Raw genomic sequence first — 113,658 nt, forward strand, 5'->3', positions numbered from 1 at the left:
ATTCAACGTGCCCCACGCCGTCGTGCGCACCAGGGCTTCGACCGCGCCCGTCTGCGAATTGCGGCGGAACAACAGGCCGTGCCGGCCCGCCAGCGTGGCGGCCTTCACCACCTGGCCTTCGGGCGTCAGCACGCGCGTGCCGGCCGTGATGTAGCAGCCGGCTTCCACCACGCAATCGTCGCCCAGCGAAATGCCCACGCCCGAGTTCGCACCCAGCAGGCAACGCTTGCCGATGGACACCACTTGTTTGCCGCCGCCCGACATCGTGCCCATGATCGACGCGCCGCCGCCGATATCGCTGCCGTCATCGACGATGACGCCCGCGCTGATGCGGCCTTCGACCATCGAGGCGCCCAGCGTGCCGGCGTTGAAATTGCAGAAGCCTTCGTGCAGCACGGTCGTGCCGGCCGACAGGTAAGCGCCCAGCCGCACGCGCGCCGTGTCGGCGATGCGCACGCCGCTGGGCACGACGTAATCGGTCATGCGCGGGATCTTGTCCACGCCGCGTATCTCCAGCGTCTGGCCGGTGGCGCGCAACTGCCAGCGCAAGGCGTCGACCTGATCGACCGCGCAGGGCCCCACCGACGTCCAGGCCACGTTGGACAGCACGCCGAACAGGCCGTCCAGATTGGCCTCGTGTGGCCGGATCAGGCGGTGACTGAGCAGATGCAGGCGCAGATAGGCGTCATGCGCGTCGGCGGGCGGCGCGGCCAGCGAGGCGATGGCGGTGCGGACCGCGACGATGTCGACCTTGCGGCGCGTGTCGCGCACGAGCGCAGTGGACACGTGTTCGCCCAGCGCCGCGCGCGCTTCCTCGGGCGTCAGGCGGCGCGTGCCGCCCGCTGGTGTGTTGTCGGCCAGCGACGGGCGCGGGTACCAGGTATCAAGAACGGAGCCGTCGGCTGCAAGCGTGGCAAGACCGTAGGCGATGGCGCTGTCAGGAGCGACGGACATGGCGTAGGTGTCTGGGCGGAAAGGGACAGGAGAAAATCGCGCAATCGCATTGCGCGAGTTGAGAACGGCGAAGAAGAAACTGGATGCCGGCCGAGGCTTGAACCCCGCGCCAGCATCCGGCAAGCCTGGAAATTCTAGGCCAATTCGCGCAACAGCAATTCCCAGAATTTCAGGCGCTGCTCAAGCGTGGACACCAGGATGTATTCGTTCAGCGTGTGTGCGCCGTCACCGTCGGCGCCCAGGCCGTCGAGCGTCGGGATGCCCATCGCGGACGTGAAGTTCGCGTCGCTGCCGCCACCGGTCATGGGGGCGTCTTCCAGCAGGAAGCCGGCGCGGTCCGCATAGCCTTGCACCAATGCCAGCAGCGCGGCGGCCGCTTCGGTCTTGACCATCGGCGGACGGTTCAGCTCGACGTCGATGTCCAGTTCCACATCCGGTCCCACCGCGCACAGTTCGCGCATGCGGCGCAACACGTCTTCAGCCGCGCCCATGTCGGGGACGCGGAAGTCGACCACGCAGCGGCACAGCGCCGGCACCGTGTTGGTGACCGTGCCGCCGGCAATCGTGCCCACGCTGACCGTGATGCCACGGTCGTAGTCGGTCATGGCTTCCAGCGCCAGCACCTGATGCGCCATTTCGCGGATCGCGCTGCGGCCCTTTTCGTGCTGCATGCCGGCGTGCGCCGGGCGGCCCTTCACGTTCAGGTTCAGCATCCCCGTACCCTTGCGCGCGGTCACGCACTTGCCGCCGTTCGGGCGGGCCGGTTCGCAGACCAGCGCGTACTTGGCGTTGGCGGCGAAGCGTTCGATGTGCACGCGCGACGCATGGCTGCCCGTTTCTTCGTCGGGCACCACCAGGAAGTCCACCGGCAGTTGCGTCGCGCCGGGGCGCGCCACGCCGGCCAGCGCGGTCAGGGCCAGGTAGATGCCTGCCTTCATGTCGTAGCTGCCCGGGCCGTAGAGGCGGTCGCCGTCGATGCGCACGGGGTTCTCAAGCAGGGTGCCCACCGGGTGCACCGTGTCCATGTGCGCCAGGATCAGAATGCCCGGGCGGGTGTCGCCGGGCGCGCGGTTGGTGGCGTACAGCAGCGGGCCCGTGGTGGGGCCCAGCGACGACAGCTCTACCGTCAAGCCCGCGGCGGCCGCGTAGTCGGCGATGATGCGCGCCATGGCGGCGATGCCGTCGGGGTAGTTCGACGGCGACTCGCATTGCAGCCAGCTCTGGATGCCGGCGACGATCTGTTCAGTGCTTTGGGTGTTGGACATGGCGGTATCGGTGTTCAGCGAGGGGGAAGGGGAAGCGATCAGGCGACCTGCTGGCCGGCCAGGCGGGCCAGTTCGGCGGCGTCGGGCATCTTGCCGTCGAACCACAGGCTGGCGCAGACGGCCGACATGGCGCGGCCATCATGGCCGATGCCGGGCACCACTTGCAGCGTCCAGCCGAACGGCACGCCACGCCGCTCGGCCTCGCGCTTGCCGAACTCGTAGTAGTTCTGCGCGCGTGCGTAGCGGTGCGGGCCCTGGCGCATGGCGGCGGGCTCGGCGGGCAGGTTGGGGTCGTCCGTGGCGATGTCCTGATCGCCCGCCAGGATCGTCATGGGGTAGGCCAGCAGCTTGACCAGATGGTCTTCGGTCAGGCCGACTCCGTCCATGCCTTCGGGGAACGGATAGTCGAACGTGGGCAGCGTGTACCAGCCCGGGTTGCCGGCCGTCACGGCCTTGAACGGCGCGTGCGACTGGCTGCTCATCAAGCGGTGCACGAACTGGCCGCCGGCCGAGTGGCCGAACAGATAGACGTTCTGACCGTCTGTGATTTCACCTTCGATCATGTCCTTGATGACGTTGCCCACCAGCGCGTAGGTCCAGCCGTCGATGTGGCGCGGGTTGCCGCCAGCCGAGAACACGCGGCCATTGTTGTAGCTTTCCACGCCGGGCCAGATCTCGTTGGAGAACGTCAGCGCCACGATCAGCAGCTTGTGCTTGTCGGCCGCTTCGACCCAGAAGTCGCGGTACTCGTCGCCATTGCGCAACACGCCGTGCTGCACGATGACGACCGGGCGGTCGGGCGTGTAGCCATACGGGCGATACGTTTGCAGCTTGAAGGGACGATCCGAATTGCGGTCTTCGTCGATGTACTGGATGGTGTTGCGGCCCGCATGGCCCATTTCGATGGCGATGCGGTCCACGTTGGACATATCAGAGGGTTTCATCAGGCGCTCGCTTCGTTCAGGTGACAGGCCGACCAGTGGCCTGCCGAGATTTCTTTCAGGACCGGCGCCTGCTCGCGGCAACGCGGCATGGCGTGGGGGCAACGGGGGTTGAACGTGCAGCCGGAGGGCGGGTTCAGCGGCGACGGAATCTCGCCCTTGATCGGCGTGAATTTACGGCCACGGCGTCCCACGTCCGGCACCTCGGCCATCAGCGCTTGAGTGTAGGGGTGATTGGCGCGCGCGAAGATTTCGGCCGACGTCGAGATCTCGACGATCTTGCCCAGGTACATGATCGCGACGCGGTCCGAGATGTGCTTGACCACGCCCAGGTCATGGCTGATGAACAGGTAGGTGAAGCCGTGCTGCTCGCGCAGGTCCATGAACAGGTTGATCACCTGCGCCTGGATCGACACGTCCAGCGCGGCTACGGGTTCGTCGCAGACCAGGAACTTGGGCGCCACCATCAGCGCGCGGGCGATGCCGATGCGTTGGCGCTGGCCGCCCGAGATCTGGTGCGGAAAGCGGTCGCGGTATTCGGGGTCCAGGCCCACTTCCTTCAGGGCCTGGTCGATGCGCGCCGGGATGTCGGCGGGCGGCGCCAGCTTGTGGACCTTGAGCGATTCGCCAAGAATCTGGCGCAGGCGCTGGCGCGGGTTCAGCGAGGCTTGCGGATCCTGGAAGATCATCTGCACGCCCAGCGTATAGGCCAGCTTGTCCGCGCCGCGCAGGCGCACGGCATCGCGGCCCTGATACAGCAGCTCGCCTTCGGTCTGGCGATGCAGGCCGGCCACGACGCGGCCCAGGGTCGACTTGCCGCAACCGGATTCGCCAACCAGGCCGACCACTTCGCCGCGTTTGATGGACAGGTCCACGCCGTTCACGGCATACACCGTGCGGCGGTCCAGCGGGCGGCCGGTCAGGGCCAGGATGCGCTGGGCCAGATCGGGGCGCTGTTCGAATCGCTTGTGGACGTTCTTGAGCTCGATGACGGGAGTATCGGCTTGGCTCATGCTTGCTGTGCCTCGCGGGCTATCGGCACGTAACAGCGGTAGCTGCGCGGACCTTCGTTGGTGACGGAGGGGGCTTGTTCGGTGCAGCGCGTGATCGCCTTGGGGCAACGCGGCCGGAACGCACAGCCCGAGGGGCGGCCCGCCAGGCTGGGCGCCATGCCGTTGATCTGGTGCAGGCGCGCGCCGGGCTGGGTGGCGCCGGGCATCGAATCGAGCAGCCCCCTGGTGTAGGGGTGGCGCGGCGCGGCCAGCACCTGCTCCACCGGGCCGCTTTCAACAATGCGGCCGGCATACATGACGGCGACGCGGTCGGCCAGTTCGGCCACCACGCCCAGATCGTGGGTGATCCAGATGAGCGCGGTATTGTGCTCGCGGCAGATCTCTTGCATGCGGTAGAGAATCTGGCCCTGGATGGTGACATCCAGCGCGGTCGTGGGCTCGTCGCAGATGATGAGATCGGGCTTGTTCAGCATGGCGATGGCAATCGCCACGCGCTGGCGCATGCCGCCGGAGAATTCGTGCGGATAGCTCTTCAAGCGCTTCTCGGGCGACGGAATACCTACCATCGCCAGCGCCTCGCGGCAGCGTTCCTCGGCTTCGGCGCGCGACACATTTTCATGCGTGAGGATCGCTTCCATCATCTGTTCGCCGATGCGCAGCACCGGGTTCAGCGTCATCAGCGGATCTTGGAAGATCATGGCGATGCGGTTGCCGCGCAGCTGGCGCATCTGCTCTTCCGTGAGCTTGCGCAGGTCAGTGCCTTTGAACTTCACTTCGCCGTCGACCACTTCCCCGGGCGGGTCGATCAGTCCCAGCAACGAGAAGCCGGTCACGGATTTGCCGGAACCGGATTCGCCGACCAGGCCGACGATTTCACCCCGGCGCACGGTCAGGTCGACGCCGTCGACCGCCAGCCACGCGCCGGCTTCGGTATGGAATGCGGTGCGCAGGCCGCGCACATCAAGAAGTACGTCGCTCATTTCAGTTGTCCATTGCGCCACGCGCGGCTTGCGTCGAGGGGGCGCGTCATCGCTTCGGGTCCAGGGCTTCACGCAGGCGGTCGCCCACGATGTTGATGGAAAGGATCAGCACCAGCAGCGCGATGCCCGGGAACAGGCTGATCCAGTAATCGCCCGACAGCAGGTATTGGAAGCCGTTGGAGATCAGCAGTCCCAGCGACGGTTCGGTGATCGGCACGCCGACGCCCAGGAACGACAGGGTTGCTTCCAGCGCGATCGCGGTTGCGATCTGGATGGTGGCGAACACCATGACGGGGCCCAGGCAGTTGGGCAGCAGATGGAACATCATGATGCGCCACGCGGGATAGCCCAGGTTGGCGGCCGCTTCCACGTATTCCTTGCGGCGTTCCTGTAGCGCGCGGCTGCGCATGATGCGGGCATAGTGGCCCCACTGCACCAGCACCAGCGCCAGGATCACCTTGTCCACGCCGCGCCCCAGCACCACCAGCAGCACCAGCGCCACGAGTATGGTGGGAAAGCCCAGGATGAAATCGACGATACGCATGAGGATCGTGTCGACCAGGCCGCCCACATAGGCGGCGATCAGGCCGATGGTGCCGCCGATCGCGGTGGCCAGCACCACGGCCGACAGGCCCACCATCAGGCTGATGCGCAGGCCATACAGGATGGCACTGAGCATGTCGCGGCCCTGGTCATCGGTGCCCAGCCACGCGATGCTGCCGTCCATCAGCGCCTGGCGCGGCGCCAAGCGGCCGTCCAGCAGCGACAGATTGGCCAGGTCGTAAGGGTTCTGCGGCGCGAAGTAGGGCGCGAAGACCACCAGGATCACCAGGATGGCCAGCGCGATCACGGAGCCGCGCACCGTCGGGCGCGCGTGCAGTTTCTTCAGGATGGAGGCGCGCTGCGGTGTCTCGGCCAGGGGCTGGACGGTGCGGGTGCGGCCGGGATTGGGAGGATTAGCCATGGCGGATTATTGAGCGGGGGCCACCAGCTGCACACGCGGGTCGAGCGCGGCGTACAGGATGTCCACAACCAGGTTGATGACCACGAAGATCAGGGTGACCAGCATCACGTAGGCGACCACGACGGGGCGGTCCAGCTGGTAGACGCTGTCGATCAGCAGCTTGCCCATGCCGGGCCACGCGAACACGGTTTCGGTGATGGTGGAATAGGCGATCAGGCTGCCGAACTCCATGCCGATCACGGTCACGACCGGGATCAGGATGTTGCGCAGGATGTGGCGGCGTACGATGCGGCCGGGCTTGACGCCCTTGGCGCGCGCGAATTTCACGTAGTCCTGGCTGCGTGCCTCGACCACGCCCGAGGCGGTCAGGCGCAACACCAGCGCGATGTTGGCCAGCGCCAGGTTGACGGCCGGCATGATCAGGTGCGACCAGCCATCGGCGGTCAGGATCGACAGGCGCACGCCCAGGACGGTGACGGTGTCGCCGCGCCCCGTGGCCGGCAGCCAGCCCAGCCAGACGGCGAACAGCAGGATCAGCATCATGCCTTGCCAGAAGTTGGGCAGCGAAAAGCCCAGCACCGACGAGGCCATGATGCCGCGACCCAGGTATTCGTCGCGGTACAGGCCGGCGACCAGGCCCAGCGGAATGCCGATCACACAGGTCAGCATGATGGCCACGATGACCAGCTCGAACGTGGCGGGAATGCGTTGCACGATGAGTTCGATGGCCGGGATGCCGTGCACGAAGGACGTGCCCAGGTCGCCGTGCAGCGCGCGCCACAGGAAACCCGTGTATTGCTGCCACACGGGCAGGTCCAGGCCCAGGCGGGCGATCATCGCCTCGCGGGCGGCCTGGCTGGCTTCGGGGCTGACGAGCAGTTCGATCGGATCGCCCACGGCATACACCGCGAAGAAGACCACGACCGAAACGGCCAGCAGTACGAACAGACTCTGTATCAGTCTGCGCAGGATGAACAAGGCCACGTGATGATTTCCTTGGTGGGCTCAGGGGTTTCTTGGCGCCGCGTGTTTACTTGGCGGGTTTGGCCGACATGGCCAGGGTGTATTGATCGGCACGGCCTTCGTAGACCAGTCCCTTCTTGAACGCCCAGATGCTGCTTTCAAAGTGCAGGGGAATGCTGGGCAGGTCGGCCAGCGCAATCGTCAGGGACTGTTGCAGCAGCTTTTCCCGCTCGGCCGGGTCCACGGTCACCAGCGCGCGCTTGAACACCTCGTCGAACTCGGGGTTCTCGTAACCGCCGTAGTTGCTGGTGCCCAGGCCGTGCTCTTTATCGAACCGGGTAACCCAGTATTGTAGGAAGGACGAGGCTTCGCCCGTTTCCGACGACCAGCCGCCCATCGCAAAACTGAATTCGCGTTTGGCGCGCTTGGGGAAGTACACCGAGCGCGTCATCGCGTCGACGGTGGTCTTGATGCCCACGCGCGACAGGTACTGCGCCACGGCTTGCGAGATCTGGGCGTCGTTGATGTAGCGGTCGTTGGTGGACGAAATGGTCAGCTCGAAGCCGTTCGGATAGCCGGCTTCGGCCAGCAGTTTCTTGGCGCCTTCGGGGTCGTATTTCAGCTCGGGCGGATGGCGCAGCGTGCCGAACATGCCGTCGGGCAGGAACTGGTTGGCGGGCGTGGCGGCGCCGTCCATGATACGAGCGGCTATGGTCTTGCGGTCGATCGCCATCGAGATGGCGCGACGCACCCGCACGTCTTGCAAGGGGTTTTTGCCGTCGGCGGCCTTGACGGTCGGGCTGGGGCTGCGGGCCACATCGAACTGGAAATACACCACGCGCACGGACGGGGTGATCACGTGGCCGAAGCCCGGGGTTTCCGAAATGCGCTTCACGTCGCGCGCGGCGGGGTTTTCGATCAGGTCGAAGTCGCCGGCCAACAGGCCGGTCAGGCGCGGGCCGGCGGCCGGCACGGGCACCAGCTTGACCTCGCTCCAGGCCGGCTTGTCGCCCCAGTAGCCTTCGTTGCGTGTCAATTCGATGGCCGTGCCTTTCACGTAGGACTTCAACGTATAGGGGCCGGTGCCGATCACGTCGCGGCCGCCATTGAAGTCGGCGACGGTGGGCCAGGGGCCGGTCACGCCGCACTTGTTGGCCAGGTCGAACGTAATCGGGCCGTGCTGCACGATGCCGCTCCAGAGGATCGCCGTGCGGGTCAGGTCATTGGGCAGCAGCGGGTAGGGCTTGCGGGTCTTGATGATCAGCTTGTTGCCATCTTGCACCTGCACGTCGGCAAATTTCTGCACGATCGCTGGGTAAGAACCGCCAATCGCCTGCTCGTTGTTCATCACGCGGCAGAACGTGAAGATCACGTCCTGGGCGGTGAAGGGCTGGCCGTTGGAAAACTTGGCGCCTTCGCGCAACGCGAATTCCCACGTCGTGTCATCCAGCGCCTTCCAGCCCGTGGCCAGGCGCGGAATCAGGTCCATCTTGGCGTCCTGCCCCACCAGCGTTTCGAACAGGTGCGAGGTCATCGCGTCGTTCGGCGTGGCCTGATGGTAGTGCGGGTCCATCGAGGTCGGTTCGGACGACAGGCCGATCTTCAGCGTGGCCGGCGCCTGCGCCATGGCGGCGGGGGCGGCGGCCAGGGTACAGGCCAAGGCGAGTACTGCGCTGCGGGTAGATACCTGGATGGACATGCTTTCCCTTATTGTTTTGGATGTATACGGCGGCGCCTCTTTGTGGGCGCCGCGCGTTCTTGCGAAATCAGACGATGGGCTGCGCCAACCGTACGACCGTCACACCGGGCCGCAGGTTGGCGGTGGACGGCATGATCAGCACGCAGTTGTCATAGGGGGTGACGACCGGCTCGCCTTCGGACCAGCCGATGACCGTGCCTGCGGTGGCCAGCGTTTCCAGCCCCTTCCAGGGCTCGGCGAAACGGAAGTCGGCGCTTTTGGCGGCAACGGCGTGGGTGACGCGCAATGCGCGTTGGACCGACGCGGCGGGTTCGATCCAGCCGGCGGGGATGTCGTCTGGGTCCACGGTGCCCGATTCGAGCAGGAAACGGGCCATCTGGTCTACGGCGACGCCGCGCGCTTCGGGCGCGCCATGGAAGCCGCATTCGATCAGCAGAGAGCGCGTGCCGTTGTCGCCGGGCTCGCCAAAGCGGCCGTAGTCGCGCATGCGCACGCCGGCCGCATGGCCCGCGTCCGCGATGATGGTGGCGGGGTTGCCCAGGGCCAGGGCCAGATCGATATTGCGTTGTTCCATGCCGGTCAGTTGCAGCGGCACGTCGGAATTGCTCATGGAATGAAAGTCCAGCAACCAGTCGGACTGTTCAACCCACGGACGGATCTGGGCGGCGCGCCGGCGTTCCTGCGAAATCGGCACGGTCAGCTTGTCGTCGCTCCAGACGCGATTCATGTCTTCATCGACAAAGCGCGCGGGTGCGTAGTTGTTGGAATCGAAGCGGTCGAACGCCGCCAGATTGCAGAAGGCCAGCGTCAGCGAGCCACGGCGGGGGCGCAGCCCTGCCGTCAGCGCTTCCTTCAAGGCCCAGGCGCCGCACAGCTCGTTGCCGTGGATCAGCGCGCTCAACATGACGCGCTTGCCCGGCACGCCGGAGTCGAAATGCCAGACGCCAGGCGTATCCGTATTGCCCAAGCGTTCGGCCGACAGATCCGGACAGGCTAAAAGAAAAGGGCGCGGACGGGGCGCGGGGGTAGGCGTGGGCATGGGAACTCCGATGAAGCGGGGGAATTGTATAGGGTATCCGACCAAAAAAAACGGCTGCTCGGGGCAGCCGTTTTTTCGTTCAGACGCGGTGGATCACTTCTTTTCAGGCGTGACGGACGTCGCCAGGGTGTACTGGTCGCGACGGCCTTCGTAGGTGATGCCCTTGCGGAAGGCCCAGATGCTGCTTTCGAAGTGCAGCGGGATCAGCGGCACGTTGTCCAGGGCGATCTGGGTGGATTCCTGCAGCAGCTTTTCGCGCTTGGCCGGGTCCACGGTCACGATGGCCTGCTTGTAGACCTTATCGAAATCCGCGTTGGAAAAGCCGCCGTAGTTGCTGGTGCCCAGGCTGTTGGGCGAATCCAGGGATGCAACCCACAGTTGGAACAGGGCCGAGGCTTCACCCGTTTCCGCCGGCCAGCCGCCCATCGAGAAGCTGAACTCGCGCTTGGCGCGCTTGGGGAAATAGATGGATGCCGTCATGGCGTCAACGTTGGTCTTGATGCCGACGCGGGCCAAGTATTGCGCCACGGCCTGGGCGATCTGGCCGTCGTTGACGTAGCGGTCGTTGGTGGACGACAGCGTCATTTCAAAGCCATTCGGGTAGCCGGCTTCGGCCAACAGCTTCTTGGCGCCTTCCGGGTCGTACTTGATTTCCGGAGCCTTGGGCAGCGCGCCGAACATGCCGTCGGGCATGAACTGGTAAGCCGGGGTGGCCATGCCGTCCATGATGCGGGCGGTGATGGTCTTGCGGTCGATGGCCATCGAAATGGCCTTGCGCACGCGCAGGTCCTGCAGCGGGTTCTTGCCGTCGGCGCTCTTGACGAACGGGCTCGGGTTGCGGCCCACGTCAGGCTGGAAGAACACCAGGCGGGTGGACGGGGTGGCCACGAAACCGAACTTGGGGTTGTCCTTCAGGCGCGGCAGGTCGCGGGCGGCCGGGTTTTCGATCATGTCGAAGTCGCCGGACAACAGGCCGGTCAGGCGCGGGCCGGCGGACGGCACGGGCACGAACTTCACTTCCTTCCAGTAAGGCTTCTCGCCCCAGTAGTTCTCGTTGCGGACCAGCTCGATGCCGGTGCCCTTCACGTAGGACTTCAGGGTATAGGGGCCAGTGCCGATGGCGTCCTTGCCATTGTTGAAGTCGGCAACCGTGGGCCAGGCGCCCGTCACGCCGCAACCCTTCTTGGGGTCGAACGTCAGCTTGCCGTGCTCGACGATGCCGTTCCAGACGATGGGCAGCGAGCGGGCCAGCTCGGCAGGCATCAGCGGGAAGGGCTCGCCGGTCTTGATGATGACGGTGTGCGCATCGGGCGTTTGCACGTCGGTGATGCGCTTGGTCATGTCCATGTAGGACTGCGACACGTTGGTTTCGTTGTTCAGCGTGCGGCAGATCGTGAACAGCACGTCTTCGGACGTGAATGGCTTGCCGTTCGAGAACTTGACGTCGTCGCGCAGCTTGAATTCCCAGGTCAGATCGTCCAGGTTCTTCCAGGACTTGGCCAGCTGAGGCGTCAGCTTCATGTCGGCGCTGCGGCCCACCAGCGAACTGTAGACGTGCGCGGAGAACGCGTCGTTCTGCGTCATCTTGTGATAGTGGGGGTCCGCCGAAGTGGGTTCGGCCGACAGGCCGATCTTCAGCGTCTGGGCTTGGGCGGCTGCCAGGGGAATGGCGGCGGCCACAAGGGCCAGGGTGGTGCGCAACTTCATGGTGACAACTCCGGAGGAATAACGAACCGGATCGTGCCTGCGCATAAACCACCCGGACCGATGCCGACACGAGTTGTCGGCAGCATCGGGCGATGGGGGACGGATTGGCGCCTGGCACGACGGCAAGGGGCCGATTATCGATAGGGGCTTCGCGCGCTGTCAATGAACAACGGCGAATAAGGCGCTAGGGAAAACGCCGAGAAGAGGGGGTGGCGCGATGGCCAAAGGGGGCGTCGCGGGGGTCCCCGTTAACAACACGGGGACCGGCGCGGCGCGAAGGCGCCCGTGAGGGAAGGCGCCAGGTACTCGTCGCCGGGGCGCTTGCAAGCAAGCGGGCCGTAGGACGACAGCGCGCCGGGCGAAACCGCGGGAGATCGTCGCGGTTTCAGCCCAGCGCGGCTGTTCTTACCACTGCGAGCCGGAGAAGCGCGAGCTGGCGGCGCGGGCCTTGTTCATCGATTCGTTAACTTCGTCGATGAAGGCAAACACGCTGGCGACAGCGGCGATCACGGCTTGGCCGGCCTTCTTCAGGCTGGTCAGCGGGTGGGAATTCGGTTGATTTTCGAGGGCGCCGCGCAGCAGGTCGCGCTCCAGCGCGTCGGTCAGGCGGGCAGTGCTATTCAGGGTCAGTTGGCTCATGGTCTTTCTCCAGTCCGTTTCGTCTTGGTGAAAACCATTATAGGGATAACCCTAGGGCGAGCGCAATGCTTGTTTTAGGGAAAACCCTAGTATGTTGTAAAAATGTTTATTTGACGGGGACTTAGCGCCCATTGCGCAGGGCGCGCGCCGCATCCGCAAGCTCGGACGCGGTCAGGCCGATAGGGCCGATTCCCCGTGCGACCAGCGCGTCCGCCGCCGCTCCATGCAGCCAGACGGCGCCCGGCACGGCCTGCTCCAAGGGCAGTTTCTGCGCCAGCAGAGATCCCAGCATGCCGGCCAGGACGTCGCCGGTTCCGGCCGTGGCCAGGCCGGGATTGCCGCTGGTGTTGATCCGCAGGCCCGACGCGGGATGGCAGACCACCGTGCCGGCTCCCTTCAGTACGACCCAGCACTGAAAGCGCTGCGCCAATCGCCAGGCGGCGTCGGGCCGGTCGGCCTGGACCTGGGCAGCCGAGACGCCCAGCAGGCGCGCGGCTTCGGCCGGATGGGGCGTCAGCACGACGGGCCCGGGCCCCCAATTGGCTTGGATGTCGCCCGTGGACAGCAGATTCAGGCCATCGGCGTCCAGCACCAATGGCGTTTGCTTGCGCAGGACGAATAGCTCGGACAGGGCGTTGGCCGCCAGCGCCCCGGTGCCGATGCCGCAGCCGGCCACCCAGGCGCTGACCCCCCAGTCGGTGTCCAGCAAAGAGCGGGCGTCGCGCAGCATCAATTCGGGTTGTTGCGGGTCGCAGGCCATGGGCGAGGCTTCCTGGGCGAATCCGACGAGGACCTTGCCCGCGCCCGTTTTCAGGGCGGCGCGGGCCGCCAGCAATGCGGCGCCGGTCATGCCGGGGCCTCCGCCCACCACGCCGACCGTGCCGAAGCTGCCCTTATGTGTGTCCGGCTCGCGGGGGGCGAAGAGGGCGGGCAGGCTGGCGCGGTCGATGGGCGCGCCGGCGGTCGGGGCGTGGGTGTTCATGGGCTGAGGCTCCTGGTGGCAAGCGGCGGGGGGACGTGCGCGTATCCACTATAGTGCGCAAAAACACGCCGGATCGAATGCCCGGCCGCCCCAGACCACGCGGAGTAGACAATGACCGATATCACGCTGCAACACTATTCAGCCTACGAATCCCTGAAGCTGCGCCGGCATCCCGGCGGCGTGCTGGAGGTGATCATGGGCGCCAAGGGCGGCAAGCCCGGCAAGCTGTCCACGGCGGATGACCGCATGCACCGCGAACTGGCCGACATCTGGCGCGACATCGACACCGACCCGGATACCCGCGTGGTCGTCATCCGAGGCGAAGGCAAGGGCTTTTCCGGTGGCGGCGACCTGGAACTGGTGCAGCAGATGGCCGACGATTTCGACGTGCGCACCCGCGTCTGGCGAGAAGCGCGCGACCTGGTCTACAACATCATCAACTGCAACAAGCCCATCGTGTCGGCCATGCACGGCGCGGCGGTCGGGGCCGGACTGGTGGCGGGCTTGCTGGCGGACATCTCGATCGCAGCCCGCGACGCCCGCATCATCGACGGCCACACCCGCCTGGGCGTAACGGCGGGCGATCACGCCGCCATCGTCTGGCCGCTGTTGTGCGGCATGGCCAAGGCCAAGTACTACCTGATGCTGTGCGAAACCGTGACGGGCGAAGAGGCCGAACGCATTGGGCTCGTGTCCCTGTGCGTGGACGAGGCCGAACTGATTTCGCGCGCGTTCGAGGTGGCCAACAAGCTGGCGGCCGGCTCGCAGACCGCGATTCGCTGGACCAAATATTCGCTGAACAACTGGCTGCGCATGGCGGGGCCCAGTTTCGATACGTCGCTGGCGCTGGAATTCATGGGCTTCGGCGGCCCGGACGTGAAAGAAGGGATTCAGTCCTTGCGCGAGCGCCGCGCGCCGAATTTCCGCCCCGATTCGCCTTTCTGACCGCGTTATCCAATCCAGCAGCGGCTTGAAAGGCGGCGCGCCCAGCCGTGCCAACGCGGCATGGCCGAGCGCGGCGTTCGCTATTTCTTGAAGAACTTGGCGAATGCCGCCTGCGCTTCTTCCGATTGCAGACGGGCACGGAATTGCTGGGCTTCGTAGTCCAGCGTTTCCTGGATGGCGTGGCGATCCGCGCGCTTCATCATGGCCTTGGTCAAGCGCAAGGCGGCGGGCGGCTGGCGCGCCAGGTCAGCGGCGGTGGCCTGGGCGGCGGCCAGCGCCTGTCCGGTGGGCGTGACCGACGTGGCCAGGCCCGCATCGCGAGCCTCTTCGGCGGAGAACGCCTTGCCCTGCAACAGCCATTCTGCCGCGCGCCGGCCAGCCAGGCGCGGCAGCAGCAGGCTGGACGCGCCTTCCGGGCACAGGCCCAGCGCCACGAACGGCATGCGCAGTGTGGCGCCTTCGCCAATATGAACAAAGTCGCAATGCTGGAGCAGGGTCACGCCGATGCCGATTGCGTAGCCTTCGACGGCGGCTATCACGGGCACTTCGGCTGTGGACAAGGCTCGCAGGAACGTCAGGCCCGCGCTGTCGCCCGCGCCCCGTTCCGCCTGGAAGTCACGCAGGTCGTTGCCGGCCGTGAAGTGCGGGCCCGCACCCGTGAGGATCACCGCCGACACCGCCTGGTCGGCGCTGGCCAGCGACAGCTGCTCGGTCAGCGCGGCGTAGATCGCGGTGTCCAGCGCGTTGCGTCGATCCTGGCGGTCGATGGTGAGCGTCAGCACCGCGCCTTCGCGGTGGACTATCAGCCCCGCGCTCATGCGAATGACCTGCCGGCCAGTTGCGCCTTGGCCTCCGCGTATTCGCGGCGCAGCGTCTCCACGATCTGCCGCGTGGGCAGCACGCTGGCGATGCCGCCCACGCCCTGGCCAGCGCCCCAGATGTCTTTCCAGGGCTTGACGCGCGACGATCCGAAGTTGGACGCGCCGCTGTCGGGTTGGGGCAGGTTGGCGGGATCCAGCCCCGACGCGGTGATGCTGGCTTTCAGGTAGTTGCCGGGAATGCCGGTAAAGAACGGGGTGTACAGAATGTCGGACGCGCTGGCCTCAACGATGGCGGATTTGTACCCTTCGCTGGCGTTGGCTTCCTGGCTGGCGATGAAGCGCGTGCCCATATAGGCGAAGTCGGCGCCCATGGCCAGCGCAGCCAGCACGTGCGCGCCGGACGTGATGGCGCCCGACAGGATCAGCGGGCCGTCATAGAACCGGCGCACTTCCGACAGCAGCGCAAACGGGCTCAACGTGCCCGCGTGGCCGCCCGCGCCCGCGCAGACCAGGATCAAACCATCGACGCCCGCTTCCAGCGCCTTTTCGGCGTGGCGCAGCGTGGTGACGTCGTGGAAAACCTTGCCGCCCCAGTCGTGGACGCCTTTGACCAGGTCGCCCGGCGCGCGCAGGCTGGTGATGATCAGCGGCACGCGATGGCTCGCACACACGGCCAGGTCTTGCTCCAGCCGGTCGTTGGACTGGTGGATGATCTGATTGACGGCAAACGGCGCCACGGCCGCGCCCGGGTTGGCTTCACGATATGCGGCCAGCCCGGCCTGGACTTCGTCCAGCCAATCGGTCAGCAGGCTTTGGGGGCGCGCGTTCAGCGCGGGGAACGAACCCACGATGCCGCTTGTGCACTGCGCGATCACCAGTTGTGGGTTTGAGACGATGAACATCGGGGCGCTGATGACCGGCAGGGACATCTGGCCATACAAATCTGTCACGAGAGAGTGGGGCATAGCGTCGTCGCGTTGTGTCCAGGTCAGTCCAGAGCAGGCTCGTCCGCGCGCAGGCGGGCCGTTGAAAAACAAGGTTGAGCCCAAAAGGCGGATGTGCCTATAATTACCTACCGACCGTCCGGTAATTAATTAATCTTTATTTAACGGCATGCGCCGAACCGCTGTCAATGCAGGGCAATCACCTTGCGCGCGGGCTCGTCGCGGCCACCCAAAGGCTGTCATGGCTACCGTTGCCCCCCCTGCCCAGAAACGCGCCCGCGCTGGCCGGCCCCCCACGCTGGCGGCGCCGCGCGAACGCATTCTGGAAGAAGCCGCCAAGCTCTTCGCCCAAAGCGGTTATGACGGCAGCTCGGTCGCGGATCTGGCCGCCGCCATCGGCGTGTCCAAGGCCGCCATCTATCACTACTACACCACCAAGCAGGACATCTACGACGCCATCATCCTGGGCGTGTTGAACGGCCTGACCCAAAGCGTGGGTCAGGAAGTGGCCGCCGCCCAGGGCGCCGCCGCCCGCTTGCAGGCTTTCATGGTCGGCCACGCGCGCTATTTCGAACAGCACCATGCCGAATTCGTCACGATGCTGATCGGCTATTCCGGCATGGCGCTGCCCGAACGCGAAGACGCCGCCCGGCTGCGCGACGGCTATGAAAAGCGCCTGCGCGAAATCATCGCGCAGGGCGTCGAACAAGGCGTGTTCCGCTCGCTGGACGTGGCTGCAACGGGCCGCGCCGTGCTGTCCATGCTCAATTGGATGGTGCGCTGGTACAAGCCCGGTCAGGGCGACAGCGCCCAGGCCATCGCCGCTGGTTATTTCGATTTATTGGTCGGCGGCATGCGCGCCTGATGCGCCGCCGTCCGCAATCTGCCCTGCTTATTTTTTGAGACTCGCACCATGGCCCTCGACACCGAAACCCTGAACCTGTTGCTGGACGCCGTGCACCGCTTCGTGCACGAACGCCTGATTCCCGCCGAAGATGAACTGGCCACCAGCGGCCAGGTGCCACCCGACATCGTCAACGAAATGCGCGATCTGGGGCTGTTCGGCTTGTCCATTTCGCCGGACTTCGGCGGCTTGGGCCTGACGATGGAAGAGGAAGTGCGCGTGGTGTTCGAACTGGGCCAGACCTCGCCCGCGTTCCGTTCGCTGGCCGGCACCAACATCGGCATCGGCTCGCAGGCCATCGTGTTGGCGGGCACGGACGAACAGCGCGCGCAGTATCTGCCCAAGCTGGCCAGCGGCGAGCTGATCGGCTCGTTCGCGCTGACCGAGCCGGACGCAGGCTCCGACGCCATGGCGCTGCGCCTGTCGGCCGAACGCGATGGCGACAGCTACGTGCTCAATGGCACCAAGCGCTACATCACCAACGCGCCCATCGCCGGCCTGTTCTCGGTCATGGCGCGCACCGCGCCCGAACGCCGCGCCAATTCCATTTCGTGCTTCCTGGTCGAAGCGGGCACGCCCGGCCTCATCATCGGCAAGCCCGACAAGAAGATGGGCCAGGCCGGCGCGTTGACCAGCGACGTGGTGTTCGACAACTGCCGCGTCCCGGCCAGCGCGTTGCTGGGCGGCGAAGAGGGCAACGGCTTTCGCACCTCGATGCGCGTGCTGGACAAAGGCCGCCTGCATATCTCGGCGCTGTGCGTCGGCATTGCCGAGCGCCTGCTGTCCGACGCGGTCAAGTACGCGCTGGAGCGCAAGCAGTTTGGCCAGCCCATCGCCGAATTCCAGTTGATCCAGGCCATGATCGCCGACAGCCAGGCCGAGCTCTACGCGGCCCGCTGCATGGTGCTGGACGCCGCCCGCATGCGCGATCGCGGCGAGAACACGACCATGCAGGCCGCGTGCTGCAAGCTGTACTCGACCGAAATGGTGGGCCGCGTGGCCGACCGCGCCGTGCAGATCCATGGCGGCGCGGGCTACATGTCTGAATATGCCGTCGAACGCTTCTACCGCGACGTGCGCTTGTTCCGCATCTTTGAAGGCACCTCGCAGATCCAGCAGTTGGTGATCGCCCGCGAAACGATCAAGGCGCATTCCTGAGCGTTTTTCGTTTGAAATCCGGCGAGAGTGTCCAAACAGCTAATATCCGGATTGACGAATGGTGCTGCGGGCGCGACCCTAACGGTCCGCGTCCGGGTATGACGCGCTGGCGGCCTGAACCGCCGGCATGACGGAATTCCAGTCTGGCTTGCGCATGGCCGCAAGCCGGACGTTTTCATTTCTCATCTAGCGAAAAGACTACAGATGTCGCAACGTCCTGCTCCCCTTACCGGCATACGCGTGCTGGATCTGACCCGCGTGCTGGCGGGCCCCTGGTGCACCCAGAACCTGGCCGATCTTGGCGCCGAGGTGATCAAGATCGAACGGCCCGGCTCGGGCGACGACACGCGCGCCTGGGGGCCTCCGTACCTGAAGGACGAAGCGGGCAACGACACCACCGAAGCCGCCTACTACCTGTCCGCCAACCGCAACAAGATGTCGGTGGCGCTGGACATCGCATCGCCGCGCGGCGCCGAGCTGGTGCGCGAACTGGCGCTGCAAAGCGACATCCTGGTCGAGAACTTCAAAGTGGGCGGCCTGAAGAAGTACGGGCTGGACTACGAAAGCCTCAAGGCCATCAACCCGCGCCTGATCTATTGTTCGATCACTGGCTTCGGCCAGACCGGCCCCTACGCCAGCCGCCCCGGCTATGACTTCATGATCCAGGGCATGGGCGGGCTGATGAGCATCACCGGCGAACGCGACGACCTGCCCGGCGGCGGTCCGCAAAAAGCCGGCGTGGCCGTGGCGGACCTGATGACCGGCATGTATTCCACCGTGGGCATCCTGGCCGCGCTGCTTGAGCGCGCCAACAGCGGCCTGGGCCAGCACATCGACATGGCGCTGCTGGACTGCCAGGTCACCATGCTGGCCAATCAGAACCTGAACTTCATGACCTCCGGCGTCGCGCCTCAGCGCGCGGGCAACGCGCACCAGAACCTGGTGCCCTACCAGGTGTTCGCCGCCGCCGATGGCCATTTGATCGTGGCCGTGGGCAACGACAGCCAGTTCCGCAACTATTGCGGCGCGATCGGGCTGCCGGAACTGTCCGCGGACCCGCGCTTTTCCACCAATCCGCAGCGCGTGAAAAACCGCGCCGAGCTGGTGCCGCTGTTGGCCGAACGCATGGCCACCGGCGCGCGTGATCACTGGCTGGCCGCGTTGGAAGGCGTGGGTGTGCCGGCCGGTCCCATCAATACGCTGGATCAGGTCTACGAAGATCCCCACGTGTTGGCGCGCGACATGAAGCGCGAGCTGCCGCATCCGGCCGCCGGCAAGGTGCCGATGGCGTCCAGCCCGCTGAAGTTCTCCGACAGCCCCGTTCAGTACCCCCGCCCGCCACCGATGCTGGGCGAGCACACCGCGCAGGTGCTGGCGGAAAAGCTCGGCTTGTCGACCGAGGAAATCCAGGCGCTGGCTCAAAGCCAGCCTTGAACGGCGCGGGCCGGCCACGCGCCGCCCGCTTGCCTTGCGCCATGCCGCGGCGCGCACCATTCATTCCAATACAGGCAGGAGAGAGTTGATGACGGAGATTCAAACCATCGGCGTCGTAGGCGCCGGGGCCATGGGGCGCGGCATTGCGCAGATCGCGGCGCAAGCCGGACTGCGCGTGCGCCTGTACGACACCAGCGCCGATGCGGTCGCTGCGGCGCGCGAATCCTTGCGCCAGACGTGGGACAAGCTGGCGCAAAAGGGCAAGCTGACCGCCGCCGATGCGCAGGCCGCGCTGGAGCGCGTGGAACCCGCCACTGCGCTGACCGACATGTCGGCCTGCCAGTTGGTGGTGGAAGCCATCGTCGAACGCCTGGACGTCAAGCGTGACCTGTTCGCCGCGCTGGAAGGCGTGGTCTCGGACGACTGCATCCTTGCGTCGAACACGTCCTCGCTGTCCATCACCGCCATTGCCGCCGCCTGCAAGCATCCGCGCCGCGTGGCCGGCTATCACTTCTTCAACCCCGTGGCGTTGATGAAGGTGGTCGAGGTGATCGACGGGTTGCGCAGCGCGCCCGAAGTGGGCGATGCGCTGGCCGAGCTGGCCCGCCGCATGGGCCACACGCCCGTGCGGGCCAAGGACATGCCGGGCTTCATCGTCAACCACGCTGGCCGTGGCATGAATACCGAAGGGCTGCGCGTGGCACAAGAGGCCGTCGCCAGCTTCGCCCAGGTCGATGCCGTGATGCGCGAGCAAGCCGGTTTCCGCATGGGTCCGTTCGAGCTGCTGGACCTGACCGCGCTGGACGTGTCGCATCCGGTGATGGAATCCATCTACCGCCAGTTCTTCGACGAAGCGCGATTCCGTCCGTCGCCGATCACGACGGTGCGCCTGGCTGGTGGACTGATCGGGCGCAAGGCCGGCGAAGGTTTCTACGTCTATGCCGATGGCCAGAAGCAAGTGCCCGCCGAACCCGCCGTGCCTGCGTTGCCCGAAGGCCTGAAGGTCTGGGTCAGCCCCAAGCACGGGGAAGGCTACGCGCGCGCCTCCGCGCTGGTGGAAAAACTGGGCGCCACGCTGGTCACGGGCTCCACGCCCGATGCGGACGCGCTCATCATCGTCACGCCTTTTGGCGATGACGTGTCCACGACGGTGTCGGCCCAGGGCCTGAACGCCGGGCGCACGGTCGGTCTGGATGCGTTGTACGCGTTCGATGGCGCCAAGCGCCGCACCATCATGGTGTCGCCCGCCACCGAGGCGAAGTGGCGCGATGCGGCGCACGCGCTGCTGGCCGCCGATGGCGTGCCGGTGACGGTGATCGAGGATTCGCCGGGCTTCATCGCCCAACGCATCGTGGCGATGATCGTGAACATCGCCGCCGACATCGCACAGCAGCAGATCGCCACGCCGGAAGACATCGACAAGGCCGTGACGCTGGGCCTGGGTTATCCGGTGGGCCCGCTGTCGCTGGGCGACAAGCTCGGCGCCGACCGCATTCTGGAAATCCTGAAGAGCATGCAGCGCGTGACCGGCGACCCGCGTTATCGCCCCAGCCTCTGGCTGCAACGCCGCGTGCAACTGGGCATGTCGCTGTTGAAGTCATCGGCGGAATAAGCAGGGGCGCGCCACGCTTGAAGCGGCGTGGCGCGCGTCAACGCTTGCGGTGCGCCGCAGGAAATGTGTGATGCACGTAAAAAAGCCCCTTGAATGATCTTCAAGGGGCTTTTTGCTGTTCGGCTGCGTGTGTTGCTTACTTGGCGTGGTCCACCATGTATTGGACGGCAGCGCGGATGTCGTCTTCCGAGGCATTGGCGGCGCCGCCCTTGGGCGGCATCGGCGGCTTGCCTTGCATGGCGACCTTCACCATGGCGTCCATGCCGGTCTTGATGTAGGGCTCCCAGGCGGCCTTGTCGCCAAACTTCGGCGCATTGGCAACGCCCGTGGCGTGACAGGCGAAGCACACGCTCTTGTAGAGCTTTTCGCCTGCCGGATTGACGGCAGCGGCTTGCTGGGGTGCCGGGGCGGCAGCGGGGGCCTGTGCGGCGGGCGCAGAGGCGGCGGGCGCAGCGGCCGCAGCAGGAGCGGCTGCCGCAGGCGCGGCGGCGACGGCTGGTGCAGCCGCAGCCGGTGCTGCATCTGCTTCCTTCTTGGCGCCTTCTTCGGCGGGAGCAGCCGGTTCGGGCAGCGATGCGCCCGACTTGTTGGCCATATAGACCACGGCGCGCGCGACTTCGTAGTCGGACAGCGTCGGGTTGCCACCCTTGGCGGGCATGCCGCCCTTGCCGTGCAGGGCCACGTTCAGCATGGTGTCGTAGCCGGACTTGATGAACGGCGCCCAGGCGGCGTTGTCGCCCATCTTGGGAGCGCCGGCCACGCCAGCGGTGTGACAGGCCGTACAGACCGCGGCGAAGACTTGTTCACCCGTCTTGAAAACCTTGGGGGCGTTGGCGTCGACAAGCTCAAACCCCGCGACCGGCGCAATGCGCTTGGTGACCGCTTCAGAAGACAGGGAATCCGAGCCGGCTCCGGTCTTGTTGCCGGAGACCACCATGTTCACCAGGAGAATGATGATGGCGATGGGGATCACGAAAGACAGGACGATCGTGACGACCAGTTGCTTGGGGGTCTTGATGGGGGAGGAGTGCTCTTCTATGTGTTCCTGCTCGTTGCTCATGACCAAATCCTGCTAACGGGTGGGGCGCCTGGCGGCGGCAACAGAAAATCAGTAACTGCACAAATCGGCGGACAGATCGCGCATCCGCCTGCAAGCAAACGCTGGATTATATAACGGTGTCAGGGACACACGTCCAACGCATGTGACCGGGTTTTCGATGAGATTGGCGGAAGATTTGAGCCACTTCATGCAGGCTATCGAAAACTAGGTACAATGTCGCCTCCTTGCGCTGCGCCCGTAGTTCAATGGATAGAATGAGAGTTTCCGAAGCTCTTGATACAGGTTCGATTCCTGTCGGGCGCACCATCTTGTGCATGGTCAAGCAACGTCGTTCGACTGATTACCGCTTTGACTCATCGCCGCAGTACCAACTCTCCGTCCGCTTCAAACTCCCGCGCTTCAAACCCCGCCTGTCTTCATCGCTGAGTTGCGACCATTGGTATTGACTGCTGCTGCGTCATTGCCGTGCTTGCAGTGCTCATACGCTTGTTGTGAAAAGTCGACATCGTTCAAAACCCTGCATGAGACTGGCTTTATCGGCGGAACTTACCGCCGTCACGAACAGGGTTTGAAGTCGTTGCTCTGATCAGCGCAGACCAGAAACAGGCACGGCCGGCAGTCGCCGGCGCGTGTCAAAAAAATTGCGGCAAACTTGACCGCAATATTTTCCATACGCCCTTCGATAACCCTGGGAGATGTGCTGAAACGATAGCGGGAAATAAATAACCCGCAGGTCAGAAACTCACGATCCGCCCCGTTCATCGAAGGGACGCCAAACACCAGACCCTTAATCGTCCAGCGAAGGCACCGTGCCGATCTGGGTCAGGATGCGTGGCGATTCCATGTCGCCGGTTTCTTTATCGATCCACACTTCATAAGCGGCTACGCCGGCGAATTTGGAGGCCATCGAATTGGCGATTCGGATGGCGCCGAATTCGCTGCTGGCCGGACGGATTTCCCCGGGCGCCACGCCGTTGGCGGCGGCGCGATAGGGAACAACGATGTACTGAACGAGATGAGCGGCTTCTGACACAGGATTCTCCCTGGACGACAGTTTTTTGGGCGAGCGAAATGTATCACGTCGCACTGTGTTTTTGTACAGTATTTCAGCGCCCAGCACCAACTAATTTTCACGCGGCGGGAAAACCCCTAGCGTTCGCGCATTGCCGCCGATTCGTCGCGCCTCTATTATTTTCGAAAATCTTCACGGTTTTATAAAAAGAGGCAAGGGATGGAAGCGAACCGGTACGACGCTTATCGCGAGAACACCGCTGGCCGCGCCAATGTGGCGGACTCGCCCGAGCGCATCGCCTACTACCAGGAGCTCGCGCGACTGGAAACCGGCGCCTTGTGGACCGTGGCAAACAAGATCGAACCCTGGGCGCCGCGTTCGGCCTCGGTGCCGGTGGTGTGGCGCTATCAGGACCTGCGCGCGCATGTGCTGCGTTCCGCCGAATTGGTGTCGCCCGAAGAAGCGGGCAGGCGCGTCATCTACCTGAACAATCCCGGCCGGCGCGACGTTGCAGCCGCCGTGGGCTGGCTGTACTCCGGCTTGCAGGTGATGCAGCCGGGCGAACTGGCGTCGGCCCACAAGCATTCGCATTCCGCGCTGCGCTTCATCATGGAAGGGCGGGGCGCCTACACAGTGGTGGACGGCCACAAGATGACGCTGGGCGCGAACGATTTCGTGCTGACGCCTAACGGCACCTGGCATGAACATGGCGTGGCCGAAGACGGCACCACCTGCATCTGGCAGGACGGGCTGGATATTCCGCTGGTCAACGCGCTGGAAGCGGGCTTTTACGCCGTGCATCCCGACCTGAATCAGACCGTGACTTATCCGGTGGACGACACCAGCGCCGCCTGGGGCAACGCGGCCTTGCGCCCGCAGGTGTCGGGCTGGACCAAACCCTATTCGCCGCTCTTCAAGTACGAATGGGAGCCCACCTACGACGCCTTGCGACGCTACGCGCGCACCACCGCCGGCAGTCCCTTTGACGGCATCTTGCTGGACTACGTGAATCCCGCAACGGGCGGGCCGGTCATGCCGACCATCGGCGCCAGCATGCAGTTGCTGCGCCCCGGCGAACACACCAAGGCCCATCGCCACACGGGCAGCTTCATCTACCAGGTGGCCAAGGGCAGCGGCTTTTCCATCATCGACGGCAAGCGCTACGACTGGACCGAACGCGACATTTTCTGCGTGCCCTCCTGGGCCATCCACGAGCACGCCAACCTGTCCGACAACGACGATGCCTGCCTGTTCTGTTTCAACGACCTGCCCGTGATGCGTGCGCTGGGGCTTTACCGCGAAGAAGCGGTCAAGGAAAACGACGGCCATCAAGTGCTGATCTAGCGTCGCGCCACCCCTTCATCATTTTTTCCACCGCGCGGGCGCTGTCCGCGTGTTGACTCAATGCGTCCTGAATCTATGGAGTTCCTATGCGCTTGGTGACTTTTCGCGCCCATCCTACCGCCGCCGCCCGACTTGGCGCGCTGGCCGAAGGCTATGTAATCGACCTGGCGTTGCTGGGCCGCGCCGGTGGCGTCGATCTGCCCGACGACATGCTGGCGTTCATCGACCTGGGGCCGGTCGCGGTCGAACAGGCCGGCCGCCTGATGGAGGCCTATCAGGGCGAATGGCCCGTGGGCACCGCGCTGCCGCAGGAAAACGTGAAACTGCTGGCGCCCATTCCGCGCCCGCGCAAGAACATCTTCGGCATCGGCCTGAACTACGTCGAGCACGTGGCCGAATCCAGCCGCACGCTGGACACGGCGCCGGACCTGCCCAAGCAGCCGGTGATCTTCTCCAAGCCGCCCACCACCGTCATCGGGCCGGGCGACGCCATCGAGCACAACGTCAAGATCACGCAGCAGCTGGACTGGGAAGTGGAGCTGGCGGTGATCATGGGCCGGCGCGCCTCGCGCGTGGCCGAGGCCGATGCGCTGTCCTACGTGTTCGGCTACAGCGTGATGCTGGACATGAGCGCGCGCGACTGCCGCCGCGCGGGCCAATGGATCTACTCCAAGGGCCAGGACACCTATGCGCCGTTCGGCCCATGCATCGTTACCGCCGATGAGATTCCCGACCCGCAGGTGCTGGACTTGTGGCTGACCGTCAACGGTGAAAAGAAGCAGGGCTCGAACACGCGCCACATGCTGTTCAAGGTGCCGTTCCTGATCGCCGACATCAGCGCCGGCATCACGCTGGAACCGGGCGACATCATCGCCACCGGCACGCCGGAAGGCGTGGGCGCGGGCCGCAAGCCGCAGGAATGGTTGTGGCCGGGCGACGTGGTGGTTGCGTGCGTGGAAGGCATCGGCACGCTGCGCCATCCGGTCGTGGCGGTATAGGTCCAGGCCGGCCGCGTGGCGGGCAACGCAGTCTTCAAGGGGAAAACATGATCAAGAAACAGAAACTGGGCGGCATCGCCGCCGCGTTGTCCGTCGCGCTGGGCGCGGCGTTTTCGATGGGCGCGGCGCGCGCCGCCGACCCGGTCAAGATCGGCTTTATCGCCACCTTGTCCACGCCCGCGGGCTACATCGGCGAGGACGAGCGCGACGCGTTCAACCTGGCCATCAAGCAGGGCGGCGGCACGCTGGGCGGTGTGCCGGTGCAGCTGGTCATCGAAGACGACGGCCTCAAGCCCGCCAATGCCAAGCAGGCCGCCGACCGCCTGCTGCAATCCGGCGTGAAGCTGTACACGGGCGTGAACTTCTCCAACGTGCTGGCCGCCGTCGTACCCAGCGTCGTGAAGTCCGGCGCGTTCTATGTCAGCCTGAACCCCGGCCCGTCCAATTTCGCGGGAGAAAAGTGCGACCCCAACTACTTCGTCGCGTCCTACCAGAACGACGCCTTCCACACGGCGGGCGGCGTGGCGGCCAACGAGCTGGGCTATAAGCGAGTCGTGCTGCTGGCGCCCAATTACCAGGCAGGGCGCGATGCCATCGAAGGCTTCAAGCGCACCTACAAGGGCGAGGTGGTGGCCGAGATCTACACCAAGCTCGACCAGTCGGATTTCTCGGTGGAACTGGCGCGCGTGCGCTCGCTGGCGCCCGAAGCCATCTACCAGTTTCATCCGGGCGGCACGGGCATCAACTTCGTCAAGCAGTACGCGGCGGCGGGCTTGAACAAGAGCATCCCGATGCTGATGCCCAGCTTCTCGATGGACGCGCGGATGATCCAGGCCACCGGCGATGCATCCCTGGGGTCCTACACCACGGGCATCTGGTCTCAGGATTTCGACAACCCGCCGTCCCAGGCCTTCGTGAAAGCGTTCAAGGAAGCCTATGGCCGCATGCCGACCGACTATGCGATGCAGGCCTACGACACCGCGCAATTGATTGGCGTGGGCCTGAAGGCGACGGGCGGCGACTTGTCCAAGGCCGACGCGTTCCGCGCGGCGCTGCGCAAGCCGGACTTCACGTCGTTGCGCGGCAAGTTCAGCATGAATACCAATCAGCATCCGATCCAGGACCTGTACCTGATGCGCATTGAAAAGGACAGCACCGGCGGCCTGGCGCCGCATCTGGTGCGCAAGCTCGTGTCCGACGACAAGGACGCCTACGCCCAATTCTGCAAGATGCCATCATGACGCTTCTGTTCGAACAGCTGCTTAACGGCTTGCAGTTCGGCGCTATGCTTTTCATGCTGGCGGCCGGGCTGACGTTGATCTTCGGGATCATGGGCGTGGTGAACCTGACGCACGGGTCCTTCTATATGGTGGGCGCGTACTGCGCCGCCTACGCCATCGGCACCACGGGGTCGTTCCTGGCGGGCGTGCTGGCCGCGCTGCTGGGGGCCGGCCTGTACGGCATCTCGGTCGAAGTGCTGGTGATCCGCAAGCTGTACAAGCGCGATCACCTCTACCAGGTGCTGGCCACGTTCGGCCTGCTGCTGTTTTCGAACGAAGCGGTCAGCCTGATCTTCGGACGGCGGCCGCCGCTGGTGGGCATCCCCTCGTTTCTGGAAGGCGCGGTGACGCTGGCGCCCGGTTTCCAGTATCCGGTGATCCGGCTGTCGTTCATCGGCATCGGCGCGCTGGTGGCGGTGGGCTTGTGGTGGCTGGTCAACCGCACGCGTATCGGCATGCTGATCCGCGCGGGCGCGGATGACCGTGAAATGGTGGATGCGCTGGGGGTGGACATCCGCAAGCTGTATACGCTGGTCTTCGGCCTGGGCGCGCTGCTGTGCGGACTCGCCGGCGTGATGGCCGCGCCGCTGCTGGCGGTGGAAATCGGCATGGGCGAACGCATCCTGATCACGACGTTCGTGGTGATTGTGATCGGCGGCGTGGGCTCGGTGCGCGGCGCGTTGGCGGGCGCTTTGCTGGTGGGCATGGTCGACAGCCTGGGGCGCGCCTTTCTGCCGCAGTTGCTGTCCACGATGTTCTCGCCCGCCACGGCGGACCCGCTGGCCGCCGGCATGGCGTCGGCCAGTATCTATGTGTTGATGGCGATCGTGCTGATCGCCCGGCCGGGTGGCCTGTTTCCGGCGCGAGGATGATGATGGCAAAGACACTTTCCAATCGCGCCCGCTGGGGCCTGGCCGGCCTGACGGTATTGATCCTGCTGCCTGCCGCTGCGCTGGCCTCGGGCTCGCCCTTCCTGATCGGCGTGGTCACGCGCTTTCTGATCTACGGCCTGGCCGCCGTCAGCCTGGACCTGGTCATCGGCTACGGCGCCATGGTCAGCTTCGGCCACGCCATGTTCTTCGGGTTGGGGGGCTACGCGGTGGGCATCATCGCCTTCCACACCGCCGAAGCCGGGCCGATCTTTGGCTGGGCCGGCAGCAATGCGGCGCTGGTCGTCTGGCCCATCGCGCTGATCGTGTGCGCGCTGGCCGGCTGGGTCTTCGGCTATCTGGCGCTGCGCACGCGCGGTGTGCAGTTCATCATGATTACGCTGGCGTTCGGGCAGATGGTGTATTTCATCCTGGTGTCGTTGCAGTTCTATGGCGGCGACGACGGCCTGATGATTCCGCAGCGCAACGTGCTGCCCGGCATCAATCTGGAAAGCCCGCTGGTGTTCTATTACGTCTGCCTGGCGCTGCTGACGGCGTGGACGCTGCTGTGCATCCGCATCACCAACTCGCGTTTCGGCATGGTCTTGCAGGCCTTGCGCCAAAGCGAACGGCGCGCCGTGAACCTGGGCGTGGCGCCCACGCCGTATCGCCTGAGCGCCTTTGTGCTGTCGGCCGTGGGCACGGGACTGGCGGGCGTGCTGTGGGCGAACTACGCGGGGCTGGTCACGCCCGACATGGCGGCTTGGACCAAGTCGGGCGAGCTCATGGCCATCGTGATCCTGGGCGGCGTGGGCACCTTGCTGGGGCCCATCGCGGGCGCGGCGGTGTTCCTGGGGCTGGAGCAGACGCTGTCGTCGCTGACCGAACATTGGCTGCTCTACATGGGGCCGATCCTGGTGCTGGTGGTGCTGTGGGGCCAGAAGGGCCTGTTCGGAAAATTGCTGGAGACGCGCCATGCCGACTGACGCCCAAGACAGCCTGTTGCGCCTGACGCAGTTGCGCAAGGCCTTCGATGCGGTGGTGGCCACCAATGGCGTGGACCTGGATGTACAGGCCGGCGAGATCCACGCCATCATCGGGCCCAACGGCGCGGGCAAATCCACACTGATCGCGCAGATCTGCGGCGAGATCCGGCCCGACTCCGGCACCATCCATCTGGACGGGCGCGACGTGACCGGCTTGCGCGCCTTTGAACGCGCGCGGCTGGGTCTGGGGCGCTCGTTCCAGATCACCGAGCTTTGCCACGAATACACGGCGCTTGAAAACGTGATCCTGTCGCGCATGCTCAAGGGCGGGCGCGCGTTCGGCGCGTGGTCCGATCCGCGCCGCGACGCGGGCCTGAAAGAGCAGGCGATGCAATGGCTGACCCATGTGGGGCTGGCGGACCGTCGCCATGTGCGGTCAGCGGACCTGGCGCATGGCGAAAAACGGCAATTGGAATTGGCGGTCGCGCTGGCGCGGTCGCCGCGCCTGTTGCTGCTGGACGAACCCATGGCCGGCATGGGCCCCGAGGAATCGGCCCGCATGACGCGCCTCTTGCAAGGCATGAAGGGCGACTACGGCATCCTGCTGGTGGAACACGATATGGACGCCGTCTTCGCACTGGCCGATCGCATCAGCGTGCTGGTATACGGCCGTGTGGTGTTCAGCGGCGCGCCCGACGAGGTGCGCCGCCATCCCGACGTGCGCGCGGCCTATCTGGGAGAAGAACATGTTGAAGGTTGACGGGCTGACGGGCGGCTACGGGTCCAGCAAGGTGCTGTTCGGCATGTCGTTCGAAGCCAGCGAGGGCGAGGTCATTTCGCTGATCGGCCGCAACGGCATGGGCAAGACCACCACGGTCAAGACGCTGATGGGCATGCTGCCTGCCACCGGGGGCGCGGTGCAGTTCCGGGGGCAGACACTGGGCCGGTCCGCGCCCAGCACGGTGGCGCGCCTGGGCGTCGGGCTGGTGCCGGAAGGGCGCAGGGTGTTCGGGTCGCTGACCGTGCAGGAAAACCTGGTGGCGACCGCGCGCGCGGCGGCGGGCGGCTGGGACCTGGCGCGCGTCTATGCGTTGTTCCCGCGTCTGCAAGAGCGCCGCGCGCAGTCCTCGCGCACGCTGTCGGGCGGTGAACAGCAGATGCTGGTGGTGGGCCGCGCGTTGATGACCAATCCCAAGCTGCTGATCCTGGACGAAGCCACCGAGGGGCTGGCGCCCCTGATTCGCCAGGAGATCTGGCGTTGCCTGCGATCGCTCAAGTCCGAAGGCCAGACCATTCTTGTCATCGACAAGAACCTGCCCGAAATGGCGACCCTGGTGGACCGGCACTACATCGTGGACAAGGGGCGTGTGGCCTGGTCGGGCAAGCCGGCCGAGCTGTCGGCGCAGCCTGAGCTGGCGCATCGCTACCTGGGCATATGAAGCGGCCGCGCGCGGGTAGAATGAGCCGCCTGTGCGCGGTTTGGCGGACACGCCGCTGACACTGGAGAGCATGTTGAAGCCAAGAATCAAAGCTTCCCGCCAGGACGATCCCGGTTCTGACGGGAATGCCGACGTTGAAGACATTACGCTGTCCGAGCAGGTCTATCGCCTGCTTCGGCGCGACATCATGAGCGGGGCCTTCGCGCCCGGCCAATCGCTGCGGCTGGAACTGCTGCGGCAGCGCTACGGCAGCAGCTTTTCGCCCATCCGCGAAGCGCTCAACCGCTTGCGCAGCGAACGCATGGTCGTGAACACCACGTCGCGCGGGTTCAGCATCGCGCCCTTGTCGGTCGAGGAAATGTGGGATGCCTGTGAAACGCGCATCCTGATCGACTGCGATGCGCTGCGGCGTTCGCTGGCCAACGCGGACGACGCCTGGGAAACGCGGCTGGTGGGGGCGTACCATGCGCTGACGCTGGCGGCGCAGCGCGCGGGCCAGGCTCCCGCACCTTCGGAAGAATTGGAAGAATTGCTGGAAGCGCGCCATCTGGATTTTCACCATGCGCTGATTGGCGCTTGCCGCTCGCGCTGGCTGCTGGACCTGTCCACGCAGCTGTATGCGCAGACCGAGCGCTACCGCCGTCCGGCGCGCGCCGGGGCCACGGCCTACGGGCCCGAGCGCAATGTGGACGACGAACATCGCCAATTGCTCGACGCCGCGATCTCGCGCGATGCCGAGCGTTCGGTGGCCATGTTGGCTGCCCATTACCGCAAGACCGCGCAGTTCATCGAACGGATCATTTCTCAGCCCGACACCCAGGCACGACATGCATAAGCCCGAGATCGACCTTTTCTTTCCCACCATCGCCGAACGCGAGGTGCAATACAACGCGCGCGAGTCGGTGGCGGATTTCGACGCCTGCGTGCGCCGCTACGCCGAGTCGTCCGCGCGAGCGCGTTCGCGTCGCCCCGGCGTGCTGGACCTGCGCTACGGCATGGGGCAGGACGAACGGCTGGACCTGTTCCTGCCTTCGGCATCGCGCGCGCCCGCGCCGGTTTTCGTGTTCATCCACGGCGGCTACTGGCGCGCGCAGCGCAAGGAAGACGCGCCCGTCATGGCCGAGGCCTTCAACGCGGCGGGCGCTGCCCTCGCCACGCTGGAATACACGCTGGTGCCCGAGGCCACGCTGGGCGAAGTGGTGCGCGAAGTGCGCAGCGCGGTGGCCTGGCTGTACAAGAACGCCGCGACCTACGGCGTGGACCCTGAACGCATCTACGTGGGCGGCAGTTCGGCGGGCGGGCATCTGGCCGGCATGCTGGTCGCGCCCGGCTGGCCCGCGCGCTATGGCGTGCCGGACGACATCATCAAGGGCACCCTGGCCTTGTCCGGCCTGTTCGACCTGCGTCCGCTGTGCGACATCCTGCCCAACACCTGGCTGCGCCTGACGCCCGAGCAGGCCGCGCATCAAAGCCCCATCTTCAATCTGCCCGAACGTGCAGGCCCCATGCTGCTGGCGGTGGGCGGCCTGGAAACCCAGGGTTTCAAGAACCAGACGGCGGCCTTCGAAGCCGCCTGGAACGGCGCCGGCCTGGCGTCCACCCGCATCGCCACGCCGCACTGCAACCACTTCGACCTGGTCAACGAGCTTGAAGACCCGGACAGCGACCTGACCCGCGCCACGTTGGCGATGATGGGGCTGGCCGTTCGCTGACGGAGTTGCAGATGGCCGACCTGAAGCTGCTTGAAGACCTGATGGCGCTGGCGCGCACCGGCAGCTTCGTGCGCGCCGCCGAACTGCGCCACGTGACGCACCCCGCGTTCGGCCGGCGCATCCGTGCGCTTGAAGCGTGGGCAGGCGCGCCGCTGGTCGAACGCCAGCATCTGCCGGTCACCTTGACCGCGCAGGGCGAGGCGCTGCTCAAGACGGCGACTCAGGTGGTCGAGCAGATGGGGCTGGTGCGCCATCGCATCCGCAGTTCGGGCGCGGGCGGCGAAGCGGTGCTGCGCATCGCCACGGGCCGCAGCCTGGCGCGCACGCTGGTGGCGGATTGGATCGCCCGGCTGCGCCATCGCGCGCCCAAGGTGCTGACCGAAGGCACGCAGGTGGAATTGTTCACGGGGCAGGCGAAGGATCTGGTGGTGCGGTTGGAGCAAGGCAAGGTCGACCTGCTGTGCTGCTACGAACACCCGGCGCTGTCAGTGCCCCTGAGCCCGGCCCGCTATCGCTACATGACGCTGGCCACCGACAAGCTGGTGCCGGTCAGCCAGGCGGATGCGCGCGGCCGCGCGCGTTACGTGCTGGAAGATGGCGGGCAGGCGGCGCCGCTGATTACCTACACGGGCGGGCTGGCGATGGAACGCATCGTGGGCGACCGCCTGGAGACCTCGCCCTACGCGTTGACGCCGTTCGTGCGCAGCGATTCCCTGGACGCGGCGCACGGCGCGGTGGCCAAGGGCCTGGGCGTGGCGTGGTTGCCGTGGTCCATGGTGGCTGCCGATTGCCGTCGAGGCGCGTTGGTGGCGCTGGGCGCGCGCAGCGAAGAAATCGCCTTCGAGGTGCGGCTGTACCGGCCGCGCGCACGTTTGACGGACCTGGCGGAGGCGGCCTGGGAGGCCACCGCGAACCGCAAGGCGTGAGGGCGGCGGCAGCCCACGGACTCAGAGCGCAGGCGAGATAAGCACGAAGATGTGCCGTTTCGGCACGTGCGGGCGAAGGCGCCGCCGCGAAAATACCAGCCTATACCTCCAACGAGACGGCCACGCCGTCCACCCCCCAGCACCCCAAGGAAGAAAACATGAAGTCCGTACTGCATCCGCTGCGCGCAGCGCTTGTTGCGTTTTGTGCCGCCTCGGCCGTCGCTGCCGCGCCGGCCGCCCACGCCGCCGATTACCCCGCCCGTAGCGTGTCCCTGATCGTCGGCTACCCGGCCGGCGGCAGCCTGGACCTGACGGCCCGCCTGCTCGGCGAGGAACTGGGCAAGCGCCTGGGCCAGACCGTCGTGGTTGAAAACGTGGGCGGCGCCGGTGGCACCATCGGCGCTCAACGCGTGGCGCGCGCCGCGCCCGACGGCTATACGATTTTCCTGGGCTCCACCAACGAAATGGTGATCGCCCGCATGATCAACACCGCGGTCAAGTACGACAGCGCCAAGGACTTCACGGCCCTGGGACTGGTGGCGTCGCAGCCGATGCTGTTGGCGGCCAGCAAGAATTCCGGCGTCAAGACCGCCGCCGACTATCTGCAGAAGCTGCGCGGCGCGGAGCCGGGCACGTTCAACTACGGTTCGTCCGGCGTGGGCACCACGCTGCATCTGGCGGGCGAAATGATCAACCAAGCCACCGGCACGCGCGCTGAACATGTGCCGTATCGCGGCGTGTCGCCCCTGGTCACCGACCTGATGAGCGGCCAGCTGGACTACGGCATGCTGGTGCTGTCCTCGGGCCTGCCGCAAGTGCGCAGCGGCAATATCGTCGCGCTGGGCCTGACCGAGAACAAGCGTTCGCCGGCTGCACCGGAAATCGCGCCGCTGGCCGCAACCAAGGGCTTTGAGTCCGTCGACATCAATCTGTGGTTCGCCCTGTACGGCCCCGCCGGCTTGCCCGAGCCGGTCGTGGCCAAGCTGCGCACCGTGCTGGACGAATCGCTCAAGTCCGAATCGTTCCGCAAGAAGATGCAGGAGGCGGGTGGCGAAGTGGCCCAGCCGGGCGTCGACCTGGTGGCCTACCAGGCTGAAGAAACGAAGAAGTACGGCGCCCTGGTCAAGGCCGCCAAGATCGAAGCGCAATAAATCCAACCGCCAATCCGCAAGACAACGGACCTCACCATGCAATTTCAGCTACCCGTTCCCGACCTGGCCGCCGAGCGTGCGGGCAATACCGACACTCCCGGCGTCTGGCATTTTGATTCGGGCGTACCGGGACGGGCGCTCATGGTGAGCGCGCTGGTGCACGGCAACGAGCTGTGCGGCGCCTGGGCGCTCAAGGACCTGCTGGCGGCCGGCGTGAAGCCGCGCCGTGGCAGCCTGACGCTGGCCTTTTGCAACCTGGATGCGTTCGACCGCTTCGACCTCGCCAATCACGACGCCTCGCGCTTCGTGGCCGAAGACATGAACCGCGTCTGGAGCGCCGAGCGCCTGGACAACGCCAACACGCCCGACCGTCAGCGCGGCGCGGCGTTGCGCCCCTGGGTGCAGCGCGCGGACTGGCTGCTGGACCTGCATTCCATGCATGAGCCGGGCGCGCCCTTGCTGCTCACGGGCGTACTGCCGCGCAACATCGACTTGGCGCGCCGCCTGAAGGCCCCGCAACACGTGATCGTGGATGCTGGCCACAAGGACGGTGTCCGGATGCGCGACTACGCCCAGTTCGGTGACGCCGCCCGTGAGGACGCGTGCGCGCTGCTGATCGAATGCGGCTTCCATGGCGATCTGTCTTCGCGCGATGTGGCTCGCGACATGGTGGCGCGCATGCTGGTCGCGTCTGGCGTGGTGGATGCGGCCGATGTGCTGGCCGGCTGGCGCTTGCCCGATCCGGCCGCCCAGCGCGTGCTGGAAGTGACCGACGCCGTGGTGGCGCCGTCGATGGACGTGACGTTCGCGCAACCGTGGACGGGGCTGGAGACGCTGGAGAAGGCCGGGTCGGTGATCGGCTGGGCAGACGGCCAGCCGATCGTGACGCCCTATGACAACTGCACCTTGATCATGCCGTCGCTGCGCCAGCTCAAGCCGGGCGTGACGGTGGTGCGACTGGCCCGCGACTACGCGGGCTGATCTGAGGCATCAGTTCTGCGGTGTGAATTACGCCGCAGGATTGCTGCAAAGTGACCGCTGCGAAGTGATTGCTGCGGAGTGGCTTTCGCGGCAACGATGCCGCAGGACTTCTGCCGCATCGCTGCCGCCGCATTACTTCTGCGGCGTGTAGCGCAGTTCATCCAGCTCGTAACCCTGGGCCTTGGCAGCAGCCAGGGCCTTGTCCAATTCTTCCTTCGGCAATTGCGGCGAGCGCGACAGGATCCAGAGGTACTTGCGATCCGGCGTGCCCACGACCGCCCAGCGGTATTCCGGGTCCAGCCCGATCACCCAGTAATCGCCCTTGAACGGCTTGAAGAACGTGACTTCGAGCTTGGCGTTGTTGCTTCCTTCGACGACCGTGGCCGTGCCCGAGGCGGAATCGATGTCGCCATCCTTGGTGCGGCAGCGATTGTTCACGCCGACGGTGCCGTCGGGATGCGCGGTGTATTCGGCGGTGGTGTCGCCCACGCAGTTGCGCTGGAAGAACATGGGGAAATTGGCGATTTCGTACCACATGCCGGCGTAGCGTTTCAGGTCCACCGAATCCACGGTCTGCATGGGCGGCGGCGCGGCATGGGCGATGCCCATGCTGGCAGCCAGGGCCATCAGGAATGTTGCGGTGCGGCGCATTGAAAAACCTCCAGAGTGACTGACCAAGCTGCGGCGCTTGCCGGACAGGCAGGCGCCGCGAACGCAAACCCTAACGATACGCCTTATTTGGGCGGGGCCTTCAGGGCCTCGTGGTAGCGGGCCACGTAGGTCGCGAAGTCCACCGTGTCCGACTGTTCGATGCGTTGTTGCTCCTGCGTGGACTGCTGCGCGGCCTGCTCGTAGGCTGCGGCCAGATCCGCGGGCAATGCCTCTGCGCGCAAGGTGTCCGCATGCTTGCGGCTTTGCGCCAGCGAGTAGTCGTGAAACGACAAGCCGCTTTGCATCAGCGACTGCAACAGGCGCGCCGACGGCGTGGCGTCCGGTTGATCCAGCTTGACGCGCTGCGCAGCCAGCGCATCGGCGTAGGCGGTGCCACCCATGGCGGAATCGAACAGCGCGGCGTAAGGTGCGATCTGGTCCAGCAGCTCGTGGCCCCACTGCGTCAGCGCCACGGGCTGGCCTTCGCGGTCCAGCATGAGGCCCGGCTTGCGGCCTTGCTTGACCACCGTGGAGAAGTTGTCGGCGCTGCGTTGACAGTAGCCGTTGGCGGGGAAGAACGGGCTGTCGGAAGCGGTGCAGAACAGCAGGAACGCGTCGACGAAGCGGCTGGTGCTGGCGTCGATGCCCACGGGCGATTCGGGGTCGATGTCCAGGCAGCGCACTTCCACATATTGCACACCACGTTCCGCGAGCGCGGTGATGGGGCGTTCGCAGCGGCCGGTGGCGCGCTTGGGGCGGATGCTTGAGTAGTATTCGTTTTCGATCTGCAGAACGTTGGTGTTCAGCTGGATCCATTCGCCGTTGCGATGCGTGCCGATCTTTTCGTAGTCGGGCCAGGTTTGCGTCACGGCGTCGTACAGGCGGCCCAGGAACGTGTCCAGGTCGTTGTAGCAAAGCTTGAGTTGCGACTGCGCCTTGTTCTGGTAGCCCAGGTCGCTCATGCGCAGGCTGGTGGCATAGGGCAGATACAGCGTGTGATCGCCCAGCCGCTCCAGCGGGTGGTCATGGCCGCGCAGGAAGTCGCTGGACAGCGCGGGCGCCGCGCCGAACAGGTACATCAGCAGCCAGGAATAGCGCGTGAAGTTTCGGATCAATCCGATATAGCCGCGCGAACGGCGGTCTTGCGCCGAACCGGCTTGCGTGTCCAGCACGGCCCACAGATCTTCGGACAGCGAGAAGTTGTAGTGCACGCCCGCGATGCATTGCATCGTCTTGCCATACCGCTCGGCAAGGCCGCGACGGTACACGTGCTTGAGCATGCCGGTGTTGGATGTGCCGTACCACGCGATAGGGATGTCGGCCTCGGCGGGCAACGTCGCCGGCATGGACTGGTTCCAGATCAGCTCGTGATCCAGCACGCTGTACACATGACGATGGGTGTTGGTCAGTTCGGCCAGAAGCGCATCGACATCCGTGTGCGTGCCGGTAATCAGTTCCAGCAGCGATTCGGAATAGTCGGTAGTGACGTGTTCGTTCGTCAGCGCCGAACCCAAGCCGGCGGGGTGGGGCGTGCGCGACAAAATGCCCTGCTCGTCCACGCGCAGGCCTTCTTTTTCGATGCCTCGCAACGTCTGGGTCAGCAGCGAGCGATTGGCCTCTAGGCGGGAGAGGCGATTGGCGGCGGTATCAGTCACGGATTCTTCTCGTTTGGGTCTGTCGCGGGATTTTACGGGGTGCCGGCCTCCTGTGCCGAGGGAGCCAGTACTGGGGGCAGGGACAATGCCTGGGCCGTGCGCGCCAGCCATTCGTCCAGGTCAGCATAAACCGGATCCGAAATTGGGGCCGTTTCATTGAAAATCTCGTGCCAGGCCGTGTCGTACCAGCGCAGCGTCAGCAATTCGGCGGGGGCCCGCTGGGCGAACTGGCGGCTGCCTTCGGCGGCAACGATGGAATCATCGCCCGCCACCATCAGCAGGGTGCGGCATGCCAGTTGACCCGCCTCGCGCAGCGAATCCCGGCCGCCTTCGTCGACAAAGCGGGCCAGCCGGCCGGTCATGCGCCGGCGCACCAGCGGGTCGGACCGATAGGCTTTCACGACGGCCCGGTCGTGCGAGATGCGGGCGGGCGCCAGCCCGTGCGGCACGCGCAGGTCGGGCGCGTGCAGCGACATCCAGGTCAGCGTGCGTCGCACCCAAATAGGCACGTTGACGACGAAAGGGGGCGAACTGAGCACCAGGGCATCCAGCTCGGCCAGACGGCGCAGCGCAATCCGCACGGCCACCAGGGCGCCCAGGCTATGGGCCAGCACGATGGGCGGGCGGCCCTGGGCCTGGGTCCAGTCGCGCAGGCGCTGGGTGGCGTCTATGATCAGATCGTCCTGATGGGCCAGCGTGGCGGGCGGGCCGCCAGAGCGTCCATGGCCGCGATGGTCGTGAGCGCCCACGGTCCAGCCTCGGGCGGCCAGCCAGCGCGCCAGCCGATCGTAGCGGCCGGCATGCTCGCTCAGGCCGTGCATGAGATAGATGCTGGGCGTGCCCGCCCCGGTGATGGGCGGGGGCACGTCAGGCGCGGCGGGCCACAGATAGTTGGCCAGCGGCGTGCCGTCGGGCGCGGGGGTGATGGAAATCGGCGACAATTTCAGCATTCCTCGAAATGAATGGGCCGTCGGGTCTACGGTAATGACGATTTCATCGCTGTTTCGTTTCATGTTCAAGAAAGCCGGCCTGTTCGTGGGGTTGGCCTTGGTGCTTGCCGCGTGCTCGCCCCGTTACAACTGGCGGGAAGTGGACGTGGCCGATGGCCATGTGTGGGCGGCATTCCCCGATCGGGTGTCAACCGAAACCCGCGACCTGCGCCTGGATACCCACACCTTGCGTTTTACCCTGTCGAGCGCCACGGTGGGCGAGGCCGTGTTCGCGGTGGGCTCCGCGCCGCTGCCGCCGGACATCGCGGCCGACCCGGCCGCCCGGCAGGCCTTGGGCATGGCGCTGATGCAATCGCTGTACGTCAATATGCAGGCGCCGCCGCCCACCCAATGGCCGGCCTACGGGCAGGACATCGAGGTGCACGGCAAGGCCATGGGCAAACCGGGTTGGCTACAGGCCAAGGTCTGGGTTACCGACACCATGCTGATCGAGGCGGTTGCAGCAGGCACGCAAGAAAGCCTGCCCGCTGAACGCGCGCGAGAATTCCTGAGATCGGTGGTGGTCAACCCCGGCAAACCGGGCAGTGCGCCCGCCAATGCGGGCGCGGCCAGCAGCGTCACGCGATGATGCCATCCAGCAGGCCCAGGCGCAGCGCCGACACCACGGCTGCGCGCCGCCCTCGCACGCCCAGCTTGGCGCAGGCATTGCGCAGATGGAAGTTCACGGTGCTTTCGCTGACACCCAGGATGCGGCTGGTTTCCCAACTGGTCTTGCCCGCGGCCGACCAATACAGGCACGCCGCCTGGCGGTCGGACAGCGCCTTGCGGGCGGGCAGCGCCGCCAGCGATTGCTTCGGCGACGTTGGCGGCCCCAATGACGACATCGGCCCGCCGCGCTGCGTCAGGTCGGGAGGGAAGCCGCACAGGCGTTGGAATGCGGAAGATCTTTGGAATGCGGCGAAGCGAAGGTTGGCGGTCATGATGGCCGGGGGCAGTACGCCCTGTAATTGACGTTGCTTGCATGCTGCGGCCCTTGCCGCCGCCCGGCAAGCATTGATGCTTTCGCGCATTGATCTACTTATCTTTCACGGAATAGTTGTATGTTGGCCATCGCCCAGTTCTACCTGTCAGCCATCGTGCTGATGCTGCCCTTGTTGTGCTGCGTGGGCATCGGGGTGCTGTGGGGCAAGCGCGATGTCCCCTTTGGCGGCGCGTTCATCACGACGCTGGTAACGTCGGTGACCACGCCGGCGCTGGTGTTCCATACCTTCGTCACGACCCACCTGGATGACCGCGCGCTGGCCGACGTGGCCGTCGCGACGCTCTTGGCCCTGCTGCTGTGCGCGCTGGTCGGCGCGCTGCTGCTCAAGGTCTGGAAGCTGCCGGTGCGTACGCTGCTGCCCACGGCCAGCCTGCCCAACGCCGGCAACCTCGGCCTGCCCATTTCCCAACTGGCGTTCGGCGACGCTGGCCTGTCGGTGGCGGTGGCGTTCTTCGCGGTCAATTCCTTCGTCATGCACACCATCGCCGTGCGGCTGCTGCCCGGCGTGAACACCAAGGGCAGCTGGAAAAGTCCCATCTTGCTGGCGTCGGTCGTGGCGGTGGCGTTGCGGTTGCTGCATGTGCCGGTGCCGGCATGGGTGATCGAAACCGCGCGCATGCTGGGCGCGGTCACCGTGCCGCTGATGCTGTTGAGCCTGGGCCACGCTTTGGCGCTGATCCCGTCAACGGGCTTGCGTGATGGCGCCAAGGTGGCGGCGATCCGGCTGGTGGTGGGCCTGGCGGCCGGGCTGGCGGTGGTCTGGGCGCTGGATCTGGAACCGGTGCTGGCCGGCGCGCTGACCTTGCAGATGGCCATGCCATGCGCCGTGGTCAGCTATATGTATGCCAAGCGGTACACGACCCTGGGCGATACGGCGGCGGGCGCGGTGCTGGTGTCCACGGTGGTGTTCCTGCTGCTGGCGCCGTTGATGCTGTGGTTCACCCACGGCGCGTAGCAGCAGGGGCGGGCGCTCAGGCCGCGCCGGCCATGTCCCGCAATTGCGCCATCAGCGTGTCCGGAATGTCCACGCCGTGCTTGATGGCTTCGTCGCGCAGCTTGCGGCGGCGCTCGCCCGGCAGGCGCACGCCATCGTCTTGCAGCATGGCGTCCACCAGCGTTTCGACGCGTTCCAGATAGGTGTTGTTGCCGGCCAGCGCGCCGGGGTCGATGGCCATGAAGGCCTGGCCCAGCCGGGCGGGCCCGCCGGCATCCACAAAGAACGACTCGGTTTCAAACCCGAAGTGCGCGCCCGTGAGCGCGCAGGCCAGCAATTCGACGATCAGCGCAAGCATCGCGCCCTTGACCCCGCCTGCGGGCAACATGCTGCCGGCCAGGCCGGCCTTCGGGTCGGTGGTGGGATCGCCATTGGCGTCCAGCGCCCAGCCCAGCGGAATGGGCTGGTTGTCGCGCGCGGCGATCATCAGCTTGCCGCGCGCCACTTGCGACAACGACAGGTCGATGACCAGGCGCGCGCCGTTGCGGCGGGGAAAGACGGCAGCAATCGGGTTGGTGCCGAACAGCGGCCGCTTGCCGCCCCAGGCGGGCATGGCCGCGGGCGAATTGCTCAGGGTCAGCGCCACCAGCCCGGCGTCGGCCAAGGCTTCCAGGTGGTAGGCGGCTTCTCCGAAATGATGGCTGTTGGCCACGCCCACGAAGGCGATACCGTGTTCGCGGGCGCGCAGCGCGGCCTGCTCGACCGCCATTGCGCAGGCCGGAAACGCCAGGCCGGAGCCGGCGTCGATCAAGGCCGCGCCGCCGCGCTCATGCACCAGGCGCGGCACCGCCGAACCCAGCGCGCGTCCGGCGCGCAGGTGCCCCGCATAGAACGGCACGCGCGACAAGCCATGCGAGCTGATGCCCTGGCTTTCCGCGAAAACCAGCGCGCGCGCCGTGCTGTCGGCCATGGCGGGATTGGCTCCCGCGGCGGCAAGCGCGGCGGCGGCCAGATGTTGCAGTTCGTCCAGATAGATGTGAGCCATATCCTTCCCGTGAGGAGGGGTGCGCGCCCGCTCATACGTGCAAGCGAGGCGGGGGGGCGCCGCAGATGTTCCGCATTGTCCCACCACGCCGGGGCCGGTGCAGCATCGCCAAGCAGTGCTAGAATTCTTTTCGCTGCAACCATGCAGCACCCATATTTCGGCGCCGATTTGCCTGATCCGCTTGCGGGCGCCTTCCAATAAATCCAGCTAAAGAGGTCCGTATGACCACTCCTGCCCAACATTTGGCCGGTGATCTGGCCGCAGACTCGGCCAGCGGGTTTGTACCCGCCACCGTCACGACTTCCGACGCCGCTGATCCCGGTTCCGTCGGCTTGGTCGCACCTACCTTCATCCGCTTCGATGAGCCGCTGCCTTTGCTCAGTGGCCAGTCGCTGGCCGCCTATGAACTTGCCGTGGAAACCTACGGCACGCTCAATGCGCAGCGCACCAACGCGGTCCTGATCTGCCACGCCTTGAATGCCTCGCACCACGTTGCCGGGCAGGCGGCCGACAACCCCACCGACGTGGGCTGGTGGGACAACATGGTCGGCCCCGGCAAGCCGGTGGACACCAATATCTTCTTCGTGATCGGCGTCAACAACCTGGGCTCCTGCTTTGGTTCGACGGGCCCGGCCAGCATCAACCCGGCCACCGGCAAACCTTGGGGCGCGGCGTTTCCCGTGTTGACGGTCGAAGACTGGGTGCGTGCGCAGGCACGCGTGGCCGATCACTTCGGCATCGAGCGTTTCGCCGCTGTGATGGGTGGATCGCTGGGCGGCATGCAGGCCCTCAGCTGGGCGATCACCTTGCCCGACCGCGTGGCCAACTGCGTGGTGATCGCCAGCACGCCACGCCTGTCGGCGCAGAACATCGGCTTTAACGAAGTGGCCCGCCGCGCCATCATCACCGACCCGGATTTCCACGGCGGCGATTACTACGCGCAAGACACGGTGCCGCGCCGGGGCCTGTCGGTGGCGCGCATGATCGGCCACATCACGTACCTGTCCGATGACGACATGGCCGAAAAATTTGGCCGCGCCCAACGCGCGCCGGCCGAGAACGGCGCGTACCACTACGGCTACGACGTCGAGTTCGAAGTGGAGTCGTACCTGCGCTATCAGGGCGAGAAATTCACCCGCTACTTCGACGCCAACACCTATCTGCTGATTACGCGCGCGCTGGATTATTTTGATCCCGCACGCACCACGGGCGGCGACCTGGCGCGCGCGCTGGCGCCGGCCAAAGCCGATTTCCTGCTGGTGTCGTTCTCGACCGATTGGCGCTTTCCGCCCGAGCGCTCGCGCGAAATCGTGCGCGCGCTGCTCAAGAACGCCAGCCCCGTGACCTACGCTGAAATCGACGCGCCGCATGGGCACGACGCTTTCCTGCTGGAAGACGCGCGCTATCACGCGGTGGTCCGTGGCTACTACGAACGCATCGCGCGCGAGCTGGGCCTGACCGCTGGCGCGCAGACCGAAGGACGCTCCGCATGACTCCTGTCACCCCCCGCTATGCCCACGCCGCGCTGCGTCCCGACCTGGCGCGCATTGCCGGCTGGATCGAACCCGGCAGCCGCGTGCTGGACCTGGGCTGCGGCGACGGCGCGCTGCTGGCGCACCTGCGCGACCACCGCCAGGTGCGCGGCGCGGGCGTCGAACTGGATGACACCTGCGTGATCGCTTGCGTGCGTCGCGGGGTCGAAGTCATTCAGCAAAACCTGGAAGACGGCCTGGCGCTGTTCGATGACAAGCAGTTCGATACGGTGGTGCTGTCGCAGACGCTGCAATCCATGCACCGTACCGAGCACATCCTGCGTGAAATGGCGCGCGTGGCCCGCCACGGCATCGTGTCGTTTCCCAACTTCGGCTACTGGCCGCACGGCTGGGCCATCCTGCGCGGGCGCATGCCGGTGACGGGCCAGATGCCTTACCAGTGGTACAACACGCCGAACATCCACCTGTGCACGCTGCGCGACTTCGAGCAGCTGGCCGGCGAGCTCAATCTGCGCATCCTCGAACGCGCCACGTTCAACGTAGACCGCGAGGTCAAACTGTTTCCCAGCTGGCGCAGCACGCTGGCGGTGTACCGTTTCGCCACACCCTGACATTCCGACACCGATCCTCCTGACGGCGCGCCGCAACAGGCCCTAAAATGCCGCAAGCCCGGGGCGCACCGCCTGTTGCGCCGCGCTGGCGCGTATCAGGAGACCGTCATCACCGCTGTATCCAACGTCTATACCAGTCCCCGCGTGGCCCCTTTGCTGGTCCTGGGCTTTGCCAGCGGACTGCCCTTGGCGCTGACCGGTGGAACCTTGCAGGCCTGGGCGACCGTCGAAGGCGTGCCGCTCCAGGAAATCGGCTTCCTGACGCTGGTGGGCACCGCCTACACCCTGAAATTCATTTGGGCTCCGCTGGTTGACCGCTACGTGCCGCCGCTCTTGGGCCGGCGGCGCGGCTGGATGCTGGTGACGCAGCTGTTGCTGGCCATCACCATCATGTTGATGGGCGCGCTGTCGCCGTCCACCGCCTTGATGCCGCTGGCGCTGCTGGCGGTATTCGTCGCCTTTCTGTCCGCCACACAGGACATCGCGTTCGACGCGTATTGCACGGACGTGTTGCGCAAGGAGGAACGCGGCGCGGGCGCGGCCGTGAAGGTGATGGGCTACCGGCTGGCCATGATCGCCTCCGGTGGATTGGCGCTGATCATGGCCGACCAGTGGATCGGCTGGGGCTATACCTATGTCGTCATGGGCGGCCTGATGCTGCTGTGTGCGGTGGCCACGCTGATGGCGCCGGAGCCCGAACATGTCGCCCGTCCGCCGCGCACGCTGGGCGAGGCAATCGGCGAGCCCCTGCACGAATTCTTCACGCGCCGTGGCGCGCTGGCCATCCTGCTGCTGATCGTGCTGTACAAGCTGGGCGACGCGTTCGCGGGCGCGCTGTCCACCACTTTCCTGATTCGCGGCGCGGGCTTCACGCCCACCGAAGTCGGCACCGTGAACAAGGTGTTGGGCCTGGCCGCCACCATCGTGGGCGCGCTGGCGGGCGGATCGCTGATGGCGCGCTGGGGCCTGTACCGCTCGCTGATGGCCTTCGGCCTGTTGCAGGCGGTGTCGAACCTGGCGTATTGGCTGATCGCGATCAGCCCCAGGAACCTGTGGCTGATGGCGACCGGCGTCGGCATTGAAAACCTGTGCGGCGGGCTGGGCACGGCGTCCTTCGTGGGGCTGCTGATGGCGCTGTGCCGCCGGCGTTTCTCGGCGACGCAGTTCGCGCTGCTGTCGGCGCTGTCGGCTGTGGGCCGTACCTATCTCGCCGGCCCTCTGACCCCACCGCTGGTGGCTTACCTGGGCTGGCCGGGGTTCTTCCTGGTGACCGTGGTGATCGCGTTGCCGGGTCTGGTGCTGTTGAAGATCCTGCGTGGCACCATCGACACCATGGAAAAGCAGGGCGATCAGGCCTGACGGCCTGCGGACCATGAAAAAGGCGGCGCACAGCGCCGCCTTTTCTTTTGGGGCAACGGCCCCTGCCGCTTAGTCTTCGTCGTGCACCCGGACAATCAGCACGTCGCTGGGCAGGGACTCAAGCAGGCGTTCGGCCACGCTGCCGATGGCGGTGCGCAAGATGCCGGTGCGCCCGTGCGTGCCGGTCACGACCAGATCGGAGCGGTGAATGAAGGAGTATTCCGACAAGACCGTCTCGGGCTGGCCTGCTTCAAGCACCACCTTGGGTTGCGGCAAGCCGGCCAGTTCGGGCGTGCCGGTAATGAATTCCCGCGCGCTTTGCTCGGCTTCCTGGTGGAAGCGGCGGGAGACGGCGTCCTCGGGCGTGTGCTTGCTCTGGAATGGCACGTCGTAGGCGTGGAACAGGGTCAGGTCGGCATTGGGCACCAGTTGCAGCGCCGCGCGCAGCGCATGACGCGCCCCGGCGGAAAAGTCGGTGGCGACCAGCACGTCGCGGTACGGCCTGCGCGGGCGGTTCTTGACCACCAGCACCGGCTGGCGCGCCTGGCGAACCAGCTTTTCGACAGTGGTGCCCAGCAGCAGCCGGCCCAGCGTTTCGTCGCGCGCGATGCCCGTGACGATCAGCGAGCAGCCGTAGCTGTCGGCGGTCTCCATGATGCGCGTCAGCGGATCGCCCGACACCACCACCACTTCGGTAGGCACGTCGGCCGCGGACAGGTCTTCCGCCAGCTCGCGTTCGGCCAATGCCTTGTGGTCGGTGGACAGGCGGCGCCAGACCGGCGTGGTCAGGCGCGCGGTGGTGGCATGGTTTTCCATGACGTGCAGCACGATCAGCTGCGTTCCCAGCTCTTTGGTCAGTTGCAGGGCGCGGTCCAGCGCGCGATCTCCCCGCGCGCTCAGGTCCGTGGCAAGCAGGATGGGTCCAGTTTGCAGTGTCATACGTTATCTCCCGTTATGGCCAGAGTGGAGACTCCCGCGTCCGCCAGCCTGGCAGGTACCGCCCTCGTGGGGCATGCCCCATTGTCCCGCTGCGGCGCGCAGTGGGGATTGATGGATATCAACGCACGGACCAGCGTAAGGGAACGGGCATGGGGTGGCAATGCCGGCTTGCGCCGCGTCAGCTCAATACAATGGGCGGGCCCGGTCACCGCTTTCCTTGAATCTTCGTCCCATGCTCTCTGACATTTCCCCCCTGTTGCTGCACACGCTGTATCTGGTCGCGATCGTGGCCGAGGCCATGACCGCGGCGCTGTCGGCCGGCCGGCGCGATATGGACTGGATGGGGGTGTGCATCATCGCCTGCGTGACCGCGCTGGGAGGGGGTTCGCTGCGCGACGTGCTGCTGGGGCATTACCCGCTGACCTGGGTGATCCACCCTGAATATCTCTGGATGACCGGCGGCGCGGCCATCCTGACGGCGCTGATCGCCCCGATCATGCGACGTCTGCGCAGCCTGTTCCTGCTGGCGGACGCGCTGGGGCTGGTGGCGTTCACCGTGATCGGCTGCCAGGTGGCGCAGATGATGCAACTGCCGATCACGGTGGTGCTGATCAGCGGCATGATCACCGGTTGCGCGGGCGGGGTGCTGCGTGACGTGCTGTGCAACGAGGTGCCGCTGCTGTTTCGCAAGGAGCTGTACGCCAGCGTGTCGGTGGTGACTGGCGCGCTGTATCTGGGCGGGCAGTCGCTGGGCTTGTCGGCCAATGCCGCCGTGCCGCTGGCCTTGGCGGTGGGCCTGGCGCTGCGCCTGCTGGCGCTGCGCTTCAACTGGCAGATGCCCAAGTTCGTTTATCGCGACGATTGGGATTGACCATTTCGCAGGACGGTTCCTACGATGCGACGGCGCTCTGCAACAATTTTCTTATTTGTGTTTCAATAAATTTCTAGTATCTTTCGGGCTCTCATAACATGCCTCGTGCAGTTCAAGGGGAGCCGATTGGACGTTAAAGCGCCCGCCACGATTCCGTATTTCCTGCAGGAACAGATTCGTGACTTGATAGTGGACGGCACTATCCGCCCCGGACAGCCCTTGCGTGAGCAAGAGCTGGAGCAACGTTTCGGCACCAGCCGCAGCCCCATCCGGGAAGCGCTGCGGCTGCTGGAACTGAGCGGCCTGGTCACGCATATCCAGCGCAAGGGTTTTCGGGCCACGCTCTACACCGAAGCCCAGATCCGCCATCTGTACATGCTGCGCGCCGAACTTGAGGCGTACTGCCTGCGGCAACTGGCCGAGATGGACGACCTGGCGCCGCTGATCGCCGAACTGCGCAGCTACGACGATGCGATCGCCGCGTCGATGGCCAAGCGCGACGCGCGCGCCTGTATCGCCGCCGCGCGCGAGTTCTATCTGGCCTGCGCCCGCTACACGGGCAACACGCCGTTGACCAGCATGTTGAGCAAGCTCTACGAACAAGTGGAACCGCTGCGTTTCCTGTTGGCCAAGCGGTCGATGGAAACCCACGTGATCCAGTCGTACACCCACGGTATCGCGCTGGCATTGGCCGACCGCGATGTGACGCGCGCCGCGCAATTGGCACGTACTTACGTGCACGAGGTGCTGCCCAGCATCATCGAGGCGCATCACGACGCCGCCCAGCAGGCCGCGCAGGACGCCGCGCCGCGCTATCGCGCCTGACACGCCAGGCGTCTATCTGGCTTGAAGCGCGGGGGCGGGCGCCGCATCTGACAAGAAGACTGCGTCGTGTCCGACCCTGCCGGCGCGCGCGGCACCGCCAGGATGGCGGCCGTGCCGGCGGCGCCATCTGGCAGTGCTCGGGGCTTACTTCGCGAAGAGCGAATCCATGTTCTTGAACGCCTTGAATTCCAGGGCGTTGCCCGACGGATCCAGGAAGAACATCGTGGCTTGCTCGCCCACTTCACCCTTGAAGCGGATGTACGGCTCGATGACGAATTCCGTGCCCGCGTCGGTCAGGCGCTTGGACATGGCTTCCCATTGCTCCATCGACAGCACCGCGCCGAAATGGCGGACCGGCACGTTGTGCGAGTCGACGGCGCTGGTGGCCTTGTGGCCGCATTCGCTGGGGGCCAGGTGCGCCACGATCTGGTGGCCGTAGAAGTTGAAATCGATCCATTCGGCCGAGCTGCGGCCCTCCGGACAGCCCAGCTTTTCGCCGTAGAAGGCGCGGGCTTCGGCCAGGTCACGGACCGGGAAGGCCAGGTGGAACGGCGGCAGGTTGGTTTGGGCAGTCATGAAAACTCCGGTCATTCAGAATAAGAGAGGTCGGCTTGCGGGTTCTCGCAGCCATGCGGAACCGTAAGCACCAGCGCATAGTTTAGGTATTGTTTTTTTGATTGAAAAACGATATTTTTTGTGTCTTAGCCTCAAAAAAATTGATCGTGATCAAAGAATTCAAGACCTTCATCGCCGTCGCGCGGGATGGCACCTTCACCGGTGCGGGCGCGCATCTGGGGCTGACGCAGTCGGCGGTCAGCGCGCAGATCAAGCGCCTGGAGGAATATCTGGGGGTGGCGCTGTTCGATCGCAGCGCGCGCGCGGCGGTGCTGAACGCGCATGGCCGTGAAATGCTGCCGCAGGCCGAGGAACTGGTGGCCATGGCCGAACGCCTGGTCACCACGGCGGGGGCGGGGCAGGTCAGCGGATCGCTGCGCATCGGCGCGATTGCATCCGTGCAGCACGATCTGTTGGTGGACGCGCTGGGCCGGTTTCGCGCGGTGTATCCCGACGTGCGGGTGCGGATCGTGCCCGGGGTTTCGCTGTCGCTGCTGGGGCAGGTGGACGCGGGTGAAGTCGATATGGCGGTGCTGATCCGCCCGCCGTTCGCCTTGCCGCCGGAACTGGGCTGGCAGCGCCTGTTGAGCGAACCCGTGGTGCTGGCCATGCCGCAAGCGATGCCGCTGGCTCCGTGGCGGGACGTGCTGGCGACGCAGCCCTTCATCCGCTACGACCGGGCATCATTCGGCGGCCGTGTGGTGGATATCTTCCTGAAAAAGCAGCGCATCAACGTGCACGAGGCCATCGAGCTGGACGAGATAGACGCGATCGCCTACATGGTGCGCAGGGGCCTGGGCGTGGCGTTGCTGCCGCAGTTGCGCGGGCTGGACCTGACCGGCTTGCGGCTGGTGCAGCTGGGCGAGCACGCGTTTCATCGGGATATCGGCATCATCGGCCGCCTGCCCTTCGATGGCGGCAGCGTGCGCGAAAAAATGACTGAATGCCTGGTGGCGGCGGCGCAGTCTTGAAGAGCGCGCGGCGGCGGTTGCCGCCGCCGCGCGTCGTACTGCTTACAGGCGGTCGCAGCGAACGGTGATCGGGTGGCTGCGCAGCGTGGACATGACGATGTCATCCACCTGGCCTTCCACGTCAGTGATCACATAGCCGATCTGGCCCTTGGTTTGCAGCGTCTGGCTGACGATGTTCAGGCCGTGCTGCGCCATCAGGTTGTCCAGCGTACCCAGCGCGCCCGGCGCGTTGCGGTGCACATGCAGGATGCGCGTCGCGCCGGCCGGTTCCAGATAGGGCAGTTCGGGGAAGTTGACCGCGCCCTTGGTGGTGCCGGCTTGCAGGAAACGCACCAGCTTTTCGGCCACTTCGCGGCCGATGTTCTCTTGCGATTCCTGCGTGCTGCCGCCGATGTGCGGCGTCAGGATGACGTTGGGCATGCCGATCAGCGGGCTGGCCAGCGGTTCGTCGGCGCTCTTGGGTTCGGTGGGGAACACATCCAGCGCCGCGCCGGCCAGATGGCCCGACTTGAGCGCCGCGTGCAGCGCGTCGATGTCGACCACCGCGCCGCGCGACGCGTTGATCAGGATGGAGCCGCGACGCATGCGCGCGATGGTCTCCGCGTTCATGATGTTCTCGGTCGACTTGCCGCCCGGCACGTGCAGGGTGACGACGTCGGCCTGCTCCAGCAGCTCGTTCAGCGTGCTGGCGGGGCGGGCATTGCCCAGCGGCAGCTTGGCTTCGACGTCGTGATAGACGACGCGCATGCCCAGGCCTTCGGCCAGCGTGCTGATCTGCGAGCCGATGTTGCCGTAGCCCACGATGCCGAGCGTCTTGCCGCGCGTTTCAAAGGCGCCGGCCGCGCTCTTGTCCCAATGGCCCAGATGCACGCGAGCGTTCTTTTCAGGAATGCGGCGCAGCAGCAGGATGGCTTCGCCCAGCACCAGCTCGGCGACCGAACGCGTATTGGAAAAGGGCGCGTTGAACACCGGAATGCCGCGCTGCATGGCCGCGTCCAGATCGACCTGGTTGGTGCCGATGCAGAAGCATCCCACCACGCGCAGGTCGGGGCTGGACAGCAGGGCGGCGTCCAGGTGGGTGCGAGAACGGATCCCCGCCACGTGCGCGCCGCGCAGGGCGTCGTGCAGCTGCGACGCCGGCAATGCGGCGGCGTGCGTGACGATATCGGTGTAGCCGGCGGCTTCGAAGACCGCGCGGGCGCTCGGATGGATGTTCTCGAACAGGACGATTTTTGCCATGACTGCCAGGGGGTGGTGTGAGAGTGCGTTTTATTTATTGTGGCGCATTTTTGCTGCAGTGCAAGGAGTAGCCATTGAGTCGGTGTGGATGAATTGTTTCAGCGATAGGCTTCGAACACGCGCGCGCCACCTTGCTTGTTCACCAGCAGCACGTCGTGCGGGGTTTTGCGTCCGCCGTATTCGGGGCCGTCCATGCCCGGGGATCCCAGCGGCATGCCGGGCGCGGCCAAGCCGGCCGCATCGGGCTTTTCCAGCAGCAGGCGGCGCACGTCGCGCGCCGGCACGTGGCCTTCGACCGCGTAGCCTTCGACCATCGCGGTGTGGCACGAACCGTAATCGGCCATGCCGGCATTGCGGCGGATCGGGCCAGTGTCCTGCACGTCGTGCGTGGTGACGGTGAATCCGTTGTCGTGCATGTGCTGGACCCAGTCCTCGCAACAGCCGCAGGTGGGCGTCTTCCAGACCTCGACCTTGACGGGGCCTTGGGCGACGGCGTAGGCCGGGGCGCAGAGCGCGGCGACGAGAACCAGGCGGGTCAGGCGGGATACGTTCATGATGCTCCGATGGGGAAAGAGGATTGTGCGGCAGTCAAAACCAGAATCGCACGCCGGCGATCAGCGCGGTCTGCGAGCGGCTGTCTCCCGCGTCCGATGCGTAGCGGGCGGTCTGGCCGAACTTCCGGTCAAAGGATACGCCGATATACGGTGCGAATTCGCGCGTGACTTCGTAGCGCAGCCGTAGCGAAAGCGAGCCGCTGGACAGCCCGGACCCTACGCCGCGTGCGGGGTCGGACTTGCCATAGAGGCTGGCTTCCAGCTCGGGCGTGAAGATCAGCCGCTGCGTCAGCAAGAGGTCGTACTCGGCCTTGAGCGCCAGCGCCGTGCGGCCCGACGCGCCCACGTAGGCAGTGGTTTCCAATTCGACGTTGTAGGGCAGCACGCCTTCGATGCCGATGGCCGCCCAGTTGCGTTTCGGACCCGTGCCGATGTCGCGGCGAGCACCCAGTTGCAAGTCCCAGAAAGGCGACACGGCATGGCTCCAGAAGGCCTCGACCTTGCCCTGCGAACCGCCGCCGCTCTCGCGTTCGCCTTCACTCTTGAGCAGCAGGCGGTCCGTTGCCGTGCCGTACCAGTAGCGGCCATCCCATTGCAGCGCGTTCTGCCCATCGCGGTTGCGCGACACGCCAAACTTGTCGAACAGCACCTGCCAGGCGGGCGCGTTGTCCATCATGTGCGGGTGGATGCCATAGCTGTCGTAGCCGCGCTCGGCCGCGCCGTCGCTGGAAGGCAGGCTGCCGACAGGGGGTGAGTCGGGGGGGGCGCTGGGGGAATGGCCGGGCAGCGCCTTGCTTGTCGGGGGTGCGCCGGCATGATCCATGTGCGCGTCATCCCTGTTCGCAGGGGCCGTTACGGCGGGCGCGGGCGCCTGCGCCGCGCCGTGGCCCATGCCGGAATGATCCATGCTGGAATGATCCATCGTGCCATGATCCGCGCCAACGGATTGGGCGTGGGCACCCGCGGCGGCCAGCATCATGGTCAGCGCGCAAAGGCGCAGCAGTCGAAAATTGGCCTTCATCGTTTACTCCACCACGACCGCTCTGAACATGCCGGCCTCCATGTGATACAGCAGGTGGCAGTGGTAAGCCCAGAGCCCGCGCGCGTCGGCGCTGACGCGGTAGCTCAGGCGCTGCGCGGGGTTCAGCGTGATGGTGTGCTTGCGCACCTGGAAGGCGCCATCGGGCGACTCCAGATCGCTCCACAAGCCATGCAGGTGAATGGGGTGCGTCATCATCGTGTCGTTCACCAGCACGAAGCGCACGCGTTCGCCATAGCGCAGCACGATGGGCTTGGCGTCCGAGAACTTCACCCCGTTGAACGACCACATATAGCGTTCCATGTTGCCGGTCAGGTGCAGTTCGATCTCGCGCGAGGGAGCGCGGTTGTCTTCGGGAGGGTGGACGGAATGCAGGTCGGCGTAGGTCAGTACGCGGCGGCCGTTGTCGCGCAGGCCCACGCCGGGGTCGTCCAGGCGCGTGGACACCCTGTCCGGCAACATGGAATTGCCCACGCCGCGTTCGGCTGCATAGGGATGATTGACCTGCACCATGCCGCCTTGCGCGGCGTCAGGGGCGTCGGTTGTCGCAGCGCCGTGCGCGGCTCCATGCGCGTCGCCATGGCTCGTGCCCGCTGCCGTACCGTGATCCATCCCGCCAGTGTCGGTTGCGCTCATGTCGTGCGACATATCCATGTCCGGCGACATGCCGGAGTCATGCGTAGCATCGGCGCCCTGAGCATCGCCCGCACCGTGCGACGCGTCCGCGCCGTGCGACATCCCCGCGCCATGCGACATGCCCATATCCATCATGCCCAGCAGTTGCACGCGGTCCATCGCCGGCACCTCGGCCTGCATGCCGGCGCGCGGCGCGAGCGTAGCGCGCGCATAGCCGGATCGGTCCATGGCCTGCGAGAAGATGGTGTAGGCGCGCGCGTCGGTCGGTTCGACGATCACGTCATAGGTTTCGGCCACGCCAATGCGGAATTCCTCGACGGCGACGGGGCGCACGTTCTGCCCGTCGGCCGCCACCACCGTCATCTTCAGGCCGGGGATGCGCACATCGAAGTACGTCATCGCCGAGCCGTTGATGAAGCGCAGCCGCACGCGTTCGCCCGGCTTGAAGAGGCCGGTCCAGTTGCCGGCGGGCGTCGCGCCGTTGGTCAGGAAGGTGTAGGTGGCGCCGGAAACGTCCGCCAGGTCGGACGGATTCATGCGCATCTGTTCCCACATCAGGCGCTCCGACAGCGCGGCGCTCCAGCCGCGCTCTCTCGCATCGGCGTTCAGTCGCTGCACGCTGGGCTGGATGCCGTTGTAGTAGTCGGGCATCACCTTGAGCTTGTTGAAGACCCGCATCGGGTCTTCGTCCGTCCAGTCGGACAGCAGCACCGTGTAGTCGCGGTCAACAGCAATGGGATCGGGCTGGCGCGGCTCGATGACGATGGCGCCATACAGGCCGGTCTGTTCCTGGAAACCCGAATGGCTGTGATACCAATACGTGCCGCTTTGCCGCACGGCGAAGCGATACGTGAAGGTCTGGCCGGGGTCGATGCCGGCGAAGCTCAAGCCCGGCACGCCGTCCATCTCGGACGGCAGCAAGATGCCGTGCCAATGGATCGAGGTCTGCTCGCGCAGCCGATTGCTGACATGCAGCGTGACCGTGTCGCCTTCGCGCCAGCGCAATAGCGGCGCGGGCAACTGGCCGTTGACGGTGGTGGCGATGCGCGCGGCGCCGGTGAAGTTGACGGGCGTTTCGCCAATTTCCAGATGAAATTCGGTGCCACGCAGCTCGGTGACGGGCGCCGGCGCGGCCAGCGCGGCGCGCCAGCCGCCCAGCGACGCCAACGCGCCGCCGCCGGCCAGGCCTTGCACGAAACGGCGGCGGGACAGAGCCGCGCGCGGGCTGGCGGAATGCGGGGCGGGTCCGCCACGCGGCATAGCGTCTTTCACGAGAATCCTTGAGGGAGTGGCCGTGATGACACTTTAGGAAAGCGGCGGTGACCCGATCCTGTCGCCTAGATTACGTTTTTGTAATGTTCGGGGCTCGCGCGCCGGCGCCGCGCAGCGTGATGCCCACCACCGTGCCGTGCTCGTCGGATGCCGCATCCACGTCCCCGCCATGCATGCGGGCGATGGCGCGCACGATGGCCAGGCCCAGCCCGTGCCCTTCGCTGCGGGGCGCGCGGCTATGGCCCGACCGGAAGAAGCGGTCGAAGATGCGGGGCAGGTCGGCCGCGGGAATCGGCGTGCCGGGGTTGCTCACCTGCACCCGCGCCCCGTCCGCCGTGGGGGAGCAGGTCAGCACGATGTCGTGGCCGGCCGGGGTGGCCTTGATGGCGTTGGCGATCAGGTTGGCCAGCGCCCGGCGCACCAGCCCGGGGTTGGCGGCAACGGTAGCGTCGCCCTCACAGCGCAGATGTACGCCTTGCGCCTCCAGCATGGCCTCGTAATAGTCCGCCACGCGGCGCGCCTCGGCGGCCAGCGAAACCGGCGCCAGGTCGGCCGCCCGTTCGCCCCGGTCGGCGCGCGCCAGGAACAGCATGTCGTTGACCAGCGTTTTCAGGTCTTCCAGTTCTTCCAGATTCGATTCCAGCGCGTCGCGCAGTTCGGCGGCTTCGCGCGGCGAGGACAGCATGACCTGGGTGCCGTTGATCAGCGTGGCCAGCGGCGTGCGCAGCTCGTGCGCCACGTCGGCGTTGAAGCCTTCCATCTGCTGATAGGCCGCTTGCAGCCGCTCCAGCGTGCGGTTGAACGAGCGCACCAGTTCATGCAGTTCGCGGTCGGTGTCGGCCAGCGGCAGGCGTAGCGCCAGGTTGTCGGGCTGGATGCGCGCCGCCTGTTCTGACAGCCGCCGCGTCGGGGCCATGCTGCGGCGCACGGCCCAAGCGGCCAGCACCACGGTCGCGCCGACCCACAGCGCGCAGATCAGCACCAGCGCCGTGCCGTAGGCGTACAGGAATTGCGAACTGGTGCGCGTGCTGACGGCCACCGTCAACTGCGCGCCGGGCAGGATGCGGTCATTCATGGCGACGCGCAGGCCACGCATGCGGCCGCCGTCGGCGGTTTGCAGCACCACCTGCCTGCCGTCCACGCTCTCCAGGGTTTCGGGCGGCTGGCCTCCGTAGACGGCGTGCCCCTGCGCGTCCACGATCCAGATGCCCAACTGGCCCTGGCCCGCGCGCATTTCGTCGAAAGTGGCTGCCAGATCGTGCAGGCCGCTGGCGCTGTTCTGCATGTCGATCAGGTGGTCGATCAGTTCCAGCTTGCCGCTGACCTCGGTGATTTCCTGGCGCTCGACTTCGCGCTTGAGCGCCCAGAACAAGGTCGCACCGGCCAGGCTGGAAACCAGCAGCGCGATGGCGCCCAGCAGCAAGGTCAGCCGCGCCTGCATCGAGCGAATGCGGGGTGGCTTCATGGGCGGCTCGGGGTTGCGAGGTGTGCGACGGGTGCCGTGCGCATATTGGGCTTTGCCTCCGTCGGCTTCATGCAGCCGCCGTCATGCCGGCTGCGCCTGACCGCGAGACTCCAGCACGTACCCCATGCCGCGCACCGTGTGCAGCAGCTTGGTGTCGTAGGGATCGTCCAGCTTGCTGCGCAGGCGGCGCACCGCCACGTCGATGACGTTGGTGTCGCTGTCGAAATTCATGTCCCACACCTGCTCGGCCAGCGTGGTGCGCGACAGCACCTGCCCCTGGCGCCGCAGCAGCAGCGCCAGCAGGTTGAATTCCTTGGCGGTCAGATCCAGCCGTCGGCCGCCGCGCTGGGCGCGCCGGCTGGCCAGATCCAGTTCCAGGTCGGCCAGCCGCAGCAGCGTGGGCTCTTGCGCGCGGCCTCGGCGCAGCAGCGCCTGCACGCGGGCCAGCAATTCCGAAAAGGCAAAGGGTTTGACCAGGTAGTCGTCGGCGCCGCCTTCCAGGCCGCGCACCCGGTCTTCCACCGCGTCGCGCGCGGTCAGCATCAGGATGGGGGTGTTCTTGCGTGCGCGCACGGCGGCAAGGATGCCGAAGCCATCCACGCCGGGCAGCATCACGTCCAGCACGATCAGGTCATGCGCGCCTTCCAGCGCCAGGTGCAGACCGTCCACGCCATCGCGCGCCAGGTCCACGACATGGCTCTGTTCCGACAGACCCTTCTTCAGGTAGTCGGCCAGCTTGGGTTCGTCTTCGATGACCAGGATGCGCATGGCCGGAAATTTACCACCCGCACCGCCAGCGCGGCGCGGGGGGAGTCTCGTGGCGGCGGCCACGGCGATGCGGACGGCTAGGCGGCTTCGTCGACCGCGATGCGTTCGGGCGGGAAGCGCAGCGCGAACACGCTGCCCTTGCCCGGTTCGCTGGTGATCAGCAGTTCGGCGTCGTGGCGCATGGCGATGTGCTTGGTGATCGCCAGCCCCAACCCGGTGCCGCCCACGGCGCGCGAGCGGCCCCGGTCCACGCGGTAGAAGCGTTCGGTCAGGCGGGGCAGGTGACGCGCGGGGATGCCGATGCCGGTGTCTTGCACGCTGTAGCGCGCGCCGCCATCGGCTTCGCGTTCCCAGCGCACGGTGATCGTGCCGCCATCCGGCGTATAGCGCACCGCGTTGGTCAGCAGGTTGGACAGCGCCGAGGTCAGTTCGGTCTCGGCGCCCAGCACGTCCAGCGTGTCGTCGATATGCCATTGCAGCACGTGGCGGCCACCGGACAGCGCCTCGATCTGCTGGCGCGCCTTTTGCAGCAGCGCGCTCATATTGATGGCGCGCGGGTCGCTGCCGGGCGACGATTCCAGCGTAGACAGCGTCAACAGGTCTTCGACGATGGCCTGCATGCGCTGGGCCTGCTCGTGCATCATGTCGATGTACTGCGCCCGCTGCTCTTCGGGCAGCGCGTCGGCCGGCATGTCGCGCAGCGTCTCAAGAAAGCCCGCCAGCACGGTCAGCGGCGTGCGCAGTTCATGCGAGACGTTGGCGACGAAATCGCGGCGCGTCGTCTCCAGGCGTTCGATCTGCGTGACGTCGCGGGTGATGAGCAGGCGCTGATTGCTGGCATAGGCCGTCAGCTGCATCATCATCAGCCGTTCCTGGCCTTGCTGGCCCAGGCGCACGAGGATCGGTTCGGGCCAGGCCGAGCGATGCGCGTATTCCACGAACTCGGGAGCGCGCAGCAGATTCAGCAGGTTATGGCCGCGATCGGCGGGCAGGCGCAAGCCCAGATGCTGGCGCGCCATGCGGTTGCACCAGTCGATCTGGAAGTCTTCGTTCAGCGTGACCGCGCCGTCCGGCAGCGCCTGGGCGGCGGCCAGCATGCCTTGCATGGTGTCGCGGGTTTCGGTCAGTTCCCGCGCGCGGGCACGGGTGTAGCGGTAGAGCGGGGCGAGGATGTCGTCCCAGGGCCCGACGGAAGCGGGGGGCGAGGTGTCCGGGTGATTGGCCCAGTGGGACACCAGCGTCAGGCGCCAACTGCGCCATAACAGCATGGCGGCCAATGCCGTGCAAAGCACGATCCAGCCCGCCGGATCTCCGATGAGCCATTGCGCCAATAATGCAATCACCGCCCACAGGGCGACCAGGAAAAGAGTACGCAGCCAGATCATCGTGCGGCAGTTTTACCGCGTGGCGAGCTGTGCCGTAAACCGGTAACCGCTGCCGCGCACCGTTTCCACGTGCGCGTCATGGCCGCTGGGTTCCAGCGCCTTGCGCAGCCGGCGGATGTGGACGTCCACGGTGCGTTCTTCGACGAACACGTGGTCGCCCCAGACCTGATCCAGCAGTTGCGAGCGCGAGAACACGCGTTCGGGATGCGTCATGAAAAAGTGCAGCAGGCGGAATTCGGTGGGGCCGATCTGGAGCGACTGGCTGTTGCCGGACAGGCGGTGGGTGACCGGGTCCAGCTTCAGGCCGCCCACGTCGATGACGTCGTCGGTCAACTGCGGCGCGCGGCGGCGCAGCACGGCCTTGATGCGGGCCATCAGCTCCTTGGGCGAGAAGGGCTTGGTGATGTAGTCGTCGGCGCCGGCTTCCAGGCCGTCCACCTTGTCCTGCTCGGAACCCTTGGCGGTCAGCATGATGACCGGGACGGCGCGGGTGCGTTCGTCGTTGCGCAGCTTGCGCGCCATGGCAAGGCCGGATGTGCCGGGCAGCATCCAGTCAAGCAGTATCAAATCAGGGAGTTCGGCGCGAATGAGGGTCTGGGCCTGGTCGGCGTCGAAGGCGCGCAGCACCTTGTGCCCCGCGAAGGACAGGTTGACGGCGATCAGTTCCTGGATTGCGGGTTCGTCTTCGACGACGAGGATGGTGCTGGACATGGCGAATTTGACACGCTTCTGAGCGCCGGCGCGGCGCGAACATTGCGATAGTATGGCCGCAATATTTCAGGTATGTGACCGCGAGGGGCCGGCTGGACCGGCCGCCCGCCCTCCGGCCCGTGCCCGATAGGCTACCATTGCCACGATATATCGGGAATTCACCATGCAAAACCCCTCCGAATCGCAACATTCCGCGGACGGCAACGCCCAATCCACGCACTTTGGCTTTCAAACGGTGCCGGAAGGCGAAAAAGCCCGCAAGGTGGCCGAAGTCTTCCATTCGGTCGCGCAGCGCTATGACGTCATGAACGATTTCATGTCGGCCGGCCTGCACCGCGTCTGGAAAGCCTTCACCATCGGCCGCGCCGCCATCCGCCCCGGCATGAAGGTGCTGGATATCGCCGGCGGCACGGGCGACCTGGCCAAGGCGTTCGCCAAGCGGGCCGGCCCCACGGGCGAAGTCTGGCTCACCGACATCAACGATTCCATGCTGCGCGTGGGCCGTGACCGCATGACCGACGCGGGCCTGCTGCTGCCCACGGCCGTGTGCGACGCCGAACGCCTGCCGTTTCCCACGGGCTATTTCGACCGCGTCAGCGTGGCCTTCGGCCTGCGCAACATGACCCATAAAGACCGCGCGCTGGCCGAAATGGCGCGCGTGCTCAAGCCGGGCGGCAAGCTGCTGGTGCTGGAATTTTCTCGGGTGGCCAAGCCGCTGGCCCCCGCTTACGACTGGTATTCCTTCAATGTGCTGCCCTGGCTGGGCAAGAAGGTTGCCAACGACGAGGCCAGCTACCGTTATCTGGCCGAATCCATCCGCATGCATCCCGATCAGGAAACCCTGGCCGACATGCTGCGCAGCGCGGGGCTGGAACGGGTGCAGTACTTCAACCTGACCGCCGGCATCGCTGCCCTGCACGAGGGCGTGCGCCTGGCCTGAGCCCGGCGTGTCCACCGGATGAATTGCAGCCCCACGGGGAACTTGTGGGGCGGCATCTTGTCCGTTATTCTTACGACATTCAGATTACTGTAAGAAAAGTCGCGAATAGGTCCCGCTGTCCGTGGGACTCCTTGCTGCTCGGGGCAGCGGGGGCGCGAGTACGAGGGAGCAAACTCTATGACCAAATTCTGTCTTTCGCGGTTTGTCGCCGCGGCGCTCATCGCCGTTTCCGGCGCGGCGTTGGTAACGGCATCGTTTGATGCCGAAGCCCGTCGTGCTGGCGGCGGTAGCAGCGTCGGCCGTCAATCCTCCAATGTGACCCAGCAACGCCAGGCCACCACGCCGCCGGCCGCCGCCAACAATACGGCCGGCGCCACCGCCGCGCCGGCAGCCGCTGGCGCAGCCACGGCAGGCGCAGCGGGCGCGGCCGCCAAGAGCGGCGCCTCGCGCTGGCTTGGCCCCATCGCCGGCATCGCCGCTGGCCTGGGTATCGCCGCTTTGTTGTCCAGCATGGGTCTGTCGGGCGCGTTCGCCGAATTCCTCGGCTCCGCTCTGCTGATCGCCGCTGTCGTCTTCGCCGTCATGTTCATCATCCGCCGCCTGCGTGGCGCGGGTCCGCGCACGGCGACGCAAGGCGCGTTCAACGGCGCCAACAACGCGCCGGGCCAGCAACAGCAGCCGATGTGGCGTGAAGCGCTCAAGCCGACGGCTGCCGCCGCCCCGGCCGCCGCTGCCGCTGCCGCGCCGGTGGCGCCGCCAGCCGTGCTGCCCAAGGCTGGTGAAGACAACAACTGGTTCGTGCCCGGTGATTTCGACACGCCCAACTTCCTGAAGCAGGCCAAGGAGCAGTTCGTCCGCATCCAGGCCGTTTGGGACAGCGGCAGCACCGATGGCCTGCGCGACTTCCTGACCGATGACCTCATCACCGAGCTCAAGCCGCAACTGGCCGAGCGCGGCGCAGCGCCCAACAAGACCGAAGTGGTCCTGTTGAACGCCGAGATGCTGGGCATCGAAACCGTGTCCGACGGTCACCTGGCCAGCGTGCGCTTCTCCGGCATGCTGCGCGAGTCCCCGGGCGCCGAAGCCTTCCGCTTCGAGGAAGTCTGGAACCTGTTCAAGCCCGCCAATGGCGGCTGGCTCTTGGCCGGCATCCAACAGATCCCCGTGGATCTGGCCAGCTAAACGCTGTTTGACCGGGGCTCACCCTGTCCTCCGTTGCCGGATGCCGCCAGGCATCCGCTTGAACCGGCCCTACAGGGGCCGGTTTTTCCATGTCTCGTTGTACTAAACGCGGTGCCATCTAACCCGTTACACTCCCGATTTAGCCACTAATTCCGGCAACCCCTACTAGGCGTTGCAGACCCCCATGCTGCCTTTTTCCCTTTTGCCCACGCCCTCGCGAATGGCCGTCAGCGCGCTCAACGCCCTGTTGAAGCGCGAGGATTGGGCGCGCGAACGTCTTGCGCGTCATGCTGGCAAGACGGTGCGCTTCGCGCTGGGGGGATTCATGCTGGGCCTGACGATCGATAGCGAAGGCCTGGCCGCGCAGGCCGATCCGGCGGTGGTGCCGGATGTGACGCTGACGGTCTCGCCGGAAAAGCTGCCTTTGCCGCGCCTGGGCGCCGACCGCGAAACGCCCGATTTCGCCGAAGCCACGCATATTTCCGGCGACGCCGCGCTGGCCCAGGTCGTGGCCGACCTGTCCAAGCAATTGCGCTTCGATCCCGAAGATGCGCTGGCCCGCGTGGTGGGCGATATTGCCGCGCTGCGCCTCGTGGGTGGCGTTCGCGCCGCAACTGACGGTGCGCGCAACGCCGGCAAGCGCCTGGCTGAAAACGTATCGGAATACCTGGCTGAAGAAAGCGGCGTGCTGGTGGGCCGCCCGGCGCTGGAACAATGGCGCCTGGACCTGGCCGACCTGACCGCGCGCGCCGATGCCTTGGCGCGTTCGGCCACCGCCCTGCAAACCCGTCTGGCTACTGCCAGCGTGAAGCGGGGTGCCTGATTCATGTTTCCCCTGCTGCGCCTGCTTCGCATCATCGTCGTATCACTGCGTTATGGCCTGGATGAACTCGTACTTTCCAGCCTGAATCATCCGCTGGCCACCGGCCTGCTGCGCGTCATCCGCCTGGGCACGCGTCCGCGCCAGCCGCGCGGGCAGCGTCTGCGACTGGCGCTGGAATCGCTGGGCCCCATTTTCGTGAAGTTCGGCCAGGTGTTGTCCACCCGGCGCGACCTGATCCCGGCCGATATCGCCAACGAACTGGCCTTGCTGCAAGACCGGGTGCCGCCGTTCCCCTCGCTGCAGGCCGCCGCCTGCATCGAGGCCGCGCTGGGCGCGCCTCCTGAAAAGCTGTTCGCGCAGTTCGACGTGGACCCGGTTGCTTCCGCCTCGATCGCCCAGGTTCACTTCGCCGTGCTGCATGACGGCCGCGAAGTGGCGGTGAAAGTGCTGCGGCCCGGCATGCTGGGCATCATTGAAAAAGATCTGTCGCTGCTCAAGATCGTCGCGCGCATCATCGAGCGTCTGGGCGCCGATGGCCGTCGCCTGAAGCCGCGCGAAGTCGTGGCCGAGTTCGACAAATATCTGCACGACGAACTGGATCTGGTGCGCGAAGCGTCCAATTGCAGCCAGCTGCGCCGCAACTTCGGCCCCGAGTCCGGCCGGGGCGACATGCTGATCGTGCCCGAGGTCATCTGGGAATACACCGCGTCCACCGTCTTCACCATGCAGCGCATGTATGGCATGCCGGTGGGCCAGGTCGAGCGCATGCGCGAGGCCGGCATCGACATTCCGACGCTGGCGCGCACCGGCGTGGAGATCTTCTTCACGCAGGTGTTCACCGACGGCTTTTTCCACGCCGACATGCACCCCGGCAACATCTACGTGTCCGATCGCCCCGACACGCTGGGCAGCTACATCGCGCTGGACTTCGGTATCGTCGGGTCGCTGTCCGAATTCGACAAGAATTATCTGGCGCAGAATTTCCTGGCCTTCTTCCATCGTGATTACCGGCGCGTAGCGCAGTTGCACATCGAGTCGGGCTGGGTGCCCGCCGACACGCGCGAAGAAGAGCTTGAGGGCGCCGTGCGCGCCGTCTGCGAACCCTACTTTGACCGGCCGCTGTCCGAGATCTCGCTGGGGCAGGTCCTGCTCCGCCTGTTCCAGACGTCGCGCCGGTTCAATGTCGAGATCCAGCCGCAGCTGGTGCTGCTGCAAAAGACCTTGCTGAACGTCGAGGGTCTGGGCCGCCAGCTCGATCCCGACCTGGATCTCTGGAAGACTGCCAAGCCCTATCTGGAACGTTGGATGCGCCAACGTGTCGGAATCAAGGGGCTGCGTCAAAGCCTGGAAAAAGAAGCCGTGCAGTGGTCGCAGATGCTGCCGGCTTTGCCCAGGCTGGTCCATGACCACCTGAGCCGTCCGAACGTCTCGCCAGCGCTGCTGGCCGAGATGATTCACCTGCGGCGCGCCCAGGAGCAGAACAACCGGCTGGTTGCAGCGCTGGTTGGGGTAGTGGCTCTTGCGATCGGGGTCGCAATATGGGCCTTGACCCGATAGGCGGCGCGATGTTCTAGACCTACCCTGTCATGTTTCATTCATGAAACGGTCATCATAGCTTCGCGGGAAACGGCGAAAAATAGCGCTGCGGTGGATGAATGCAGCGCCACGCCGGAAAGACGCGCGCGCCATTCATTAATTTCTATCGCCCCACAAGCGGGACGAATACAAGGGCAGACCATGCTTTATCCTGAACTCTTCAAGACCATGGAAGCCGTGCGCTGGAACATGGCGCACGACATCCCCTGGGGAGATTTCGATCGCAGCAAGCTCTCGGACGAGCAAGCCAACACGATCAAGATGAACGCCATCACCGAATGGGCCGCGCTGCCGGCTACGGAGATGTTCCTGCGCGACAACCGTGGCGACAGCGACTTCTGCGCGTTCATGTCGGTGTGGTTCTTCGAAGAGCAAAAGCATTCGCTGGTGCTGATCGAATACCTGCGCCGTTTCCGCCCGGACCTGGTCCCGACCGAAGAAGAGCTGCACAACGTGCGCTTTGAATTCGACGCCGCGCCGGAACTGGAAACGCTGATGCTGCATTTCTGCGGCGAAATCCGCCTGAACCACTGGTATCGTCGCGCCGCCGAATGGCACACCGAGCCGGTCATCAAGGCCATCTACAAGACCGTCGCGCAGGACGAGGCCCGCCATGCTGGCGCCTACCTGCAATACATGCGCCGCGCGCTGCATGACCGCGGTCAGGACACCAGCGAACAGGCTCGCCTGGCGTTCTCGAAAATCGGCGTGCTGATGGCCTCGGCCGGCCGCACGCAGCAGGCGCTGCACCCGACCAACCTGCACGTCAACAAAGACCTGTTCCCCAACGACACGGTGCAATCGCGCCTGCCCGAGCCGGGCTGGCTGGAGCACTGGCTCGATACGCAGATCCGCTTTGACGGCATCTGGGAACAGAAGGTCGCCAGCCGCATCCTGCATATCCTGTCCAAGCTGATGGATCGCAGCTTTGAAACGGTGAAGGACCTGAACCGCTACCGCAAGGAAATGACGGCGCTGGTCGTTCCCAAGGAAAAGCAGATCATCCTGGGCGGCGCCTGATCGCAGGCGAGGCGGGCGCCGCATGGCTGCCCGCCGCAAGCGCTTTCGGGCGGTGGATGCGCAGATATAATCGCCGCATGTCCGCCGCCCGTTTTGAATCCAAAGTCCTGTCCCGCGACGAATGCGTCGCCGCCGTCGCCGCTGGCCGCCTGCCGCGTCCGCTGGTGTTCACCAACGGCGTGTTCGACATCCTGCATCGTGGCCACGCCACGTATCTGGACCAGGCCGCCCAACTGGGCGCCACGCTGGTGGTGGCCGTCAACACCGATGAATCGGTGCGCCGCCTGGGCAAGGGCGCCGAGCGTCCGCTGAACCGCATGGAAGACCGCGCCGCCTTGCTGGCTGCTTTGGGCTGTGTGACCGTTGTCACGTCATTTCACGAAGACACGCCCGAAGCGCTGATCGGCCAGATCAAGCCCGACCTGATCGTCAAGGGCGGCGACTACGACATGGAAAAGCTGCCCGAAACCGCGCTGGTCAAAAGCTGGGGCGGCCGTGCCGTGGCGATTCCGTTTGAGTTCGAGCGCTCGACGACAGCGCTGGTCAAGAAGATCCAGGGCAGTTGAAGCGCGGGCCCGAGCGGGCTGCTGGGTACAGAACCCCGACCTTGCACCGGGCATGACCCCGTAGCGGTTCGAGCCAACACCACGACCCCACATCCGGCGCGGTGCAATACCGCCCCTTGCCCTTAGCGCGGTTCGCGCAGCAATCGGTTGATCGCTTCCAGGTCCGTTTCGGCCAGGATGCCGCTGGTTGCCTTCAGACGCAGTCCCGACAGCACCGTGCTGTAGCGCGCCAGCGCCAGGTCGCGCTGCGTTGCATACAGCTGCTGCTGCGCGTTGAGCACGTCCAGGTTGATCCGCACGCCGACTTCATAGCCGGTGCGGTTGGCCTCGACGGCGGCGCGGCTGGATTTTTCGCCGGCTTCCAGCGCCTGGATGCGGGCCAGCCCGCTGGTGACGCCGGTGTAGTACTGGCGCGCGGCCTGGATGGCCTGGCGGCGCGCGGTTTCGAAGTCGTAGCGGGCCTTTTGTTCCAGCTGTACTTTTTCGGTCACCTGCGACGACACGCCGCCGCCGGAATACAGCGGGATGGACAGCACGATGCCCACGGTGCTGTCGATCGGTTTGCCCGGCGCCGCATTGCGCATGACGGCGTCGCTGGCGCTGCCGCTGGAGGCGCGCAGGTTCAAGGTGGGGTAGTGGCCGCTCTTGGCGATCTGGATTTCGCGGCCGGCGATGCGCGTCAGCAATTGCGCGCGCAGCACTTCCAGGCTGGACGACTCGGCTTGCGTGCTCCAGTCGTTCAGGCGGGCGGGCTGCGGCGAGGGCAGTTGCACGCCATAGGGCAGTTCGGCCAGCGCCCCTGGCGGGGATCCGATGATCTTGGCCAGCTCGTCGCGGCGCACATCCAGGTCGTTCTGCAAACGCAATTGCTGCGCCACCACCAGGTCGTAGCGCGCCTGCGCTTCATACGTGTCGGTGACGGTGGAGTTGCCCAGCTCGAAATTGCGCTTGGCCGATTCCAGCTGCCCGGCCACGGCGGCCTTCTCGGCCTCGGTCGCGGTCAGCGCGTCCTGCGCGTACAGCACGTTGAAATAGGCATCCGCCACGCGCAGCAGCAGGTCTTGATAGGCCTGCTGCAACTGCACTTCGACGTCGGCGACGATCAGCTTGGATTGCTCGTAGTTCTGCCAGCGGCCCCAATCGAACAGGGGCTGCGTCAGCGCCAGATCCCAGACGCCGCGTCCGCCGCTATACGCCACGCCCAGGCCGCGCGTGCTGCGGGTTTCCTGGTAGGCGCCACCGGCTTCGGCGGAGATCAGCGGCAGCAGCAGCGAACGCGCCTGCGGCTCTTTTTCCAGCCCGGCGCGGTAGTTGGCGCGGGCGGCGGCATAGGAGGGGTCATTGCCCAGTGCGGCTTGCCAGACCTGGATCAGGTTCTGCGCAAACGCGGGCGACGGACCGACGCTTGCGGCGCAGGTAAAAACCAGTAAAGCCGTAAGCAATCGGACGCGCATGATTTTCAACGATACGCCGGGCCGCCCCGGGGTGCGCTGGCCCGGAAAGGGCGCGGGCGAGGGGCGGCAGGGATAGGGTTTAGAACTTGAACTGCGAAACCGCGACGCCGCGTAGCGGCTTGATGACGGTTTCGAACAGGTTCACCGTTTCAAAGCTGGCGGCGGTGGTGCGGGTGATGCGACAGGCCGTCATGACAGGAGCCTGGCCCACGATCACGACCAGACGGCCGCCCACGCGCAATTGGTACTTGAGCGCGTCCGGCACAACCGGAACCGAGCCCGTCACCAGGATTGCGTCGTATTCGGTCGAGCCCCAGCCGTTGCGGGCGTCGCCGGTTTCGACCTTGACGTTGGTGACGTTGTTCATTTGCAGGTTTTGCTGCGCGAACGTCACGAGGCGGCTGTCGATTTCAACCGAGGTCACCTGTTGGGCCAGATAGCCCAGCAGCGCGGCCTGGTAGCCGGAACCGGTGCCGATTTCCAGCACGCAGTCGGATTTGGTCAATTGCAGTTCTTGCGCCAGACGTGCTTCGACCTTGGGGGCCAGCATGTTCTGACGGGTGTTGACCGCATTGATTTCAAGGGGCAGTTCCAGGTCGGAAAACGCCAAGGCGCGCAGGGCCGGCGGAACGAATTGTTCGCGGCGCACATCGAACAGCGCTTGCAGCACGTTGGCGTCCAGGACGCCCCACGGGCGGATCTGCTGTTCCACCATGTTGAAGCGGGCTTGTTCTACGTCGGGCAGGGTCGAAGCGTTCATGACGGTCAGGAAAAAACAGAGGAATCAGCCGACCATTGTACCGATTCGTAGCGTCCTGTGACGCCGCGCGTGCCAAGCCGTGGTTTCAGGCGCAATGACCCCGCCGGAAACGGTCGCGGCGCTTCGAAAAGCGCCGCGTTCGTCTGGCAAAACTGCTGTGAAAGGCTAGTCAGTTACCACCAGGCGTGGAAGTGATGGACCGGCCCGTGGCCCGATCCGACCGACAGGCGCTCGGCGTGGCGGATGGCCTCGGTCAGGTAGGCCTTGGCCCGGCGCGCGGCCTCTGGTACGTCCCCGATTTGTGGCAGCAACGCCGCCAGCGCCGCCGACAGGGTGCAACCCGTGCCGTGGGTGTTGACCGTTTCGATGCGGTGGCCCGGTAGTTCGATCATGCGGTCGCCGTCGTGCAGCAGGTCGATCGTTTCGTTGCCGGGCAGATGGCCGCCCTTGACCAGCACCCAGCGCTGGCCCGAATGCGCCAGCTTGTTGCGCAGGCGTTCGGCCACGCGCCGCATTTCCTTGACGGTTTCCACCGGCCGCTCTTCCAGCAGCACGCCGGCTTCGGGCAGATTGGGCGTCAGCATTGTGCACTGCGGCAGCAGCGCCTCGCGCATGGCGCCCACGGCGTCGTTCTCCAGCAGCAGGTCGCCGCTCTTGGCCACCATGACCGGGTCCAGCACCACGTGCGCCGGGGTCCATTTGGCCAGCTTTTCAGCCACCACTTCGATCACCGGGCGCTGGCCCAGCATGCCGATCTTGACCGCATCGATGCGCACGTCGGTGAACAGCGTGTCGATCTGCAAACCGACGAAGGCGGGCGGCACGGCCGAGATGCCGGTGACGCCCTGGGTGTTCTGCGCCGTCAACGCGGCGATGATGGCGCAACCGTAGGCGCCCAGCGCGCTCATGGCCTTGACGTCGGCCAGGATGCCGGCGCCGCCGGACGGGTCGACGCCGGCGATGGTCAGTGCGTTGGGAATGGGACGGGCGTTGCCGTCCTGCTGGCGCGAGCTCATTTCGCCGCGCCCGGGCCGGCGGTGATCAGCCCTTCGGTGGGCGAGCTGGGCGCGCCGCTGTACAGCTTCTTGGGCATGCGGCCGGCCAGGAAGGCTTCGCGGCCGGCTTCCACGCCCTTCTTCATGGCGCTGGCCATCAGGACGGGGTCGCGCGCGCCGGCGATGGCGGTGTTCATCAGCACGGCGTCGCAGCCCAGTTCCATGGCGATGGCGGCGTCCGAGGCGGTACCCACGCCAGCGTCCACCACGACCGGCACGCGCGCTTGGTCGATGATCAGGCGCAGATTCCACGGGTTCAGGATGCCCATGCCCGAGCCGATCAGCGAGGCCAGCGGCATTACCGCGACGGCGCCCATGTCTTCCAGCATGCGGCACTGGATGGGGTCGTCGGTGCAATAGACCATGACCTTGAAGCCTTCATCGACCAGCGTCTTGGTGGCCTTGAGGGTTTCGGGCATGTTGGGGAACAGCGTGTGCGGGTCGCCCAGCACTTCCAGCTTGACCAGGTCATGGCCGTCCAGCAGCTCGCGCGCCAGGCGCAGCGTGCGCACGGCGTCGTCGGCGCTGTAGCAGCCGGCCGTGTTGGGCAGCAGCGTGAACTTGGACGTCGGCACGTAGTCCAGCAGATTCGGCTCGCCCGCGTTCTGGCCGATATTGGTGCGGCGGATGGCGACGGTGACGATTTCCGTGCCGCTGGCGTCCAGCGCAGCGCGGGTCTGTTCAAAATCCTTGTACTTGCCGGTGCCGACGAGCAGGCGCGACGAGTAGGCGCGTCCGGCGATAGTGAGAGTGTCTTGTGTGGTCATGGCGGTGTTTCAAAGGGCGGGAGCGCGCAGCGATGCCCGCGGAGGCTGACTGATAGGCTTTTGCGAATGATAAAGCACGATGTCGCGCCGCATGCGCGACTGGCCCCCAAGCCGCGTTCCGTTTTTCAAGGAATGCGCAGGGTCCGGGCTGCGATCAGCGCAGCCGGTCCAGGTCGGCGCAAAGGGCTTCGGCGGCGTCGATCAGGCGGGGGCCCGGCCGATACAGCGCGTCCGCGTCCACACCGTACACATGACCCAGGCGCGCAGCCGGCAGCCCCAGCGCCTGCCACGCCGCCAGATTGCGCGCGGTGTCCTCGGGGCGGCTGACGCCCGCCAGCACTGCTTCGGGCCGCGCGGCCAGCACGCTTTCCAGGCCGACCTGCGGGGCCACGACCGGGGCCTGGCCGAAGACGTTCACGCCGCCGCACACGCGCAGCGCGTCGCCGACGATGCTGCTGTCGTTAAGCGTGTAGATCGGGTCCATGCCGGCCTGGACGAAGACGCGCACGGGCCGGCGTCCGGCGTAGCGCGCCGTCAGCGCGGCCAGGCGCTGACGCAACTGCGCGGCGGCCGGACGCGCAACCGCCTCGGTGCCGAACAGCACGCCCATGCGCTCGACGGCGTCGGGAATGGCGGCCAGCGTCAGCGGGTCGCTGTAGAACACCGGCACGCCCAGCTTGTCCATGACGCGCGTGAGCGGCTGGACGGCGGCGGGTTGCCACGCAATGAGCAGGTCGGGGCGCGCGGCGGCCACGCGCTCGGCATCGGGCTGCGTGCCGTCGCCTATGACGGGCACGCGGCGCACGGCGGGCGGGTAGTCGCTGCCGCGTATGGTGGCGGCCAGGTAGTCGCCCGCGCCGGCCGCGTAAACCAGCTCGGTGGCGTGTGGGGCCAGCGTCACGGCGCGGCGCGCGGGGGCGGCCAATGACACCGTGCGTCCCCGGTCGTCCCGCACGTTGATGGGGGCGTTCGTGGCGGCAACGGCCGCCGTCTGGCCCGGCGCGTCCGATGCGGCGATAGCCGGAGCCAGCAGCACGCCCGGGGCCAGTAACAGCCCCAGGGCAATGCGAATCGATGCAGAAGCAAAGGTCATGCAGGGGCCGATATGGTCAGCGAAGTACGCCGACTATATCGGATGTCCGCGATCAATAGCGCAGCGTGAGCGACGCGTAGAAATTGCGGCCCGGCGCCGGGTACAGGTTGTAGTTGGCGACGGGGCCCAGCATTTCGAACGACGCGTTGCCGCCCCGGATGCCGTAGGTGGCGTACTGGCGATCGAAGATGTTGTTCACGCCGATGGCGCCTTCGACGTTGCGCGTGAACTTGTACGCGACCTTCGTGTTGAACAGCACGTAAGCATCCAGCTCCTTGTCGAACTGGTTGGCCTGGTCGTTGTCCATGCGCGACTTGCCGACGTACTGCGCCGACACGTTCCACAGGAACGCATCGGTGGGGCGCCAGGTCACGCCGGCGTTGGCCAGCCACTTGGGCGCCAGCGGCACGGTCTTGCCGGCCAGGTCCACGCCTGCGTAGGTGCCCGAGCGGAATTGCGCTTCCATCCAGGTCAGGTTGGCGTCCAGCGTCACGCTGCTGGACAGGGCGGTGCGGCCTTCCAGTTCGATGCCTTGGCGGCGGGTCGGATCCAGGTTGGTGTTGGCGCCGGTGCCCGGGCCCCACATGCCGTCGGCCAGCGGGTTGTACTGGATCTCGTTGGTCAGGTCATAACGGAAGTACGACAGGCGCGCGCTGCTGGCGGCCGATTGCCACGTCACGCCGATTTCCTTGTCGGTGGACGTCTGCGGCGCCAGCGGGCTTTGCACCGACAGCAGTTCGTCCGCGTTTGGCAGGCGGAAGCTGCGGCCCACCTTGCCGTACACGCCGAAGCCGGCAGCCAGTTCCTGGCGCACGCCCAGTTGCCACGCGGTCAGGTGGTTGCTGCGGTCGGATGCCGTGCCCGAACCGCTCAGGACGTCCAGGTCGTCCGAGGCGTACTGGCGGCGCACGCCGGCCGTCACGGTGGTGCTGTCGGTCGCGCGGATCTGGCCTTCGGCGAACAGGCCGTATTGGTGCTGGCGGGATTGCCACTTCGACGGTTCGAAGTCGTAGTAGGCATTCTGGTCGGCGGTGGTCTTCGATTCCTGTGCATCGGCGCCGAACACCAGGCTGTGGCCGCCGTTGATCGGCAGGCGATAGCGCACGCTGGCGACGTTCTCTTCCAGCTTCTGGTCGCGCAGGATGTCGCCAAAGCCGTCATAGGTCAGGCCGTTCAGCTTTTTCTCGCGCGTGGACAGATCGGCGTACAGCATGCCCACGCCAATGGCTTGCTCTACTTGCAGGCCGAACGTGGTCGAGGTCGTCTTGACGAAGTCCAGATCGTTCTTCGCGCCGCGCGGGTCGTCTTCGAATTGGTTCACGCCGGTCGACGGGCTGATCAGGCGCGGGCCGGGCAATTCCAGCTTCTGCGTGGTCGTGCGGCCGTACAGGCGGATCGAGCCATCGTCATGGCGCAGCGTGATGCCGCCGCCGCCGCCTTCGCGGCGCTCGCCGCTGTGGTCGCGATAGCCGTCCGTATGCAGCGACTGCATGTAGGCGTCGACGCCGACCTTCTGGTTGTTCAGGGCGACCGCTGCGTCGTACTGGCGCAGGCCGTAGCTGCCGAACGTGGCGGTGGCGCGGGCGGTGACCGGTTCCTTCGAGAAATCGGACTTGGTGATGATGTTGATCACGCCGCCGGTCGTGCCGCCGCCGTATTGCACCGAGCCGCTGCCGCGCACGATTTCCACGCGTTCCACCTGGTCCAGCGGCACCACGCCCAGGCTGGGCGCCGACAGGTCGTTGGTGTTCTGCTTGACGCCGTCGATCATGATCAGCGTGTTGCTCGCGCCGGTCAGGCCAAAGCCGCGCAGGTCGACGATGGCGTTGTCGCTGGAGCTGCTGGTGTTGATCAGGTTGATGCCGGCCTGGGTCGATAGCAGGTCCTGCATGGTGCGGGCGCTGCTGGCGGCGATGTCCTGGGCGGTGATCACCGAAATGGACACCGGCAGCGTGCGGCCGTCGGTCGGCACGCGCTGGGCGGTGACGGTGACCGTATCGAGTTCGGGAGCGGTGGAGGCAGCTTGCTGGGCGGCGGCGATGGCCGGAGCGGTACAGAGCAGGGCGCCGGCGTAACGCCGGATGGAGCGGGCTTTCATCTACATAACCTCGGTGCGACCCGCGACCCCGCAGGCCAATCACGATGGGAGGACGTCCGCGCGCCCCGGCAAACCATGGCGGGCATGGCGCGGCGGCGGTGGACTTCCTGACGAGCGAACTGGCCGGTATCGGGCTGCCATGGCGCCAGAGGCGCGCATGGGGACCGTTGCGGGGGCAGCACAGGCTGGACGCGGGGCTTGCCAGCCGCCTTGTGGGCGGCGCGGCGGCCCGGGCGGGCGTCTTCCTGTTTCCCGTTTACCTTTCGCACGCGGCGGCAAGTGTTGCGTTCTTGCCAGCCTGATGCGCCGAAAGCACCGGTTCGGGGCCGAAACTGTATCACCCGAGGGCGCGAGAGACCCCGTTTTGTTACGATCAGGGCTTGTTTTTTCGGCGTTTTTCGCTTTTTAGCCACATCCGCGCCGCCGTTGGCCAACTTTATCCGGACCTGCCCGTGTCGTATCCCCGCCTGCCGTACCCGCCCGAAGCCTATACCCACGGCGGCGATTTCGCCCGCCTGCTGGGCAAGCGCATCCTGATTCTGGACGGCGCCATGGGCACCATGATCCAGCGCTACAAGCTGGGCGAGGCCGATTTCCGGGGCGAGCGTTTCAAAGACCACGGCAAGGACGTCAAGGGCAACAACGAGCTGCTGTCGCTGGTGCGTCCGGACGTCATCTCCGAGATCCATCGGCAATATCTGGAAGCCGGCGCGGACGTCATCGAGACCAACACCTTTGGCGCCACCACCATCGCGCAGGGCGATTACGATCTGCCCGAGCTGGCCTACGAACTGAACCTCGTGTCCGCAAAGCTTGCGCGCGAGGCCTGTGAGGCCTACAGCACGCCGGACAAGCCGCGCTTTGTCGCCGGCGCGTTGGGCCCGCAGCCCAAGACCGCATCGATCTCGCCCGACGTGAACGATCCGGGCGCGCGCAACGTCACGTTCGACGAATTGCGCGTGGCGTACATCGAGCAGCTGAACGGCCTGCTGGACGGCGGCATCGACATCGTCCTGATCGAAACCATCTTCGACACGCTGAACGCCAAGGCGGCCATTTTCGCCACTGAAGAAGTGTTCGAAGCGCGCGGCATCCGCCTGCCGGTGATGATTTCCGGCACGGTGACCGACGCGTCGGGCCGCATTCTGTCGGGCCAGACGGTCGAGGCATTCTGGAATTCCGTGCGCCACGCGCGCCCGGTCACCATCGGCCTGAACTGCGCACTGGGCGCGGCGCTGATGCGCCCCTACGTGGCCGAACTGTCAAAGATCTGCGACACCTACGTCTGCGTGTATCCCAATGCCGGCCTGCCCAATCCGATGGCCGAAACCGGCTTTGACGAAACGCCGGCCGACACCTCGGCGCTGCTTGAGGAATTTGCCCGCGCCGGCCTGGTGAACATGTCGGGCGGCTGTTGCGGCACCACGCCTGACCACATCCGCGCCATCGCCGACAAGGTCACGTCGCTGACGCCGCGCGTCGTGCCCGACATTCCGGTCAAGACCCGCCTGTCCGGCCTGGAGCCGCTCAACATCGACGAAGACACGCTGTACGTCAACGTGGGCGAACGCACCAACGTGACGGGCAGCAAGATGTTCGCCCGTCTGATCCGCGAGGAAAAGTACGACGAGGCGCTGGCCGTGGCCCGCCAGCAGGTCGAGAACGGCGCGCAGATCATCGACATCAACATGGACGAAGCCATGCTGGATTCGGTGGCCTGCATGCACCGCTTCCTGAACCTGATCGCGTCGGAACCCGACATCGCGCGCGTGCCGGTCATGATCGACAGCTCGAAATGGGAAGTCATCGAAACCGGCCTGAAGTGCGTGCAGGGCAAGGCGGTGGTGAACTCCATTTCCATGAAGGAAGGGCTGGAGCCCTTCCGCCATCATGCGCGCCTGTGCCGCCGCTACGGCGCGGCCGTGGTCGTCATGGCCTTTGACGAACTCGGCCAGGCCGATACGCTGGAGCGCCGCAAGGAAATCTGCGGACGCGCCTACAAGATCCTGGTCGAAGAAGAAGGCTTCCCGCCGGAAGACATCATCTTCGACCCGAACGTATTCGCGGTCGCCACCGGCATCGACGAACACAACCACTACGCCGTGGACTTCATCGAAGGCACGCGCTGGATCCGCGAGAACCTGCCGCACGCCCGCATTTCCGGCGGCGTGTCCAACGTCAGCTTCTCGTTCCGCGGCAACGAGCCGATGCGCGAAGCCATCCATACCGTGTTCCTGTATTACGCGGTCAAGGAAGGCATGACGATGGGCATCGTCAACGCCGGCCAGCTTGGCGTGTACGCCGACCTGGATCCCAAGCTGCGCGACCTGGTCGAAGACGTGGTGCTGGACCGCCCCGAGCCCGTCGGCAAGACGGACCCGGACGACGAACGCACGCCCACCGAACGCCTGGTGCAATTCGCCGACAGCGTGAAGGGCTCCGGCGCCAAGCGCGAAGAAGACCTGACCTGGCGCAAAGCAGAGGTCGAACAGCGCCTGTCGCACGCGCTGGTCCACGGCATCACCACCTTCATCGTCGAAGACACCGAAGAAGTGCGCCAGAAGATCGCCGATCGGGGCGGGCGTCCCATCGAGGTCATCGAAGGCCCGCTCATGGACGGCATGAACGTCGTGGGCGACCTGTTTGGCGAAGGCAAGATGTTCCTGCCGCAAGTGGTGAAGTCCGCGCGCGTCATGAAGCAGGCCGTGGCCCACCTGATTCCCTTCATCGAAGAAGAAAAGCGCCAGATCGCGGCCGCTGGCGGCGATGTGCGCGCCAAGGGCAAGATCGTCATCGCCACCGTCAAGGGCGACGTGCACGACATCGGCAAGAACATCGTGTCGGTGGTCCTGCAATGCAATAACTTCGAAGTCGTGAACATGGGCGTGATGGTGCCCTGCGCGCAGATCCTGGAAAAGGCCAAGGAAGAAAACGCCGACATCGTCGGCCTGTCCGGCCTGATCACGCCCAGCCTGGAAGAGATGGCTTACGTGGCCAGCGAGATGCAGCGCGACGAGTACTTCCGCAGCCGCAAGCTGCCGCTGATGATCGGCGGGGCCACCACCAGCCGCGTGCACACTGCTGTGAAGATCGCGCCCAACTATGAAGGCCCGGTCATCTATGTGCCCGACGCCAGCCGCTCGGTGGGCGTGGCCACCAACCTGATGTCGGATCAGTCCGAAACGTACCTGGCCGAGCTGGCCCAGGATTACGAAGACGTCCGCCGCCGTCACGCCAACCGCAAGGCCACGCCGATCCTGCCGCTGGCGGACGCGCGCGCCTCGCGCCCGGTGATCGACTGGGACAACTACACGCCGCCGCGCCCCAAATTCATCGGCCGCCGCACGTTCAAGAGCTACGACCTGGCCGAGATCGCGAAGTACGTGGACTGGGGTCCGTTCTTCCAGACCTGGAGCCTGTTCGGCCCGTTCCCCGCCATCCTGGACGACAAGGTCGTGGGCGAGCAGGCGCGCAAGGTGTATGCGGACGGCCTGGCCATGATGAAGCGCATCATCGAAGGCCGCTGGCTGACCGCCAACGGCGTGGTGGGCTTCTACCCGGCCAACAGCGTCAACGACGAAGACATCGAAATCTACAAGGACGAAACGCGCAGCGAAGTGCTGTTCACGTATCGCAACCTGCGCCAGCAGGGCGCCAAGCGCGAAGGCGTCAGCAACAAGTCGCTGTCGGACTTCATCGCGCCCAAGTCTTCCGGCAAGCTCGATTACATCGGCATGTTCGCCGTCACGGCCGGCATCGGCATCGAGAAAAAGGAAGCGGAATTCGAGAAGGCGCTGGATGACTATTCCAGCATCATGCTCAAGTCCCTGGCCGACCGGCTGGCCGAAGGCTTCGCCGAATGCCTGCATGCCCGCGTGCGCCAGGACCTGTGGGGCTACGCGCCCGACGAGGCCCTGTCCAACGAGGACATGATCGCCGAGAAGTACGTCGGCATCCGCCCCGCGCCGGGCTATCCGGCCTGCCCGGAACACGTGGTCAAGTCCGACATGTTCCGCGTGCTGGACGGCGCGGACATCGGCATGATGCTGACCGACAGCTACGCCATGTACCCGGCTTCAAGCGTCTCGGGCTTCTACTTCAGTCACCCGCAATCGCAGTACTTCAACGTGGGCGTGATTGGCGAAGACCAGCTTCTGGACTACGCCAAGCGAAGCGGCCGCAGCATCGAAGACCTGAAGCGCACGCTGGCGCCCAACCTGGGGTAAGGCGCGCGGCCCGCGCCTAGCGCGCGGGCGCTTTCAGACGGCCGAGGATCTGTTCGATCATCAGCCCGATCGCCAGCACCTTGCGATCCTCACCCGGCAGACCATCAACTTCCAACCCGACCGGCAGGCCGATATCGCACAGGCCGGCCGGCACGCTCAGGCCCGGCAGGCCCGCGTTGCTGCCGGGATCGACGTTGCGGGCCAGGCGGCTGAACGCCTCGAAGCTGCTGGCTTCGGGCGTGGCCGCCATCGGCAGGATGGGCAGCGTGGGAAACAGCAGGCCGTCCAGTTTGTGCGCGTCGAAAGCGCGGTGGTAGACAGCGATCAGCGCGTCGCGCTGTTCGGCGATCACGCGTTCGTACAGCGGTTGCAGCGCCAGCACCTGGCCGTCCGGCAGAGGCAGCACGCCGGGCACGATCAGGCCGTCGAAGATGGCCTTGACGTCGGGGCTGGATATCTGCGCGACCACTTCTTCAAAGCTCATGCCCGTGTCGTAGCGGCGCAGATAGTCCGTCAGGTCGGGCTTTTGCTCGTACAGGCATAGCGGCAACCCTACTGCCGCGTTCGCGGCCGGCAAGTCGGGCATGTCGATGTCGATCAACTGCACTCCCGCATCGCGCAGGCGCGTCAATGCCGCCTGCACCGTATCGCGCACCTGCGGATCCAGATCCGCCCAGAAATAGCCGGGCAGGCCCAGACGTACCTGGGCGGCGGGCAGGGCGGCTAGCGGCGCGGCATCATTCGCCAGCACCGCGTCCAGCAGCACGATGTCCTGCATGCTGTTGGCGATGGGTCCGGGCGTGTCGCGCGTGTGCGAGATCGGCGTGATGCCCGCGCCGTCGTAGCGCCCCACGGACGGCCGAAAGCCGATGGCGCCATTGACACTGGCGGGCAGGCGCACCGATGCGCCCGTGTCGGTGCCCAGCGCGGCGGGCGCAAGACGGGCGCCCACGGCCGCGCCGCTGCCCGATGACGAACCGCCAGCGATGCGGGTGGGATCGTAGGCGTTGCGCGTGCCGCCGCCCAAGGGGCCTGGAAAGGCCGTGTTGTAGCCGGACACGCCAAAGGCAAGCTCGTGCATGTTGGTCTTGCCTACGATGACGGCGCCTGCCTCGCGCAGCCGCTGCACCACGGGCGCGTCCTGGACCGGGCGGAACGATTTCAGGGCAGGGGTGCCGGCCGTGTTGGGCAGGCCGGCCACGTGGATGTTGTCCTTGATGGCGATGGGCACGCCGCCCAGCGGCAGCGACATGCCGCCCGCCTTGCCGGGGCGCGCATCGAACGCGCGCGCCTGGGCCAGCGCGCCTTCACGGTCCACGGTGATGAAGGCGTTGAGCGCCGCATGGGCGTCGATGCGATCCAGGCAGGCTTGCGTCAGGGCCTCGCTGGTCACGCGCCCCGCGTGGATTTGCTCGGCCGCCTGCGCCACGGTCAGGTCGGTCAGGGCCGCCGCGCCCGCGATGCCGGTGGCGGAAGTGGCGGACGAGGGCGTTTGCTGCGTGTCGGACATGGCGCTTGTTCCTTACCTGCGTGGTGTCGATGGAGCCGCCATCTATACCGTGATCACGGCGGCGCTGTCGAGCGCCGGCCAGCATGAGCCGGCTGTGCCATGGTTTACCACCTCGATAGTGGTAAACCATGATGGTCGAAATTGGTAAACCACCTATGATTTGGTCTAACCACTTTTGAACTCCATGACACTGCAACTGATCCCCAAACTCGAAGAGCCGGCCAGCAAGCCGGTGGCGGACCGCGCCTATGTGCGCCTGGCCGCGCAAATCCAGGCGCTGGTCGCCCAAGGCGAATTCGCCGTCGGCAAGCGCTTGCCGGCCGAGCGCGCACTGGCCGAACGCTTCGACGTCAGCCGTACCGCGCTGCGCGAAGCCATCATCGCGCTGGAAATTTCCGGGGTGGTCGAAGTGCGGGGCGGGTCGGGCATCTACGTCTGTGAACCCAAGCCGGGCGTTGCGCGGCTGCCCGGCGCGCAGGAAGCCGGGGCAGGGCCTTTCGAATTGCTGCGGGCACGCTGCCTGATCGAATCCGAAATCGCCGCGCTCGCGGCCACCACGCGCAACGACGCCGACCTGGACCGCATCTTTGAAGCGTTGACGACGATGCGCGAACAGATGATGGACAAGGTCGCCAACGAAGAGGCCGACCGCCGCTTTCATCTGTATATCGCGCAGTCCACCGGCAACAGCGTGCTGCTGGCCACGGTGACGTCAATGTGGGATCAGGCTCAAGGCCCGATCTGGGAAAAGATAGAACAGCATTTTCATTCGCAGCAATTGCGCCATGCCTCGCAGGAAGACCATCAGCGCATCTTCAGCGCGCTGGTCGCCGGCGATGCGCAGGCGGCCCGGCAGGCGATGCGCGCTCACCTTGAACGCGTCATCGGTGAATTCGCGCAGGGGTGGCGATAGCAGCGATACATGCAGTGCCCCAGGCGGCCCCCGGCAGAGCGCGGAAGATAACCGCGCCGCGGACCAGGGCCTAACAAGATCAGGAGACAAGCAATGCAGCAGCAGGACAAGGGGAACGGCACGCTGGCCCGCTGGGCAGCGGCCGCGATGCTGGCGGTGTCGATGCAGGCCGGCGCACAGACCGCCGCGCCCGCGCCCGGGCAAAGCCCGCGCGTTGACGCCATACGCAAGGCGGGTGAATTGCGCGTGGGCGTGCTGCAAAACGCGCCTTGGCTGATCCAGGACGTGTCAGGCAAAAGCGACGAGGCCTGGAGCGGACCCGCCTGGCTGCTGGCCAAGGAATATGCGCGCCAATTGGGCGTGAAGTTGACCGCCATCCCCGTTTCGCACGAGACCAAGGTGCCCGTGCTGGCGGCCAATCAGGTCGACATGACCATCAGCCCCCTGGCCGAAACCGCCGACCGCTTGAAGGTCGTGGACTTCGTGCTGTATTCCGCGACCAGCGTGTGCATGTTCGGCCGCGCCGGCAACGACAAGCTGGCCAGCGTCAAATCGGTCGACGACCTGAATCAGCCCGGCATCACCATCGCCTACTTCACCGGCGGGGCCGAAGAGGCCTGGGTGAAGGAACGCTTTCCCAAGGCGAAGCTGCGCGCCGTCGCCAATTCGGGCGCCACCGCGCCCATCGAAGAAATCATGGCCAAGCGCGCCGACGCCGCGCCGATCAACCGCGTGCCGTGGGTGGGCCTGAACCACAAGGTGCGCGGCCTGGTGGTGTTTCCGGCCGAAGCCAATTGCCAGCAAAGCACTGAAAAGGCTTCGCCCGTGGGCCTGGCGGTGGACAAGAACCAACCTGAATACCTGGCCTGGCTGCGGCAAGTGGCGGTGGCGATGAAGCCCCAACTGCTGGCCGACGAAACCCGCATCATCGAGCAGACCCGGTAGGCCGTCCGGCCTTACTCCAAGCGACTCTTTTCCCGCACGCGACCGACGCGTGCCCCTCTGGCGAACCCGCCGGCGCCTGCGCGCGCCGGTACCCGTCGCGCCGCCTCTTTGCGCACGCGCCCGGATTCGATTTTCTTCAAGGAGACTTTGCATGCCGTCCCGCTTCCCTTCGCGCCTTGGCGCCGCCCGTCTGTTCCTGACCGCCGCGATGCTGGCGGGCGTGGCGTCCGCCCAGGCGCAGACCCCGCCCGCGCCCGGTGAGAGCGCCCGCGTGGACGCCATCCGCAAAGCTGGCGTGCTGCGCGTGGGCGTGGTCAACAACCCGCCCTGGCTGGTGCAGAACACCAGCGGTTCCGGCGAACCGTGGATGGGATCGTCATGGACGCTGGGCAAGGAATTCGCGCAATTGCTGGGCGTGAAGGTCGTGCCCGTGCAGGTCAGCCACGAAACCAAGGTGCCCGCGCTGATCGCCAACCAGATGGACATCATGATCGGGCCGCTGAATGAAAACGCCGAGCGCGCCAAGATCATCGACTTCGTCACGTTCTCAAGTACCAGCGTGTGCATGTTCGGCCTGGCGTCGAACCCCAAGTTCACCAGCGCCACCAAGGTCGAAGATTTCAACCAGCCCGGCATCACGATGGCCTACTTCTCTGGCGCGGGCGAAGAGCCGCTGGTGCGCGAACATTTTTCCAATGCGAAGTTGCGCGGCGTCACCAACTCCGGTTCGGTTGCGCCGATCGAGGAAGTGCTGGCCGGCCGTTCCGACGTGGCGCCGCTGAACCGCATGCTGTGGCCCAACATCAGCAAGAAGGTGAAGGGGCTGGCGGTCTTTCCGAAGGAAAACGATTGCCAGGACAGCAAGATCTTTGAAATCAAGGCGGGCATGGGCGTGGCGAAGAACCAGCCCGTGTACCTGGACTGGCTGCGCAAAGTCGAAGCGCGACTGCACCCCGAGCTGGCGGCCGAAGAAGTCCGCATGACCCAAACCCTGAAATGAGCACACAACCATGTTGAATTGCGCAATTCATGGCGCCCAGGACCTGCGCCTGATCGAACAAGCGCCCGAACCATTGGGCGCAACGCAGGTAAGGGTGGGCGTCAAGGCCGTGGGCATCTGCGGCTCCGACCTGCACTATTACCGGCACGGCAAGGTGGGCGACTTCGTCATCCGCGAACCGCTGACCCCCGGGCACGAGGCCTCGGGCCAGGTGCTTGAGGTGGGCAAGGCCGTCACCAACGTCAAGCCGGGCGACCGCGTGGCGCTGGACCCGGCGCGCACCTGCGGCGTGTGCCGCTATTGCCGCCAGGGCGATTCCAACCATTGCGAAGCGGTGCACTTCTTTGGCAGCGCCAGCCGCTATCCGCACATGCAGGGCGCGATGCGCGAGCAGGTGGTGGTCGAGGCCAAGCAATGCCTGCCCGTGCCCGATGGCCTGTCATTCGAACTCGCCGCCTTTGGCGAACCGCTGGCCGTGGCCCTGCACGCGGTGCGCAGCGCTGGCAGCCTGTTGGGTAAGTCGGTGATGGTGGTGGGCGCGGGCCCGATTGGCGCGCTGATCCTGATGGCGGCGCGGCTGGCGGGGGCGAGCCAGGTGACGGTGGTGGACATCGTCGATGAGACGCTGGCCACCTGCGCGCGCGTGGGCGCCACGCGCACCATCAACGCGGCCACGGACCCCGCCGCCATCGACGCCTTGGCGGCGGGCAAGGGCACGCTCGACGTGTGCTTCGAAGCCTCGGGCAATTACGCCGGGCTGGCCAACTGCATACGCACGACGCGGCCGCGCGGGGTGATCGTCACCGTGGGCACCCTGAGCGGCAGCAGCGAGCAATGCCCCTTCAACCAGATCATGGTCAAGAGCCTGTCGGTGATCGGCAGCTTCCGCTTTGTCGACGAATACGCCTGGGCCGTGGATTACCTGAGCCGGGGCGTCCTGGATGTGTCGCCGCTCCTGACGGCGGCGGTGCCCGTGCAACAGGTGCATGACGCGTTCGCGTTGGCCGCCGACCGGCACAAGGCGATGAAAGTGATGGTGACGTTCTGATGCGCCGCTCGTTGCTCGCGTTCTAGCTCACGGAGCCTGACATGGAATTCGATTTTTCCCCCATCGTCGAGAACTGGCGATTCTTTGCCGGCGGCCTGGGTATCACCATCGCACTGAGCGCCATCACCGCCGTGTCCAGCATCCTCTTGGGCCTGGTGATTGCGCTGTTGCGCCTGTACGGCCCGCGTTGGCTGCGCATGGCGCTGGTGTTCTACATCGACAGCATGCGCGCCATACCGGTGCTGGTGGTGCTGGTGTGGATCTACTTCGCGTTTCCCCTGCTGGCGGGCGTTAACTTCGCGCCATTCTGGGCGGCGCTGGTGGCCCTGACGCTGCACATCGCGGCCTATTCGGCCGAGGTGATACGCGCCGGCATCGAATCGGTGCGGCCCGGCCAGATGCGCGCGGGGCTGGCGCTGGGCATGTCGCGCGCCCAGGCGCTGCGCAAGATCATTCTGCCGCAAGCCACCATCCGCATGCTGCCGGCCTTCGGGTCCGTGCTGACGGTAGCCATCAAGGACACGGCAATCGCCACCGTGATCGCGGTGCCCGAACTCATGCACAAGGCCGAGACGATCGCGGGGCAGAGCTATCGGCCCATTGAAGTCTTCACGGCGGTGATCGTCGCGTACTTCGTGATCCTGTTTCCGGTCACGCGCGGCGTCGATCGGCTTTATCAACGCTACGCACACCTGGGGCGGTCATGAATCTGGACTGGGGAATCATCTGGGATTCGCGCGACGTGCTGCTGCAGGGCGCGGCGATGACCATCATGCTGACGGTCGTCACGATGCTGCTGGCCGTGCCTGGCGGCATTGTGCTGGCGCTGATGCGGCTGTCGTCCAACCGCATCGCCAACGGCATCGCGGTGGCCATCGTGGAATTCTTTCGCAACCTGCCGCTGATCCTCGTGATCTATTGGGCCTTCTACGTGATGCCGATGGCGCTGGACGTCCAGTTCTCGGCGCTATCGACCGCGCTGGTCGCGCTGGTGCTGAACGTGTCCGCCTACAACTCCGAGACGTTTCGTGCCGGCATCAACTCCATCCGCAAGGGCCAGATGGAGGCCGCGCTGGCGATGGGCATGTCGCGCCATCAGGCGATGTTCAAGGTGCTGATCCCGCAGGCCGCGCGCCGCATCCTGCCGGTGCTGGCCAGCACGTGGATCTCGCTGTTCAAGGATACGTCGCTGGTGTCGGTGATCGCCGTGAGCGAACTGGCGTACGCGTCGATGCAGGTGCGCGCGCAGAGTTTTCGCGTGCTGGAAATGCTGACCGCGATGGCGGTGATCTATTGGCTGATGGGCTATCCGCAGGCCAAGCTGGTCGACTGGATTCATCGCAAATACGGAGTCAAGGAATGAACGACATGATCCTGGAACATGCGCCGGCCGCAAGCGCCGCGCGCAAGGGCGCCGACCAGCCGCCCGTGCTGGTCTACGAACACGTGCGCAAGGTGTATGGCGATTTCGTCGCGCTGAACGATGTGTCGTTGCAAGTGAACAAGGGCGAAGTGATGTGCCTTATCGGGCCGTCCGGCTCGGGTAAGTCGACCCTTCTGCGCTGCACCAACGCGCTGGAAAAGCTGGATGGCGGCCGCGTGCTGCTCGACGGCGTGGCGCTGCCGGAATCGGAATCCGAGGTGCGCCGGGTGCGCCAGCGCATGGGCATGGTGTTCCAGAGCTTCGAGCTTTTTCCACACAAGTCCGCGCTGGACAACGTGGCGATGGGGCCCATCACGGTGCTGGGCATGTCGCCCGAGGCGGCCCGCGCGCGCGCCATGGCGTTGCTGGAAAAGGTAGGCCTGGCCGCCAAGGCCGGCAACTTTCCCGCCAACCTGTCGGGCGGGCAGCAGCAGCGCGTGGCGATCGCCCGCGCGCTGGCGATGGAACCCGAAGTGATGCTGTTCGATGAGCCCACCTCGGCGCTCGACCCCGAAACCGTGGGCGAAGTGCTGAACGTGATGAAGAAGCTGGCGCAGGAAGGCATGACCATGATCGTTGTGACGCATGAAATGAGCTTTGCGCGGCGCGTGGCCAATTGGGTGGTGGTGTTCGAGAACGGCGCCATCCTCGAACAGGGCCCGCCCACGCAGATTTTCGACCACCCGCAAGTCGCCCGTACCCGGGACTTCCTCAGCCATCTGGGCTGGGAAGGCTAGGCTGCAAACTTAGAGCCGCTCTTAACGTCTCCTCGGAAAACCAAAATGAAAATTACGAATGCACGCGTGATCGTTTGTTCGCCGGGCCGCAACTTCGTGACCCTGAAAATAGAAACCGACCAGGGGCTGACCGGCATCGGCGATGCGACCCTGAACGGGCGCGAGCTGGCGGTGTCGGCGTATCTGACCGAGCATGTGATTCCCTGCCTGATCGGGCGCGATGCGCATCAGATCGAAGACATCTGGCAGTACCTGTACAAAGGTGCGTACTGGCGACGCGGCCCGGTCACGATGACCGCCATCGCCGCCGTCGATACCGCGCTGTGGGACCTGAAGGCCAAGGCGGCCGGCTTGCCGCTTTATCAGTTGCTGGGCGGCAAGAGCCGCAGCGGCGTCATGGTCTATGGCCACGCCAACGGCTCGGACATCGAGCACACGGTGGACGAAGTGCTGCGTTATGCCGACATGGGCTACCGCGCCATCCGCGCGCAAAGCGGCGTGCCGGGGCTGGACAAGGTCTATGGCGTGGGGCGCGGCAACCTGTTCTACGAACCCGCCGACGCCGACCTGCCCAGCGAACACGACTGGTCCACTGAAAAATACCTGCGCCACACGCCGCAGCTGTTTGAGCGGGTGCGTGAAAAGCTGGGCTTTGAACACCATCTGCTGCACGACGTGCATCACCGGCTGACGCCCATCGAGGCAGGGCGCTTGGGCAAATCGCTGGAACCCTACAACCTGTTCTGGATGGAAGACGCCACGCCCGCTGAAAACCAGGACGCCTTCCGCCTGATCCGGCAGCACACCACCACGCCGCTGGCCGTGGGCGAGATCTTCAACTCCATCTGGGACTGCAAGGACCTGGTGCAGAACCAGTTGATCGACTACATCCGGACCACGGTGGTGCACGCGGGCGGCATCACGCATCTGCGCCGCATCGCGGACCTGGCCTCGCTGTATCAAGTGCGCACCGGCTGCCATGGCGCAACCGACCTGTCGCCCGTCTGCATGGGCGCGGCGCTGCACTTCGATCTGTGGGTGCCCAACTTCGGCATCCAGGAATACATGCGTCATACCGAAGAGACCGACGCCGTCTTCCCGCACGCCTATACCTTCGACCAGGGCATGCTGTATCCGGGCGACGTGCCGGGTCACGGCGTGGACATCGATGAAAAGCTGGCCGCCAAGTATCCGTACAAGCGCGCCTACCTGCCGGTGAACCGCTTGCAGCAGGATGGCACGCTATGGAATTGGTAGCCGCCAACGCCGCGCGCCTGACCACGGAGCGCGTGGCGCAATTGCCGGCCGCCGTGGCGCGGCCTGGCTATGATCGCGCGGCAATGCGCGTGGGCATTGTGCATCTGGGCCTGGGCGCGTTCGTGCGCGCGCATCTGGCGGCGGTGAACGAGGCCGCGTTGGACGCGGGCGCAGACCCCTGCTGGGGCATTTGCGGCGTGTCGTTGCGGCAGGCGGATACGCGCGATGCGTTGGCGCCGCAGTCCGGGCTGTATGCGTTGGCGCTGCGCAGCGCGGACGCCGACGGCCATGAGCAGACCCGGATGGCGGTGATCGGCTGCCTGCTGGAAACGCTGGTTGCGCCGGAAGATCCGCAGGCCGTGCTGGCGCGCATCGCGCATGCGGACACGCGCATCGTCAGCGTGACGGTGACCGAAAAGGGCTATTGCCACGACCCGGCCAGCGGCCGCCTGAATCTGCTGCATCCCGACATCGTGCACGACCTGGCCCACCCGCTGGCCCCGCGCAGCACCATCGGCTTTCTGGTGTGGGGCCTGCGCCAGCGGCGCGCGGCGGGGCTTGGACCGATCACGCTGATGTCGCTGGACAACCTGCCCAGCAACGGCCATCTGCTGCGCGGCATGGTGCTGGCGTTCGCGCAGCAGGTGGATGCGGCGCTGGCCGCGTGGATCGAGGCGTTGTGCGCGTTTCCGTGTTCGATGGTGGACCGCATCGTGCCGCGCACGACCGACGGCGACCGGCGCGAGGTGGCGCACATGCTGGGCATGCACGACGCATGGCCCGTGCTGGCCGAACCCTATCTGGAATGGGTGGTGGAAGATCAGTTCGCGGCGGGCCGGCCGGACTGGAGCCTCGGCGGCGCGCGTTTCGTGGCCGAGGCCGCGCCGTTCGAAACCTTGAAGCTGCGCACCGTCAACGGCGCGCATTCGGCGTTGGCGTACCTGGCGGTGATGGCGGGCTGGGCGACGGTTGATCAGGCGATGGCGCAGCCGGCCTTGAAAGCCTATCTGGCGGCCTTGCTGCAAGAGGAAATCGTACCGACGTTGCCGCCGTTGCCGGGCCTGGACCTGACGCGTTATCAGCAACGGCTGTTACAGCGTTTCGAGAACCCGGCGTTAAAGCACCAGACCCGGCAGATTGCGATGGACGGGTCGCAGAAGTTGCCGCAGCGCCTCCTGGACACGGTGCGCGCGCGGCTGGCGGCGGACCTGCCGATAGGCAGGCTGGCCCTGGCCGTGGCGGCGTGGCTGCATTTTCTGCGTGGCGTAGACGAGGCCGGGCGCGCTTACGACATCCAGGACCCGCTGGCCGCGGAACTGGCGCAACGCTACGCCCAGGCGGAATATGCCGCGAGGCACACGGGCGCGGGGCCGGCCGCGCTGCTGGCCTGGACGCAGATGCTGACCGGTTTGCCGACGGTGTTCGCGGACCTGGGTGACGATCTGCGCTTTGTGCGGGCCGTTGCGCTGGCGGCGCACCGCTTGCGCAGCCAGGGTGTGGCTGGCGCGCTGGAGGCCGCGCAGCAAGAGGGAATCAGCCCGGCTTCCTGACCACGATCGTGGCCGTGTCGCTGGTGAAAGACGCGTCTTGCTTGACGTCGAAATGCGCGCGTACGACGTCGGGCGCGATGCCGAACATATGGCGCAAGGCCGCGACCAGCGTGTCCGGCGTGCGCATGCGCGTCACCCAGGTCTGGAATTCCAGCGGCAGGCGGCGGGGCGTCAGGCCTTCGAGCGTGAAGCCGGCCTCGGTCAGCATCCGCGTCCATTCGGCCACCGAGTAGTCGCGGACGTGGGACGTGTCGCGCAGGACTTCGATGGTTTGCAGCCACGTGTCCAGCAGCGGTTCGCCGGGGGACACGACATCGGCAAACACGGCCACGCCGCCCGGCTTGAGCACCCGGAACGCCTCGCGCAGCCCGCGCCCGGCGTCTTGCCAGTGGTGCGTGGAATAGCGCGACATCACGACATCGAATTCGGCATCGGCAAAGGGCAGGTATTCCGCCTTGCCCTGGCGCGTGGCCACGTTGGCCAGGCCGCGCTTGGCGGCTTCGCCCGCGACGACGTCCAGCATCTGTTGGGACAGGTCGTAGGCGGTCACGTCCTTGACCTCGGGGGCGACGTGAAAGGTCACGTGGCCGCCGCCACAGCCCAGGTCCAGCACGCGAGCCGTGGAGTGCGCGCGCGCGATGCCGGCCATTTGCAGCAGGTCTTCGCCCTGGGCGTGGACGGCGCTGGTCAGGTAGGCCGTGGCGCGGGGGCTGAATTGGCGGTCGACGGCGGCGTCGTGGGTGCTGGCGGTCATGGAAATCCTTGGTGGGCGTTGGGTGAGTGTCAGTTGCAGGCGCTAAGATAGGCCGGACTTTATACACGTACAAGCCCATTGCTTATCCTGGTATGACTACTTCCCCCCATAGCGCGGCCCATCAAGAAGGATCGCCCTTGCGCCGTCAGGCGCTGGGCGAATTCGTGCGCAGCGCGCGTTCACGCATCACGCCGCGCATGGCGGGTCTGCCCGAAGGCATGCGCCGCCGCACGCCGGGCCTGCGGCGCGAAGAAGTGGCGCAGCTGTGCGGCATCAGCGTCACCTGGTACACGTGGATCGAGCAGGGGCGGGAGGTCTCGGTGTCGCCCGCCGTGTGGTCGCGCATCGCGGGCGTGCTGCAACTGGCGCGGGCCGAACGCGCCTACCTGTTCGACCTGGCCGACTGCGCCGACCCTCATCACGCTCGTGACGACGCGGGCGCTGCCCCCGGCCCCTTGCAGGAATGCGTGGACGCCATCAACGCGCCGGCCTATGTGCTGGACCGCGCGTGGAACGTGCTGGCCTATAACGCGCCGCTGCGCGACTTGTTCGACAACTGGCCCGAGCGCGATCCCGAGCCCAACCTGTTGCGCTACATCTTCCTGGACCCGGCCGCGCGCGAACTGGTGGTCGATTGGGACCAGCGCGCGCGCCGTGTGGTGGCGGAATTCCGCGCCGATGCGGGCGCGCATCTGGACGAGTCGGGCGTGCTGACCCTGCTGGACACGCTGAATCGCCAAAGCCCGGTGTTTGCGCATTGGTGGACGCGTCACGCGGTAGTTGAACGCGAAGGCGGCTTGCGGGAATTCCAGCATCCGCGCGACGGCAGGCTGGCGTTTCAGCAGATCACGTTCCGGCTGGCCACGCATCCCGACCTGAAGCTGGTGATGCTGTTGAGCGGGTCGGCGCCCGAAGACGCGTAGCGCGCGACCGCCGGCCCGTTGTCGCGCCCTGGGGCTCAGGCCTTCACGGTAGAGAACAGGCTGTCCTGCATGCCGGCATCGACCAGCCCCTGCAAGAGCTTCTTGACCGGCGCGGGCAGGGCCATCGACGCCAGCTTGTCGGCGGGCACCCAGCGTTCGGGCACGGACGATTCGCGCAGGCTGGCGGCGCGCACCGGCACCAGCCAGGGGCGGATGTGCAGGCGGTAGTGGGTGAAAGTATGGGCGAAGGCGGCCAGTTCAAAGCGCTGTTCCGGTTCCAGGCCCAGCGCGCGCGAGGCGGCGTCGGGATCGCCCGCCACGTCGAATTCGGGCAGGCTCCAGAGCCCGCCCCAGATGCCGGGTTCGGGCCGCTGCTGCAACAGGAACGCGCCCTGATGCTGCAACACCAACATACAGGTCTCGCGTTCGGGGATGGCGCGGCGCACCTTGGGCGTGGGCAGTTCGGCCTGGCGGCCTTCGCGGCGCGCGACGCAGGTGTCGGCCATCGGGCAGCGCTCGCACGCGGGCTTGCCGCGCGTGCATAGCGTGGCGCCCAGATCCATCAGGCCTTGCGTGTAGGCCGCCATGTCCAGGCCGGGTGCGGCGTCGACCTGGGCGTCGGCCAATGCCCATAGCCGCGTTTCGACTTCGCGCTTGGCAGGGTCGCCGGCAATGCCGAAGTGGCGCGTGAAGACGCGCTTGACGTTGCCGTCCAGAATGGGCGAGCGCTCGCCATAGGCGAACGCGGCGATGGCGGCGGCGGTGGACCGGCCGATGCCGGGCAAGGTGGCGATGGCCTCTGCCGTCGGCGGAAAGCGCCCGTTCCAATCCTGTGCGATCTGCACGGCGCAGCGATGCAGGTTGCGCGCGCGGGCGTAGTAGCCCAGTCCCGCCCAGTACGGCATGACGTCTTCCTGGCTGGCCGCAGCCAGCGCGGCGACGTCCGGGAAGCGTTCAAGAAAGCGTTCGTAATAGGGAATCACGGTGGCTACTTGCGTTTGCTGCAACATGATCTCGGATAGCCAGATCCGATAAGGGTCACGCGTGTTTTGCCAGGGCAGATCGTGGCGGCCGTGCTGGCGTTGCCAGGCGACGATTCGAGGGGCGAAGTCCATGGCGGCAATTATCGCATCGCCCTATTGCCGGGGTGGGGGCGACCGGTTACAACTATCGGCACTACAGCGCACACGCGCCACGACCTCACTTTCACGGCCCTTGTTGGCCCGCGTGACCGTCAAGCGAGGCGGCGCGCGAAGCTGGAGGGGCATCCAGGATTTTGGAGCGGTCATGAATGCCCCCTTGACTCCCGCGTTGCGCGCGGCGCTTGAAACGGTCCTACTCGACGACAAATACACGCTGCAATCCGGCCGTGCCTGGATGAGCGGCATCCATGCCCTGGTGCGGCTGCCCATGATGCAGCGCGTGCGCGATGCGCAGGCCGGGCTGAACACGGCCGGTTTCGTGTCCGGCTACCGGGGCTCGCCGCTGGGCGGCGTGGACCAGAACATGTGGAAGGCGGCCAAGCACCTGAAGGCGCACCACGTTGAATTCCAGCCTGGCATCAACGAAGACCTTGCCGCCACGGCGGTCTGGGGATCGCAGCAGGTCAATCTTTTCCCCGGCGCGAAATACGACGGCGTGTTCGGCATGTGGTACGGCAAAGGGCCCGGCGTGGACCGCTGCGGCGACGTCTTCAAGCACGCGAACGCGGCCGGCACCTCGCGCCATGGCGGCGTGCTGGTGGTGGCGGGCGACGACCACCCGGCCAAGTCTTCCACCTTGCCGCATCAAAGCGATCACATCCTGAAAGCCTGCATGATTCCGGCGCTGTTTCCGTCCAGCGTGCAGGAAGTGCTGGACTATGGCCTGCATGGCTGGGCGATGAGCCGCTATGCCGGCGTGTGGGTGGGCATGAAGTGCATTACCGACATCGTCGAAGTGTCGGCCTCGGTGGACGTGGACCCGCAGCGCGTGCGGATCCAGTTGCCGGAAGATTTCATCCTGCCGCCGGATGGCCTGAACATCCGCGTGCCCGACACGCCGTTGCAACAAGAGGCGCGGCTGCTGGACTACAAGCTGTACGCGGCCTTGGCCTATGCGCGCGCCAACAAGCTGAACCGAGAGCTTTGGCACGTGCCGCAGCGCGATGCGCGCTTTGGCATCATGACGTCCGGCAAGGCCTACCTGGACACGCGCCAGGCGCTGTCGGACCTGGGCTTGACCGAGATGGTGTGCCAGCGCATCGGCCTGCGACTGTACAAGGTGGGCATGGTGTGGCCGCTGGAGTCCACCGGCATGCAGCAGTTCGCCGAAGGGCTGGACGAGATCCTGGTGGTCGAGGAAAAGCGCCAGGTGCTGGAGTACCAGCTCAAGGAAGAGTTGTTCAGCTGGATCGGCAGCGGCAAGAAGATTCCCCGCGTGGTCGGCAAGTTCGACGACAAGGACGGCGGCGAATGGTCGGTGCCGCAAGGCAATTGGCTGTTGCCGGCGCATTACGAATTTTCACCGGCGATGGTGGCCCGCGCCATCGCCGCGCGGCTGTTGCGCTTTGCCTTGCCCGATGACGTGCGCGCCGGCATCGAGGTGCGTCTGCAATTCATCCGCGAGCGCGAAGCGGCGCTGGCGCGGCCGCGCGTGGTTGAGGAGCGCAAGCCGTGGTTCTGTTCGGGCTGTCCGCACAACACGTCGACCCGGCTGCCGGAAGGTTCGCGCGGCATGGCGGGCATCGGCTGCCATTACATGGTGCGGTGGATGGATCGCAACACCGAGGTCTACACGCAGATGGGCGGCGAGGGCGTGCCCTGGATCGGGCAGGCGCCCTTCACCGAAGAGAAGCACGTGTTCGCCAACCTGGGCGACGGCACGTATTTCCATTCGGGCCTGTTGGCGATCCGCGCGGCGGTCGCCGCCAAGGTGCCCATCACGTACAAGATCCTGTTCAACGACGCGGTCGCCATGACGGGCGGGCAGCCGGTGGACGGCCCCATCAGCGTGCCGATGATTTCGCGGCAGATGGCGGCCGAGGGCATCGACAAGATCGTCGTGGTGACGGACGAGCCCGACAAATACAAAAGCGTGTCCGGCCTGGCGCCGAATGTGCCCGTCCTGCACCGCGATCAGCTGGACGCCGTCATGCGCGATCTGCGCGAACATCCGGGCGTGTCGGTGCTGATCTATGACCAGACCTGCGCCACCGAGAAGCGCCGTCGCCGCAAGCGTGCCGCGTATCCCGATCCCGCGCGCCGGGTCGTCATCAACGAACGCGTCTGCGAAGGCTGCGGCGACTGCTCCAAGGCGTCGCACTGCCTGTCGGTGGAACCGCTGGAAACGGAGTTCGGCCGCAAGCGCAAGATCAACCAATCCAGCTGCAATAAAGACTTTTCCTGTTTGAAGGGCTTTTGCCCCAGCTTCGTGACGGTGGAAGGGGGGCGGTTGAAAAAGCCGCAGGCCCTGTCGCAGGAAGGCGCGGCGGACGAGGGCGTGCCGCCGCCGCGCACGCTCGCGACGGACCAGCCCTATGGCGTCTTCATTGCCGGCGTGGGCGGCACGGGCGTGGTGACGATCGGGCAACTGCTGGGCATGGCCGCGCACCTGGAGGGCAAGGGCTGTTCGGTGCTGGACATGGCGGGCCTGGCGCAGAAAGGCGGCGCGGTCTATTCGCACGTGGTGTTGGCCGAATCGCCCGAGCATCTGCTGAACACGCGCGTGGCGATGGGCGAGGCCGATCTGCTGTTGGCGGGCGACCTTGTCGTGGCGACCAGCGCTGACAGCATGGCGCGTGTGCGCCCGGGCCGCACGCGAGTGCTGTTGAACAGCGACACCGCGCCCACGGCGGCTTTCGTGGCGAACCCGGACTGGACCTTGCCGGGTGCGGACCTCACGGCCGACCTGCAAGCCGCATGCGGCAAAGAGCACCTGTACGCGGTGGATGCGGCCGCGATGGCGCTGGCGTTGCTGGGCGACGCCATCTATTCGAACCCCCTGATGATGGGGTACGCCTATCAGAAGGGTTGGCTGCCGCTGTCGCGCGAAGCGCTGCTGCGCGCGATTGAATTGAATGGCCAGCAGGTTGCCAACAATATCGCGGCGTTCGGCTGGGGACGGCGCGCGGCGCATGACCCGGCTGGCGTGATGCAGCTGATGGCCAACGGCGGCATGCCCGTGGCGCCGCCGCAAGACATCATCGAGATCAAGCGCCCGCGCAGCGCCGCGCCAGTGACCGAGCTGAAAAAGCCCGCGGGCGAGCTGACGCAGGTGGTGGCGGTGCGCAAGGCATTCCTGACCGAGTACCAAGACGCGGCCTACGCGCGTCAATACACGGATCTGGTGGATAAGGTGGCGCGCGCGGAACACGAAGCCACCGGCACGCAGCGCCTGGCTCTGGCGGTGGCGCGCTATTACTTCAAGCTGATGGCCTACAAGGACGAATACGAAGTGGCGCGGCTGTATTCGGATGGCGCGTTCGTCAAGCAGGTCAGCGCTCAGTTCGAAGGCGACTGGAAGCTGCACTTCCATCTGGCGCCGCCGCTGTTCGCGCGGCGCGACAAAGAGGGTCGGCTCATCAAGCGCAGTTATGGGCCGGGCATGCTCAAGGCGTTCGGACTGCTGGCGAAGCTGCGGCGGCTGCGGGGAACCCGTTTGGATGTGTTTGGCTACACGGCGGAACGACGCGCCGAGCGCGCGCTGATCCAGGAGTACCGCGAGACGATGACGGCCATCCTGGCGAAATTGAATCGCGGGAATCTGGATCGTGCAGTGGCTTTGGCCAGCGTGCCGGAAGAGATCCGGGGATATGGCCATGTGAAGGAAGCGGCGCTGGAGCGGGCGGCGGCCACCCGGGAGGAATTACTGAAGGAGTTCAGCGCGCGCGTGGTGGCGATCGGGGTGCGCGCGGCTTGATGGGGGGCGAGAGCGGGAAAGACGCCAGGCACTCCCGTCTCAATGCCAGGAAAGCGGCGGCGCGGCTCGCGGCGCCGCGTGGCGCATCAGCCGCCCGCGCTCCAGCCTTTGGACAATTCAACTGCCTGGCGCCAGCGCTTCATTCTTGCGTCGCGCACGGCTTGCGGCCAGGCGGGCTCGAACGTGCGTTCGGCCTGCCACTTCGATGCAAACTCATCCAGGCCGCTCCAGAAGCCCACCGCCAATCCTGCCAGTCCGGCCGCGCCCAATGCGGTGGACTCGGGCACGCGCGGACGCACGACCGGTACTCCAAGCAGGTCGGCCTGCATCTGCATCAAGAGGTCGTTGCGGGCGGCGCCGCCGTCAACGCGTAGTTCGGTCAGCGCAATGCCGCTGTCGCCGTTCATGCAGGTCAGCAATTCGGCGCTTTGCAGCGCGATGGATTCCAGCGTGGCGCGGGCGATGTGCGCGCGGGTGGTGCCGCGCGTCAGGCCCACGAGGGTGCCGCGCGCGTAGGGATCCCAGTGCGGCGCGCCCAGGCCGGCAAATGCCGGCACCATGAAGACGTCATCGGTATCCGACACGCTGGCGGCAAGCGACTCGATTTCTTCCGAGCGCTGGATGATGCCCAGCCCGTCGCGCAGCCATTGGACCGCCGCGCCCGCCACGAAGACGCCGCCTTCAAGCATGTAGGTGGGCTTCCAACTGTCGGTGCCCGCTTGCGGCAGGCCCCAGCCTACGGTCGATAGCAGGTGATTCTTGGATTGCACCGGCTGGTCGCCCACGTTCATCAGCATGAAGCAGCCGGTGCCGTAGGTGTTCTTCGCCATGCCGGGGGTAAAGCAGGCCTGGCCGAACGTGGCGGCCTGCTGGTCGCCGGCCACGCCCGCGATGGGAATCGAGCCGCCCAGCCATTCGGGCAGGGCATCGCCCACCACCGCGCTGCTGGGCGCGATCTTGGGCAGCACGCTGCGCGGAATATTCAGCAGCGCCAGGATGTCGTCGTTCCAGTCCTGCGTGTGCAGGTCGAACAGCATGGTGCGCGACGCGTTGCTGCAATCCGTGCTGTGCACGGCCCCGCCGGTCAGTTGCCAGATCAGCCAGCTGTCGACCGTGCCAAAGGCCAGTTCACCGCGTTCGGCCATCTTGCGCGCGCCGGGCACGTGGTCCAGCAGCCAGGCAAGCTTGGTGCCCGAGAAATAGGCGTCCAGCACCAGGCCCGTGCGCGATTGCAGGAAGTCGGCATGCCCGTCCTGGCGCAGCTGGTCGCACATCGGTGCGGTGCGGCGGTCCTGCCAGACAATGGCGCGCGCCAACGGGCGGCCGGTCGCGCGTTCCCAGATCAGCGTGGTCTCGCGCTGGTTGGTGATGCCGATGGCGGCCACGTCGGCGGCGGTGGTGCCGGCGTTGCGCAAGGCTTCGCGCGCTACGTCCAATTGGCTGTGCCAGATTTCGCCGGCGTCGTGTTCGACCCAGCCCGGCCGGGGATAGTGCTGGCGGAATTCACGCTGGCCGACGCCGCGCACCACGCCTTCGCGGTCGAATACGATGGCCCGGGAGCTGGTCGTGCCCTGGTCCAGGGCTAGAACAAATTCATTCGTCGTCACTTTGTTTGGCGCCGTTCAGGTGTGCCCCGGCCTGCGGCTCAAGGCGTCTAAAAGAAAGGGTCGAGGCCATGCACATCAGGCCGATGACGATAAAGCCGGCGACCACGTCGCTGACGGCCAGCGTCTCGGCGCCGCGCAGTGACATGCTGACGTTCAGCGTCACCGCGGCCACGCCTACGCCCAGGCTGATCCCCAGTTGCTGCGCCATCGCGGCAAAGCTGCTGGCGCGGCTCATCTGCGAGGGGGGAATGTCGGCATAGGTTAGCGTATTTACCCCGGTGAATTGCAGCGATCTGAAGAAGCCGCCCACGAGCAAAATGGCGATCATCAGCCACACGGGCGTGGTCGGCGTGAAGGTGGCGCAGACCATGATGAACACACCGGTCAGCAGAGCGTTCACCGTCAGCACGCGGCGAAAGCCGAAGTGCCGGACGATGGGCGTGGCGACGAATTTCATCAAGAGCGCGCCGGCGGCGCTGGCGAACGTGATCAAGCCCGCCGAAAACGGAGACAGGCCAAAGCCCACCTGCAACAGCATGGCCAACAGGAAGGGCGTGGCGCCCACGGCGAAGCGGCAAAGATTGCCGCCCAGCGTCGAGATGGCGAAGGTCGGGATCCGCATCAGGGACAGATCGATGATGGGGTGCGCGATGCGCCGGGCGTGCCAGGCGTACAGAAAACCGCAGGCCGCGCCCACCGCGATCAGGCCCAGCAGCATCGGCAAGGGCATGACGTCGCGGCCGATGGCTTCAAAGCCGCTGACCAGCGCCGCCAGGCAGACCGCACTGAGCAAGAACCCCAGCCAGTCCAGCCGCGGCGCGGATTCTTCCTTGATTTCAGCCACATAGCGCAGCACCAGCGCAATGCCCAGCACGCCGATGGGGATGTTTATGAGGAAAATCCAGTGCCACGACATGTAGGTGACCATGAAGCCGCCCAGCGGCGGCCCGATCACCGGGCCGAGCAGCGCCGGGATGGACAGGAATGACATGGCTTTGAGCAGATCCTGCTTGGGCACGGTGCGCAGCAGGATGATGCGGCCCACCGGCACCATCATTGCGCCCGCCATCCCCTGGACGACGCGGGCCACCACCAGCTGGGGCAGGTCCTGCGAGATGGCGCAGGCCACGGAACTCAGGGTGAACAGCCCGATGGCGGCCACGAACACGCGGCGCGCGCCGTAGCGGTCGGCCGCCCAGCCGCTGACAGGCACAAACACGGCCACGGAAAGCAGGTAGGACGTGATCGCCACGTTCAAACGCACGGGCGTGGAACCCAGCGCCCGTGCCATGGCGGGCAGGGCGGTGGCCACGACGGTGGCGTCCAGCATCTGCATGAAGAGCGCACACCCCACGATGAACGGGATCATGCGCGCCGCGCGCACCGCATCCGGGGTTGAGGGCGGAGCGGGATTGGCTGCGGCTGCGGATTCGGCTGACATGGCGGGAGGGGGCGTTGGAAGCCTGACGATTGTAACGCCGTGGAATCCGCGCCGCGTGAAGTAAACTCCCGTCATCTGCAACCTACTGAAATTGGCGTCATGGCGACCAACTACGAATCCGAGATCACCCTTTTCCTGAAAGACTTCAAGAAGTCGCACCCTGGCACGGAAGAACGCCAGCGTGAAGGCCGCGCCCGTCTTTGGGACAAGCCGCAAGATCCGGAAGTGCTCGAAGGCTTCCGTGCAGCCCGCGTCCCGCAGAAACCCTACGTGTATTCGGCAGACTGAATCCCGTTGCGGCAGACATGTCCCGTAACCCTTCAGTTCCTGGCGAGGCGCTTGCCAAGCTAGTGGAACCGCCTGTGGACAGCACGCCAGACACCGTCGACAGCGTGGCGTTCGCGCGCCTGTACGGCGAGCCGCTGTTCCAGATGCCGACGGATCTGTACATTCCGCCGGACGCGCTGGAAGTGTTTCTTGAGGCATTCGAAGGGCCGCTGGACCTGTTGCTCTACCTGATCCGCAAGCAGAACTTCAACGTTCTGGACATCCCGATGGCGGATGTCACGCGGCAATATCTGTCCTATGTGGACCAGATCCGCATCACCAATCTTGAGCTGGCCGCCGAATATCTGCTGATGGCGGCCATGCTGATTGAAATCAAGTCGCGCATGCTGCTGCCGGTCAGGAAGACCGATACCGGCGAAGAACCCGAAGACCCGCGCGCCGAACTTGTGCGCCGCCTGCTTGAATACGAGCAGATGAAGCTGGCCGCGCAGAAGCTGGACAAGCTGCCGCAGCTGGGCCGCGACTTCGTCAGCAGCCAGGCCGTGGCCGACCTGAGCGTCGAGCGCATGATGCCCGAGGTCAGCGTCGATGATCTGCGCCAGGCCTGGGCCGACATCATGAAGCGGGCCAAGCTGAACCAGCACCATCACATCACGCGCGAACAATTGTCGGTGCGCGATCACATGACGCATATCCTGCGGCGCCTGAACGATGTGCGCTTCATGGAATTTGGCGACCTGTTCATGGAGCGCGTCCGCGAGGGCGCCCCGGCCGCGGTCGTCGTCGTGCACTTCATCGCCATGCTTGAGCTGGCCCGCGAATCCCTGCTGGAGATCACGCAGGCCGAGCCATACGCGCCCATCTATGTCCGCCTGGCTTATACCAGCGTGGCGGCGGTCGCGGCCTGATCCTGACCGGGCTGCCCCCAACCCCGGAGAGTCCCCTTGAAAGTCGTACACACCATCCAGGAATTGCGCGATCACCTGCGCGGCCAGAACCGCGTGTCGTTCGTGCCCACGATGGGCAATCTGCACGAAGGCCATCTGTCCTTGATGAAGCTGGCGCGTCAGCACGGCGACCCCGTGGTGGCCAGCATCTTCGTGAACCGCTTGCAGTTCGGGCCCAACGAGGACTTCGACCAGTATCCGCGCACGCTGGCCGCCGACATTGAAAAGCTGGAGCAGGCGCGCGACGTCTACGTGCTGTTCGCGCCGAATGAGCGCGAGATGTATCCCGAGCCGCAGAACTTCCGCGTGCAGCCGCCCGACGATCTGGGCGACATCCTGGAAGGCGAATTCCGCCCCGGCTTTTTCGAGGGCGTCAGCACGGTGGTGCTCAAGCTGTTCTCTTGCGTGCAGCCGCGCGTGGCGGTCTTCGGCAAGAAGGACTACCAACAGCTGATGGTGGTGCGCAATATGTGCCGCCAGTTCCAGCTGCCTGTCGAAGTCCTGGCCCATGAAACGGTGCGTGCCGATGACGGCCTGGCGCTGTCTTCGCGCAATCGCTACCTGACGGCCGACGAACGCGCCGAAGCCCCCGCGCTGTACGCCGCGCTGCAAAATATCGGACAGCGCCTTGCCCAGGGCGAGCGCAATGCCGAGGCCCTGGAACGCGACGCCATCGATACCCTGGCCCAGCGCGGCTGGAAGGTGGACTATGTGGCCCTGCGCCGCCAGCGCGATCTCAAGCGGCCCGAGGCCGCCGACCTGCAAGCCGGCGAACCCGTCGTGGTGCTGGCTGCCGCCAAGCTGGGCGCGACCCGGCTGATCGACAATCTGGAATTGGCCTACTCGGTCTGATTCGTTGTGACAAGGGCGGGCGACGCGTTTTTGCGGCGTCCCGACCCCTGACAGAATTGCCAGCTTTCGCCGTCGAGTACGGCCGGGCAGACTTCTTGTAATCCTACATTGCAAAAAAGAGTCGCCCCATGCGCGTTCCCCGCCCCGACCTTGATACGGCGCTTGCCGCTTTGACGCCCCGCGAACGGCAGATCGTCGACTATGTGGCTGCCGGGCGGCCGAACAAGGTCATTGCCATCGACCTTGGCATCTCGCTGCGTACCGCCGAGGCCCACCGCGCCCGTATCTTCGCCAAGCTCGAAACGCGCAACGCCATGCAGCTGGCTTGCCGCCTTTGCGCCCACGGCCGCTCTGGTGCATCGCCTCTTCTTGAGGCCGCGAAGAGAAACGACGTGGGGCAGGTGGCGGCGCCTGTTCGCCAGGGCGGTGTTGCCGCTGATAGGCAAGCGCTGGCAGGCGCTGCGCTGCACGCCGATTTTCCAATTGACCCGTCGCCGCTGGGCTGTTCCCCTATCGACTCGGTCGGCCCCTTGCCGGCCGCATCGCCGGCTTATCCAGCGGTGCTGTTTGAGTCCGCAGGGACCGGAAGGGTGCTGCATGAGCCAGGGCTGGAATACGGAGGCGCTCCCGATACGCCGGATGTGCCGGATGAGGGGCATGCTGATTCACGGGGTGTGCAGGCCGCGACTGAGGTATCCGATATCCCGGATGCTTCAGATACCTTGGATGTTTCCCATGCCACGGATAACCCCGATGCCTTGGATGCCTCAGATATCTCCAATGCCATCAACGACTAACCCGCGCGTGTGGCCCAGGCAAAAAAACGCCGGGCCTGACAAACAATATGTTCGTCAGGCCCGGCGGGATTCGGTAGCGCGGTGGTGCGGGTCAGCCCTGCAAGCTGTGGCAGGGCAGCGTCCAGCGCCAGTATCCTGGCGCCGACGCTATGTGCCGCTTACGGGCACTTGGGCGCAGAGGCCTTGGCCAGTTCGTCGATGGGGTCCGGGTCAGGCTGGCGGGTCAGGTTGTAGTTCAGGTTGGGCGTCTGGCCGGCAATGGAACGCACGCGCAGCACGTTGTTGGCCGCCACGATGAATTCAGCGCGGACATTGCCTTGGGCATCCATCATGATGACGCGCGGCGGGCGTTCGTCGGTGGCGTCCCAGCAGCCTTGCTCGGTAACGGCAGGGCCCTTGTTCGGGTCGTTGTCCAGATAAGCCGTGCGGCCACGCCAGCGGCCGTTGGGCGCCAGCGTCAGCGTGACGCGCTGCGCCGTGCATTGCATGGCGGGCGAGAAACACGGCAGCGTGCCCATATAGGTTTGCGGCTGCGGCACGAGGCTGTGCGCGGCGGCATTGGGCGCGGGAGCGGGGGTGGAAGCGGGTGCTGCTGCGGCGGCGGAGTGGTCGGCGCCTTCGGGCACGGGCTGGCCGTCTTCGGTGGTCTGGCCACCTGCGGCTTGCGCGGCTTGGTTCTGCGGTTTGCGGGCGTCGGGCTTCAAGGCGATCTGCACTTGCGACGGCGCGCGGATGACGCTGCGGTAGCCAGCGCCCGAACCCTGGTATTGGGCATCGGTCACCGTGCTTTCAGTCGGGGGGTCGTAATAGCCTTCGGTTTTCTGCTGGGCGCAGCCTGCGGCGCCCAGTGCAGCACCAGCCAGAAGCAGCCCCATGACGCTGAGTTTGCGGGATCGGGTAACGATATCGGCGCGGGCGGTCATGGCAGCTTATCCGTGAATTGAGTCTGTCTCCGATTTTACGCACTTATGCGAAGATTCGATACGTTCCCTTAGACACTCTTGGGTGTAGTCAGCACTTTATGCACAATAAACGACACGGTCGCCGTTTCGCCGCCCGCCTTTTGGCCGATGGCCCTGGCGTGGAATCGGACGCGCGCGTTCGTGAGGCCTGGGTTCATAGGGCCTGGGAATGAACGTCATGCATCACGCTTTCGACATGCCGTTGGCCGCCTTCATTGCATTGGCCGCACTTGCGGGTTTGTTCGTCGGCAATTGGCTGACGGTGCTGACCTATCGGCTACCCCGCATGATGGAACGCGAGTGGCAGGCGCAGTGCCTGGATGCCGTTGGCCGCGCGCGGCCCGATAGCCCCGACGGCCTGTTCCGACCCGCGTCGCATTGCCCGGCCTGCGAAGCGCCCGTGCAAGGCTGGCGCCGCCTGCCCTTGATCGGCTGGCTGTTGCTGCGTGGCCGATGCGGCGTATGCAATGCAGCCATCGCGTGGCGCTACCCGGCCATAGAACTATTGACCTGCGTATTGTTCGCGGCCTGTGCCTGGCGCTACGGTGCAACGCCCGTCGCCTTGTGCGCGATGGGCCTGTCGGCCATGTTGATTGCCTTGGGCTGGATCGATTTCGAAACCACGCTGCTGCCCGACGTGCTGACTCAGCCGCTGGTGTGGGCAGGGCTGCTGGTCAACCTGTTCGGCACCTTCACCACCTTGCCCCTGGCGGTGATCGGTGCGGTGGCGGGCTACGTATTCCTGTGGGTTATCTTCCACGTGTTCCGCCTGCTGACGGGACGCGAGGGCATGGGGTATGGCGACTTCAAGCTTCTGGCCGCGCTGGGCGCCTGGTTTGGCGCGGAGTCCCTGCCGATGTTGCTGCTTGGGGCCTCGCTGGTGGGGGTGCTGATCGGCGGCGCGCTGACCCTCAGCGGCCGCGCCGGTCGCGGTCAGCCGCTGCCTTTCGGTCCTTACCTGGCGCTGGCCGGTATCGTGATGTTGCTGCTGGGTGGCGACGCGGGTTTGTTGCTGTTGATGCGTTCGGCGTAGGCCGGGCGACGAAGGATGGACATCATGTTCAAGATTGGGCTGACGGGCGGCATCGGATCGGGCAAGACCCGCGTGGCCGACATGCTGCAAGAGTGGGGCGCGACCCTGGTCGACACCGACGAAATCGCGCGTGCATTGACGGCGCCCGGTGGCGCCGCCATGCCCGCGATAGAAGCGGAATTCGGCCCAAGCGCGTTGACGGCCGATGGCGCGCTCAACCGGGAATGGATGCGCGAGCGCGCGTTCTCGGATCCCGCAGCACGGCGGCGGCTTGAAGCCGTGCTGCATCCCATCATCACCGAAGAGACGCTGCGCCAGGCTGAGGCCGCGCGCGGATCGTATCTGGTCTTCGTCGTGCCGCTTTTGGTGGAGTCCCTGGCGCGATGGCGTAGCCGCGTGGATCGCATCTGCGTGGTCGACTGCGACCCCGATACACAGGTGGCTCGGGTGCAGGCTCGCAGCGGGCTGACGGAGCCCGCCATCAGGCGTATTATGGCGGCACAGGCTGCGCGGCAAACTCGCCTGGACATGGCCGACGACGTCATCACGAATGACGGTGCCACCTCGCCAGAGCAGTTGCGCGCGCAGGCAAAGACCTTGCATGACCGCTGGCTTGCGCTGGCGACCACAACGGGCCGCTAAGTGCATGCTTGGCCGGCACCCCTTCCATTCCGGCCGGCTGGCCGACTACTGATGGGCCTGTAAAAAAGCGTGATTGTTTACGAATACCCCTTCAATGAGCGCATCCGCGCTTACCTGCGATTGGAATACCTGTTCGACAGGCTTTTCTTCTTTGCCCAGGCAGGGGACTCACGCCAACATCAGGTCGCCGTTACTTCTCTTTTCGATTTGCTCGACGCGTGCGAACGCACCGACGTGAAGGGCGCCGTGTTGCAGGATCTGGAGCGCCAGCGCGTGGCGCTTGTGGGTCTGCGCGATCATCCCGGCGTGGCGCAGGATGCACTGGAAACCATGCTGCGCGAACTCGAAAGAGTCACAACGGCATTGGCCGCGCCTGGCAAGACCGGCCAGTCGCTGCGTGAAAACGAATGGTTGACCAGCTTGCGCGGACGCCTGTCCGTGCCGGGCAGCGCCACGCAAGTGGACATGCCTTCGTACTTTGCATGGCAGAACAAATCCGAAGCCGCCCGGCTTGCAGACTTGCAGGCCTGGATCACTCCTTTCCTGGCTCTGTACGAGGGGCTGACCCTGGCGTTGCGCCTGCTGCGCGAATCCGGGCGCAAGACCGACATCGTGGCCGAGCAGGGCGCGTACCAGCAGATGCTGGGCGGCAAGCAGTTTCAGTTGTTGCGCGTCTGGGTCGACCCCGAGCAGGGCGTGTTTCCCGAGATCAGCGCCAATAAGTACATGATCTGGATACGTTTTTCCACCCAGGACGGCGAATTCAAGCCGCAGCAGGTGGCGCGCGACGTCGGTTTCCAGATGACCTTGTGCAGCTCGTAGTCCGACTGTCTGGCGCTTTCCCTCCCGGCACGGCTTCCTGGACCGATTCCTGTTGCGGCCAGTTTCAACTGGCGCGCGCAATGCGTGAAATCGGGACTGACTAGTAGACAATACGGCTTTCTGCATCAGTGCCGGAACCGTTTCCATGTCCGAAAGTCGTCCTGTTTCCCCACCGTCCCGCTGGACCCGCCGCCGCGTTGTCGGATTGGCCGTGGTGTTGCTAGTGGTTGCCGGACTCGCCTGGCTGGTGCTGCGGCCCTCCGCCAAGCAGGGGGGGCCGGGCGGGGCGCGAGGCTCCGGAGGCGGCCGGCCGCCGGCGGCGGCGATGGCCAACCTGCCCGTGCCGGTGCGCATTGCTACCGCCACCAAGCAGGACATCGACATCTACCTCAAGTCCCTGGGCACCGTCACCGCGTACAACACGGTCACGGTGCGCAGCCGCGTCAGCGGCGAACTGGTCGAGGTGGCGTTTCAGGAAGGCCAGCAGGTCAAGGCCGGTGACCTGTTGGCGCAAGTGGATCCGCGCGCGTTCCAGGTCGCGCTGGATCAGGCGCGCGGCACGCAGATGCAGAACCTGGCCCAGCTCGAAAACGCGCGGCGCGACCTGCAACGCTACCAGGCGCTCTTCAAGCAGGACTCCATCGCCAAGCAGCAGGTCGACACCCAGGCCGCGCTGGTGCGCCAGTACGAAGGCACGGTCAAGAGCGACCAGGCCAATGTGGACAACGCCAAGCTCCAGCTGGATTACGCCCGCATCACCGCACCGATCAGCGGCCGGCTGGGCCTGCGCCAGGTCGACCGCGGCAACCTTGTGTCCAGCGCCGACGCCAACGGGCTGGTCGTCATCACCCAGACCCAACCGATTTCCGTCGTCTTCACGCTGCCCGAAACCCAACTGCCCGAAGTGCGCGCCGAAATCGCCGCTGGCCGGACGCTGGCCGTCGACGCCTATGACCGCGCCGACACCCGCCGTATCGCCACGGGCGTGCTGGAAACGCTGGACAACCAGATCGACGTCACCACCGGAACCTTGAAGCTGAAGGCCAAATTCGACAACGCCGACGACGCGCTCTTTCCGAATCAGTTCGTCAATGTGCGGCTGCACGTGCTGACCCGCAAGGACGTCACCGCCATTCCCACCGCCGCCATCCAGCAAGGCTCGGCCGGCGCGTTCGTCTTCCTGGTCCAGCCGGACGACACCATCGCCGTGCGCCAGGTCAAGCTGGGCGCCATCAACAACGGCATGGTCGCGGTGAACGAAGGGCTGCAACCGGGCGACCGCGTCGTCACGGAAGGCACCGACCGCCTGCGTGCCGGCGCCAAGGTTGAAATCGTGGGCGGAGCCGGCGTTATTCCCGCCACGCGCGACAAGACGCTGGGCGCGGGCGCGCCGGCCGGCACGACCCCGCCGTCGAAATAAGCCGAGCCCATCGTGAGTCCGTCGCGTCTGTTCATTCTGCGCCCCGTCGCCACCACCCTGGCGATGGTGGCCATCCTCATCGCCGGCTTCATCGCTTACCGGATGTTGCCGGTGTCGGCCCTGCCCGAGGTGGACTACCCGACGATCCAGGTGGTGACGCTATACCCCGGCGCCAGCCCCGACGTGATGACCTCGCTGGTCACCTCGCCGCTGGAGCGGCAGTTCGGCCAGATGCCGGGCCTGAACCAGATGTCGTCCACCAGTTCCGGTGGCGCATCGGTCATCACGATGCAGTTCAACCTGACGCTGCCGCTGGACGTAGCCGAGCAGCAGGTGCAGGCCGCCATCAACGCGGCCTCCAACCTGCTGCCCAGCGACCTGCCGGTGCCGCCCACCTACAACAAGGTGAACCCGGCCGACGCCGCCGTGCTGACGCTGGCCATCACCTCGCCCACCATGCCCTTGCCGCAGGTGCGCGATCTGGTCGATACGCGCGTTGCGCAGAAGCTGTCGCAGATTCCAGGGGTAGGCCTGGTCAGCGTGGCGGGCGGCCAGCGGCCGGCCGTGCGCGTGCAGGTGAATCCGCAAGCGCTGGCCGCCAATGGCCTGGCCATGTCCGACCTGCGCACCGCGATCGTCGGCGCCAACGTCAACCAACCCAAGGGCAACCTGGACGGGCCGCTGCGGTCCACCACCATCAACGCCAATGACCAGCTGAAGTCGCCCACCGACTACAACGACCTGATCATCGCGTACAAGAACAACGCGCCGCTGCGCCTGTCCGATGTGGCGCGTGCCGTCGAGGGCGCGGAAGACACGCGGCAGGCGGCGTGGGCCGGCGACAAGCCCGCCATCCTCTTGAACATCCAGCGCCAGCCGGGCGCCAACGTGATCGACGTGGTCAACCGCATCCAGACGCTGTTGCCGCAACTGCGTGCTGCCTTGCCCGCCACGCTGGACGTGACCGTGGTGTCTGACCGCACGCAGACCATCCGCGATTCGGTCGAAGACGTGAAGTTCGAAATGCTGCTGGCCGTGGCGCTCGTGGTCATGGTGACCTTCGTGTTCCTGCGCAGCCTGACCGCCACGCTGATCCCCAGCGTGGTCGTGCCGCTGTCGCTGGTGGGCACCTTCGGCATCATGTACCTGGCCGGCTTCTCCATCAACAACCTGACCCTGATGGCGCTGACGATTGCCACCGGCTTCGTGGTGGACGACGCCATCGTCATGATCGAGAACATCGCCCGCCACATCGAGGAAGGCGAAACCCCCATGCAGGCGGCGCTCAAGGGCGCCTCGCAGATTGGCTTCACGCTGATTTCGCTGACCTTCTCGCTGATCGCCGTGCTGATTCCGCTGCTGTTCATGACGGAAGTCGTGGGCCGGCTGTTCCGCGAATTCGCCATCACGCTGGCGGTGTCCATCCTGATCTCGCTGGTGGTTTCGCTGACGCTCACGCCGATGATGTGCGCGCGCCTGCTGCGGGCAGAGTCGGAACAGAAGCACGGGCGCTTTCACACCGCCACCGGCAACTTCATCGACCGCGTCATCGCCGGCTACGACCGCATGCTGCAAGTGGTGCTGCGCCATCAGCCGCTGACCCTGCTGGTGGCGCTGGGCACCTTCGCGCTGACCGTCGTGCTGTACCTGATGGTGCCCAAGGGCTTTTTCCCGCAACAGGACACCGGCCTGATCCAGGCCATCACGCAAGCGCCGCAATCCATTTCGTTTCCCGCCATGGCCGAACGCCAGCAGGCCGCCGCGCGGCTGGTGCTGCAAGACCCCGACGTGCAGGCGGTGTCCTCGTTCATCGGCGTGGATGGCAGCAACGCCACCCTCAGCGCGGGGCGCATGCAGATTTCGCTCAAGCCGCAGGCCGAGCGCACCGGCAATCTGCGCACGGTGATGGAGCGTTTGCAGGAATCGCTGAGCAAGCAGGACGGCCTGACCGTCTACATGCAGCCGGTGCAGGACCTGACCATCGAAGACCGCGTCAGCCGCACGCAATACCAGATGACGCTGTCCAACCCCGACCTGAAAGTGTTGAGCGAATGGACGCCCAAGCTGGTGGACAGGCTGCGCCAGGTGCCGGGCTTGAAGGACGTCACGGATGACTTGCAGGACGATGGCTTGCAGACCTGGGTCGAGATCGACCGAGATGCCGCATCCCGGCTGGGGATCACCGCCGCCATCATCGACGAAGCCCTGTACGACGCCTTTGGCCAGCGGCTGATTTCCACCATCTTCACGCAGTCCAACCAGTACCGGGTGGTGCTGGAGGTGCAGCCGCAATTCCAGATGAACCCGGCCGCGCTGGGGCAGATCCACGTGCCTACCGCCGCGGGCACGCAGGTGCCGCTGTCATCGGTGGCGCACATCAGCGAAGGGCGTACCGTGCTGGCCGTGAACCGGCTGGACCAGTTCCCGATGGTCACGGTGTCGTTCAACCTTGCGCCGGGTGCGTCCTTGTCCAATGCAGTCGAGGCCATCACGGCGGCCGAAGCCGAGATCGGCATGCCGGCCAGCGTCGAGACCCGCTTCCAGGGCGCGGCGCTGGCGTTCCAGAATTCGCTGACCAGCACACTCTGGCTGATCCTGGCCGCCGTGGTCACGATGTACATCGTGCTGGGCGTGCTGTACGAAAGCTACATCCATCCCATCACGATCCTGTCCACCTTGCCGTCGGCCGGCGTGGGCGCGTTGCTGGCGCTGCTCATCAGCGGCACCGAGCTGGACATGATCGGCATCATCGGCATCATTCTGTTGATCGGCATCGTCAAAAAGAACGCCATCATGATGATCGACTTCGCGCTGGACGCCGAGCGCAAGCGCGGCTTGAGCCCGCGCGCGGCCATCCATGAAGCGGCGCTGCTGCGCTTCCGGCCGATCCTCATGACGACGCTGGCCGCGCTGTTCGGCGCGTTGCCGCTGATGCTGTCCACTGGCACGGGCGCTGAACTGCGCCAGCCGCTGGGCCTGGTGATGGTGGGCGGCCTCTTGCTCAGTCAGGTGCTGACGCTGTTCACCACGCCGGTCATCTACCTGATGTTCGACCGCCTGTCGCGCCGATGGCGCGGCGTGCGCGAGCCGGCTGCCGGGGATGCGTCATGATCATGTCGGCGCCCTTCATCGTCCGCCCGGTGGCGACCACGCTACTTAGCATGGCGGTGGTGATGGCGGGGCTGCTGGCGTTCTTCCTGTTGCCGGTGGCGCCCCTGCCGCAGGTGGACATTCCCACGATCTCGGTGTCGGCCAGCCTGCCCGGCGCCAGCCCCGAGACCATGGCATCCAGCGTGGCCACCCCGCTAGAGCGTTCGCTGGGCAGCATCGCCGGCGTGACCGAGATGACCTCCAGCAGCACGCAAGGGTCGACCCGCATCACGCTGCAATTCGACCTGTCCCGCGACATCAACGGCGCCGCGCGCGATGTGCAGGCCGCCATCAACGCGGCCCGCTCGCTGCTGCCAACGGGCCTGCGCAGCAATCCGACGTATCACAAGTCCAACCCGTCGGACGCGCCCATCATGACGCTGGCGCTGACCTCCGACACGCTGGGCCAGGGCCAGCTGTACGACATTGCCTCGACAATCGTGGCGCAAAAACTGTCGCAGGTGGACGGCGTGGGCGAAGTCACCGTGGGCGGCAGTTCACTGCCGGCCGTGCGCGTCACGGTGCTGCCCGGCGCGCTGGCCAACCGCGGCGTGTCGCTGGACCAGTTGCGCAGCACGCTGGCCAACGCCAATGCGAACCGGCCCAAGGGCGTGCTGGAAAACGATCGCTACCACTGGCAGATCATGGTCAGCGACCAACTCAGCCGCGCCGAGCAATACCGGCCGCTGATCGTCGCGTGGAAGGACGGCGCGCCGGTGCGCGTGTCGGACGTGGCCAAGGTCGAGGATTCCGTTGAAGACCTGTACCAGACCGGCTTCTTCAACGACCGCAAGGCCATCCTGATGATCCTGCGCCGGCAGGCCGACGCCAACATCATCGAAACCGTGAACGCCGTGCGCGCGCAACTGCCCATGCTTCAGTCGCTGATGCCGGCGGACGTGAACATGACGGTCGCGCAGGACCGCACGCCCAGCATCCGGGCGTCGCTGCATGAGGCCGAGCTGACGCTGATCATCGCGGTGGGCCTGGTCGTGCTGGTGGTGCTGCTGTTCCTGCGCCGCTGGCGTGCGGCCATCATCCCCAGCGTGGCGGTGCCGGTATCGCTGATCGGTACCTTCTGCATCATGTATATGTGCGGCTTCACGCTGAACACCATTTCGCTGATGGCGCTGATTGTGGCGACCGGCTTCGTGGTGGACGACGCCATCGTGGTGCTGGAAAACATCATGCGGCACGTCGAAAACGGCATGTCGCCGATGCGGGCGGCGCTGCGCGGTTCGCGCGAGGTGGGCTTCACGGTGTTGTCGATGAGCCTGTCGCTGGTGGCGGTGTTCATTCCCATTTTGCTGATGGGCGGCGTGGTCGGCCGCCTGTTCCGTGAATTCGCCGTGACGCTGTCGGCCGCCATCATGGTGTCGCTGGTGGTGTCGCTGACCTTGACTCCCATGATGTGCGCGCGCCTCTTGCGCCCCGAACCCAAGGACGCCAAGCCCCCAGGCCGGCTGGCGCGCTGGTCCGAGCGCGGCTTTGAGGCCATGCAGGACGGATATCGACGCAGCCTGCGCTGGGCACTTGCGCACGGGCGGCTGATGATGCTGACGCTGGCGGTGGCGGTGGGCTTGAACGTCTATCTGTACATGGCCGTGCCCAAGGGCTTCTTTCCGCAGCAGGACACGGGCCAGTTGCTGGGCTTTTTCCGTGTCGACCAGGGCACGTCGTTCCAGGCCACCATTCCGAAGCTGGACGCACTGCGCAAGATCGTGCTGGCGGACCCTGCCGTGCAGAGCATGACGGGCTACGCGGGCGGGCGCGGCGGCAGCAACAGCAGCTTCATGCAGATCCAGCTCAAGCCGCTGGAACAGCGCAAGGTGTCGGCCGACGTCGTCATCAACCGGCTGCGCGGCAAGTTGCAGAACATGCCGGGCGCGCGCATGTTCCTGGTGTCGCAGCAGGACATCCGCATTGGCGGGCGGCAAAGCCAGGGCTCGTATGACTACACGCTGATGTCGGGCGACCTGCAATTGCTGCGTACCTGGATGCCCAAGGTGCAGCAGGCCATGGCGAAGATTCCCGAAATCACCGATGTGGATACCGACGTCGAAGACAAAGGCCGCCAGATCAATCTGGTGATCGACCGCGAGGCCGCGACGCGGCTGGGCGTCAGCATGTCGACGATCTCGACGGTGTTGAATAATTCGTTCAGCCAGCGTCAGGTGTCGGTGATGTACGGGCCGCTGAACCAATATCACGTGGTGCTGGGCCTGGAGCCGAAGTTCGCGCAGGACATCGAATCGCTCAAAGACGTTGAAGTCATCACGCCGGCCGGCACGCGCGTGCCGCTGCTGGCTTTCGCGCGGCTGGAAAATGCCAACGCGCCGCTCAGCGTGCAGCACCAGGGTTTGTTCGTGGCCGATACCGTGTCGTTCAGCCTGGCGCCCGGGGTCTCGCTGGGCCAGGCCACCGCCGCCATCGATGCGGCCGTGGCGCGCATCGGCCTGCCTTCGGATCAGATCCAGGCGGGCTTCCAGGGCACGGCCGCCGCCTTGCAGCAAACGCTTGCGCAGCAGCCCTGGCTGATCCTGGCGGCGCTGGTCACGATGTATATCGTGCTGGGCATTCTGTACGAAAGCTTCGTGCATCCGCTGACCATTCTGTCCACGCTGCCATCGGCAGGGCTGGGCGCGCTGCTGGCGTTGTTGCTGGTGCGCCAGGACTTCACGCTGATCGCGCTGATCGGTGTCTTCCTGTTGATCGGCATCGTGAAGAAGAACGCCATCATGATGGTGGACTTCGCGCTGGAGGCCCAGCGCGTGCAGGGCCTGGCGCCGCGCGACGCCATTTTCCAGGCTTGCCTGACGCGCTTTCGCCCGATCATGATGACGACGATGGCCGCCATCTTCGGCGCGCTCCCGCTGGTGATGGCGACGGGCGCTGGCGTCGAGATGCGCCAGCCGCTGGGCATCACCATCGTCGGCGGCCTTATCCTCAGCCAGATCCTGACGCTGTACACGACCCCCGTGGTCTATCTTTACCTGGACCGATTTCGCCTGTGGGCCGCGCAGCTGCGCACCCGGCGAAGCGACTCCCCTGCACCCATAGAACCTACATGATCCGACCCACGCCGTTCCGCTACGCCTTCCTTCCCCGCAGCGCCGTCACGCTGGCGCTGTGCGCGCTGCTTGGCGCATGCGCGGTAGGGCCCGATTACCAACGTCCGACGCTGGATGTGGGCGCATCCTACAAGGAAGGGCAGGGCCAGGAACAAGTGGAAGGCTGGAAGCCGGCACAGCCGCGCGACGATGCTGACCGTGGCAAGTGGTGGCAGGTGTACGGGGACGACACGCTGAACGGGCTGGTCGAACGGCTCAATACCTCGAACCAGACCATCGCGCAGGCCGAAGCCAATTACCGCCAGGCGCTGGGTCTGGTCCGAGCCGCGCGCGCCGGCTTCTATCCCACGGTGGGCGCAAGCGCGGGTATGTCGCGCGCGGGCGTGGGCACCGGGTCGTCGTCTTCGACGGGCAATGGCAGCAACGTGTCGAACCAATATTCCGTGACCGGCAGCGTCAGCTGGGAATTGGACGTGTGGGGGCGCGTGCGCCGCAGCACCGAATCGTCCGAGGCCAGCGCCGCCGCCAGCCTGGCCGATCTGGCGGCCACGCGCCTGAGCGCGCAAGCCGCGCTGGTGCAGACCTATCTGCAACTGCGCGTGCTGGATGAACAGAAGCGCTTGCTGGAGGCCACCGTCGCGGCGTATGAGAAGTCCTTGCAGCTGACGCAGAACCGCTATGAGGTGGGTGTGGCCGGTCAGGCCGACGTGGCCGTGGCGCGCACCCAGGTCGAGAGCACGCGCGCGCAGTCCATCGACCTGGACTGGCAGCGCGGCCAGTACGAACACGCCATCGCCGTGCTGATGGGCCAGGCGCCTTCTCAATTCAGTCTGCCGCCGGCGGTGTTCGCGTTGCAGTTGCCGCAGATTCCGGTGGGGCTGCCGTCCGAGCTGCTTGAGCGCCGCCCCGACATCGCTGCGGCCGAGCGCCGCGCGGCGGCCGCCAATGCGCAGATCGGCGTGGCCGAGGCCGCGTGGTTCCCGTCGCTGATCCTGTCCGCCGACGGCGGTTTCCGCAACGGCCAGTTCGCCGAGCTGCTGACCGCGCCCGCGCGCTTCTGGTCGCTTGGGCCGGCGCTGGCGTTGACGATCTTCGATGGCGGCGCACGCGCGGCGCAGGTCGAACAGGCGCGCGCTTCGTACGATGCGCAAGCCGCTGCGTATCGCCAGGCCGCGCTGGTGGGGCTGCGCGAAGTCGAGGACTACCTGATCCAGCTGCGCGTCATGGAAAACGAACAGACCGTGCAGCGCCGCGCGCTGGAGTCGGCGCGCGAGTCGCTGCGCCTGATCCAGAACCAGTACAAGGCCGGTCTGGTGGACTACCTGAGCGTCGCCGTCGTGGACGCCACCGCGCTCAATAGCGAGCGCAATGCGTTAAGCCTCTTGGGCACGCGGCTGGTCGCCAGCGTGAACCTGATCGTCGCGCTGGGCGGCGGTTGGGAAGGGTCCTAGGGATAACGCGTAAACCTCTTCGCATTCGTTGACAAGTTTTTGGCGTCGGTTCCTAATGCGTAAAAAAAGTGACCACACGGTCACTTTTTACGTTGAATCGTCATGCTGCACCGACGCCGAATTCCGTTTGATCACAAACATAAACTTCATGCGAAGGGGAAAGAGGATGGGCTGGTCTTTTCAATGGCGCACTGCCGCCCGGGCAGGACGTTGGAGCAGCGTGGCGGCCATCGCCACGCTGGCATTGTCGGCGGCTGCGTCCGCGCAGGGCTGGCCGACGCGGCCGATCACGCTGATCGTGCCGTTCCCGCCAGGCGGCACCACCGACCTGTTCGCGCGCACCATCGCGCAGCACATGGCGCCCGCGCTGGGACAGTCCATCGTGGTCGAAAACAAGCCGGGCGCGGCGGGCAACCTGGGCGTTGCCGCTGCCACGCGTGCGCCGGCCGATGGCTACACCATCGTGCTCGGTTCCGTCGGCACGCAGAGCGTCAACCAGTTCCTCTACAGCAACATCGGCTTCAATCCGGCGACCGACCTGGTGCCGCTGGGCATGATCGCGTCCACGCCGAACGTCATGGCGGTGGCCGCCGACTCGCCCTGGCGCAACCTGGACGACGTGATGAAGGCCGTGAAGAAAGACCCGGGCAAGTATTCCTATGCCTCGCCGGGCATCGGCTCGTCGGTGCACCTGACCGGCGCGTATTTCGAGTCGCTGGCGGGCCTGCAAATGCTGCACGTTCCGTTCAAGGGATCGTCGGCCGCGATACCCGCCGTGATCGGCGGCCAGGTCGATATCCTGATGGATAACCTGCCCAGTTCCATGGCCTCGTTGAAGCCGGGCGGACGCCTGCGCGGCATCGCCGTGACGTCCGCCGAGCGCAGCCCGGCCGCGCCCGATCTGCCGACGATGGCCGAGGCGGGCCTGCCGGGTTTCGAGGTGACCGCATGGTCGGGTCTGTATGCGCCGCGCGGCACGCCCGCACCGGTCGTCGACAAGCTGGTGGCGGCCATGAAGCAGGCCTTGAAGTCGCCGGCGCTGCAAGAGTCTTTGGCGCAGGGTGGTGCGACGCCGGGCAATGTGTTCGGCGCGGACCTGGCGGCGTTCGAAGTCAAGGAACGCGCCAAGTGGGGTCAGCTGATCCAGAGCCGGGGCATCAAGGCCGACTGACAGGACGGGCGGCGGCTTGCCGCCCGCGCCTTCATTGCAATGCGAACGCGGCGGCCCCCACGGCGGGGTCGCGGCCTCGCATCAGGTCGGCCAGCATGCGCGCGCTGCCCAGCGCCAGCGTGAAACCCAGGCCGCCGTGGCCAGTGTTCAGCCACAGATTGCGATAGGGAGTGGCGCCGATCAACGGCTTGCCGTCGGGGCGGGCGGGGCGTAGCCCGGCCCAGGCTTCCGGCTCGCCCTTGGCATTGAGGTCAGGAAAGAACTGCGTCACGTCGCGCTCCAGGCTGCGCACGCGTTGCGGATCGACGCCGCCGCCGGCCGTGCCGATATCGACCATGCCTGCCACCCGCAGCCGCTGACCCAGCCGCGCGTAGACCACCTTGCGGCGGATGTCGCTGATGCTGGCAGTGGGTGCGATGCTGTCGGGCGTCAACTGGTAGGTCAGGCTGTATCCCTTGAGCGGATAGATGCGCAGGTTCAGCCCCAGCGGCCGCGCCAAAGTCTGGGCGCCCATGCCGCTGGCCAGCACGAAGTGGTCGGCTGGTAAATCGCCGATGGTGGTGCTGGCGGCCGATACGCGTCCGCGCTCGTGCCGCAACGCCTTGACCCGCGTGTCGAAATAAAAACGCACGGGATCGGGCGCGGCGCGCAGGATGCGTTCCAGTTCCATGCACAGCCGCTGGCAGTCCCCCGCATCTTCGGTGGGCGTGTACAGCGCTCCCTGGATGCTTGGGCCGATGCCGGCCAGCGCAGGCTCCATCGCCAGGCAGGCTTCGGCGCTCATCACCTGCTGTTCACAACCCAGCCCGGCCAGATATTCGCGCTGGGCCAGGGCCTGCCGATACGCGCCCGCGTCCTGGTAGACCAGCAGTTTGCCCGCCGATGAAAAATCGAAATCGGGCTGTTCGTTGCGCACCAGTTCGTGCACGCACAGTCGGCTGTACATGCCCAGTTCCAGCAGCTCGCGCGTGGTGGACCGGCTCTTGGCGCGGGTGCAGGCGCGCAGGAATTGCAGGCTCCAACGCCATTGATCGGGATCCAGCCTGGGCCGAAAGCGTAGCGGCGCGTCCTGCGCCAGCAGCCAGGACGGCAGCTTGGGCAGCACGGCGGGGTCGGCCAGCGGGGCGACGAAGCTATAGCTCAGTTGCGCGCCGTTGGCCATGCTGGTGGCCTGGCCCGGGCCAGAGCCGGCGTCCACTACGGTGACGCGATGTCCTTCGCGATGCAGGAAGTAGGCGGTGGTCATGCCGACCACCCCCGCGCCAATCACTACGATGTGCATGATGCTCCAGGTGATACGGGGTTCATGCTGCCCAGGCGGGCGTTTCAAAGCCGGGGGCGGCGCGGTCGTCGCCACGCAGCAGGCGGCCGGGCCGCGCGCCGGTGGGTGCGCCGTCCTGCTCGACCAGTTGGCCGTTGACCAGCACGGCGTGGATGCCGGTGGACGGCAAGGTCGGTTCGGCAAAGCTGGCCAGGTCGGCGACGGCGGCCGCGTCGAACACCACCACGTCGGCATAACAGCCCGCGCGCAGCACGCCGCGATCCTTCAGGCCGAACTGCGCGGCGGTCAGGCTGGTCATGCGGCGCACCGCCTCTTCCAGACCCAGCACGCGCATCTCGCGCACATAGCGCGCCAGCACGCGCGAAAACGCACCCCACAAGCGCGGATGCGGGCGCTGGTCGTGCGGCAGGCCATCAGAGCCGATCATGACG

Annotated in this window: 100 protein-coding genes, 1 tRNA gene and 1 riboswitch (2 of these 102 running past the window's edge); of the genes, 56 read left to right on the forward strand and 45 right to left on the reverse strand. The window is 66.0% G+C overall.

Translation table 11 applies throughout. The features are described from left to right. The 12 genes from dapD to API01S_RS18345 all read right to left on the reverse strand — a co-directional run. Window positions 1–954, reverse strand: the 5' portion of a protein-coding gene (gene dapD, locus API01S_RS18290; RefSeq protein WP_050730540.1) for a 2,3,4,5-tetrahydropyridine-2,6-dicarboxylate N-succinyltransferase. Its footprint begins 24 nt before the window's first position; the window shows 954 of its 978 coding nt (coding positions 1–954); its start codon is at window positions 952–954; its stop codon lies off the left edge, out of view. 134 nt (window positions 955–1,088) lie between these two features. Then, entirely contained in the window at window positions 1,089–2,219 is a 1,131-nt protein-coding gene (locus API01S_RS18295) for a M20 family metallopeptidase (protein ID WP_006217074.1), read from the reverse strand. 38 nt (window positions 2,220–2,257) lie between these two features. Beyond that, a complete protein-coding gene (locus API01S_RS18300; RefSeq protein WP_006217075.1) occupies window positions 2,258–3,163 on the reverse strand; it encodes an alpha/beta hydrolase family protein in 906 nt (301 codons plus the stop codon). Beyond that, window positions 3,163–4,173: an ABC transporter ATP-binding protein gene (locus API01S_RS18305; RefSeq protein ID WP_006217076.1), complete on the reverse strand. Its 1,011-nt coding sequence runs from the start codon at window positions 4,171–4,173 to the stop codon at window positions 3,163–3,165. Before API01S_RS18305 ends, API01S_RS18300 begins: the two co-directional genes overlap by 1 nt. Then, window positions 4,170–5,153: an ABC transporter ATP-binding protein gene (locus API01S_RS18310; protein ID WP_039882667.1), complete on the reverse strand. Its 984-nt coding sequence runs from the start codon at window positions 5,151–5,153 to the stop codon at window positions 4,170–4,172. The genes API01S_RS18305 and API01S_RS18310 overlap by 4 nt, the downstream gene beginning before the upstream one ends. Window positions 5,154–5,199: 46 nt before the next feature. Further along, window positions 5,200–6,117: an ABC transporter permease gene (locus API01S_RS18315; RefSeq protein ID WP_006217078.1), complete on the reverse strand. Its 918-nt coding sequence runs from the start codon at window positions 6,115–6,117 to the stop codon at window positions 5,200–5,202. A 6-nt stretch (window positions 6,118–6,123) separates the two neighbouring features. Next, on the reverse strand, window positions 6,124–7,101 hold the full coding sequence (locus tag API01S_RS18320) for an ABC transporter permease (RefSeq protein ID WP_006217079.1): 978 nt from the start codon (window positions 7,099–7,101) through the stop codon (window positions 6,124–6,126). A 46-nt stretch (window positions 7,102–7,147) separates the two neighbouring features. Then, a complete protein-coding gene (locus API01S_RS18325; RefSeq protein ID WP_061305730.1) occupies window positions 7,148–8,779 on the reverse strand; it encodes an ABC transporter substrate-binding protein in 1,632 nt (543 codons plus the stop codon). A 67-nt stretch (window positions 8,780–8,846) separates the two neighbouring features. Continuing rightward, window positions 8,847–9,818 (reverse strand): M14 family metallopeptidase, encoded by a 972-nt coding sequence (locus API01S_RS18330; RefSeq protein WP_061305732.1) that lies wholly within the window; start codon window positions 9,816–9,818, stop codon window positions 8,847–8,849. A 93-nt stretch (window positions 9,819–9,911) separates the two neighbouring features. After that, window positions 9,912–11,525 carry an ABC transporter substrate-binding protein gene (locus API01S_RS18335; protein WP_050730543.1) on the reverse strand — a complete coding sequence of 538 codons (1,614 nt, stop codon included), beginning with the start codon at window positions 11,523–11,525 and terminating at the stop codon, window positions 9,912–9,914. Window positions 11,526–11,930: 405 nt separating this feature from the next. Then, on the reverse strand, window positions 11,931–12,164 hold the full coding sequence (locus tag API01S_RS18340; protein WP_006217083.1) for a hypothetical protein: 234 nt from the start codon (window positions 12,162–12,164) through the stop codon (window positions 11,931–11,933). Between the two features lie 121 nt (window positions 12,165–12,285). Further along, a complete protein-coding gene (locus tag API01S_RS18345) occupies window positions 12,286–13,146 on the reverse strand; it encodes an NAD(P)H-hydrate dehydratase (RefSeq protein WP_050730544.1) in 861 nt (286 codons plus the stop codon). Between the two features lie 111 nt (window positions 13,147–13,257). Between API01S_RS18345 and API01S_RS18350 the strand changes: the two genes are divergently transcribed. After that, on the forward strand, window positions 13,258–14,091 hold the full coding sequence (locus API01S_RS18350) for an enoyl-CoA hydratase/isomerase family protein (protein ID WP_006217085.1): 834 nt from the start codon (window positions 13,258–13,260) through the stop codon (window positions 14,089–14,091). 80 nt (window positions 14,092–14,171) lie between these two features. On the opposite strand, the gene API01S_RS18355 is transcribed toward API01S_RS18350, so the two are convergent. Continuing rightward, on the reverse strand, window positions 14,172–14,909 hold the full coding sequence (locus API01S_RS18355) for an enoyl-CoA hydratase-related protein (RefSeq protein ID WP_050730545.1): 738 nt from the start codon (window positions 14,907–14,909) through the stop codon (window positions 14,172–14,174). Further along, complete coding sequence (locus tag API01S_RS18360; protein ID WP_061305734.1) at window positions 14,906–15,877, reverse strand: NAD(P)H-dependent flavin oxidoreductase; 972 nt, start codon at window positions 15,875–15,877, stop codon at window positions 14,906–14,908. Before API01S_RS18360 ends, API01S_RS18355 begins: the two co-directional genes overlap by 4 nt. A gap of 220 nt (window positions 15,878–16,097) precedes the next feature. Here API01S_RS18360 and API01S_RS18365 point away from each other — a divergent pair, with 220 nt between their 5' ends. The 4 genes from API01S_RS18365 (at window position 16,098) to API01S_RS18380 (ending at window position 20,964) form a co-directional block, all read left to right on the forward strand. Beyond that, the gene (locus tag API01S_RS18365; RefSeq protein WP_006217088.1) at window positions 16,098–16,721 is read left to right on the forward strand and encodes a TetR/AcrR family transcriptional regulator; all 624 of its coding nucleotides are present in this window, start codon (window positions 16,098–16,100) and stop codon (window positions 16,719–16,721) included. A gap of 48 nt (window positions 16,722–16,769) precedes the next feature. After that, window positions 16,770–17,918 carry an acyl-CoA dehydrogenase family protein gene (locus API01S_RS18370; protein ID WP_006217089.1) on the forward strand — a complete coding sequence of 383 codons (1,149 nt, stop codon included), beginning with the start codon at window positions 16,770–16,772 and terminating at the stop codon, window positions 17,916–17,918. Between the two features lie 204 nt (window positions 17,919–18,122). Beyond that, the gene (locus API01S_RS18375) at window positions 18,123–19,352 is read left to right on the forward strand and encodes a CaiB/BaiF CoA transferase family protein (RefSeq protein ID WP_061305736.1); all 1,230 of its coding nucleotides are present in this window, start codon (window positions 18,123–18,125) and stop codon (window positions 19,350–19,352) included. Window positions 19,353–19,440: 88 nt separating this feature from the next. After that, window positions 19,441–20,964, forward strand: coding sequence for a 3-hydroxyacyl-CoA dehydrogenase (locus API01S_RS18380; RefSeq protein WP_050730548.1), 1,524 nt, complete (start codon window positions 19,441–19,443; stop codon window positions 20,962–20,964). A gap of 136 nt (window positions 20,965–21,100) precedes the next feature. Here the strand turns inward: API01S_RS18380 and API01S_RS18385 are convergent, their stop codons facing one another. Then, window positions 21,101–22,024 (reverse strand): c-type cytochrome, encoded by a 924-nt coding sequence (locus tag API01S_RS18385; protein WP_050730549.1) that lies wholly within the window; start codon window positions 22,022–22,024, stop codon window positions 21,101–21,103. Between the two features lie 231 nt (window positions 22,025–22,255). Here API01S_RS18385 and API01S_RS18390 point away from each other — a divergent pair. Beyond that, window positions 22,256–22,330: transfer RNA gene (locus tag API01S_RS18390), tRNA-Arg, on the forward strand. Between the two features lie 481 nt (window positions 22,331–22,811). Here API01S_RS18390 and API01S_RS18395 read toward each other — a convergent pair. Then, window positions 22,812–23,057, reverse strand: coding sequence for a hypothetical protein (locus API01S_RS18395; protein WP_006217094.1), 246 nt, complete (start codon window positions 23,055–23,057; stop codon window positions 22,812–22,814). Window positions 23,058–23,255: 198 nt separating this feature from the next. On the opposite strand from API01S_RS18395, the gene API01S_RS18400 reads away from it, so the two are divergent. From API01S_RS18400 to API01S_RS18455, 12 genes are all read left to right on the forward strand, one after another. After that, window positions 23,256–24,380: a cupin domain-containing protein gene (locus tag API01S_RS18400; RefSeq protein WP_039882669.1), complete on the forward strand. Its 1,125-nt coding sequence runs from the start codon at window positions 23,256–23,258 to the stop codon at window positions 24,378–24,380. Between the two features lie 86 nt (window positions 24,381–24,466). Next, window positions 24,467–25,378: a fumarylacetoacetate hydrolase family protein gene (locus API01S_RS18405; protein ID WP_050730550.1), complete on the forward strand. Its 912-nt coding sequence runs from the start codon at window positions 24,467–24,469 to the stop codon at window positions 25,376–25,378. Between the two features lie 47 nt (window positions 25,379–25,425). After that, on the forward strand, window positions 25,426–26,619 hold the full coding sequence (locus API01S_RS18410) for an ABC transporter substrate-binding protein (RefSeq protein ID WP_050730551.1): 1,194 nt from the start codon (window positions 25,426–25,428) through the stop codon (window positions 26,617–26,619). Continuing rightward, the gene (locus tag API01S_RS18415) at window positions 26,616–27,530 is read left to right on the forward strand and encodes a branched-chain amino acid ABC transporter permease (RefSeq protein WP_061305738.1); all 915 of its coding nucleotides are present in this window, start codon (window positions 26,616–26,618) and stop codon (window positions 27,528–27,530) included. Before API01S_RS18410 ends, API01S_RS18415 begins: the two co-directional genes overlap by 4 nt. Beyond that, entirely contained in the window at window positions 27,527–28,513 is a 987-nt protein-coding gene (locus API01S_RS18420) for a branched-chain amino acid ABC transporter permease (RefSeq protein WP_050730552.1), read from the forward strand. The genes API01S_RS18415 and API01S_RS18420 overlap by 4 nt, the downstream gene beginning before the upstream one ends. Beyond that, a complete protein-coding gene (locus API01S_RS18425; RefSeq protein ID WP_006217100.1) occupies window positions 28,503–29,273 on the forward strand; it encodes an ABC transporter ATP-binding protein in 771 nt (256 codons plus the stop codon). The genes API01S_RS18420 and API01S_RS18425 overlap by 11 nt, the downstream gene beginning before the upstream one ends. Further along, entirely contained in the window at window positions 29,260–29,952 is a 693-nt protein-coding gene (locus API01S_RS18430) for an ABC transporter ATP-binding protein (protein WP_006217101.1), read from the forward strand. Before API01S_RS18425 ends, API01S_RS18430 begins: the two co-directional genes overlap by 14 nt. A gap of 73 nt (window positions 29,953–30,025) precedes the next feature. Then, window positions 30,026–30,787, forward strand: coding sequence for a GntR family transcriptional regulator (locus tag API01S_RS18435; RefSeq protein ID WP_039883798.1), 762 nt, complete (start codon window positions 30,026–30,028; stop codon window positions 30,785–30,787). Beyond that, window positions 30,780–31,664: an alpha/beta hydrolase gene (locus tag API01S_RS18440; RefSeq protein ID WP_050730553.1), complete on the forward strand. Its 885-nt coding sequence runs from the start codon at window positions 30,780–30,782 to the stop codon at window positions 31,662–31,664. Before API01S_RS18435 ends, API01S_RS18440 begins: the two co-directional genes overlap by 8 nt. A gap of 11 nt (window positions 31,665–31,675) precedes the next feature. Further along, window positions 31,676–32,590, forward strand: coding sequence for a LysR family transcriptional regulator (locus tag API01S_RS18445; RefSeq protein ID WP_061305740.1), 915 nt, complete (start codon window positions 31,676–31,678; stop codon window positions 32,588–32,590). A 158-nt stretch (window positions 32,591–32,748) separates the two neighbouring features. Then, window positions 32,749–33,741, forward strand: a complete 993-nt coding sequence (locus API01S_RS18450) for a Bug family tripartite tricarboxylate transporter substrate binding protein (protein ID WP_006217105.1) — start codon at window positions 32,749–32,751, stop codon at window positions 33,739–33,741. A gap of 36 nt (window positions 33,742–33,777) precedes the next feature. Beyond that, window positions 33,778–34,722, forward strand: a complete 945-nt coding sequence (locus API01S_RS18455) for a M14 family metallopeptidase (protein ID WP_050730554.1) — start codon at window positions 33,778–33,780, stop codon at window positions 34,720–34,722. 132 nt (window positions 34,723–34,854) lie between these two features. Here API01S_RS18455 and API01S_RS18460 read toward each other — a convergent pair whose 3' ends face one another. The 3 genes from API01S_RS18460 to API01S_RS18470 form a co-directional block, all read right to left on the reverse strand. Further along, window positions 34,855–35,373 (reverse strand): lipocalin family protein, encoded by a 519-nt coding sequence (locus API01S_RS18460; protein ID WP_006217107.1) that lies wholly within the window; start codon window positions 35,371–35,373, stop codon window positions 34,855–34,857. Window positions 35,374–35,456: 83 nt separating this feature from the next. After that, entirely contained in the window at window positions 35,457–37,028 is a 1,572-nt protein-coding gene (gene gshA, locus API01S_RS18465; RefSeq protein WP_006217108.1) for a glutamate--cysteine ligase, read from the reverse strand. Window positions 37,029–37,060: 32 nt separating this feature from the next. Next, window positions 37,061–37,969 (reverse strand): alpha/beta hydrolase, encoded by a 909-nt coding sequence (locus API01S_RS18470; protein ID WP_082306150.1) that lies wholly within the window; start codon window positions 37,967–37,969, stop codon window positions 37,061–37,063. A 43-nt stretch (window positions 37,970–38,012) separates the two neighbouring features. Between API01S_RS18470 and API01S_RS18475 the strand changes: the two genes are divergently transcribed. Continuing rightward, window positions 38,013–38,606, forward strand: a complete 594-nt coding sequence (locus API01S_RS18475) for a hypothetical protein (protein ID WP_061305742.1) — start codon at window positions 38,013–38,015, stop codon at window positions 38,604–38,606. On the opposite strand, the gene API01S_RS29605 is transcribed toward API01S_RS18475, so the two are convergent. Then, window positions 38,596–38,814 (reverse strand): helix-turn-helix domain-containing protein, encoded by a 219-nt coding sequence (locus tag API01S_RS29605; protein ID WP_039883800.1) that lies wholly within the window; start codon window positions 38,812–38,814, stop codon window positions 38,596–38,598. The two genes, API01S_RS18475 and API01S_RS29605, sit on opposite strands and share 11 nt — an antisense overlap. Before the next feature lie 264 nt (window positions 38,815–39,078). On the opposite strand from API01S_RS29605, the gene API01S_RS18485 reads away from it, so the two are divergent. Beyond that, a complete protein-coding gene (locus tag API01S_RS18485) occupies window positions 39,079–39,975 on the forward strand; it encodes an AEC family transporter (RefSeq protein WP_006217112.1) in 897 nt (298 codons plus the stop codon). Between the two features lie 16 nt (window positions 39,976–39,991). On the opposite strand, the gene API01S_RS18490 is transcribed toward API01S_RS18485, so the two are convergent. Beyond that, a complete protein-coding gene (locus tag API01S_RS18490; protein ID WP_061305744.1) occupies window positions 39,992–40,999 on the reverse strand; it encodes an Ldh family oxidoreductase in 1,008 nt (335 codons plus the stop codon). Between the two features lie 150 nt (window positions 41,000–41,149). Beyond that, window positions 41,150–41,231, forward strand: a riboswitch (SAM riboswitch). Between API01S_RS18490 and metX the strand changes: the two genes are divergently transcribed. The 3 genes from metX to API01S_RS18505 all read left to right on the forward strand — a co-directional run bounded on the left by metX (window position 41,221) and on the right by API01S_RS18505 (window position 44,462). Beyond that, on the forward strand, window positions 41,221–42,492 hold the full coding sequence (metX, locus tag API01S_RS18495; protein WP_174544684.1) for a homoserine O-succinyltransferase MetX: 1,272 nt from the start codon (window positions 41,221–41,223) through the stop codon (window positions 42,490–42,492). Its footprint overlaps the riboswitch before it by 11 nt. Next, window positions 42,489–43,103, forward strand: a complete 615-nt coding sequence (gene metW / locus API01S_RS18500) for a methionine biosynthesis protein MetW (RefSeq protein ID WP_006217115.1) — start codon at window positions 42,489–42,491, stop codon at window positions 43,101–43,103. The genes metX and metW overlap by 4 nt, the downstream gene beginning before the upstream one ends. A gap of 75 nt (window positions 43,104–43,178) precedes the next feature. After that, complete coding sequence (locus tag API01S_RS18505; protein ID WP_082306143.1) at window positions 43,179–44,462, forward strand: muropeptide transporter; 1,284 nt, start codon at window positions 43,179–43,181, stop codon at window positions 44,460–44,462. A 69-nt stretch (window positions 44,463–44,531) separates the two neighbouring features. Here API01S_RS18505 and API01S_RS18510 read toward each other — a convergent pair whose 3' ends face one another. After that, window positions 44,532–45,401: a universal stress protein gene (locus API01S_RS18510; protein WP_050730556.1), complete on the reverse strand. Its 870-nt coding sequence runs from the start codon at window positions 45,399–45,401 to the stop codon at window positions 44,532–44,534. Window positions 45,402–45,633: 232 nt separating this feature from the next. Here API01S_RS18510 and API01S_RS18515 point away from each other — a divergent pair, with 232 nt between their 5' ends. Further along, complete coding sequence (locus API01S_RS18515) at window positions 45,634–46,272, forward strand: trimeric intracellular cation channel family protein (protein WP_006217118.1); 639 nt, start codon at window positions 45,634–45,636, stop codon at window positions 46,270–46,272. A 126-nt stretch (window positions 46,273–46,398) separates the two neighbouring features. Beyond that, entirely contained in the window at window positions 46,399–47,097 is a 699-nt protein-coding gene (locus tag API01S_RS18520) for a GntR family transcriptional regulator (protein WP_231689492.1), read from the forward strand. A 144-nt stretch (window positions 47,098–47,241) separates the two neighbouring features. Here API01S_RS18520 and API01S_RS18525 read toward each other — a convergent pair whose 3' ends face one another. Next, window positions 47,242–47,673, reverse strand: a complete 432-nt coding sequence (locus API01S_RS18525) for a VOC family protein (protein WP_006217120.1) — start codon at window positions 47,671–47,673, stop codon at window positions 47,242–47,244. Between the two features lie 146 nt (window positions 47,674–47,819). Between API01S_RS18525 and API01S_RS18530 the strand changes: the two genes are divergently transcribed. Continuing rightward, window positions 47,820–48,683, forward strand: coding sequence for a LysR substrate-binding domain-containing protein (locus tag API01S_RS18530; protein WP_061305862.1), 864 nt, complete (start codon window positions 47,820–47,822; stop codon window positions 48,681–48,683). Window positions 48,684–48,725: 42 nt separating this feature from the next. On the opposite strand, the gene serA is transcribed toward API01S_RS18530, so the two are convergent. The 8 genes from serA to phoB form a co-directional block, all read right to left on the reverse strand. Beyond that, window positions 48,726–49,922: a phosphoglycerate dehydrogenase gene (serA, locus tag API01S_RS18535; RefSeq protein ID WP_006217122.1), complete on the reverse strand. Its 1,197-nt coding sequence runs from the start codon at window positions 49,920–49,922 to the stop codon at window positions 48,726–48,728. 98 nt (window positions 49,923–50,020) lie between these two features. Further along, window positions 50,021–50,476: a DUF411 domain-containing protein gene (locus API01S_RS18540; RefSeq protein ID WP_084802456.1), complete on the reverse strand. Its 456-nt coding sequence runs from the start codon at window positions 50,474–50,476 to the stop codon at window positions 50,021–50,023. Window positions 50,477–50,510: 34 nt separating this feature from the next. Beyond that, complete coding sequence (locus API01S_RS18545; RefSeq protein WP_061305747.1) at window positions 50,511–51,497, reverse strand: copper resistance protein B; 987 nt, start codon at window positions 51,495–51,497, stop codon at window positions 50,511–50,513. A 3-nt stretch (window positions 51,498–51,500) separates the two neighbouring features. Then, on the reverse strand, window positions 51,501–53,411 hold the full coding sequence (locus API01S_RS18550; protein WP_061305749.1) for a copper resistance system multicopper oxidase: 1,911 nt from the start codon (window positions 53,409–53,411) through the stop codon (window positions 51,501–51,503). A gap of 82 nt (window positions 53,412–53,493) precedes the next feature. Beyond that, window positions 53,494–54,888, reverse strand: a complete 1,395-nt coding sequence (locus tag API01S_RS18555; RefSeq protein WP_061305751.1) for a heavy metal sensor histidine kinase — start codon at window positions 54,886–54,888, stop codon at window positions 53,494–53,496. An 81-nt stretch (window positions 54,889–54,969) separates the two neighbouring features. Continuing rightward, a complete protein-coding gene (locus API01S_RS18560) occupies window positions 54,970–55,656 on the reverse strand; it encodes a heavy metal response regulator transcription factor (RefSeq protein ID WP_061305753.1) in 687 nt (228 codons plus the stop codon). Window positions 55,657–55,733: 77 nt separating this feature from the next. Continuing rightward, a complete protein-coding gene (phoR, locus tag API01S_RS18565) occupies window positions 55,734–57,041 on the reverse strand; it encodes a phosphate regulon sensor histidine kinase PhoR (protein WP_006217128.1) in 1,308 nt (435 codons plus the stop codon). Window positions 57,042–57,053: 12 nt separating this feature from the next. After that, window positions 57,054–57,752, reverse strand: a complete 699-nt coding sequence (gene phoB / locus API01S_RS18570) for a phosphate regulon transcriptional regulator PhoB (RefSeq protein ID WP_006217129.1) — start codon at window positions 57,750–57,752, stop codon at window positions 57,054–57,056. Between the two features lie 163 nt (window positions 57,753–57,915). Here phoB and ubiE point away from each other — a divergent pair, with 163 nt between their 5' ends. The 6 genes from ubiE (at window position 57,916) to rfaE2 (ending at window position 63,879) form a co-directional block, all read left to right on the forward strand. Further along, a complete protein-coding gene (ubiE, locus tag API01S_RS18575; protein WP_006217130.1) occupies window positions 57,916–58,692 on the forward strand; it encodes a bifunctional demethylmenaquinone methyltransferase/2-methoxy-6-polyprenyl-1,4-benzoquinol methylase UbiE in 777 nt (258 codons plus the stop codon). A gap of 177 nt (window positions 58,693–58,869) precedes the next feature. Next, on the forward strand, window positions 58,870–59,874 hold the full coding sequence (locus API01S_RS18580; protein ID WP_050730564.1) for a Tim44 domain-containing protein: 1,005 nt from the start codon (window positions 58,870–58,872) through the stop codon (window positions 59,872–59,874). 184 nt (window positions 59,875–60,058) lie between these two features. Further along, window positions 60,059–60,697 carry a ubiquinone biosynthesis accessory factor UbiJ gene (locus API01S_RS18585; protein ID WP_061305755.1) on the forward strand — a complete coding sequence of 213 codons (639 nt, stop codon included), beginning with the start codon at window positions 60,059–60,061 and terminating at the stop codon, window positions 60,695–60,697. A gap of 3 nt (window positions 60,698–60,700) precedes the next feature. Then, on the forward strand, window positions 60,701–62,254 hold the full coding sequence (gene ubiB / locus API01S_RS18590) for a ubiquinone biosynthesis regulatory protein kinase UbiB (RefSeq protein WP_006217134.1): 1,554 nt from the start codon (window positions 60,701–60,703) through the stop codon (window positions 62,252–62,254). Between the two features lie 180 nt (window positions 62,255–62,434). Continuing rightward, window positions 62,435–63,313, forward strand: coding sequence for a ferritin-like domain-containing protein (locus API01S_RS18595; RefSeq protein WP_006217137.1), 879 nt, complete (start codon window positions 62,435–62,437; stop codon window positions 63,311–63,313). Window positions 63,314–63,390: 77 nt separating this feature from the next. After that, on the forward strand, window positions 63,391–63,879 hold the full coding sequence (gene rfaE2 / locus API01S_RS18600; RefSeq protein ID WP_006217138.1) for a D-glycero-beta-D-manno-heptose 1-phosphate adenylyltransferase: 489 nt from the start codon (window positions 63,391–63,393) through the stop codon (window positions 63,877–63,879). A 122-nt stretch (window positions 63,880–64,001) separates the two neighbouring features. Here the strand turns inward: rfaE2 and API01S_RS18605 are convergent, their stop codons facing one another. The 6 genes from API01S_RS18605 to API01S_RS18630 all read right to left on the reverse strand — a co-directional run bounded on the left by API01S_RS18605 (window position 64,002) and on the right by API01S_RS18630 (window position 71,106). Beyond that, complete coding sequence (locus API01S_RS18605) at window positions 64,002–65,333, reverse strand: TolC family outer membrane protein (RefSeq protein WP_061305758.1); 1,332 nt, start codon at window positions 65,331–65,333, stop codon at window positions 64,002–64,004. Between the two features lie 79 nt (window positions 65,334–65,412). Beyond that, complete coding sequence (locus tag API01S_RS18610; RefSeq protein WP_061305760.1) at window positions 65,413–66,093, reverse strand: protein-L-isoaspartate O-methyltransferase family protein; 681 nt, start codon at window positions 66,091–66,093, stop codon at window positions 65,413–65,415. A gap of 173 nt (window positions 66,094–66,266) precedes the next feature. Then, window positions 66,267–67,109: a bifunctional hydroxymethylpyrimidine kinase/phosphomethylpyrimidine kinase gene (thiD, locus tag API01S_RS18615; protein ID WP_006217141.1), complete on the reverse strand. Its 843-nt coding sequence runs from the start codon at window positions 67,107–67,109 to the stop codon at window positions 66,267–66,269. After that, window positions 67,106–67,915 (reverse strand): thiazole synthase, encoded by an 810-nt coding sequence (locus API01S_RS18620; protein ID WP_006217142.1) that lies wholly within the window; start codon window positions 67,913–67,915, stop codon window positions 67,106–67,108. The genes thiD and API01S_RS18620 overlap by 4 nt, the downstream gene beginning before the upstream one ends. Window positions 67,916–68,069: 154 nt before the next feature. Beyond that, window positions 68,070–69,008, reverse strand: a complete 939-nt coding sequence (locus tag API01S_RS18625; protein WP_084802457.1) for a cobalamin-binding protein — start codon at window positions 69,006–69,008, stop codon at window positions 68,070–68,072. Between the two features lie 52 nt (window positions 69,009–69,060). Then, complete coding sequence (locus API01S_RS18630; protein ID WP_061305762.1) at window positions 69,061–71,106, reverse strand: TonB-dependent receptor; 2,046 nt, start codon at window positions 71,104–71,106, stop codon at window positions 69,061–69,063. Window positions 71,107–71,558: 452 nt separating this feature from the next. On the opposite strand from API01S_RS18630, the gene metH reads away from it, so the two are divergent. Then, window positions 71,559–75,332 carry a methionine synthase gene (metH, locus tag API01S_RS18640; RefSeq protein WP_061305865.1) on the forward strand — a complete coding sequence of 1,258 codons (3,774 nt, stop codon included), beginning with the start codon at window positions 71,559–71,561 and terminating at the stop codon, window positions 75,330–75,332. 16 nt (window positions 75,333–75,348) lie between these two features. On the opposite strand, the gene iaaH is transcribed toward metH, so the two are convergent. Then, on the reverse strand, window positions 75,349–76,842 hold the full coding sequence (gene iaaH, locus API01S_RS18645; RefSeq protein ID WP_084802458.1) for an indoleacetamide hydrolase: 1,494 nt from the start codon (window positions 76,840–76,842) through the stop codon (window positions 75,349–75,351). Between the two features lie 184 nt (window positions 76,843–77,026). On the opposite strand from iaaH, the gene API01S_RS18650 reads away from it, so the two are divergent. The 9 genes from API01S_RS18650 to API01S_RS18690 all read left to right on the forward strand — a co-directional run bounded on the left by API01S_RS18650 (window position 77,027) and on the right by API01S_RS18690 (window position 85,715). Then, the gene (locus API01S_RS18650; RefSeq protein WP_006217150.1) at window positions 77,027–77,755 is read left to right on the forward strand and encodes a FadR/GntR family transcriptional regulator; all 729 of its coding nucleotides are present in this window, start codon (window positions 77,027–77,029) and stop codon (window positions 77,753–77,755) included. 93 nt (window positions 77,756–77,848) lie between these two features. Continuing rightward, complete coding sequence (locus API01S_RS18655) at window positions 77,849–78,700, forward strand: substrate-binding periplasmic protein (protein WP_061305766.1); 852 nt, start codon at window positions 77,849–77,851, stop codon at window positions 78,698–78,700. A gap of 151 nt (window positions 78,701–78,851) precedes the next feature. Then, the gene (locus tag API01S_RS18660) at window positions 78,852–79,700 is read left to right on the forward strand and encodes a substrate-binding periplasmic protein (RefSeq protein ID WP_050730568.1); all 849 of its coding nucleotides are present in this window, start codon (window positions 78,852–78,854) and stop codon (window positions 79,698–79,700) included. A gap of 10 nt (window positions 79,701–79,710) precedes the next feature. Then, a complete protein-coding gene (locus API01S_RS18665) occupies window positions 79,711–80,748 on the forward strand; it encodes an L-idonate 5-dehydrogenase (RefSeq protein WP_061305768.1) in 1,038 nt (345 codons plus the stop codon). A 41-nt stretch (window positions 80,749–80,789) separates the two neighbouring features. Beyond that, on the forward strand, window positions 80,790–81,455 hold the full coding sequence (locus tag API01S_RS18670; RefSeq protein ID WP_006217155.1) for an amino acid ABC transporter permease: 666 nt from the start codon (window positions 80,790–80,792) through the stop codon (window positions 81,453–81,455). Beyond that, a complete protein-coding gene (locus API01S_RS18675) occupies window positions 81,452–82,111 on the forward strand; it encodes an amino acid ABC transporter permease (protein ID WP_061305770.1) in 660 nt (219 codons plus the stop codon). Before API01S_RS18670 ends, API01S_RS18675 begins: the two co-directional genes overlap by 4 nt. A 5-nt stretch (window positions 82,112–82,116) precedes the next feature. Next, the gene (locus API01S_RS18680) at window positions 82,117–82,908 is read left to right on the forward strand and encodes an amino acid ABC transporter ATP-binding protein (protein WP_254598461.1); all 792 of its coding nucleotides are present in this window, start codon (window positions 82,117–82,119) and stop codon (window positions 82,906–82,908) included. 45 nt (window positions 82,909–82,953) lie between these two features. Then, window positions 82,954–84,165: a D-mannonate dehydratase ManD gene (gene manD, locus API01S_RS18685; RefSeq protein ID WP_050730570.1), complete on the forward strand. Its 1,212-nt coding sequence runs from the start codon at window positions 82,954–82,956 to the stop codon at window positions 84,163–84,165. Next, window positions 84,153–85,715, forward strand: coding sequence for a mannitol dehydrogenase family protein (locus tag API01S_RS18690; RefSeq protein ID WP_061305772.1), 1,563 nt, complete (start codon window positions 84,153–84,155; stop codon window positions 85,713–85,715). Before manD ends, API01S_RS18690 begins: the two co-directional genes overlap by 13 nt. Here the strand turns inward: API01S_RS18690 and API01S_RS18695 are convergent. Beyond that, the gene (locus API01S_RS18695; protein ID WP_006217162.1) at window positions 85,699–86,469 is read right to left on the reverse strand and encodes a class I SAM-dependent methyltransferase; all 771 of its coding nucleotides are present in this window, start codon (window positions 86,467–86,469) and stop codon (window positions 85,699–85,701) included. The genes API01S_RS18690 and API01S_RS18695 overlap by 17 nt on opposite strands. Before the next feature lie 92 nt (window positions 86,470–86,561). Between API01S_RS18695 and API01S_RS18700 the strand changes: the two genes are divergently transcribed. After that, window positions 86,562–87,392 carry a helix-turn-helix transcriptional regulator gene (locus tag API01S_RS18700; RefSeq protein WP_050730573.1) on the forward strand — a complete coding sequence of 277 codons (831 nt, stop codon included), beginning with the start codon at window positions 86,562–86,564 and terminating at the stop codon, window positions 87,390–87,392. A 35-nt stretch (window positions 87,393–87,427) separates the two neighbouring features. Here API01S_RS18700 and mutY read toward each other — a convergent pair whose 3' ends face one another. Then, complete coding sequence (gene mutY, locus API01S_RS18705) at window positions 87,428–88,507, reverse strand: A/G-specific adenine glycosylase (protein WP_006217165.1); 1,080 nt, start codon at window positions 88,505–88,507, stop codon at window positions 87,428–87,430. A gap of 172 nt (window positions 88,508–88,679) precedes the next feature. Here mutY and API01S_RS18710 point away from each other — a divergent pair, with 172 nt between their 5' ends. Beyond that, window positions 88,680–92,291, forward strand: a complete 3,612-nt coding sequence (locus API01S_RS18710) for an indolepyruvate ferredoxin oxidoreductase family protein (RefSeq protein ID WP_061305774.1) — start codon at window positions 88,680–88,682, stop codon at window positions 92,289–92,291. Between the two features lie 86 nt (window positions 92,292–92,377). Here API01S_RS18710 and glpK read toward each other — a convergent pair whose 3' ends face one another. Together glpK and API01S_RS18720 are read right to left on the reverse strand one after the other, a co-directional pair. Next, window positions 92,378–93,898: a glycerol kinase GlpK gene (gene glpK / locus API01S_RS18715; RefSeq protein WP_061305776.1), complete on the reverse strand. Its 1,521-nt coding sequence runs from the start codon at window positions 93,896–93,898 to the stop codon at window positions 92,378–92,380. After that, on the reverse strand, window positions 93,885–95,339 hold the full coding sequence (locus API01S_RS18720) for a DHA2 family efflux MFS transporter permease subunit (protein ID WP_039882686.1): 1,455 nt from the start codon (window positions 95,337–95,339) through the stop codon (window positions 93,885–93,887). The genes glpK and API01S_RS18720 overlap by 14 nt, the downstream gene beginning before the upstream one ends. A gap of 99 nt (window positions 95,340–95,438) precedes the next feature. Here API01S_RS18720 and API01S_RS18725 point away from each other — a divergent pair, with 99 nt between their 5' ends. The 4 genes from API01S_RS18725 to API01S_RS29530 all read left to right on the forward strand — a co-directional run bounded on the left by API01S_RS18725 (window position 95,439) and on the right by API01S_RS29530 (window position 98,223). Next, window positions 95,439–95,627, forward strand: a complete 189-nt coding sequence (locus API01S_RS18725) for a DUF3460 family protein (RefSeq protein WP_006217170.1) — start codon at window positions 95,439–95,441, stop codon at window positions 95,625–95,627. Window positions 95,628–95,644: 17 nt separating this feature from the next. Beyond that, complete coding sequence (locus API01S_RS18730) at window positions 95,645–96,535, forward strand: segregation and condensation protein A (protein ID WP_039882690.1); 891 nt, start codon at window positions 95,645–95,647, stop codon at window positions 96,533–96,535. Between the two features lie 36 nt (window positions 96,536–96,571). Next, complete coding sequence (gene panC, locus API01S_RS18735) at window positions 96,572–97,426, forward strand: pantoate--beta-alanine ligase (protein WP_006217172.1); 855 nt, start codon at window positions 96,572–96,574, stop codon at window positions 97,424–97,426. A 128-nt stretch (window positions 97,427–97,554) separates the two neighbouring features. Continuing rightward, window positions 97,555–98,223 carry a response regulator transcription factor gene (locus API01S_RS29530; protein ID WP_255221303.1) on the forward strand — a complete coding sequence of 223 codons (669 nt, stop codon included), beginning with the start codon at window positions 97,555–97,557 and terminating at the stop codon, window positions 98,221–98,223. 158 nt (window positions 98,224–98,381) lie between these two features. Here API01S_RS29530 and API01S_RS18745 read toward each other — a convergent pair whose 3' ends face one another. After that, the gene (locus API01S_RS18745) at window positions 98,382–99,146 is read right to left on the reverse strand and encodes a copper resistance protein NlpE N-terminal domain-containing protein (RefSeq protein WP_061305777.1); all 765 of its coding nucleotides are present in this window, start codon (window positions 99,144–99,146) and stop codon (window positions 98,382–98,384) included. A gap of 217 nt (window positions 99,147–99,363) precedes the next feature. Here API01S_RS18745 and API01S_RS18750 point away from each other — a divergent pair, with 217 nt between their 5' ends. From API01S_RS18750 to API01S_RS18785, 8 genes are all read left to right on the forward strand, one after another. Continuing rightward, window positions 99,364–100,218 (forward strand): prepilin peptidase, encoded by an 855-nt coding sequence (locus tag API01S_RS18750; protein WP_061305877.1) that lies wholly within the window; start codon window positions 99,364–99,366, stop codon window positions 100,216–100,218. A gap of 24 nt (window positions 100,219–100,242) precedes the next feature. Continuing rightward, on the forward strand, window positions 100,243–100,860 hold the full coding sequence (gene coaE / locus API01S_RS18755) for a dephospho-CoA kinase (RefSeq protein WP_061305879.1): 618 nt from the start codon (window positions 100,243–100,245) through the stop codon (window positions 100,858–100,860). Between the two features lie 69 nt (window positions 100,861–100,929). After that, a complete protein-coding gene (gene zapD, locus API01S_RS18760; RefSeq protein WP_050730580.1) occupies window positions 100,930–101,682 on the forward strand; it encodes a cell division protein ZapD in 753 nt (250 codons plus the stop codon). A gap of 145 nt (window positions 101,683–101,827) precedes the next feature. Then, a complete protein-coding gene (locus API01S_RS18765) occupies window positions 101,828–103,102 on the forward strand; it encodes an MdtA/MuxA family multidrug efflux RND transporter periplasmic adaptor subunit (protein ID WP_039882691.1) in 1,275 nt (424 codons plus the stop codon). A gap of 12 nt (window positions 103,103–103,114) precedes the next feature. Then, the gene (locus API01S_RS18770) at window positions 103,115–106,213 is read left to right on the forward strand and encodes an MdtB/MuxB family multidrug efflux RND transporter permease subunit (RefSeq protein ID WP_006217182.1); all 3,099 of its coding nucleotides are present in this window, start codon (window positions 103,115–103,117) and stop codon (window positions 106,211–106,213) included. Continuing rightward, window positions 106,210–109,323 (forward strand): multidrug efflux RND transporter permease subunit, encoded by a 3,114-nt coding sequence (locus API01S_RS18775; protein ID WP_050730582.1) that lies wholly within the window; start codon window positions 106,210–106,212, stop codon window positions 109,321–109,323. The genes API01S_RS18770 and API01S_RS18775 overlap by 4 nt, the downstream gene beginning before the upstream one ends. Continuing rightward, complete coding sequence (locus tag API01S_RS18780) at window positions 109,320–110,774, forward strand: efflux transporter outer membrane subunit (RefSeq protein ID WP_050730583.1); 1,455 nt, start codon at window positions 109,320–109,322, stop codon at window positions 110,772–110,774. Before API01S_RS18775 ends, API01S_RS18780 begins: the two co-directional genes overlap by 4 nt. Before the next feature lie 166 nt (window positions 110,775–110,940). Further along, entirely contained in the window at window positions 110,941–111,945 is a 1,005-nt protein-coding gene (locus API01S_RS18785; RefSeq protein WP_061305779.1) for a Bug family tripartite tricarboxylate transporter substrate binding protein, read from the forward strand. A 31-nt stretch (window positions 111,946–111,976) separates the two neighbouring features. On the opposite strand, the gene API01S_RS18790 is transcribed toward API01S_RS18785, so the two are convergent. Continuing rightward, complete coding sequence (locus tag API01S_RS18790; protein WP_061305780.1) at window positions 111,977–113,227, reverse strand: D-amino acid dehydrogenase; 1,251 nt, start codon at window positions 113,225–113,227, stop codon at window positions 111,977–111,979. A 22-nt stretch (window positions 113,228–113,249) separates the two neighbouring features. Further along, on the reverse strand, window positions 113,250–113,658 hold the end of the coding sequence (locus API01S_RS18795) for an N-acyl-D-amino-acid deacylase family protein (protein ID WP_061305782.1). 1,091 nt of this gene lie beyond the right edge of the window; only the last 409 of its 1,500 coding nucleotides appear in the window; its start codon lies beyond the right edge, outside the window — the gene reads right to left on this strand; it ends in the stop codon at window positions 113,250–113,252.

Source organism: Achromobacter piechaudii NBRC 102461 (genome assembly GCF_001571245.1).
GTDB classification, from domain to species: Bacteria; Pseudomonadota; Gammaproteobacteria; order Burkholderiales; family Burkholderiaceae_B; genus Achromobacter; species Achromobacter piechaudii.

What these genes read in the sequence shown, in the direction of transcription:
- iaaH (WP_084802458.1), bottom strand. Translation starts at nt 76,842, where the DNA reads ATGTCCGACACGCAGCAAACGCCCTCGTCCGCCACTTCCGCCACCGGC.
- rfaE2 (WP_006217138.1), top strand. Translation starts at nt 63,391, where the DNA reads ATGTCCGCCGCCCGTTTTGAATCCAAAGTCCTGTCCCGCGACGAATGC.
- serA (WP_006217122.1), bottom strand. Translation starts at nt 49,922, where the DNA reads ATGGCAAAAATCGTCCTGTTCGAGAACATCCATCCGAGCGCCCGCGCG.
- thiD (WP_006217141.1), bottom strand. Translation starts at nt 67,109, where the DNA reads ATGAGCTCGCGCCAGCAGGACGGCAACGCCCGTCCCATTCCCAACGCA.
- API01S_RS18350 (WP_006217085.1), top strand. Translation starts at nt 13,258, where the DNA reads ATGACCGATATCACGCTGCAACACTATTCAGCCTACGAATCCCTGAAG.
- API01S_RS18310 (WP_039882667.1), bottom strand. Translation starts at nt 5,153, where the DNA reads ATGAGCGACGTACTTCTTGATGTGCGCGGCCTGCGCACCGCATTCCAT.
- ubiB (WP_006217134.1), top strand. Translation starts at nt 60,701, where the DNA reads ATGTTTCCCCTGCTGCGCCTGCTTCGCATCATCGTCGTATCACTGCGT.
- API01S_RS18660 (WP_050730568.1), top strand. Translation starts at nt 78,852, where the DNA reads ATGCCGTCCCGCTTCCCTTCGCGCCTTGGCGCCGCCCGTCTGTTCCTG.
- API01S_RS18605 (WP_061305758.1), bottom strand. Translation starts at nt 65,333, where the DNA reads ATGCGCGTCCGATTGCTTACGGCTTTACTGGTTTTTACCTGCGCCGCA.
- manD (WP_050730570.1), top strand. Translation starts at nt 82,954, where the DNA reads ATGAAAATTACGAATGCACGCGTGATCGTTTGTTCGCCGGGCCGCAAC.
- API01S_RS18430 (WP_006217101.1), top strand. Translation starts at nt 29,260, where the DNA reads ATGTTGAAGGTTGACGGGCTGACGGGCGGCTACGGGTCCAGCAAGGTG.
- API01S_RS18460 (WP_006217107.1), bottom strand. Translation starts at nt 35,373, where the DNA reads ATGCGCCGCACCGCAACATTCCTGATGGCCCTGGCTGCCAGCATGGGC.
- API01S_RS18330 (WP_061305732.1), bottom strand. Translation starts at nt 9,818, where the DNA reads ATGCCCACGCCTACCCCCGCGCCCCGTCCGCGCCCTTTTCTTTTAGCC.
- API01S_RS18455 (WP_050730554.1), top strand. Translation starts at nt 33,778, where the DNA reads ATGCAATTTCAGCTACCCGTTCCCGACCTGGCCGCCGAGCGTGCGGGC.
- API01S_RS18650 (WP_006217150.1), top strand. Translation starts at nt 77,027, where the DNA reads ATGACACTGCAACTGATCCCCAAACTCGAAGAGCCGGCCAGCAAGCCG.
- API01S_RS18675 (WP_061305770.1), top strand. Translation starts at nt 81,452, where the DNA reads ATGAATCTGGACTGGGGAATCATCTGGGATTCGCGCGACGTGCTGCTG.
- API01S_RS18510 (WP_050730556.1), bottom strand. Translation starts at nt 45,401, where the DNA reads ATGACACTGCAAACTGGACCCATCCTGCTTGCCACGGACCTGAGCGCG.
- API01S_RS18485 (WP_006217112.1), top strand. Translation starts at nt 39,079, where the DNA reads ATGTTGGCCATCGCCCAGTTCTACCTGTCAGCCATCGTGCTGATGCTG.
- API01S_RS18585 (WP_061305755.1), top strand. Translation starts at nt 60,059, where the DNA reads ATGCTGCCTTTTTCCCTTTTGCCCACGCCCTCGCGAATGGCCGTCAGC.
- API01S_RS18670 (WP_006217155.1), top strand. Translation starts at nt 80,790, where the DNA reads ATGGAATTCGATTTTTCCCCCATCGTCGAGAACTGGCGATTCTTTGCC.
- API01S_RS18425 (WP_006217100.1), top strand. Translation starts at nt 28,503, where the DNA reads ATGCCGACTGACGCCCAAGACAGCCTGTTGCGCCTGACGCAGTTGCGC.
- API01S_RS18385 (WP_050730549.1), bottom strand. Translation starts at nt 22,024, where the DNA reads ATGAGCAACGAGCAGGAACACATAGAAGAGCACTCCTCCCCCATCAAG.
- API01S_RS18725 (WP_006217170.1), top strand. Translation starts at nt 95,439, where the DNA reads ATGGCGACCAACTACGAATCCGAGATCACCCTTTTCCTGAAAGACTTC.
- API01S_RS18610 (WP_061305760.1), bottom strand. Translation starts at nt 66,093, where the DNA reads ATGAACGCTTCGACCCTGCCCGACGTAGAACAAGCCCGCTTCAACATG.
- API01S_RS18325 (WP_061305730.1), bottom strand. Translation starts at nt 8,779, where the DNA reads ATGTCCATCCAGGTATCTACCCGCAGCGCAGTACTCGCCTTGGCCTGT.
- phoB (WP_006217129.1), bottom strand. Translation starts at nt 57,752, where the DNA reads ATGTCCAGCACCATCCTCGTCGTCGAAGACGAACCCGCAATCCAGGAA.
- API01S_RS18345 (WP_050730544.1), bottom strand. Translation starts at nt 13,146, where the DNA reads ATGAACACCCACGCCCCGACCGCCGGCGCGCCCATCGACCGCGCCAGC.
- API01S_RS18625 (WP_084802457.1), bottom strand. Translation starts at nt 69,008, where the DNA reads ATGACCTTTGCTTCTGCATCGATTCGCATTGCCCTGGGGCTGTTACTG.
- API01S_RS18710 (WP_061305774.1), top strand. Translation starts at nt 88,680, where the DNA reads ATGAATGCCCCCTTGACTCCCGCGTTGCGCGCGGCGCTTGAAACGGTC.
- API01S_RS18555 (WP_061305751.1), bottom strand. Translation starts at nt 54,888, where the DNA reads ATGAAGCCACCCCGCATTCGCTCGATGCAGGCGCGGCTGACCTTGCTG.
- API01S_RS18580 (WP_050730564.1), top strand. Translation starts at nt 58,870, where the DNA reads ATGACCAAATTCTGTCTTTCGCGGTTTGTCGCCGCGGCGCTCATCGCC.
- API01S_RS18775 (WP_050730582.1), top strand. Translation starts at nt 106,210, where the DNA reads ATGATCATGTCGGCGCCCTTCATCGTCCGCCCGGTGGCGACCACGCTA.
- API01S_RS18400 (WP_039882669.1), top strand. Translation starts at nt 23,256, where the DNA reads ATGGAAGCGAACCGGTACGACGCTTATCGCGAGAACACCGCTGGCCGC.
- coaE (WP_061305879.1), top strand. Translation starts at nt 100,243, where the DNA reads ATGTTCAAGATTGGGCTGACGGGCGGCATCGGATCGGGCAAGACCCGC.
- API01S_RS18370 (WP_006217089.1), top strand. Translation starts at nt 16,770, where the DNA reads ATGGCCCTCGACACCGAAACCCTGAACCTGTTGCTGGACGCCGTGCAC.
- API01S_RS18525 (WP_006217120.1), bottom strand. Translation starts at nt 47,673, where the DNA reads ATGACTGCCCAAACCAACCTGCCGCCGTTCCACCTGGCCTTCCCGGTC.
- phoR (WP_006217128.1), bottom strand. Translation starts at nt 57,041, where the DNA reads ATGATCTGGCTGCGTACTCTTTTCCTGGTCGCCCTGTGGGCGGTGATT.
- API01S_RS18515 (WP_006217118.1), top strand. Translation starts at nt 45,634, where the DNA reads ATGCTCTCTGACATTTCCCCCCTGTTGCTGCACACGCTGTATCTGGTC.
- API01S_RS18300 (WP_006217075.1), bottom strand. Translation starts at nt 3,163, where the DNA reads ATGAAACCCTCTGATATGTCCAACGTGGACCGCATCGCCATCGAAATG.
- API01S_RS18295 (WP_006217074.1), bottom strand. Translation starts at nt 2,219, where the DNA reads ATGTCCAACACCCAAAGCACTGAACAGATCGTCGCCGGCATCCAGAGC.
- API01S_RS18720 (WP_039882686.1), bottom strand. Translation starts at nt 95,339, where the DNA reads ATGTCAGCCGAATCCGCAGCCGCAGCCAATCCCGCTCCGCCCTCAACC.
- API01S_RS18375 (WP_061305736.1), top strand. Translation starts at nt 18,123, where the DNA reads ATGTCGCAACGTCCTGCTCCCCTTACCGGCATACGCGTGCTGGATCTG.
- mutY (WP_006217165.1), bottom strand. Translation starts at nt 88,507, where the DNA reads ATGGACTTCGCCCCTCGAATCGTCGCCTGGCAACGCCAGCACGGCCGC.
- API01S_RS18780 (WP_050730583.1), top strand. Translation starts at nt 109,320, where the DNA reads ATGATCCGACCCACGCCGTTCCGCTACGCCTTCCTTCCCCGCAGCGCC.
- API01S_RS18440 (WP_050730553.1), top strand. Translation starts at nt 30,780, where the DNA reads ATGCATAAGCCCGAGATCGACCTTTTCTTTCCCACCATCGCCGAACGC.
- API01S_RS18365 (WP_006217088.1), top strand. Translation starts at nt 16,098, where the DNA reads ATGGCTACCGTTGCCCCCCCTGCCCAGAAACGCGCCCGCGCTGGCCGG.
- API01S_RS18655 (WP_061305766.1), top strand. Translation starts at nt 77,849, where the DNA reads ATGCAGCAGCAGGACAAGGGGAACGGCACGCTGGCCCGCTGGGCAGCG.
- API01S_RS18790 (WP_061305780.1), bottom strand. Translation starts at nt 113,227, where the DNA reads ATGCACATCGTAGTGATTGGCGCGGGGGTGGTCGGCATGACCACCGCC.
- API01S_RS18475 (WP_061305742.1), top strand. Translation starts at nt 38,013, where the DNA reads ATGACGATTTCATCGCTGTTTCGTTTCATGTTCAAGAAAGCCGGCCTG.
- API01S_RS18545 (WP_061305747.1), bottom strand. Translation starts at nt 51,497, where the DNA reads ATGAAGGCCAATTTTCGACTGCTGCGCCTTTGCGCGCTGACCATGATG.
- API01S_RS18360 (WP_061305734.1), bottom strand. Translation starts at nt 15,877, where the DNA reads ATGCCCCACTCTCTCGTGACAGATTTGTATGGCCAGATGTCCCTGCCG.
- API01S_RS18595 (WP_006217137.1), top strand. Translation starts at nt 62,435, where the DNA reads ATGCTTTATCCTGAACTCTTCAAGACCATGGAAGCCGTGCGCTGGAAC.
- API01S_RS18745 (WP_061305777.1), bottom strand. Translation starts at nt 99,146, where the DNA reads ATGACCGCCCGCGCCGATATCGTTACCCGATCCCGCAAACTCAGCGTC.
- API01S_RS18450 (WP_006217105.1), top strand. Translation starts at nt 32,749, where the DNA reads ATGAAGTCCGTACTGCATCCGCTGCGCGCAGCGCTTGTTGCGTTTTGT.
- API01S_RS18765 (WP_039882691.1), top strand. Translation starts at nt 101,828, where the DNA reads ATGTCCGAAAGTCGTCCTGTTTCCCCACCGTCCCGCTGGACCCGCCGC.
- API01S_RS18380 (WP_050730548.1), top strand. Translation starts at nt 19,441, where the DNA reads ATGACGGAGATTCAAACCATCGGCGTCGTAGGCGCCGGGGCCATGGGG.
- API01S_RS18355 (WP_050730545.1), bottom strand. Translation starts at nt 14,909, where the DNA reads ATGAGCGCGGGGCTGATAGTCCACCGCGAAGGCGCGGTGCTGACGCTC.
- API01S_RS18410 (WP_050730551.1), top strand. Translation starts at nt 25,426, where the DNA reads ATGATCAAGAAACAGAAACTGGGCGGCATCGCCGCCGCGTTGTCCGTC.
- API01S_RS18340 (WP_006217083.1), bottom strand. Translation starts at nt 12,164, where the DNA reads ATGAGCCAACTGACCCTGAATAGCACTGCCCGCCTGACCGACGCGCTG.
- API01S_RS18540 (WP_084802456.1), bottom strand. Translation starts at nt 50,476, where the DNA reads ATGAACGTATCCCGCCTGACCCGCCTGGTTCTCGTCGCCGCGCTCTGC.
- metW (WP_006217115.1), top strand. Translation starts at nt 42,489, where the DNA reads ATGACTCCTGTCACCCCCCGCTATGCCCACGCCGCGCTGCGTCCCGAC.
- API01S_RS18690 (WP_061305772.1), top strand. Translation starts at nt 84,153, where the DNA reads ATGGAATTGGTAGCCGCCAACGCCGCGCGCCTGACCACGGAGCGCGTG.
- API01S_RS18315 (WP_006217078.1), bottom strand. Translation starts at nt 6,117, where the DNA reads ATGGCTAATCCTCCCAATCCCGGCCGCACCCGCACCGTCCAGCCCCTG.
- API01S_RS18305 (WP_006217076.1), bottom strand. Translation starts at nt 4,173, where the DNA reads ATGAGCCAAGCCGATACTCCCGTCATCGAGCTCAAGAACGTCCACAAG.
- API01S_RS18785 (WP_061305779.1), top strand. Translation starts at nt 110,941, where the DNA reads ATGGGCTGGTCTTTTCAATGGCGCACTGCCGCCCGGGCAGGACGTTGG.
- API01S_RS18665 (WP_061305768.1), top strand. Translation starts at nt 79,711, where the DNA reads ATGTTGAATTGCGCAATTCATGGCGCCCAGGACCTGCGCCTGATCGAA.
- API01S_RS29530 (WP_255221303.1), top strand. Translation starts at nt 97,555, where the DNA reads ATGCGCGTTCCCCGCCCCGACCTTGATACGGCGCTTGCCGCTTTGACG.
- API01S_RS18730 (WP_039882690.1), top strand. Translation starts at nt 95,645, where the DNA reads ATGTCCCGTAACCCTTCAGTTCCTGGCGAGGCGCTTGCCAAGCTAGTG.
- API01S_RS18405 (WP_050730550.1), top strand. Translation starts at nt 24,467, where the DNA reads ATGCGCTTGGTGACTTTTCGCGCCCATCCTACCGCCGCCGCCCGACTT.
- API01S_RS18445 (WP_061305740.1), top strand. Translation starts at nt 31,676, where the DNA reads ATGGCCGACCTGAAGCTGCTTGAAGACCTGATGGCGCTGGCGCGCACC.
- API01S_RS18415 (WP_061305738.1), top strand. Translation starts at nt 26,616, where the DNA reads ATGACGCTTCTGTTCGAACAGCTGCTTAACGGCTTGCAGTTCGGCGCT.
- API01S_RS18700 (WP_050730573.1), top strand. Translation starts at nt 86,562, where the DNA reads ATGACTACTTCCCCCCATAGCGCGGCCCATCAAGAAGGATCGCCCTTG.
- API01S_RS18550 (WP_061305749.1), bottom strand. Translation starts at nt 53,411, where the DNA reads ATGCCGCGTGGCGGACCCGCCCCGCATTCCGCCAGCCCGCGCGCGGCT.
- API01S_RS18750 (WP_061305877.1), top strand. Translation starts at nt 99,364, where the DNA reads ATGCATCACGCTTTCGACATGCCGTTGGCCGCCTTCATTGCATTGGCC.
- API01S_RS18680 (WP_254598461.1), top strand. Translation starts at nt 82,117, where the DNA reads ATGATCCTGGAACATGCGCCGGCCGCAAGCGCCGCGCGCAAGGGCGCC.
- API01S_RS18630 (WP_061305762.1), bottom strand. Translation starts at nt 71,106, where the DNA reads ATGAAAGCCCGCTCCATCCGGCGTTACGCCGGCGCCCTGCTCTGTACC.
- API01S_RS18420 (WP_050730552.1), top strand. Translation starts at nt 27,527, where the DNA reads ATGATGATGGCAAAGACACTTTCCAATCGCGCCCGCTGGGGCCTGGCC.
- API01S_RS18695 (WP_006217162.1), bottom strand. Translation starts at nt 86,469, where the DNA reads ATGACCGCCAGCACCCACGACGCCGCCGTCGACCGCCAATTCAGCCCC.
- API01S_RS18490 (WP_061305744.1), bottom strand. Translation starts at nt 40,999, where the DNA reads ATGGCTCACATCTATCTGGACGAACTGCAACATCTGGCCGCCGCCGCG.
- API01S_RS18620 (WP_006217142.1), bottom strand. Translation starts at nt 67,915, where the DNA reads ATGACCACACAAGACACTCTCACTATCGCCGGACGCGCCTACTCGTCG.
- ubiE (WP_006217130.1), top strand. Translation starts at nt 57,916, where the DNA reads ATGCAAAACCCCTCCGAATCGCAACATTCCGCGGACGGCAACGCCCAA.
- metX (WP_174544684.1), top strand. Translation starts at nt 41,221, where the DNA reads ATGACCACTCCTGCCCAACATTTGGCCGGTGATCTGGCCGCAGACTCG.
- API01S_RS18560 (WP_061305753.1), bottom strand. Translation starts at nt 55,656, where the DNA reads ATGCGCATCCTGGTCATCGAAGACGAACCCAAGCTGGCCGACTACCTG.
- API01S_RS18335 (WP_050730543.1), bottom strand. Translation starts at nt 11,525, where the DNA reads ATGAAGTTGCGCACCACCCTGGCCCTTGTGGCCGCCGCCATTCCCCTG.